Genomic DNA, 110,950 nt, shown 5'->3' with positions numbered 1-110,950 from the left:
CGATCTTCCGGCAGTAAACCTTTCCCCAAAAGGGCGTATCCGGTATTAGCTCAAGTTTCCCTGAGTTATTCCGAACCAGAAGGCACGTTCCCACGCGTTACTCACCCGTCCGCCGCTGACACCCGAAAGTGCCCGCTCGACTTGCATGTGTTAAGCCTGCCGCCAGCGTTCGCTCTGAGCCAGGATCAAACTCTCACGTTAAAGAGATTGATCTCAGCTGATCACGTATAAATCTCAGACGGAGCCTCACATCGAACTCAGTCGCTTCACAGCGAAAGGCTCGGTGAGCTCAAAAGGAGATCCAACAGATCAGCGTCTCGTCTCTCACGATCCGGCAAAAGCCAGATCCGCAAGGACAGTCGAGTACGCCGTCCGCGTCTCCCTTCCTCATATCACAATGTCAAAGAGCTGATCGCCGGTTGACCCGGTGGCGGAGACCTCATACCTTACGAAACTCACGAACCGACCCACACCCGGCTTAAACCACCGCCAGGCACGTCCCATTCGATTGTTCGGTAAGGTCGCCCGCCTCAGCGCTACATCAGCAGCACCAGAGACAGACAGTGCAGCGTCCGGTTCGCTTCCGCGGCCGGCGCCGATGAACAGGGGTATACGCAGTCGGCTCAGGGTCGTCAACAGCGATTTACGCGAAAATGCCGAATCCCGCGCCGCAGCCTGTCGCAGCCCTCACGCGGGGATGGTGAGGACCAGCCCGTCATAGGCCGGCACCACGGTCTCCGGCAGGCGCGCGGCGAGGGCGGCATAGTCGAGATCGGTGTGGAGGTTGGTGAGCACCGCCCTCCCCGGCTTCACCTGCGCGATGAGGTCCAACGCGTCGGTGACGGAGAAATGGGTCGGGTGCGGGGTGTCCCGCAGGGCGTCGATGATGAGCAGGTCGAGCCCGTAGAGGCGCTCCAGGCTCCGGGGCGGGATCAGGCTGACATCAGGCATGTAGGCCACTCCGCCGAAGCGAAAGCCGAGCGCCGGCTCGTTGCCGTGCTCTACGGGAAGGGGCTCCGCCTCCACCGCGCCGCCCGGCCCCTCGACGGCCACCCTCCCCTCATGGGCGAGGTCGTGCAGGTCGAGGATCGGCGGATAGTCGCTGCCCTCCGGCCGGACGAAGCAATAGCCGAACCGGGCGGTGAGCAGGTCCCGGGTGCGGGCGTCGGCATAGACCGGGATGCGCCCGCGCATGCGGATCACCAGCGGGCGCAGATCATCGATCCCGTGGGTGTGGTCGGCATGGGAATGGGTGAACAGCACCGCATCGAGCCGGTCGGTCCCCGCATCGAGGAGCTGTTCGCGCAGGTCGGGGGAGGTGTCCACGAGGACGCTGGTGCGGCCCCCCTCCCCTTCACGCTCCACGAGGATGGAGCAGCGGCGGCGGCGGTTGCGCGGTTCGTTCGGATCGCAGGCGCCCCAGCCGCTGCCGACGCGCGGTACGCCGCCGGACGAGCCGCAACCAAGGATACGCAGGGTCAGCGTCGCCATCCGGATCTCCCTGGCCGGTCGTATCGCGGGAGGGCGGCGCCTGTCACGCCCGTCAGGCCTGCGCCCGGTCGAAGAGGCGGAAGAAATTGGCCGTGGTGATCCGCGCCAGCTCCTCTTCCGGCAGGTCGAGGGTCGCGGCCAGCGAGCGCGCGGTGTGGGCGGTGTAGGCCGGCTCGTTGGTGCGTCCGCGATGGGGCTCCGGCGCCAGGAAGGGCGCGTCGGTCTCCACGAGGATCCGGTCCTGCGGGACCTTGCGGGCGATGTCGCGCAGCGCGTGCGAGCGGCGGAAGGTCACGATCCCCGAGAAGGAGACGTACAGGCCGATCTCCACCCCCACCTCGGCGAGCCGGGCGCCGGAGGAGAAGCAGTGCAGCACCGCCCGGAACGGCGCCCTGGCCATCTCCTGCGTCAGCACCTGCTCCATATGCGCGTCCGCGTCCCGGGCATGGATGACGAGGGGGCGCCCCGCCTGCCGCGAAGCCTCGATATGGGCGCGCAGCACACCCTCCTGCACGGCGGCGGGGGCCGCGTCGGGATAGTGGTAGTCGAGCCCCGCCTCGCCGATGCCGACGCAGCGCGGATGGTCGGCGAGCGCCGCGATGGTCTCGGGCGGCGTGTCGGGCTCCTCCCCTGCCCCATCGGGATGGGTGCCCACCGTGAACCACACCTCCGGGTGCGCCTCGGCGATGGCCCGGTAGGTCGCGACCTTCGCGACGCGGGTCGAGATGGTGAGCATCCCCCCGACGCCCGCATCCCGGGCGCGGGCGATCACGTCGGCCAGGTCGCTGGCGAAGTCGGGGAAGTCGAGATGACAGTGGCTGTCGATCAGCATGGTATCGGAGGAAAGAGAGATCACGCTGCCGGCGCCTCCGGCCGCTCGAAGCGGGGGAAGACCGGGCTCGGGGCGGGCAGGGGCGTGCCGGCCTTGAGGCGGCCGCCCTCCCCGAGCTGCGCGAAGGTCCGGGCCTCCTCCGGCACCGCCAGCAGGTCGAGGAGCTTGCCCGAAGATTCCGGCACGAAGGGCTGCACGAGGATGGCGACGGAGCGGATCGTCTCCAGGGTGGTGTAGAGCACCGCGTTCATCCGCGCCGGATCGCTCTTGCGCAGCTTCCACGGCTCCTGGCCCGCGAAGTAGCGGTTCGCCTCGGCCACCACCGCCCAGATCTCCGCGAGGATCGCGTGGAGCGCGAGGTCCTTCATCAGGCCCCGCGCCTTGTCGGCGAGCGCATCGGCCTGGGCCAGCATCTGCCGGTCGACCTCGGCCAACTCGCCCGGCTCCGGTACGGCGGCGTCGCAGTTCTTGCCCACCATCGAGAGGGAGCGCTGGGCGAGGTTGCCGAGGTCGTTGGCGAGGTCGGCGTTGATGCGGTTGATGATCGCCGGGTGGTCGTAATTGCCGTCGCCGCCGAAGGGCGCCTCGCGCAGGCAGAAATAGCGCACGGCATCGACGCCGAACGTGTCGGCGAGGTCGAACGGATCGACCACGTTGCCGAGCGACTTCGACATCTTCTCCCCCTTGCTCAGGAAGAAGCCGTGGCCGAACACGCGCTTGGGCAGGGGCAGCCCGGCCGCCATCAGGAAGGCGGGCCAGTAGACCGCGTGGAAGCGCACGATGTCCTTGCCGATGACGTGCAGGTCCATCGGCCAGAATTTTTTTCCGAGGCTCGCCTCGTCGGGGAAGCCGGTCACCGTCAGGTAGTTGGTGAGGGCATCGACCCAGACATACATGACGTGGCCGGGATGCTCCGGCACCGGCACGCCCCAATCGAAGTTGGTGCGGCTGACCGAGAGGTCCTTGAGCCCGGCGCGGACGAAGCTCGCCACCTCGTTGCGGCGGGTGTCCGGCCCGATGAAGGTCGGCTGGTCTTCGTAGAGCTTGAGCAGCCTGTCCTGATAGGCGGAGAGCCTGAAAAGAAAATTCTCTTCCTCCATCCAGACGACGGGCGTGTCGGTAGCAATCGAGCGGCGGGAGCCGTCCTCCAGCAGCCGGGTCTCGGCCTCGTCGTAATAGGCCTCGTCGCGCACCGAGTACCAGCCGGCGTACTTGTCGAGATAGATGTCGCCGTTGGCCTCCATCCGGCGCCAGATCGCCTGGGCGGCCTCGTAATGGGCGGGCTCGGTGGTGCGGATGAACCGGTCGTAGGAGCAGCCCATCCGGTCGGCCATCGCGCGGAACTTCGCGGAGGTGCCGTCCACGTAGTCGCGCGGGGTGATGCCCGCCTTGGTCGCCGCCTGCTGGATCTTGAGGCCGTGCTCGTCCGTGCCGGTGGAGAACAGCACGTCGTAGCCGTCCAGCCGGTGAAAGCGGGCGATGGCGTCGGTGGCGATCACCTCGTAGGCGTGGCCGATATGCGGCGCGCCGTTCGGGTAGGAGATCGCCGTCGAGAGGCTGAAGGTCTTGCGGGGGGAAGGGCCGTCCGTCACGCTCGCGTCCGCTGATCGAGGGACCCGGGACGCCCCGCTCCGTCACCCCGCCCGGCTCAGGTCGGCGAAGAGCGACAGGACGACGGGCCGGCGGTCGAGGTTGTAGGAAGCGGCCTCCCGGGCGCTGCGGGCGAACTTCTCACACACCTCCACGAGCGCCGCAAGGCGCTGCACCGGCTCTCCCTGCCGCCGGTCGAGTTCGCTGGAGACGAAGCGCAGCACCGCGTCGCCGGCGGCGGCGAAACGCTCCTCGCCGTCGCGCCCGGCCAGCGTCTCGGCGAGCTTGAGCACCCGACCCCAATCGGGGTTGGCGGCGCGCGACAGCAGGGTCTCGACCTCCGCGACGAGGCCGGCGGTGACGGGATCCACGAGGCCGAGCGCCCGGCCCACCGAGCCCTCCGCGAGGCCGATGGCCCGCGCCAGGGTGGACTCCTCCGGCTGGGCGAAGGGCAGGGCGCGGATCGCCTCCGCGACCTCCCCGTCCGCCAGGGGGCGCAGGATCATCGCCCGGCAGCGGGAGCGGATCGTCGGCAGCAGCCGGCCGGGCTGGTGGGCGAGGATCAGGAACAGGGCGCGCGGCGGCGGCTCCTCCAGCACCTTGAGCAGGGCGTTGGCGGCGTTGGCGTTCAGGTCCTCGGCGCTGTCCACCACGCAGATCCGCCACCCGGAATCGGTGGCGGTGGAGGCGAAGAGGTCCAGCGCCTTGCGCACCATGTCGACGGAGATCTTGGTCGGCAGGGTCTTGGCCCCGTGAGCCTTGTGACGGCGCAGGGCCACGAGGTTCGGATGCGACAGGCCCGCCACCTGCCCGTGGATCGGGTGGTTGTCGGGGATCGCCAGGCCCGCCGGCCCGGTGCCCTGCGGATAGGCCAGAAGCCGCCGGGCCACCCGGTAGGCCAGCGTCGCCTTGCCGATGCCCTGGGGGCCGCCGATCAGCCACGCATGGTGCAGCCGGCCGGCGGCGATGCCCTCCGCGAAGGCGGCCTCGGCGGCGCCATGGCCGATCAGCGTCGCGGTCTCGCGGGGGCGGGGGATGCCCGACCGGTCGCCGATCTCCTCGTCCGCCGCCTCAGCCATGGGCGCCCTCCCCGGCCAGGGCCGGCAGGCGCGCGGCGACGGTGGCGGCGATGGCGGCCTCGACGGTATCCGGATCGGCGGTGGCGTCGATCACCGCGCAGCGCTCCGGCTCGTACGCGGCGATGGTGAGGAAGGCGGCGCGCAGGCGGGCATGGAAGCTCAGCGCCTCGGATTCGAAACGGTCCGGTCCCTCCCCGCCCCGCGCGGCGGCGCGGGCGAGGCCGGTCTCCGGCGACAGGTCGAGGATCAGGGTCAGGTCGGGCCGGGTGGGGCCGACCACGACCCGCTCCAGGGCGGTGAGCACGGACGGGTCGAGCCCGCCCGCCGCGCCCTGGTAGGCGCGGGTGGAATCGCTGAAGCGGTCGCAGATCACGGTCTCGCCCCGGGCCAAAGCCGGGCGGATCAGCCGGTCGAGATGGTCGAGCCGGGCGGCGCTGAACAGCAGGGCCTCCGCGAAGGGGCCGTAGGGCTTGGCCGCCCCGGCGAGCAGGGCCGCGCGGATCTCCTCGGCATAGGCCGAGCCGCCGGGCTCGCGCGTCACCACCACCGGGCGGCCGGTGCGGGCGCGCAGGGTGGCCGCGAGGCGGGCGACCTGGGTCGACTTGCCCGCCCCCTCCCCGCCCTCGAACGTGATGAAGAGGCCTCCCTTCGGGGGCTTCGGGTCCTGCATCGTCACGGGCGCGTGGTCACGACGGGTTGGCGGCGGCCCGGTCCTCGGGCTTGGCGCCCGAGGCCTTGTCGAAGGCCTTGCGCATCAGCCCGGTGCCGAATTCCAGCGCCGCGTCCATGGCCCGCTGGCTGAGGGTGCCCTGCCCCACCGAGGCGCCGGCATAGAGGGGCAGGTCGAGGGCGACGGTGTCGCCGCGCTGGACCCGCAGCACGCCGACCTGCTGTCCCTCGGTGATGGGGGCGACGAGGGGGCCCTGGTAGACGACCCTGGCGCTGACCTTGTCGCTGGCGCCGCGCGGCAGGAGCACCCGCACCGGCTTCTTCGCCACGAGGGGGACCGAGCCGGCATCGCCGCCATAGACCGAGGCCTCGGCCACGGTCTCGCCGGGGGCGAAGATCTGCCGGGGCTCGAAGGCGCGGAACCCCCATTCCATCAGCTTGCGCGATTCCGAGGCGCGGTCCCGCGCGGTCTTGAGGCCGGAGACGACGAGGACGAGGCGCTGCCCGTTCTGCACCGCCGAGCCGGTCAGCGCGTAGCCCGATTCCTCCAGGAAGCCGGTCTTGAGCCCGTCCGCGCCGATATCGAGGGTGAGGAGCGGGTTGCGGTTCTGCTGGCGGATCTTGTTCCAGGTGAACTCGCGCTCGGAGAAGATCTTGTAAAGGTCCGGGTAGGTGTCGATCAGGTGGATGGCGAGCCGCGCCATGTCCCGGGCCGTCACCTTCTGGTCGGGCGCCGAGTAGCCGGTGGCGTTGCGGAAGGTCGAGTTCGTCAGGCCGATCGCCTTGGCCCGCTGGTTCATCAGCCCGGCGAAGGATTCCTCGGTGCCGGCCATGTTCTCGGCGATGGTGATCGCCGCGTCGTTGCCCGACTGGACGATGAGCCCGCGCAGCAGGTCCGACATCTTGATGCGGCTGTTCACCTGCGCGAACATCGAGGAGCCCCCGCCCCCGGCGCCGCCGCGCTTCCAGGCGTCCTCCGTCACCGTGAACTCGGTGTCCATCGACAGGCGGCCGGATTTCAGCGCCTCGAACACGATGTCCGTGGTCATCAGCTTGGCCATGCTGGCCGGGGAGAAGCGCTCGTCGGCGGCCTTCTCGAACAGGACCGAGCCGGAATCGGCGTCGATGAGGATCGCGTGCGGCGCCGCCGTCTGAAAGGATTGCGCCCGCGCGGGCGTGGCCAGAGCCAGCGCCGTGGCGACGCCGGCGGCCAGGAGAGACAGAACGGTCCTGCGCATCGCGGATCTCCGGCGGGTCTGCGTCGCGCGCTTGTGGGGCAGAAACCTGCGGCGCGAAACAACTCAGGCGGCAACGAGCGTGACCATATCGCGTTTCCCCACCGGGATCGAACGCGAATTGCCGCAATGCGGCGCCTAGTAGATGCCCGCGTAGCGCGTGCCGTGCCCGCCGGACCGCGCGGGCGGCTCGGGGGTCTTCGCGGCCTGCTTCACCACCGGCTTCGCAACTCCCTTGCCGCTCTCCTTGACGGCTGGCGCCGCCTTGGCGCTGAGCTGGGCCATGGCGAGCTTGGCCGAGGCCGGCATCGCGGCGGGCACGCCGCGCCCGGCCGGCCGGTGGGGCTCGGGCGCCGCCGCGGCGAGGCGGGTCGCCGGCGCGGACGCGACCTTGGCGGACGCATGTGCCGCCGGGTTGCCGCCGGAGACGGAGACCGCCGCCACCTTGACCGGGGCGATCTTGACCGCCGCCGTCTGGACCGGCGCCGGCTTGAATTCCTTCGTGCGGTTGGCGGTGGGCTGTAGGGCGGCCGGCACGGAGACGGCGGCGCTCGCCAGCACGATCGGCGCGCGGACGGGACGGCGCGGCGCCTCCTCGGGGGCCTCGTCCCGCTCGGGGGCCGGCTTGTAGGCCAGCGGCGTCGCCCCCCGGCTGAACTTCTCCGTCTCCTCCACCGGGCCGAGATCGGCCACCATCACCGCCGAGCGCGAGCCGGCCGGCTGGCCGTCCGTGCGCAGGGTGGCGAGGAGCTTGCGGTCGTCGGAGCCGGCAAGCGACGCCTTGCCGACATACTCCACCCGCACCCGGGCGGTGCCCCGGCGGTGGAAGCCCAGGGCCTCGGCCGTCTCCTCCGAGACGTCCATGACGCGCCCGGCGTGGTAGGGGCCGCGGTCGTTCACCCGCACGATCATCGAGGAATGGTTCTCGAGGTTCGTCACCCGGACGTAGCTCGGGAGCGGCAGGGTCGGGTGGGCGGCGGCGATGGAATGGCGGTCGAACACCTCGCCGTTGGCCGTCATCCGGCCGTGGAAGGCGGAGCCGTACCACGAGGCCAGACCCTCGCGGACGTAGCCGGCCGGGTTCTCGCGGGGGGCGTAGGTCTGGCCGGCGACCACGTAGGGCTTGCCGGTGTAGCGGCGTCCGCCACCCTTGGGGATCGTGTCGCCCTCGTTATAGAGACGCGGGCTCGCCTTCACCCCGTATTTCGGATCGACGCCGTTGCCGGTCGCGGCGAACTTCGTCGCGGTGTTCGAGGCGCAGTTGGCGGTGGCGAGTGCCACGCCCGAGACGGCCAGGAACCGCAGGGCCAAACGCCCGGGTCGAAGGTGCGTCATGCGCGGGGACACCAACTCTACGCGTGAAAACCGGACGTCGCCCGGCAGCACCGGGTCCGCGGAGAATTGTCGGTGTGACGTAAAGGAAGACTGAACGGATCGCTCAGACACGCCACGATCCACTGCCCCGCTTCAACCTCTACGCGAGGTTGTGCTCGCAAGGGACTGCAGGCACGCGGCTTCCCGGTCGTCCGAAAAAGACATCCTCGCGCTTTGCGCGAGGATCGAGGCTCATCCCGCTTTCAGGGCAGGGGAATCAGCGCGGGGGATGCTCCGTCAGCTGGGCGATGGAGCGCGAACCGCGCTGCTTGAACAGCAGGTCGAGGGCTTCCAGCATCAGGCCGTGCATCTTGGTGCGCTCGGCATGGGCGAGGTCGCGCAGCTGATCGTAGACCGGCGGCTCCAGATAGACGGACATCTGGCGGGCGCGCTGCTTGAGCGTCCGGGTCTCGGGCACGGGCTCCGGCCGGGCGGCGGGGGCGAGGGCGACGATCTCGGCGCTGCGGAGGGAGGTCACGGCGCGGGCCGGGGCGGAGCGCTCCGGGGGCGTGGCCGCCGCCACGATGGCCGCGAGGCTGAGCTTAGGCGGCTTGGACATGCTTGTCCGTCCGGGCGTTCTGGCTGCGGCGCTCGATCCAGGACCAGAGCTTGCGCACCTCGGTGGCGGCCTGCCCCTTCGGGTTCAGCTCCGTGACGCCGAGGCCGAGGCCGATCGCGTCCTGATGGTCGGTGCGGGCGACGATGTTCACGTCCGGCAGGATGCCCAGGACGGCGAGGCCGTCGGCGGCGTCGCGCACCCGGTAGGAGCGGGGCGGGGTCTGGTTCAGGACGAAGGCGAACTTCTTCTCCAGCCGGTAGATCGCGGCGAGCGTCGGCTTGAAGGCGCGCAGGTCGGCGGGGGTCGGCCGGCAGGGGATGATGCACAGGTCGGCGGCGCGGATCGCGGAGAGGGTGCCGGGGGAATCGACGCCGGGCGTGTCGATGAAGACGAAGTCGTAGGCCGAGTCGCGCAGGCGCTCCATCACCGGCTCCAATTGGGCGGCGTCGATCTGCGCGACCTCCGGCCCCTCCACCGTGCGGTGGTCGAGCCAGTCCGAGACGGTGGCCTGACGGTCCATCTCGAGGATGCAGACGGAATGCCCCGCCTCGCGGGCGGCGACAGCCAGGGAGATGCAGAGCGTACTCTTGCCGCTCCCGCCCTTCTGGGTGACGAAGGTCAGCGCTTTCATCCGGGACGTCCTCCTGCACGCGCGGGAACGACGCCAGGACGGCACGGGCCCCGTGCAACCTGAGGTCGTCGTTTTGCATCCTGTGCGATCCTGAGATCCAAGGATGTCAGGATCCTGAGTTGGTCCCAGCATGGTTAATGCTTCGTTAAGGGCCCCTGCCCCGGCCTCCGCCGGGCTGCGCGGAAAATTCGGTGGAAATCATACTTCAGGTTTAGAAATGGCCGCGAATCGCTGGAGCGGGCTTTCCAGTGTGAAGTGAATGACGTAGCGTCGTTCTAGCAGGTGCCGGAAGCCTTGAGCAAACTAACCTCAGGTAAACAGCGGCCAGGACGATGACGATGGACTCAACGATCCCGCAATCCGTGCTCAAGGCGTCCGGCGTCGTGGGCACCTGGGTGCACGACCACTGGGCGGGCTGCCTCTCCCTGTCGGGTGCCTTCCCCGGTCTGCTCGGGCTCGATCCGGTGGCGGCGGCGCAGGGCGTGCCGCTGGCGACCTTCCTCGACCGCACCCATCCCGACGACCGAGTGCGGATCGAGAACTACCTCTACGCCGTCAGCGCGATCGGCGGCCCGGTGGAGGCCGAGTTCCGCACCTGCGACGCCCAGGCGGGCATCCGCACCCTGGTGATGCGCGGCCGGATCGAGCGCGACGCCACCGGCTCCGTCGCCCAGGGCTGCGGCATCGCCATCGACCGCACGGAGGAGCAATCCGCCGGCCTGCTCCAGACCGAGCAGGTGATGAACCGCATGGCCGAGCACGTCATCGCCCTGCGCGGTCTCGCCCAGACGCTGCAGCGCCCGGTGCTGATCGAGCGCGTCGAGCGCCTGATGATCGAGGTCGGGTTCGAGCTCGCCCGCTTCCTGCCGGAGCCCGAGGACGAATCCCGTCACTGAGCCGGCCCTCAAGCGATTGAACTGCCGGGCACCGGCACGCTACCGTCCCCGGCAACGACGGAGGGGACGATGGGCGACACGATCTACGACCGGGATCTCGACCGGGTCGCGGCCAATTACCAGCCGCTGACCCCCCTCCTCTATCTCGACCGGGCGGCGCGGGTCTTCCCCGACCACGTGGCGGTGATCCATGGCGGGCTGCGCCGGACCTATGCCGATCTCTACGGCCGCGCCCGGCGCCTCGCCTCGGCGCTGGCGGCGAGGGGCATCGGCCGGGGCGACACGGTGGCCGTGCTCCTCGCCAACACCCCCGAGATGGTCGAGTGCCATTACGGCGTGCCCATGACGGGGGCGGTGCTCAACACCCTCAACACCCGCCTCGACGCCGCCGCGATCCGCTTCTGCCTGGAGCATGGCGAGGCGAAGATCCTGATCACCGACCGGGAATTCTCCCGCATCGCCGGCCCGGCCCTGGCGGAGATGGCGCGGCCCCCCCTCGTCATCGACGTGGACGATCCCGAATACGACGGCCCCGGCGAGGCCCTGGGCGAACTCGGCTACGAGGCGCTCCTCGCCGCCGGGGACCCGGAGGCGGAATGGCCCCTCCCCGCGGACGAGTGGGACGCGATCTCGCTCAACTACACGTCCGGGACCACGGGCGACCCGAAGGGCGTGGTCTACCACCATCGCGGCGCGGCCCTGCTGGCGCTCGGCAACGTGGTGACGGGCGGGCTCGGCCAGCACCCGGTCTATCTGTGGACCCTGCCGATGTTCCACTGCAACGGCTGGTGCTTCCCCTGGACCCTCTCGGTGGTGGCCGGCACCCATGTCTGCCTGCGGCAGGTGCGGGCCGAGGCCATGTACCGGCTGATGGCCGAGCACGGCGTCACGCATCTCTGCGGCGCCCCGGTGGTGATGCAGCTCCTCATCAACGCCTCGGACGCGGAGCGGCGCCCCCTCTCCAACCGGGTGGCGTTCTTCACCGCCGCCGCCCCGCCGCCGGAGGCGGTGCTCGCCGGCATGTCCGAGGCGGGGTTCGACGTCACGCATCTCTACGGGCTGACGGAGAGCTACGGCCCGGCGGTCGTCAATGCGTGGCACGCGGACTGGGACGCCCTCTCCTCGGACCAGCGGGCGGCCAAGAAGGCGCGGCAGGGCGTGCGCTATCCGGTGCTCGAAGCCCTCGACGTCCGCGATCCCGAGACGCTGGACTCCGTGCCCGCCGACGGCAAGACGATGGGCGAGGTGATGATGCGCGGCAACGTCGTGATGCGCGGCTACCTCAAGAACCCGGCCGCGACGGAGGCCGCGTTCAAGGGCGGCTGGTTCCGCACGGGCGACCTGGGGGTGAAGCACCCGGACGGCTACGTGCAGCTGAAGGACCGCTCGAAGGACATCATCATCTCCGGCGGCGAGAACATCTCCTCGATCGAGGTCGAGGACGCCCTGTTCAAGCATCCGGCGGTGACGGCCGCCGCCGTCGTGGCGCGGCCCGACCCGAAATGGGGGGAGACCCCCTGCGCCTTCGTGGAGCTGAAGCCGGGGGCCTCGGCCTCCGCCGACGACCTCATCCAATGGTGCCGGGGGCGGCTCGCCTCGTACAAGCTGCCGCGCCACGTGATCTTCGGCGAATTGCCCAAGACCTCCACCGGCAAGGTGCAGAAATACATCCTGCGCGCCCGCGCCCGGGAGGGCACGGACGGCGCCTGACGGCTCAGTCCCGGCGCGGGCGGCGGGACGCGCTCGCCTTCACCCGCACCGGCATCCGGCGGGGGGCCAGGGAGGCCTGGAGCGCGGCAAGGCCGATCGCGGCGAGTCCGGCAGCGAGGACGGCCTGGGCGAGTGTGGGATCCACGTGAGGTTCCTCCTATACGCCAACCCAAGGTGGCGATCCCCGGCCGATTCCGCCAGATTCCCCAGCGGTCAGGCGGGCATGCAACCGGGGGATGCGGTGACGCAGCCCCCCCGCCACACGAATCGTCATGCGGATCGCGTAGCGAGATCCGAGGCATCGCCGTCGGTCATTGGATATGTGGCGCGGCCGTGCGCGTTCACAGGTGCCCGCGACGGTCGCGGCATGACGCGGGGGATCGGATGGGTCGGTACGGGCGGGGTTTCGGCGCGGTGACGGCGGCGCGGATCGCAGGCCTCATCGTTGCGGGAGGCCTTTTCGCGGGAGGTCTCGGCGCCTCCGCCGCCCTGGCGCAGGGCACGGTGGCCCGGCCCGCCAACGAGCCCGCCGCCCCGGCGCCCGGCGATCCGGTGACGCGGGCGAGCTACTTCTTCGTCGGCGGCCGCTATCAGAAGGTCGGCGAGAAGACCCTGATGGTCGGGCAGATGTTCGTGGAGGTGCGCACCCCCGCGAAGGTCACGCAGCCCTATCCCGTGGTGATGGTCCACGGCCTCGCCCAGACCGGCCTCAACTTCATGACCACGCCGGACGGCCGCTCCGGCTGGGCGCAGCGCTTCGTGGAATGGGGCTATCAGGTCTACGTGGTGGATCAGGTCGGGCGCGGGCGTTCCGGCACCAACCCGGAGGTCTACGGTCCCTACGACCGCCTCGGCACCCGCGACCTGGAGCGCACCTTCACCGCGCCGGAGGTCTACGACCTCTATCCGCAGGCCAAGCTGCACACCCAATGGGCCGGCGGGCCGGGTGTCCAGGGCAACCCGAGCTTCGACCAGTATTTCGCGAGCCAGGTCCCCTATCTCGCCAATTCCCAGCAGACGGAGGACTTGGTCGACACCGCGCTCGGCGCCCTCCTCGACCGGACCGGCGCGGTCATCCTCGTCACCCACGGCCAGGGGGCGCTGTTCGGTTGGGCGCTGTCGGATTCCCGCCCCGACCTCGTGAAGGCGCATATCGCCGTCGAGCCGGGGGGACCGCCCTTCTTCGACGTGAAGTTCCGGGGCGGCAAGGACTTCTGGGAGAAGACCGGCGAGGGCCGCGCCCGCGCCTACGGCATCACCCGCATGCCCCTGACCTTCGCGCCTCCGGTGAAGACGCCGGAGGACCTCGCCGTGGTGCAGCAGGCCAAGCCTTCCGGTGACGGGCAGGTCCGCTGCTGGCTGCAGGGGGAGCCCGTCCGCACCCTGCCCAACATCGCCAAGGTGCCCGCCGTGATCGTGACGGCGGAGGCGTCCTTCCACGCGGCCTACGACGATTGCACCGCCGCCTTCCTCGCCCAGGCCGGCGCCAAGCCCGAGGTGATCCACCTCGCCGACCAGAGGGTGCGGGGCAACGGCCACATGGTCATGGTCGAGAAGAACAGCGACCTCGTCGCCGACACCCTGATGGGCTGGCTGTCCGGGCGCGTGCGTCCGTGAGGGGGCGCCCCGAGCGGGCGTGATCGATTCGCCACAGGCCTGGGGAAGCGCGCGTATCGCCCTTGCGAGCGTGGCCGTTGCCACGTACCCATTCTGAAAAGCGCAGTCGGCGCAATAGTTTATCATGGTTCTAAACAACGCGGCAGCCGCACCGGGACCTCCCGGTGAACGGGGATGGCTGGCCGTTCGAGGAGTGAGGCAGTGGAAGTCGGTCGTACACGCACGGGGGCCATGCGGGCCCTCATCCTCGCCGGCACCTCCCTCGCCGCCCTGACGGCCGCCCGCGCGCAGGAGGCCACGCCGCGGGCCGGCGCGAGCGTCCAGCTCGACGAGATCAGCGTCGAGAGCCGGGGCGCGGGCGGGGTGACGGGGCCGGTGGCGGGGGGCGCCTCGATCGGCTCGCCCACCGGCGTCGAGGATCCGCGTGGGCCGGTCGCCGGCTACGTGGCGACGCGCTCGGCCACCGCCACCAAGACCAACACGCGGCTCGTGGAGACGCCGCAATCCATCACCGTGGTCGGCCGAAAGCAGATCGAGACGCAGAACGCCCAGACCCTGACCCAGGCGACGCAGTACGTGGCCGGCGCCTTCTCTGGCTCGTTCGGCTTCGACACGCGCAACACCTTCATCTACCTGCGCGGCTTCAACGTCAGCGATTACGGCATCTACCGCGACGGCCTGCAGACGCTGAATTACGGCTTCGGCTACTTCAACGTGAACACGTTCGGCCTGGAGCGGATCGAGATCCTGCGCGGCCCGGCGGCGGTGCTGTTCGGCGCGGGCTCCCCCGGCGGCATCGTCAACCAAGTGAGCAAGCGGCCGACCACCGAGCCGTTCGGGTATGTCGAGGTCGGCGGCGGCTCCTTCGGCCAGAAATACGCTGCCTACGATTTCGGCGGCCCGGCCGATAAGGAGGGCCACTGGTTCTACCGCGTCACTGGCTACGGCCGGAACGGCGGTACGCAGGTCGATGGCGCCCCCGACGACAGCTACTACATCGCCCCGAGCGTCACCTACCGCCCCGACGGGGCGACGAGCCTGACGGTGCTCACCTCGTTCCAGCACGACAACACCGCCGTCACGGCGAACTTCCTGCCGTATATCGGCACGGTGCGGCCCCAGGCGCTCGGCCTGCGCATCCCCCGCTCGCTCAACGTCGGCGACGCCAAACTCAACACCTACCAGCGCGATCAGGCCTTCCTCGGCTACGAGTTCGAGCACGTCTTCAACGAGACCTGGGCTTTCCGCCAGAACCTGCGCTACTCGTTCGGCGAGAGCTTCCAGAATTCCGACATCGGCCAGCTCGGCTACGCCTTCGGCGACGCGACCCAGACCCAGCTCGCCCGCTACCAGTTCCGCGACCATGCCCGCGTGAACATCTTCCAGGTCGACAACCAGGCCGAGGCGCGCTTTTCGGACGGGTTCTTCCGCCACGACGTGCTGATGGGGCTCGACTACAAGGATTACCGCCTCACCGACAATCAGGCGTCGCTGTTCCCGGCCTCGAACCTCAACATCGTGGCGCCGGTCTATGCGGGCGCGGACGGCATCCCGAGCCCGTACCTGATCAATTCCAACACCTTCACGCAGCTCGGCCTCTACGTGCAGGACCAGATCAAGATCACCGACCGGCTGACCCTGCTGCTCGGCGGGCGCCAGGATTTCGCCGACAACCGGGTGGTCGACAAGCTCAACAACGGCCTCGGCAATACCGGCCGCAGCGACAACGGCACGACCTACCGCACGGCGCTGATCTACAATTTCGACAACGGGCTCGCCCCCTATGTCAGCTACTCGACCTCGTTCCAGCCGCTGATCGGCACCGGCCGCCTCAGCGACACGTTCAAGCCGGAGACGGGCACGCAGATCGAGGGCGGCGTGAAGTTCGAGCCGCCGGGCCAGGGCTATTTCCTGACGCTGGCCGGCTTCGACATCCACCGCAAGAACACCCTGACGCCGGACCCGGTGAACACCCTGTTCCAGGTGCAGCTCGGCGAGGTCCGCTCCACGGGCTTCGAGGCGCAACTGGTGGCGAACGTGTTCGAGGGCCTCGACGTCGCCGCCTCCTACACGATCTACGGGCTCACCAACGAGCGCGGCGGCGCCGACATCCTCGGCAAGGTGCCGGTGAACGTGCCGGAGAACTTCGCCAACGCCTTCTTCGACTACACGATCCCCGTGGGCGCCCTGCGCGGCTTCGGCTTCGGCGGCGGCGTGCGCTACTTCGGACGCTCCTTCGCGGACACGGCCAACCTCTACCGGGTGCCGGATTACGTGCTGTTCGACGCGCAGGTCCATTACAACTGGGACCGCTGGCGGCTCGCCGTCACCGCCACGAACATTGGCGACCGCCGCTACGTCTCCTCCTGCCAAGCCTTCAACTCGTGCTTCTACGGCGACGCCCGCCGGGTGCTGGCGAGCCTGAGCTACAAGTGGTGATCAGGCCTGATCCGAGAGCCGCGTCGGCAGGTCGGTGATCCGCAAGCCCCGGCGCAGGGCCCGCGAGAGCGCATCGACGGCCATCGTCATGAGGGCGGTGGCCGCGATCAGCACCACGGCCACGTCGAGGCGCAGCTCCGAGATCGCGGCATCGACGTAGAAGCCGAGGGTCGTCACCCCGAGGATGCCGAAGATGGCGCTCTCCCGCAGGATCAATTCCCAGCGGTAGAGGAGGAAGGCGAGAAACTGCCCGTAGAGCCGGGGCAGGGTCTCGTAGGCGTAGAGGTTCAGGCCGCGCGGCGCGTCGGGCCGGTAGGGGATGGCGTCGGCGTGCCGGCCCATCAGGTAGCCGATGATCCCCGCATTGTGCAGCGACAGGGCGATGATCGCCGGCAGCATCGAGGGGCCGAGCAGCTGCAGGCAGAGATAGGCCAGCATGTATTCCGGCGTGGAGCGCACCACGACGAGGAGCACCCGCCCGAAGGGCCGCCCCAGGGGCCCGGTGAAGCGCCGGGCGGTGAGGGGGAACAGGAGCAGCGCCCCGAGCGCCGTCGCCACCAGGGCGATCTGCGCCAGCACCAGGGTCTGCGCGGCGCCGGGCAGGATCTGGTCGGTGAGGATCGGCCGGAACCACGCCCAGAGGGATATCCAAGTCCCCTCCCCGCCCCGGAGCGGCGCGGGCACGATGTCGTGGGTGAAGAAGCGGACGAGGCTCGGGCCGATCGCGGCATGGCCGATGGCGGGCGGCAGGGCTAGGAGGGCGCCGACGAGCAGGAACGGCACGCTCCAGCGCCGCACCCAGAGCCGCCGCGTCCCGATCAGCGCGTAGAACACGAGGAGCAGCGCCCCGGCCTCGGCATAGCGCCCCTGCCGGAAGGCGGATTCGAGGGTGAAGCCCATGGTCGGGAGGCCGATGAACCCGAGCACGAGGCTGGAGCGCATCCCGCATTCGAGGCGGTAGAGGGTGTAGTCCGCGAAGCGCCCGGCGAGGTCGGGCAGGCGGGCATAGGCGAAGGCCGAGACCGCCCCCGTCCCCGGCGGCAGGACGCGCAGGGCCGAGAGGTCCGCCTCCTCGATGATCTCCGAATAGACCTTGGCGCAGATGCCGGCATAGGGCAGCGCGATGGCCAGCACCCCGGTCGTCGCCGAGAGGCCGAAGACCTGCATCAGCAGCAGCGCCCAGAACAATTCGTGCACCGAGCGCAACGCGGCGCAGGTCACGCGCACGATCCGCGAATGGGCGAAGGGGATGGCGAGCAGGAACCCCGCCCCGGCCCCGCACCCGACGCCGAGCACCGCGAAGGCCACCGTGTAGACGACGCTCCAGCCCTCGACGGACCCGACATCCGGCCGGATCAGCCCCGCGAGGAGCCGCGAGAGCTCCGCGAACGGGTGCAGGGTGGTGACGTGCAGGTCCGCCACGGCGAGGCAGAGCAGCGCGGCGAGGGCGAACCCGCCGCTCACCGCGCGATAGCCTGGCACGCGCGGGGCGAGGCGCATCAGGCGGCCTCGTAGAACGGCCTGAGCCGGGCAGGATCGACCTCGGAGGCCGGGGCGTCGAGAACGATGCGCCCGGCCTCCAGCACGACGATGCGGTCGGCCTGCGCCAGCGCCAGGGCGATGTCGTGCAGGGCGAGGATCAGGGTCCCGTGGGTCGCGGCCAGGGTCGCCAGCACGACGGCCCCCTGGCGTGGGTCGAGCGCCGAGACCGGCTCGTCGCCGATCAGCACCGGGCGGCCGTTGTAGAGGGCGCGGGCCACCGAGACCCGCTGCTGCTGCCCTCCGGACAATTCCCCCGCCCGCGCCCAGAGCTTGTCCGCCATGGCGACGCGGCCGAGCACCGCCTCCACGGCGGCGATGTCGGCCTTGGCCGGGCGGATCAGGGTGCGCAGGTTGTGCAGGGTCGAGCGGCGGTCGAGCCGGCCCATGTAGACGTTGTGGAACACGGTCAGGGTCCGCACCAGGGCGGCGGCCTGCGGCACCAGGGCGACCTGCTCAGGGATCCGCTCGCGGATCAGCCCGAGCAGGGTGGACTTGCCGGCGCCGGAGCGGCCCATCAGGGCGACGCGCTCGCCCGCGCGGATCGTCAAATCGATGCCCGACAGCACCTCGCGCCCGCCATAGGCGGCCCGCGCGCCCTTGAGGACGAGGAGGGGTTCGGACACCGGCCTGTCCCGGATCAGTCGAGCAGGCCCGTCGCCTTGCCGACTTCGATTAGCGGTTCGTAGGCGGCGTTGGTGACGGGGATGAACTTGGAGCGCCCGAACGGTTCGAGGATCGCCGGATCGGTGACGCCCACCAGCGCCGCCCGAAGCTTCTCGGTGAAGCCGGCGCCGTAGGTCTTGTCCACGTCGCCGCGCACCGTCCACTGGTAATCGGGGAAGGGCGGGCTCTCCCAGATCACCGAGACGGCTTTGGGATCGACCTTGCCGGCCTTGCTGTCGAGGTCCCACACCGAGAAGTCGACGGCGCCGACCTCGAACGCGCCGGATTGCACGAGCTGGATCGTGCGCGAATGGTCGCCGGAGAAGCCGACGCGGGAGAAGACCTGCTCGGGGCTCTGGCCGGGGAAGGCCTCGCGGATCCGGTATTCCGGCATCAGCCGGCCGGAGGTCGAGGCGCGGGCGCCGAAGGTGAAGGTCTTGCCGGCGATGGATTTCGGGAAGTCCGCCGCGCGGGTCAGGCCCGTGGCGGCGTTGGCGATGAGGTAGAAGCGGAAGGCCGCGTCCTCGGCGCCCTGCGCGATGGCCTGCGAGCCCGGCACCGCCTTGCGGGCCTGGACCCCGGTGAAGCCGCCGAACCACGCGAGCTGCACCTGCCCGTTGGTGAAGGCCGTGACGGCCGCCGGGTAGCTCTTCACCGGCACGTAGCGCACCGGCACACCGAGCTGGCCTTCCAGATACTGCGCGACCTTGCCGAACCGCTCCACGAGGCGGCTCTCGTCCTGATCGGGGATGCCGGTGAAGACCAGGGGCGGCTTGGTCTGGGCCGAGGCCGGCCCCGCCAGCGCGAGCCCCGCCGCCAGCAGCCCGCAGGCGAGCCGCGCGATTCGTCCGATCCCGACCATGATCCCCCCGTCCCGGCGCGCAGGGCAACGCCCCCGCCGCTTCCACGTAGAGCACGCGGCGGCGGAGAGGAATGCGCCTCCGGCGGGTTCAGCGATCAGTGACGATGGCGGCGGTGATGATGGTGACGGTGGCGCATCCCATGGCCGCGCATCATCGTGGCCCGCGAGCCCATCTGGGCCTGGCTGTGCATGTTGCCGAAACGGCCGTTGCCCTGGGCGGCGGCGTCCCGGTCGAGGCCGTCGCCGGGGGCGGCGAAGGACGGGGCGGCGGTGCCGGCGGCCAGCCCGAGGACGAGCATCGCGCCGAGAATGGTCTTCTTCATGGGAATGAACGCTCCACGGCCACGCGCCGCCCCGGGCGAACCAATCGCGCACAAGGGAGTTCCTGCCGCACGGGAACGTGATCGGGAGGGCGATCTTTCAGGCGGACTACGATTCCGCGTCGATCGTGTAGAGGGCGCCATGCTCGGTCTCGGTGCCGGGGACCGGGTGCGGCCGGAACGGCGTCGCGAAGGGACCGCCCAGCAGGCGCACGATCTCCTCCGAGGCGGCGATGGCGAGGTCGGCGGCCTTGGCGCGGACCTCGATGCGGGCCAGCATGTTCATCGCCGGCCCGAGTACCGTGTACTCGGCCCGCACCCCGTCATCGAACACGCCGACGAGGAGGGTGCCGGCATGGATCGCCGTGGCGGTGCGGATCTCGAAGCGATCCTCCGCCCGGCGCCGGGCATTCACCGCCGCGAGGCGGGCCTGGATGTCGAGGGCGCAGGCCGCCGCCGCGCGGGCCTGCTCCTCCGCCGTGCCGGTGATGAACTGCGCCAGCACCGCGTCGCCGATATACTTGTCGACCATGCCCCCCTGCGCGGCCACCGCGCCCTGCGTCTGCGCCCGCACGGCCATCAGGGCGGCCACCATCTCCCCCGGCGGATGCCGCTGGCTGAGGGCCGAGAAACCCCGGATGTCGAGGATCAGCAGGCAGGCATGGCGGCGGTGGAGGCCCATCGCGTCCAAGGCGAGGTCCCGGGCGATGGCGTTCGGCACGAAGCGGGCGAGCCGCCCGCGCTCGCGCTCCACCTCCAGCGTCCGGTCCACGGCCCGGCGCAGGCGGGTGACGCCGTCGATGACGAGCAGGCCCGTGGCGACGAAGGTCGCGAGCCCGATCACCTGCATCGGCGCATCGCCGTTCAAGCCGGGGAACAGGCCCGGATAGGCGAGCCCCACGAGGAAGGCGGCCACCCAGCTCGCGGTGACGATGGCGCAGAACAGCAGGGTGTGGGACACCTGCATGCTCAGGCCGGTCTGCAGCAGGAGCAGGTAGGCGGGCAGGCGGCTCACCGCGTCGGCGCCCTCTCCCGTGCCGCCCCCGGCCAGCATGTGCTCCACGATGACGTAGACCGCGAGCACGGCGTTGAGGCCGGTTCCCGCCCAGGAATAGGCCGTCGCGGACCGGCTCCGCCCCCGTTCGCCGAGCCCGAACCACACCGTGCCGAGGCCGTAGAGGCCCAGGATGAACCAGTGGCTTAGGGCGTGCAGGGAGCCGTCATAGGCCTGGGCGGCCATGAGCAGCACGAGGAGGATGACGATCCGCAGCGCCGTGAGACGCGGCTGCCCACCCTCCTGCATCACCCGCAGGGCGGCGTCCTGGGCGGTCTCCGGGACCACCGTCGCAGGCGGTGTCATCCGGCGCGCCCGAGGCGGCGGGCGCCGCCGAAGCGGTTGAGGAAGCGCGGCTCCTTCTCGGGGGCGACGCGCACGGCGAGGTGCAGCGTCCCGTCCGGCTCCGCGCGCCGGTCGAGGATCTCGGCGTTCTCGTAGAGCCAGTGCAGGGCGGCCCCGTCCTCCGGCGGCAGGGACACCGCGAAGCTCGTGCGCGACTTCGCGATCCGCGCCTCGATCCGGCTGGTGAGGGCGGCGAGCCCCTCCCCCGTCAGCGCCGAGACGAGGACCGGCGCGTCGCTGTCGCGGTCGTTGCGCACCCGGCCCTGGCCGGAGAGGTTGAAGAGCCGCGTGCGCTCGTCCTCGTCCAGCAGGTCGGCCTTGTTCCAGACCTCGATGAGGCGGCCGTCCGCCGTGTCGATGCCGAGCTCGTGCAGCACCTGCCCCACATCCTCGGCCTGGGCCGCGTTGTCGTCGTGGCTGACGTCGCGCACATGCAGCAACACGTCCGCCTCGATGGCGTCCTCCAGCGTGGCGCGGAAGGCCGCGATGAGCGGGGTCGGCAGGTCGGAGATGAAGCCCACCGTGTCGGACAGGATCACCGTCTCGCCATGGGGCAGCTTGGTCGCCCGCGCGGTGGGGTCGAGGGTCGCGAACAGCATGTCCTTGGCCGTGACCTCGGCCTTGGTCAACGTGTTGAAGAGGCTCGACTTCCCGGCATTGGTGTAGCCCACCAGCGCCACGATCGGGTACGGCACCCGCGCCCGACTCTGCCGGTGCAGGCCGCGGGTGCGCACGACGGCGTCGAGGTCGCGCTCGATGCGGGTCATGCGCTCCTGGATCATCCGCCGGTCGGCCTCGATCTGGGTCTCGCCGGGGCCGCCGAGGAAGCCGAAGCCGCCGCGCTGGCGCTCCAGGTGGGTCCAGGACCGGACGAGGCGCGACTTCTGGTAGGCGAGGTGGGCGTGCTCGACCTGCAGCGTGCCCTCGCGGGTGGAGGCGCGGCGTCCGAAGATCTCCAGGATCAGGCCGGTGCGGTCGATGACCTTGGCGCCCCAGGCCTTCTCGAGGTTGCGCTGCTGCACGGGCGAGAGGGCGCAATCCATCACCACGAGGCCGATCTCCTCGGCCTTGACCAGCCCGGCGATCTCATCGACCCGGCCCTTGCCGAGATAGGTCGAGGGCCGGATGCGCGGCAGGGTGATGGGCAGGCTCTGGGTGACGTCGAGCTCGATGGCGGCGGCGAGGCCGGTCGCCTCGTCGAGTCGCGCCTCCACTGAGCGGGAGGGCGCGGCCACCCGGCCCGCCGGACCCGCGTTGCGGGCGAGGTAGGGGCCGATCACCAGGGTTCGGGTCGAGGCGGCGATCTCGCCCTCGGGCGCCGCGTGGGCCCGGAGGCGGGCCTCACCCGAGGTCAAAGTCTCGCTCATGCAGGAATGGCGCTCGCCGGTTCGCTCTTGTTCGCTCACGCTCATATGGGCGCGGGCGGGGCGGATGCCAACCGGCAGGCTCCTCTCCCTTTGGATCGGGGAGAGGGCGAGGTCTTACGCCTTCTCGGGCGTCTCGTCCGGCTCGAAGAGCTGAACCGGGTGGCCCGGCATGATGGTGGAGATGGCGTGCTTGTAGACGAGCTGGGAATGACCGTCCCGGCGCAGCAGCACGCAGAAATTGTCAAACCAAGTTACGACGCCTTGCAGTTTAACGCCGTTGACGAGGAAGATCGTCAGAGGGATCTTGTTCTTGCGGACATGATTGAGGAAGGTGTCCTGAAGGTTCTGTGCGCGCTCGCCGGCCATTTTCTTCGCCTGTTTGTTGTCCCGATGGGAGTGCCCGGTTCGGGATGGTCCGCCGCCTGCGGAATTGTCCGATGTCCCGCCGACGGCTCCGTATAAAGCATTTGCATTCCAAAGCGTGAGCCGAAGCAAGGGCCGTTCCGCGCGGGGCGTGACGGAACGGCAGCGGCTTTATCGCCTCGGGCCGGCCCTACGGCCCGATTCCCAGGGACTTGAGCTTCCGGTGCAGGGCCGACCGCTCCATGCCGATGAATTCGGCGGTGCGCGAGATGTTGCCCGAGAACCGGGCGATCTGCGCCACGAGGTACTCGCGCTCGAAGATCTCGCGGGCCTCGCGCAGCGCCAGGCTCATCAGCTTCTCGCCCCCCGCCCCGGCCGGGGTGGTGGGCACCAGGGCGCCGATCTCCGAGGGCAGCATCTCGGAGGTGACTTCCTGCTCCGGGTCGGCCTGGGTCAGGATCATCAGCCGTTCGACGTTGTTCTTCAATTGGCGGACGTTGCCCGGCCAGTTGTGCGATTGCAGCACCGCCATCGCGTCCTCGGCGATGACGCGCTTGGGCAGGCCGGTCTGGCCCGAGATGTTGTCCATGAAGAAGCGGATCAGCTCCGGCACGTCCTCGCGCCGCTCGGACAGGGCCGGCACGCGGATCGGCACCACCGAGAGGCGGTGGAACAGGTCCTCGCGGAAGCGGCCCGCCGCGATCTCCTCCTGCAGGTCGCGGGAGGAGGAGGAGATGATGCGGACATCGACGTGGACCCGCGTCGTCCCGCCGACCCGCTGGAAGTTCTGGTCCACGAGGACGCGCAGGATCCGGCCTTGCGTCTCGCGGGGCATGTCCGCCACCTCGTCGAGGTAGAGCGTGCCGCCATGGGCCTCCTCCAGGGCGCCGACCCGGCGGCCGTTCTCGCCCTCGACGCCGAACAGTTCGGCCTCCATCGTCTCGGGGAGGATTGTGGCGGCGTTGAGCAGCACGAAGGGGCCGTTCGCCCGCGTCGAGGCCCGGTGCAGGGTCCGCGCGGCGAGTTCCTTGCCCGCGCCCAGCGCCCCGGTGATCATCACCCGCGCGTTGGTGGGGGCGACGCGCTCCAGGGTCTGGCGCAGCTGGTTGATGGCCAGCGATCCGCCGACGATCTGGTCGGCCGAGCCGGAGCGGGCCTTGAGGTCGCGCACCTCGCGCCGCAGGCGGGAGGCTTCCAGCGCCCGCTCGGCCACGAGGATCAGCCGGTCGGCCTTGAACGGCTTCTCGATGAAGTCGTAGGCGCCCGCCTTGATGGCCGAGACGGCGGTCTCGATGTTGCCGTGGCCGGAGATCATCACCACCGGCAGGTCGGGATGGGCGGCCTTGATCAGGTCGAGCACCTGCAACCCGTCGAGGCGCGAGCCCTGCAACCAGATGTCGAGGAAGACGAGGTGCGGGCGCCGGGATTCGATGGCGCTCAGCGCCTCGTCCGAGCCGCCCGCCGTGCGGCAGCGATGGCCCTCGTCGTCCAGGATGCCGGCGACGAGGTCGCGGATGTCGGCCTCGTCGTCGACGATCAAAATATCGGCGCTCATGCCTGCATCTCCGCGATCCGGGGGGCCGTCGGTGCGGCGCCCTTCTCCTCTGGCGTGGTCGGTGGCCGCTCGGGACCGGCTTCGCGCGGCACCCGCATCCGTACCTGCCCGCCGCGACCGGCGGGGTTGTCGTTGAGGGCGATGCCGCCGCCGTGCTCCTCGAGCACCTTGCTGACGATGGCAAGCCCGAGCCCGGTGCCGCCCTCGCGGGTGGTCATGTAGGGCTCCAACAGCCGCTGGCGCCCCTCGGCGGGGAAACCCTTGCCGTTATCCGTCACCGTGATCACCGCGAACCCGTCCTCGACGGCGAGTCCCAGGGCGATCTTGCCCTTGCCGAGCACATCGGGGGGCACCTCGGAGACCGCCTCGACGGCGTTCTTGAGGATGTTGGTGATCACTTGGCTGAGCAGCCGGATGTCGAAGGCCGCCACGATCTTTTCCGACGCGCCCGCGCCGCCCTCGGCGGAGAAGGCGAAATCGATGTCCGGGTGCGCGACGCGCATCATGAACAGGTTCTGCTTGGCGATCTCGGTCAGGTCGTTGGGGGCGATGGCGGGCTTCGGCATCCGCGCGAAGGCCGAGAACTCGTCCACCATGCGCTTGATTTCGTCCACCTGGCGCACGATCGTCGCCGTGCACTGGTCGAACACCTCCCGGTCGGTGAGGATGACCTTGCCGTACTTGCGCCGGATCCGCTCCGCCGAGAGCTGGATCGGGGTGAGCGGGTTCTTGATCTCGTGGGCGATGCGCCGGGCGACGTCGCCCCAGGCGGAGGTGCGCTGCGCCTGGACGAGGTCGGTGATGTCGTCGAGCGTCACCACCGCGCCCCGCGCCCCGCCCGGCGCCTGCTCGCCGGTGACGCGCACGGTGACGGTGCGCTCCTCCTTGCGCTCGCCCCGGGTGCGGGTGAGCTGGATCTGCTGCTGCACCGCCCGCTGCCGGGCCTCGCCCTCGGCCAGAACCGGGGCGAGTTCCGGCACCGCGACCCCCAGCGGCTGGCCCACCAGCCGATCGCTGCCGAGATCGAGCATCCGCTCGGCGGCGGGATTGGCGATGGTGACGAAGCCCGCCGCGTCGAGGCCGATCACGCCGGGGGAGACCCCCGACAGCACCGCCTCGGTGAAGCGGCGGCGGGCGTCGATCAGGTCGTTGGCGGCCATCAGCCCGGCATGCTGGCGGCGCAATTCCTGGGTCATCTTGTTGAAGCTCTCGCCGAGGCTCGCGAGGTCGCCGCTGGTCTTCTTCGTGGGCACCTGGGCGTAGAAGTTGCCCGAGGCGACCTGGTCGGCCGCGTTGATGAGCCGCCGGATCGGGGCGACGAAGCGGTTGGCGAAGTTCAGCCCGAACCACACCGCCGAGAGCAGCGCGATCAGCGCGATCAGCACGAAGACCAGGGCGAAGGTGATCTGGATGGAGCGGCGCAGGGAATCGTAGGTCAGGTACTCGGCCGCCGCCGCCCGCGACACGCCGGGGAACTCGATGGCCAGCGGGTTCACCTCCCGCTGCACCATCAGCACCGCGTCGTCGTAGGCGGGCATCCGCAGGAGGGCGGCGAAGACGCGCCCCTCGGAGGGCAGCAGGCAGATCGGGTCGGTCGACTTGCCCGCATCCTCGAAGGCGGCGGCCGAGGGCAGGCGCACCTGCTTGAGCACGTCGATGTTGGCCCGTGCCACCACGTCGGTCGGCCCGCGCATGATCTGCGCCACCGGCAGGCCGAGATTGGTCGCCCGCGTGGTCAGGAAGGTCTCGAACCACGTCCGGTTCACGTCGAAGTTCGGCCGCGCCCGCGTCAGGTCGTCGTTGAGGATGCGGATCTCGCGGGCGAGCGACTGGCACTGGTTCTCCTGGTAGGCGTCGGCCACCTCCACGGATTTCAGCACCACGTCCCGCACCCGGTCGGTGAAGCCGAGCGACAGGCCCCGGTCGATCGTCACCGAGGCGACGACGGCGAGCAGGATCGTCGGCAGGATCGCGATCAGCGAGAACAGGCCGACGATGCGCGAATGCAGCCGCGCCACGGCGGCGTTCGCCCGGCGGGCATGCAGGAAGACCCGCGCCTCCCAGGCGATGATCACCACGAGCCCGAGCACCAGGGCGACGTTGATGGCCAGAAGGGTGATCCCGTAGGTCGGCGTCGGCGTGACGCGGATGACGCCGGCCAGGATCAGGAAGGTGGTCAGCGCGCAGACCAGCGCCGTGACGACCACCGCCGCGCCGATCCAGCCCGGGCCCCGTGGCCCCGGGCGCAGGGAATCGGCGAGCGGCGAATCCGCCTGCGGGGCCGGGCCGGCCGGGTCTGGAGCGGGGCCGGACCCGCCCGCATCGGGGCCGGTGGCGGCGCTCCCGGAGCGGGAGAGGAAAGGCATGACTGGTGCAGGGCCACAACAGTGTGGCGGAATTAATACGAATCCGGCGCCGCTCGATAGGGCCGTCGCCGGCTCTCAAGGGCCTGCCCGCGCCTGCGTCCGACTGACGCCGCCGGCCGCCGATCCTTGACCGACGCGGAGCCGGCGAATAGGCCGGTCGATGGAGGCGAACGGGGTCTGGTGGCCCTCCTGGTCTTCAAAACCAGCGGTACGCCAACAGCGTACGGTGGGTTCGATTCCCATCCGCTTCCGCCACTCCACTCCCCCTCAGCGCCAGCCCTCGGCCCCGGCGGCCGGCAGCCGGCCCGCCTCGACCCAATGGCAGGTGGTGGTGTCCTTCACCGCCGCGCAATCGTAGCTGCGCCCGGCGAGCGTCACCTTGTCGACCACGGCGCCGATCCGGTTGCGCGGCAGGGCGGCGCAGCCGAGATGGTCGGCCTTCGGATCGGCCAGCGTCGCCGCGGCGGCGGCGGGCCCCGCCTGCATCAGCATCCGGTAATTGGCGACGGAGGGGCAGGCGATGACCGGCGCGGCGGGCGTCCGCGCCGCCTTCTCGGCCTGCACCTTCTCCCCCGGCTTCAGGCGAAGGCCCTGCTGGGCCGAAGCCGGCAAGGGGGCCGGCAAGGAAGCCAGCAGGGGGGCCAGCAGCGCGGCGAGGAGGAGGGTCGGGAGCGGGTGCGAACGGCTCATGCCCGCCATCCTAGCACAGCCTGCTCCGGCGAGGCTTGACGCTCCCGGCGCCGTCTGCGACCGCAGGGCCACACCCCGGCGCGCCGCGACGCCCCGAATCGGCCCGAGGCCGGGGCGCGCGAGAGGAGAGATCATGGCCACGACGATCGAGAGCGACCAGCGGCTCCACCTCGTATTCGGCGGCGAGCTCGAGAACCTCGACGGGATCCGCTTCCGCGACGTGAAGGGCCTCGACATCGTCGGCATCTACCCGGACTACGCCTCCGCCCAGGCGGCATGGCGCGCCAAGGCGCAGGCCACGGTGGACAGCGCCCAGACCCGCTACTTCGTGGTCCACCTGCACCGCCTGCTCGAGCCGCAGCCGGTCTGAGGCGGCCGACGAACCCATTGTGACACTTGGTCCCCGCTGATATGAGCCTCATCCGTCATGGATCTGCCCCGGTACCCGCGGGGCGGAAGCCGCTTCCGTGCAGGGTGCACGGGACGCGTACGGGCGGGACAGCATGAAATCCTCGATCAAGATCGTCGCCGGCAACGCGAGCCGGCCCTTGGCCGAGGCCATTGCCGCCTACCTCGAATTGCCCCTGGCCAAGTGCATGGTCCGGCGCTTCGCCGACATGGAGATCTTCGTCGAGCTGCAGGAGAACGTCCGCGGCGAGGACGTGTTCATCGTCCAGTCGACCTCCTTCCCGGCGAACGACCACCTGATGGAACTGCTGATCATGATCGACGCCGCGCGCCGGTCGTCGGCGCGGCGCATCACGGCGGTGATCCCCTATTTCGGCTATGCCCGGCAGGACCGGCGCACCTCCGGCCGCACCCCGATCTCGGCCAAGCTCGTCGCCAACCTCATCACCGAGGCGGGCGCAGACCGCGTGCTCACCCTCGATCTCCATGCCGGCCAGATCCAGGGCTTCTTCGACATCCCCACCGACAACCTGTTCGCCGCCCCCGTCATGGTGCGCGACATCAAGGAGCGGATGCCCCCCGAGGACCGGATGGTGGTCTCGCCCGACGTGGGCGGCGTGGTCCGCGCCCGCGTGGTCGCCAAGCGCATCGACGCGCCGCTGGCCATCGTGGACAAGCGCCGCGAGCGCCCGGGCGAATCCGAGGTGATGAACATCATCGGCGACGTGCGCGGCCGCTCCTGCATCCTCGTGGACGACATCGTGGATTCCGGCGGCACCCTGGTGAACGCCGCCGAGGCCCTGCTCAACGCGGGCGCCAAGGACGTGTCGGCCTACATCACCCACGGGGTGCTCTCGGGGGGCGCGGTCTCGCGCATCGCCGCCTCGCGGATGAAGGAGCTGGTCATCACCGACTCGATCCAGCCGACCCAGGCCGTGAAGCTCGCCCGCAACATCCGGGTGATGTCGATCGCGCCACTGCTCGGCGAGGCGATCGGGCGGACGGCCACCGAGTCGAGCGTCTCCAGCCTGTTCGACTGACGTGTCTGGGATTTTTGTCGCAGTCGCGCCTGCGACATTCTGATTTAGAGTGTCCCTCCTGCGGCCAAGCCGTGGGAGGCGGCCATTACGAAGCACATCGTCGGAATCCACGGCCTCGCCAACAAGCCGCCCCGCGAGGAGAAGGCGGGCTGGTGGGCCGAGGCGATCCGCGAGGGCCTGCGCCGCAATTGCGGCCGCGACGACCCGGTCTCTCTCGATTTCGTCTACTGGGCGGACCTGCGCTACCCCGATCCGCTGCGCGAAGGGGACAACCGCGAGCCCTACCGGCCGGATCTCGGCCTCGGGCCGTTCCCCTCCCCCGCCGGGGAGCCGGCGCGCCGCGAGGCGACCTTCACGGACCGGATCTACCGGGGGCTGGCGAGCCTGCAGGAGGCGGTCGGCCTCACGCCGGTGGACGACATGATCCTCGAATACCGCCTCGACGACCTCTGGGGCTACCATGACGACGCCGTCTTCCGGGACGCCGCCCGCGCCCGGCTGCGCGAGGCCCTCGGCCGCCACGGCGCGGGGCCGCTGCTGCTGGCCGCCCATTCCATGGGCGGGCTCATCGCCTACGACGTGCTGCGGCTGGCCGAGCGCGACGGCTCCGTGGCGGGGCCGGTGACCCTCGTCACCCTCGGCTCGCCCTTCGGCCTCGCGGAGGTGCATCTCAAGCTCACGGAGGAGCACGGCGACCTCGCCGTCCCCCGCTCGGTGGCGGCCTGGATGAACCTGATGGACCGCAACGACATCGCCACCGTGGGCGAGGATCTGGCCGACGCCTTCCCGCCGAACGAGGCGGGGGTGCGCATCCGCGACGTGCCGGTGATCAACGCCTACCGCGCCCCGGACGGGCGCGAGAACACCCACAAGTCCTACGGCTACCTGCGCACCCCGGAATTCTCGCGGATCGTGGCGGGGTTCATGGAATAGAGGGTCCCCCGGCGAAGTACCGGCGGCAAGGCCCCGATCCGGTGCGCGGGCGATTGCGCCCCTTCGAGGGGGCGCCTATACTGGCGGCATCCCCCTTTTTTAGCGTGAGACGGGTGGTCTCCGGGATGTTCCCGGAGCCCGCGAACCGATGCCCGGTTCGGCCCGTTCCGCCGTCGGAGCCGCGTGAAGAGATGTCCCAGGGTCCGCTGATGCCCAAGGCGACCGCCGTTTGGCTGGTCGAGAACACGTCGCTGGCGTTCGAGCAGATCGCCGACTTCTGCAAACTCCACCCCCTCGAGGTGAAGGGCATCGCGGACGGCGAGGTCGCGGCGGGGATCAAGGGTCTCGACCCGATCACCACTGGCCAGCTCACCCGCGACGAGATCGAGAAGGCGCAGAAGGCGCCGCATTACAAGCTCAAGCCCGCCGTCTCGAAGGTGAAGCTGCCCGAGGTCAAGCGTACCACCAAGGGGCCGCGCTACACGCCCCTCTCCCGCCGCCAGGACCGGCCGAACGCCATCCTCTGGCTGCTGCGCAACCACCCCGAGCTGAAGGACGCGCAGATCATCCGCCTCGTCGGCACGACGAAGTCGACGATCCAGCAGATCCGCGAGCGCACCCACTGGAACTCGGGCTCGCTGCAGCCCCTCGACCCGGTGACGCTGGGTCTCACCACCCAGATCAACCTCGACTTCGAGGTTCAGAAGGCGGCGGCCGACCGTCCGGCGGCGCTGGCGGCCGAGGGCGGCGCCTCGCTCCTGCCGACCGAGGTCTCGACCCAGCGCGAGCCGGAGCCCGACGAGGACGACCTTCGCGGCGGCCGGGACGAGCGGCTCGACGCGGATTCCGTCTTCGCCAAGCTCAAGGGCCGGCACCAGGACGAGGACGACGACGAGGATTAGGCCGCCCGCGCCCTCTCCCCGCTCGGGGAGAGGGGATCTCTTCACTCCGGCAGGGGCTGGCCCGTGGTCTCGGGCATGAACCACGGCACGATCAGCCCCAGGACGTAGACGCTCGACATCGTGAGCGCCGCCGCCGCGACGCCGCCGAAGGAGGTGACGATCTGCCCGGCGATGATCGGGAAGATCCAGGCGACGAGCCGCGCCCCGTTGAACACGACGCTCGCCGCCGTCGCCCGCACCGCCGGGGTGAACAGCTCCACGAGGTAGATCGCCATCCACGAGAAGGCGAAGCCCAGCGTGAAGAAACCGTTCAGGAAGGCCAGCGCCAGGAACGGCATCAGCCCACCGTGCCACAGGTAGCAGGCGAGCGACGTGGCGATGCAGCCGACATAGGTGACGATCAGGAAGGGCCGCCGGCCGATCGCGTCGGCGACGAAGCCCGAGACGACGTAGGCGGTGATGGCGCCGACATTGTAGACGATGCCCATGCGCGGGCCCCAGACATTGGCCGGCTCTCCTGCCGCCTTGGCGAGCCCCTCCGTATAGGCCGGCAGCCAGGACGAGACCGCCCACCAGCCCACCGTCGTCGCGAAGGACATCGCGGTGGCGAGCAGCACCCGGCGGCGGCTCTCCTTCTCGCGAAAGATCTCGGCCAGGGTGAAGGGCCGCTGCGCCGGCTTCGCCCCGTGCGCGGCGCCGTCGGACGTGGCCGCCCAGCGCTGCTCCTTCAGGGCCTGCAACCACTGCTCGGATTCGTCGAGCGCCCGGCGTAGATACAGGCAGACGAAGGCCGGCAGCGCCCCGAGGGCGAACATGATCCGCCAGGATTGGTCGCCGAGCGGGTTCGTCGCCGCCAGCACCGCCCAGACGATGGCCGCGAGCACGGCGCCGCCGCCGAAGCCCGATTGCAGGAAGCCGCAGCCCTTGGGCCGCGCCCGGTTCGGCCAGGTCTCGGCCACCAGCGCGATGCCGGTGGACCATTCCGAGCCGATGGCGAGCCCCGTGATGAAGCGGAGCGCCGCGAGTTGGACGAAGCTCTCGGCGAAGGCGGTGAGCCCGGTGAACACCGCGTAGCCGAGGATGGAGATCATCATCATCCGCTTGCGGCCGATGTAGTCTGCCGCGATCCCGCCGAGCAGGCCGCCCAGCCCCCAGCCGAGCAGGGTGATCCCGATGGCGAGCCCGACGTAATAGGCCGGCGCCTGCGCCTGTTCGGGCGTCAGGATCGTGCCGAGCGCCGGGCGCAGGGCGTAGACCAGGGCCACCGCCTCGTAGCCGTCGAAGATCCAGCCGAGATAGCTGCCCCAGAGGATGCGCCAGTGGCGCGGGGTCAGGCCCGCATGCCAGGGGGCCTTCGCGTCCTCGCGCGCCAGGGCGTCGCCCGCACTCATCGCACTCTCCCGGTGATCTTTTCGTCAGGCGCTCAGGCGACCGTGCGGGCCGGCTCGTCCTTGCCGAGGCGGGCGCGCAGCCAAGCGATGACCCCGCCCGCCAGCAGCACCTCGACCTGTCGCGGCGACAGGCCGTGGGTGAGCCGGATCGTGTCCTTGCCGCGCAGCGTGGCGGTGATGTCCCGGCCCGCCGCCAGGGCCTCGGCCACGCCCACGATCTCGAGATGATCGCCGATCTCCAGCCTATCGTAATCGGCCGGGTCGGCGAAGGTGAGCGGCAGGACCCCGAAATTCACGAGGTTCTGCCAGTGGATGCGGGCGAAGCTCTTGGCCAGCACCACCTCCAGCCCGAGGTAGCGCGGGGCAAGCGCGGCGTTCTCGCGGCTCGACCCCTGCCCGTAATTCAGGCCGCCGACGATGGCGTGGCCGGCGCGCTCCGCCCCGCCCTGCTTCGCGCGCTTGGGGTAGCTGTCGTCGATGGGCTCGAAGGTGAAGTCGGAGGTCTTCGGGATGTTCGACCAGTAGGGCATCACCCGCGCGCCCGCCGGCATGATGTCGTCGGTGGAGATGTCGTCGCCGGTCTTGAGCATCACCGGCACGCGGATGTCGGCGCCAAGCTTGCCCAGTTCCGGCAGGGTGGTGATGTTTTCGGACTTTTCCAGCCGGACGGTGCGGGCCTCGGCCTCCGGCAGCGGGCCGAGCAGCATCGTCGTGTTGCCGGGCACCATCGCGGGCGGGACGATCCGGGGATAGGGCATGTCCAGGGTGCGCGGATCGGTGATGACGCCGGTCAGCGCCGAGGCGGCGGCGGTCTCGGGGCTGCACAGGAACACGCTGTCCTCCCGCGTGCCGGAGCGGCCGGGGAAGTTGCGCGGCACGGTGCGCAGCGAGTTGCGCCCCGAGGCGGGGGCCTGCCCCATGCCGATACAGCCGTTGCAGCCCGCCTGATGCACCCGCGCCCCGGCATGGATCAGGTCCGAGAGCTGCCCGTCGCGGATCAGGGTCTCCAGCACCACCCGCGTCGAGGGGTTGATGTCGAACGAGACCCGGTCGTGGGTCTGCTTGCCCTTCACGATCGCCGCCGCGACGGCGAAATCGCGAAAACCCGGATTGGCCGAGGAGCCGATATAGCTCTGGTAGATCTCGGTGCCCGCCACCTCCGAGACCGGCACGACGTTACCGGGGCTCGACGGCTTGGCGATCATCGGCACCAGGGAAGAGAGATCGATTTCTTCGGATTTGTCGTAGGTGCAGCCTTCGTCCGCTGAAAGCTCCGCAAAAACCCCTCCCCGGCCGACGCCTTCGAGGAAGGTCCTGACCGCCTCGTCCGCCGGGAACACGCTCGTCGTGGCGCCCATCTCGGCGCCCATGTTGGCGATGACGTGCCGGTCCATCGCCGTCAGGCCCGCGAGCCCCGGCCCGTGATACTCGATGATCGTGCCGAACCCGCCCTCCACCCCGTGGCGGCCGAGCAGGGTGAGGATCACGTCCTTCGCGCTCACCCAGTCGGGCAGCGTGCCGGTGAGCCTCACGCCCCAGACCTTGGGCATCCGGAGCCGCAGGGGCTCGCCGGCCATGGCGAGCGCCACCTCGACTCCGCCCGCGCCGAAGGCGAGCATCCCCAGCGACCCGGCCGCCGGGGTGTGGCTGTCCGAGCCGACCATGGTCTGCCCCGGCTTGCCGAAGCTCTGCATGTGGACCGGGTGGCTGATCCCGTTCCCCGGCCGCGAGTACCAGACGCCGAACTTCCGGCAGGCCGAGCGCAGGAACAGGTGCTCGTCGGCGTTGAGATGGTCGTTCTGGACGAGGTTGTGGTCGATGTACTGGGCGGCGATCGGGATCGCGACGCGCTCGACGCCCATCGCCTCCAATTCCAGCATCACGAGGCCGCCGAGCACGTCCTGCAGCAGCGCCTGATCGATTCGCAGCGCGATCTCGCCGCCGGGGGTGAGGTCGCCCTCGACGAGATGCGACTGGACGAGCTTCTGCGTCAGGTTCAACGCCACCGGGCTGCCTCCCATTCCGGCCGCGCCTTGGTCTCGGCGCGCCGACCGGCGCCCGGCGCGCGGCGCCGTGTTTGGCCAGCGCAATTAGCCGGCCGAGAGCGGGGCGGAAGTCCGGCGGGGTGACAGACGCCAAGTCCTGTCGAGCGTGGCCGTAACCCCTGGCGCGGGGGCGGGCGCTCTGCCACCCTCGCCGCGGGATTCGGGAGGCCGATGTGAGCGCCATCGGATGCGGGCGGATGGTTTGGATTCTGGCGTTGGCCCTGCTGGCGCCGGCGGGGCTTGCCTCGGCGCAAACACGGCCCCCGCCGCCGCCCGCCGCGAAACCCGCCGATCCGGCGATGGACGCCACCCGCGCCGCCTTCGAGGCCCTGCCCGAGCCCGAGCGGAAGGCGCTGCAGGACGCCCTGGTCTGGACCGGCGACTTCAACGGCGTGGTCTCCGGCGGCTTCGGGAAGCGCACCTTCGAGGCGTTGCAGGCCTTCGCCGCCCGCGCCCGCCTCGCCGATCCCCTGACCGGCGAGGGCCGGACGGCGTTGCGCGCGGCGGGCGAGGCGGCGCGGAAGGCCGCGCGCTTCCGCGTCCAGGCCGATCCCGTCAGCGGCGCCGTCGTCGGCGTGCCCGAGGCGCTGCTCACGAAGCGCACCGCCCTCCCCTCCGGCACCCGCTGGCAGAGCGCGGACGGGAAGGTGACGTTCGAGACCCGCGCCTATCCGCCGGAGGCCGAGACCCTGGAGGGTCTGTTCGAGCGGGCGAACGCGCCCCTGAACGGCCGCAAGGTGACCTACCGCCTGCAGAAGCCGGATTTCGTGGTCGTCACCGCCGAGACGGCGACCGGCCTGTCCTACACCCGCTACGCCGCCGGGCCGCAGGGAATCCGGGGCTTCCTCATCGGCTACGACCGGGCGCTCGCCGGGGAGGTCGGCCGCCTCGTGATCGCCATGGCGAACGCCTTCGAGCCGTTCCCGGCGGCGGCGCCGGTCGCCGCGACGCCCGCGCCCTCCCCGGCACCTGCCGTCGCGCCGGCCCGACTCGTGGCGACCGGCCTCGCCGTCGCGCCGGGCCGGGTTCTGGCGGTGGTGCCGGAGGGCTGCGCCGGAACGCTCGCCCGCGATCCGTCCGGCCTCGCCCTGGTGGAGGTCGCGGGCGCGAAGCCGGCGGCCCTCGCCCTGGCGAAGAGCCTCGCGGACGGGCCGGTCGTCGCCCTCGCGGCGGGGGCGGAGGGCGTGTCGGCGGTGCCGGGAACGGTGACGGAGGGACGGGTGACGGCGCCGCTGCAGCCGGGCTCGGCGGGGGCTCCGCTGTTCGGAGCCCAAGGGAGTCTCGCGGGGCTTGTGGCGTCCTATCCGGCCGCGCCGCGTCTCGTGGCCGGGGTGGCGCCGCCGATGAGCCTGCCGGTCGTACCGGCGGCAATCATCGCGGCGTTCCTGGCGGGAAAGGGCATCGCCCTGTCCGGGTCGAGGGAGGCGGGCCCCGCCGGAGCGGCGCCCGCCATCGTAGGCCTCACCTGCCGGTGAGGCCGGGGCCTCAGAGCCGGCCGGTGACCAGCAGGACGATCAGGACGATCAACAGGATGCCGCCGAGGCCGAAGCCCGGGCCGCGATAGGCGCCGCCGCCGAGGAAACCGCCGCCGCCGAAGGCGAGGATGATCAGGATGATGAGGAGAATGGTAACGAGGGACATGAAGCGGATCTCCGGGCGGTCGCATGGAGCGAGCGTGACCGTTCAAACGCCGCGACAATTCGTTCTGTTCAGGGGGATCCGCAGTTTTTTGTGAGTCGGCTCGCGGATGTGGCGCGCAGGCTCGCACGTGCCACGCGGGCAGGGGCGGCGCAGGCGGATCGGCGGCGTTGTTCCGAGGGCGGTCGGGATAGGGTATAGAGGCGTCGAGCCCGATCACCGCCACGATGACGGTCATGACGACGACCGATCCAAGCCTCATTACGGTTCCCGCGCGCAAGGCCGCCGAACGCGCCCGTCGTATCCGAGCCGCCGAGGCGATGGTGGCCCGGATGCGGGCCTATGCGGAGCGCGAGGCAGGGCGTCTCTGGGTGTTCGGCTCTTTCGTCACCGGTCGCATGGACCATGACAGCGACCTCGACGTGATGATCGATTTCCCCGCCGGCGGGCGCTGGGCGGCCTGGGACTTCCTCGAAGCCCTTTCGGCCGAGCATGGCCTGCCGCTGGACGTGTTCGAACGGGCGACGACGAAGCCCGCCTTCGTCGCCCGCGTCGAGGCCGACGGGCTGCGCCTGCCGTGACCGACGCGCGCTGGCTCGACGTCGAGGACGATCTCGGGGCGGCGATCCGCCATTTCCGCAACGCGGCTCGGCTCTACGACGCGGGCGGCTTCGACGCCCCCGACCTCGACGGCTACAGGGCGCGGATGGGCCTTCAGCACGCGATGCAGGCCGGACACACGTCCCTCGAAGGCGCTCTCCATCGCATCCTCGACATCCTCGGCGAGGATGGACCGACCGGCCCGAACTCCCATGCGGATCTCATCCGCCGCGTTTCGCGTCCGGTGAGCCTGCTCGACCGGAGCAGGCCGGCGATCCTGACTCCCGAGGTCGCCGCCGATGCCGACGAGGCCCGGCGCTTTCGCCACCGCGCCGCCCATGACTACGACAACTTCCTGCCGGAGCGGGCCGCCCCCTCGATCGAGGCCGCGAGACGGCTCGCGCAGACCCTCGCGCCCTGCCTCCGCCTGTTCAGGGACCGGATCGATCCCCCGGCGACCGGCTGACGCGAAGCCTCACCCGAACACATACCCCCCGTTGATCCGCAGCCCCACCGGATGCCCGGCGGCGTAGCGGACGCCGTCGAAATCCTCGACGGCGAGGATCTGGCCGCCCGCTTCCTCCACCTCGATCCGCTGGCGGCCCTGGCTGCGGTAGGAGGAGCGCACCGTGCCCGAGAGATGCGCCGCCTCCAGCTCCACCAGCTGGAGCTGCCACGGGCGCACGTAGAGCTTCACCGGGCCGATGATTCCGGGGGGCGCGCTCACGGGGGTCTCCCGGCCGCGCACGCTCACCCGGCCGCCCTCGGCGATGGCCTCGACCTCGACGGAATCGCCGAGGAACTTCAGCACCGTCGCCGAGACCGGGTTCTCCTGAACCTCGTCCGGCGTGCCGACCTGCTCAAGCCGGCCCCGGTCGAGCACCGCCACCCGGTCGGAGAGTTCCAGCGCCTCGTCCTGGTCGTGGGTCACGAAGATCGTGGTCTGGCCGGTGCGGTCGTGGATCTCCCGCAGCCAGCGGCGCAGGTCCTTTCGGACTTGCGCGTCGAGGGCGCCGAAGGGCTCGTCGAGCAGCAGCACGCGCGGCTCCACGGCGAGCGCGCGCGCCAAGGCCACGCGCTGCCGCTGGCCGCCGGAGAGCTGCGACGGGTAGCGGTCGCCGAAGCCCGAGAGACGGATCAGGTCGAGGAGGTCCCCCACCCGGCGCTTGATCTCGGTTTTGGCCGGGCGGTCGGCCCGCCGCCGCGCGTTGAGGCCGTAGGCGATGTTGTCGGCCACGCTCATGTGCTTGAACAGGGCGTAGTGCTGGAATACGAAGCCCACCGCCCGCTGCTGCACGGGCAGGCCCGTGGCGTCGTCGCCCCCGAACAGGATGCGCCCGCGATCCGGCGCGTCGAGCCCGGCGATGATGCGCAGCAGCGTCGTCTTGCCCGAGCCCGAGGGGCCGAGCAGGCCGAGCAGCTCCCCCGCCCTCACGTCGAGGGAGAGGTCGTGCAGGACGGCGGCCGTGTCGAAGGTCTTCGTGACCGCCTCGACGCGGATCGCCGTCGAGGCCCGCTCAGTGCTTCCGGCCCGCGGCGAGTTCGTCGCTGAAGCGCCATTCGAGGACGGATTTGACGACGAGTGTGACAAGGGCGAGGGCTGCGAGGAGCGAAGCGACGGCGAAAGCGGCGACGAAGTTGTACTCATTGTAGAGGATCTCCACGTGGAGCGGCATCGTGTTCGTCAGTCCCCGGATATGGCCGGAGACGACGGAGACCGCGCCGAACTCGCCCATCGCGCGGGCATTGCAGAGCAGGACGCTGTAGAGCAGCCCCCAGCGGATGTTGGGCAGGGTGACGGTAAGGAAGGCGTGGAAGCCGGAGGCGCCGAGCGTCAGCGCGGCCTCCTCCTCCGACGAGCCCTGCTCCTGCATCAGCGGGATCAGTTCCCGCGCGACGAAGGGGAAGGTGACGAAGATCGTCGCCAGCACGATGCCCGGCAGGGCGAACAGGATCTGGATGTTGTGCGCCTGGAGCCAGCCGCCGAACAGGCCCTGGCTGCCGAACAGCAGCACGTAGATCAGCCCCGACACGACCGGCGAGACCGAGAACGGCAGGTCGATCAGCGTGATCAGGAACGTCTTGCCGGGGAACTCGAACTTGGCGATCGCCCAGGAGGCGGCCACCCCGAAGACGAGGTTGAACGGCACGGCGATGGCCGCCACCGTCAGGGTCAGGCGGATGGCCGAGAGGGCGTCGGGCTCGCGGAAGGCGTCGAGATAGGCCGAGACGCCGTGGCTGAGCGCCTGCACGAACACCGCTGCCAGCGGCAGCACGAGGAACAGGGCGAGGAAGGTGATCGCGACCCCGATGAGGAGCGCGCGCACCCCCGCCCCCTCCCCCGCCACGGGGGCGGGCCGGGCCTCGGCGAGGCGGACGGGCGAGAAGATCTCAGACATAGCCGAACCTCTTCCGGCTCCACGCCTGGATCAGGTTGATCGCGAGCAGGGTCAGGAACGAGATCCCGAGCATGATCGTCGCGATGGCCGCCGCGCCGCCGTAATCGAACTCGGACAGCTTGATGACGATGAGGAGCGGGGCGATCTCCGACACGTAAGGAAGGTTGCCGGCGATGAAGATCACCGAGCCGTATTCCCCGACCCCCCGGGCGAAGGCGAGGGCGAAGCCGGTGAGCACCGCCGGGATCAGCGGGGGCAGCACCACCTTGAGGAGCGTCGCCCGGCGGGTGGCGCCGAGCGTCGCCGAGGCCTCCTCGATCTCCTTGTCGATCTCGGCGATCAGCGGCTGCACCGTGCGCACCGCGAAGGGCAGGCCAACGAAGGTCATGGCCACGAACACGCCGAGCGGCGTGTAGGCGACCTGGATGCCGAGGCGGTCCAGCGGCGCGCCGATCAACCCGTCCGGGGCGTAGAGGGAGGCCAGCGCGATGCCCGCCACGGCGGTCGGCAGGGCGAAGGGCAGATCGACGGCGGCGTCCACGATCTTGCGGCCGGGAAACGTGTAGCGGGTCAGCACCCAGGCGACGATGAAGCCGAAGACCGAGGCCACGAGGGCCGCGAGCAGGGACACCCCGAAGCTGAGCTTCAGGGCGCTCGCCACGCGGGGATCGGTCGCCACGTCCCAGATGCCGGAAAAGCCCAGCCCGGAGGCGCGGGCCACCAGGGCCGCCAGCGGCAGCAGCACCACGAGGCCGAGGCAGGTCAGGGTGTAGCCGAAGCTCAGGCCGAAGCCCGGCAGCACGCTCGGGCGGCGGAAGCGCCACGCCGGACGGGGGGAAGCCCCCGCGTCGGCGGGGGCGAGGGTCGAAGCCATCGCGAAGGACTCTCTAGCGGCCGGCGCGGCTGAGGCGGTCGAACAGCCCGCCGGAATCGAAGTTCTTCGCCTGGATATCGTCCCAGGAGCCCTGGTAATCCTCGATCTTGAAGAGCTTCACGTCGGGCAGGCCAGCACCAGTTGCGGCCTGTGCCTTGAACGGCCGGTAATGGTGCTTGGCGAAGATCGCCTGGGCCTCGTCCGTGTAGAGGAAGTCGAGATAGGCTTGCGCCGTCTTGGTCGTGCCCTTGCGGTCGGCGTTGCCGGGCACCAGCGCGACCGGCGGCTCCGCGTAGATGGAGGTCGGCGGGACCACGATGTCGAAATTGTCGGCGCCGAATTCCTGCAGGACGAGGTAGGCCTCGTTCTCCCAGGTGGGCAGCACGTCGCCGAGCTTGCGCTGGGCGAAGGTCACGGTGGAGCCCCGCGCCCCGGTGTCGAGGACGGGCACGTTCTTGTAGAGCTGGCCGACGAAGGCCTCGGCCTTGGCCGCGTCCTTGTCCTGGCCATAGGCGTAGCCCCAGGCGGCGAGGAAGTTCCAGCGCCCGCCCGCCGAGGTCTTCGGATTCGGGGTGATGACCTTCACGTCCGGCTTGGCGAGGTCCGGCCAGTCCTTCACGCCCTTCGGGTTGCCCTTGCGGACGAGGAACACCACCGTCGAGGTGTAGGGCAGCGACTCGTTCGGCAGCTTGCCGCGCCAGTCGGCCGGAATCTTCTTCGTCAGCCGGGCGATGGCGTCGATGTCGGAGGGGATGCCCAGCGTCACCACGTCGGCATCGACCCCGTCGATCACCGTCCGCGCCTGGGCGCCCGAGCCGCCATGGGAGGCGCGCACGGTCACGTCCTCGCCGGTCTTGGCCTTCCAGCTCTTGGCGAAGGCGTCGTTGATCTCGCGGTAGAGCTCGCGGGTCGGATCGTAGGACACGTTCAGCAAGGCGGTCTGCGCCCGCGCGGAGGGGGCGGCGAGGCCGAGGGACACGGCGCCGAGCAGGGCGAGGCAACCCGCCCGCGTCGTCGAGAGCCACATCTTCCGCATCCGATCCTCCGGCCGAGCCCGGACCACAATCCGGGAAACGGCGGAGAGTTCGTTCTTTCTAACGAACGAAGTCAAGGGAGGCCGCCGGGCGCGCGGGGGCGCGGGCGGACGGTCGATCGGTGCGCGAGGAGGAAACCGGCCCGATGTGCGGAGCCGGGAACGAGCATCTTCTCCGGTCGCCGCCGAACCCAGATGAAAAGTCTCGTCGCGGCCGGTTTGATAGAAAGAACGACCTCATGTGCGATGGCGCACAGGAAAACCGGGGGTCAGGCGCCTCAGCCGGCTGTCTTGTCGAGCTGGGCGAGCAGGGCTTCGAGGCGCTCGCCGACGGGGGCGGAGAGGGAATCGGCGTAGTGGCCGCGCAGGGTCTGGCCGAGGTGCCGGCGCACGGTCGGGCTCAGGGGCGGCGCGTCGGCGTGATCCATCGCCGGGACGGGATCGACGCTGTGGGGCGGCCGCTCGGCTTGCGTCTTGGACATGGCGGCGGATCTCGCGCGGGAGAACTCGAAGGGAGAACTCGGAGCAGACGGGGGCAGGCAGCCAGACGATGGCACCGCTTGGTTAACGAGGTCTCACTGCGCCGGCGGCCCTCGCCTTGCCGTCCTTGCGACGACCGGCGCCGGAACTGGGCCGGCGGGGTGACGTTCCCCGGAACCACCCGAATCTCCGGAGACACCCGTGCCGCGTCTGTCCGCCGCCCTCGCCGTCCTTCTGCTCGCCGCCTCCCCCGCCCTCGCCCAGACCAAGCCCGGCGAGATCAAGGGCGTGGATGCCATGGGCGACAAATCCCGCAGCGCGCAGGACGGCTGGAGCCAAGCGCCCGTCCCGCGCGAGGAATCCGCTGCGAAGGATGCGCCGAACCCCGGCGGCAAGAGCATCTCGGAGAACAAGGACCGCCCGGTGCCCGCCGCGAGCCCCACCGGCACCTCCGCCACGGACCCGCAGGCGCCGCTCCCGAACCGCGTCCCGTCGCCCTCGGGCGACAATCCGGCGGCTCCGTCCAAGCAATAAAACCGTCGTTGCCAGAAGGGATTAAGGTCCGGTGAAAATCGTATCGGAGCGCGAGGACAAAATCGCGTTCCGTGTCAGCGGACCGCACTTGCCTTGCACGCCATTCTCTGGGACAGGTTCGAATTATACCAGTTTACACTTGGGAGCGGACATGACGGTCCAGGTCTCCCGGCGCGGCCTGTTAAAGGGTGTCGGCGCCGGTCTTGCAGGAGGGTCCCTCGGGGCCCTCGGCTTCGGCGGGTTGGAACCCGCCATGGCCGCCGCCGTGCGGCCCTTCAAGCTCGCGCAGATGCGCGAGACGCGGAATACCTGCCCCTATTGCTCGGTGGCCTGCGGCGTCATCCTGTACAGCCTGGGCGACCGCTCGAAGAACGCCCGCTCCTCGGTGATGCACATCGAGGGCGATCCGGACCATCCGGTCAACCGCGGCACCCTGTGCCCGAAGGGCTCGGCGCTGCTGGACTTCGTCCACGCCGAGACCCGGACCAAGTACCCGCTCTACCGGGCGCCGGGCACCTCCGAGTTCAAGCGTGTCTCCTGGGATCACGCCCTCGACCGGATCGCCGCCCTCCTGAAGGAGGACCGGGACCGGAACTTCGTGGCCAAGAACGGCGACCTCACGGTCAACCGCTGGACCACGACGGGCTTCCTCGGGGCCTCGGCCACCACCAACGAGACGGCTTGGATGACCTACAAGGTCGTCCGAAGCATGGGGGCCCTGGTCTTCGACAACCAGGCCAGAGTTTGACACGGTCCGTCGGTCGCCAGTTTGGCGCCCTCCTTCGGACGCGGTGCGATGACCAACCTTTGGATGGACATCAAGCACGCGGACGTCATCACCGTGATGGGCGGCAATGCCGCCGAAGCTCACCCCTGCGGCTTCAAGTGGGTCGTCGAGGCGAAGGCGCATAACAACGCCAAGCTCATCGTCGTGGACCCGCGCTTCACCCGCACGGCGTCGGTGGCCGATCTCTACTGCCCGATCCGGCAGGGGACGGACATCGCGTTCCTGTCGGGCGTGGCCAAGTACCTGCTCGACAACGACAAGATCCAGCACCGCTACGTCTCGGCGTTCACCAACGCCGGCTACGTCGTGCGTGAGGGCTACGACTTCAGCGAGGGCCTGTTCGCCGGCTACGACGCCGACAAGCGGGATTACGACAAGACCACCTGGGACTACGAGATCGGCCCCGACGGCTACGCCGTGGTCGACGAGACGATGCAGAACCCGCGCTGCGTCATGCAGCTCCTGAAGAAGCACGTCTCTATCTACACCCCGGAGATGGTCGAGACGATCTGCGGCTCGCCCAAGGAGACCTTTCTGAAGGTCTGCGAGATGATCGCGACCACGTCGTCGCCGGAGCGGGTCATGACCTCGCTCTACGCGCTCGGCTGGACGCACCACTCGAAGGGCTCGCAGAACATCCGCTCGATGTGCATCGTGCAGACGCTGCTCGGGAACATCGGCATGCTCGGCGGCGGCATGAACGCCCTGCGCGGCCACTCCAACATCCAGGGGCTGACCGATATCGGGCTGATGAGCAACCTCATCCCCGGCTATCTCAACATCCCCGTGGAGAAGGAGCCCGACTACGCGAGCTACATCGCCAAGCGGCAGTTCAAGCCGCTGCGTCCGGGTCAGACGAGCTACTGGCAGAACTACAACAAGTTCTTCGTCTCGTTCCAGAAGGCGATGTGGGGCGACAAGGCGGCCAAGGAGAACGACTGGGCCTACGACTACCTGCCCAAGCTCGACGTGCCGACCTACGACGTGCTGCGTGGGTTCGAGCTCGCCAAGCAGGGCAAGATGACCGGCTACGTCATCCAGGGCTTCAACCCCCTGCTGTCGTTCCCGAATCGCGCCAAGATGACGGAAGCCTTCTCCAAGATGAAGTTCATCGTGGTGATGGATCCGCTCAAGACCGAAACGGCCCGGTTCTGGGAGAACCACGGCGAGTACAATCCCGTGGATCCGACCCAGATCCAGACCGAGGTGTTCGAGCTGCCGACCACCCTGTTCGTCGAGGAGGAGGGCTCCCTCTCCAACTCGTCGCGCTGGCTCCAGTGGCACTGGCAGGCGCAAGAGCCGCCGGGCGAGTGCCGGTCGGACATCGACATCATGGCGGAGATCCATCTCCGCATGAAGGCGCTGTACGAGAAGGACGGGGGCGCCTTCCCCGACCCGATCGTCAACCTGACCTGGAACTACGCCGTCGCGGACGCGCCGACGCCGACCGAGCTCGCCCGCGAGCTCAACGGCTACACGGTCGCCCCGACCACCGACCTGAACGGGGCTCCGCTCCCGGCCGGACGTCAGGTGGACGGCTTCGCCCAGCTTAAGGACGACGGCACGACGGCCTGTGGCTGCTGGATCTATTCCGGCTGCTACACTGAGAAGGGCAACATGATGGCCCGCCGGGACAACACCGATCCCGGCGACAAGGGCATCGCCCCGAACTGGGCCTTCGCGTGGCCCGCCAACCGGCGGGTGCTCTACAACCGCGCCTCCTGCGATCCCGACGGCAAGCCGTGGTCGGAGAAGAAGAAGCTCATCGAGTGGAACGGCAAGCAGTGGGTCGGCTTCGACGTGCCGGACTACGGCGTGACCGTGGCGCCCGATAAGGGCGTCGGTCCGTTCATCCTGAACCAGGAGGGTGTCGCCCGCCTGTGGACCCGGGGTCTCATGCGCGACGGGCCGTTCCCGACGCATTACGAGCCCTTCGAGTCCCCGGTGCAGAACGTCGCCTTCCCGAAGATCAAGGGCGCCCCGGCGGCCCGCATCTTCAAGGACGACCTGGCCGACCTCGGCGACGCGAAGGAATTCCCTTACGCGGCGACGAGCTACCGCCTGACCGAGCACTTCCACGGCTGGACCAAGCACGCCCGAATCAACGCGATCCTCCAGCCGGAGGCCTTTGTGGAGATCTCGGAGGAATTGGCCAAGGAAAAGGGCATCGCCAAGGGCGCATGGGTCCGCGTCTGGTCGAAGCGCGGCTCGCTGAAGGCCAAGGCCGTGGTGACCAAGCGGATCAAGCCGCTGATCTGCGACGGCAAGCCCGTCCACGTCGTCGGCATCCCGCAGCACTGGGGCTTCATGGGCCTGACCAAGAAGGGATGGCACCCGAACTCGCTGACGCCCGTCGTCGGCGATGCCAACACCGAGACGCCGGAGTTCAAGGCCTGGCTCGTGAACATCGAACCGACCACTCCGCCCTCGGATGCGGTCGCGTAAGGGGGAGCATGCATCATGGCTGACTATAGCTCCCTCGACATCCGCCAGCGCTCCGCCTCCACGGAGACGCCGCCGGAGATCCGCCGTCAGGTGGAGGTCGCCAAGCTCATCGACGTGTCGAAGTGCATCGGCTGCAAGGCCTGCCAATCGGCCTGCGAGGAGTGGAACGACCTCCGCGACGACGTGGGCGTCAACACGGGCACCTACCAGAACCCGCACGACCTCACGGCCAAGACCTGGACCCTGATGCGGTTCGAGGAATACGAGAACCCGCAGACGAACCACCTCGAATGGCTGATCCGCAAGGACGGCTGCATGCATTGCACGGAGCCGGGCTGCCTCAAGGCGTGCCCGTCCCCGGGCGCCATCGTGCAGTACTCCAACGGCATCGTGGACTTCATCGAGGAGAACTGCATCGGCTGCGGCTATTGCGTGAAGGGCTGCCCCTTCAACATCCCGCGCATCAGCCAGACCGACCACAAGGCGTACAAGTGCACCCTGTGTTCGGACCGGGTGGCGGTGGGTCAGGCTCCGGCCTGCGCCAAGGCCTGCCCGACCGGCTCGATCATGTTCGGCACCAAGCAGGCGATGATCGAGCAGGCGCATTCCCGCATCGACGACCTCAAGTCGCGTGGGTTCGAGCATGCCGGCCTCTACGACCCGGCGGGCGTCGGCGGCACGCACGTCATGTACGTGCTGCACCACAACGACCAGCCGAGCCTCTACTCGGGCCTGCCGAACGATCCGAAGATCTCGCCCCTCGTCGCCTTCTGGAAGGGTGGCGCCAAGGTGTTCGGTCTGGCGGCGATGGGCTTCGCGGCCGTCGCCGGCTTCTTCCACTACGTGACCGCCGGCCCGAACGAAGTGGCGCCGGAGGAAGAGGAAGAGGCGGTCGAGATGGCCGGGTCCCAACGCCGTCAGGACGGCGGCGAGGCACGGCCGCACTGAAGTAAGGGGTTTCCAAAGGGAACATCCCTTTGGTGGGGTGCCGGGGTGAAACCTCGGCATCTCGCAGGGCTCCGCCCTGCACCCGCAAAAGGGCTCGCCCTTTTGAAACCCATGATTTCCGGGTGAAGCCGATGACGATCCACACCGACATCCGCGACGGCGAGACCCGTCCGCTCCATCAGGACAAGGGGGGCGCGCCGGAGGTCATCTACGTGCCGCGCTACACCGGCCTGCAGCGGGTGAACCACTGGATCACCGCGATCCTGTTCACCCTGCTGACCCTGTCCGGGCTGGCGATGTTCTCGCCCTACCTGTTCTCGCTGACCGGCCTGTTCGGCGGCGGGCAGGCGACGCGCTCGATCCATCCGTGGTTCGGCGTGGCCCTGGCGGTGAGCTTCGTGTTCCTGTTCATCCGCTTCTGGCGGCTCAACATCCCCAACCGGGACGATGTCGAGTGGACCAAGAAGATCGGCGACGTCGTGACCAACCGCGAGGATCGCCTGCCCGAACTCGGCAAGTACAATGCCGGGCAGAAGATGGTGTTCTGGGGCCAGACCGGCCTGATCGCCGTGATGCTCGTCTCGGGCATCATGATCTGGAACACCTATTTCGGCGGGCTCACCACCATCGAGACCCAGCGCTGGGCGCTGCTCGCCCACTCGCTGGCGGCGGTCATCGCCATCGCCATCATCGTCGTGCATATCTACGCCGGCATCTGGGTGCGCGGCACCGGCCGGGCGATGGTGCGCGGCACCGTCACCGGCGGCTGGGCCTACCGGCACCACCGCAAGTGGTTCCGCCAGCTCGCGGGCGGCAACGTCCGCAAGGGCCCGGTCGACAAGCGGGGGTCGTAAGACCCTCTCCCTCGCCGTCATTGCGAGCGAAGCGAAGCAATCCAGGGAAGCGCCACGTCCTTCGAGGTCGCGTCGCCCTGGATTGCTTCGCGTTGCTCGCAATGACGGTTGGGTTGAAAGAGACGCAGAGGACACGTCAGCCGTGGTTCGGTTCTTCAAACGCGGCTCGGCGAAGGATGACGCCGAGCCTGCCCCCATCGCAAAGAAGTCCTTCGACGAGATCAAGCCCGATCCCGACAAGATCGGCATTTCCGGCTCGGTGCCCTTCGTGCGCCTGCCGGAGCCGGGATCGCTGTTCAAGGCCCGTGCGGAACGTCTGCTGGCCCTGGCCCCCGGCCACACGCTCGAAGCCTATTTGCGCCTCGTGGCCGAGATCGCCCGGGCGCAGGCCGTGGTCGAGGCCGAGCGCGCCGCCGCCGGCTGGGACGTGACCGATCCCGACGAGGCCGGGCGGGCCCTGCGCGTCGAGCACGGCATGCCCCCCCTCTCCCGCCACGTCATCGAGGCCGATCCGAGCTTTCACGCCTGCCTCGACGGCCTGCTCGACGCCCTGGACCTCTCCGCCGCGCCGGACCAAGTCCGCGCGGCGCGCGACCGCCTGCGCGCGGCCTCGCAAGAGGACCGCCTCGACCTCGCCGTGCAGGTCTTCGAGGGGGCGATTCCCGTCGAGCGGGTGGCGGAATGCCTGTTCGTTTCGGCGGCGTTGCAGGTCTGCCTCGCCCGCCGGGCGGCCCGGCTCGACGCCAAGGCGCTGAAGCCGGTGGCGGACGGCGTCTGCCCCTGCTGCGGCGGCGCACCGACGGCGAGCGTCGTCGTGTCCTGGACGCCGGCCGACAAGGCCCGCTACCTCAGCTGTTCCCTCTGCGGCACCCTGTGGAACCACGTCCGCATCCGCTGCACCGCCTGCGGCGACGGCGAGGGCGTGAGCTATTACGGGCTCGACGAGGTGGCGAAGGACGTGCAGGTCGAGACCTGCACCACCTGCCACAGCTACCTCAAGCACCTGCACCAGCACCGGGCACCGGACCTCGATCCGGTCGCCGACGACATCGCCTCCTACGGACTCGATCTGAAGATCGCCGAGGAGGGGTTCCGGCGCGCGGGCCTGAACCTGCTGTTCGTGGTGTGAGCCGGGCCTACCGGTAGCCGTAGCGCGACTTGGCGGCGGCGAGCAGACCGCGCGCCTCGCCCTCGCGGCCGGCGCTGCAGGCGTCGGCGGCCCGCGCGAGATCGGCGTCGAACCGGTCGCCCACCGCCTTGTTCAGGTTCTCCGTGGCCACGTCGCTGGCGACGATCGCCCGGGTGCGGGCGATCTCCGGTCCGCAGCCCGTGCCGGTCGGCAGGACCGGCGGGGCGGGCGGGCCGCCCACGGGCACGACGGGCTCGCGCACCTTGGGCTGCGACTGGCAGGCCCCGAGGGCGGCGACGGCGACGAGGACGAGGCAGAGACGGGACGCGGCCACGGCGGTCTTTCCTTCGCGCCGGGACCCTCCGGCGAGCCGGAGGGTTTTGGGCCGAGCGTGGCCGTGGGTCAATCCGAGGTCACGCTCTTGTTTGGCGACTACTTGGACTTGTCGTTCAGAGCCTTCAGGCCGGAATCGTAGATCCCCTGGACCGCGTCCTTGGCCACGCTGTCCGGGGCGCCCTTGGCGTTGAAGGTGCCGCTCCACGTCACCTTGGAGCCCGACCCGTCCGGGGCGACCGAGAGCGTCGACTTGTAGTCGGAGACCGGCAGCGGGCTCTCCAGGATCGTATAGGTGTAGCTCATCACCTTGTCGTCGCGGGAGACCTGCTCCTCCTTGATCGTGCCGCCACCCTTGAGGTTCAGCAGGCGGACCTTCTTGCCGTCCATCTCGGAGGGGGTGCACTTCTCGACGGCCGGGTGCCAGTTGCCGATGCCGCAGAAGTCGCCGATCGTCTGCCAGACCTTGGCCGGAGGCGCCGCGATGGTGGCCGAGCGTTCGAGGTCGATCGCGTGGGCCGGCGCGGCGGCGGTGAAGGCGAGGGCCGCGAGCGCGAGGGTGCGGCGGTTGAGGATGGACATGCGGGCAGTCTCCGTCCGTTTGTGTCAGCGCGGCTGAGGCCGCGGGGGCTTTCTCTGGCCGGGCCTGACGTAGGCGTATTCTCCGCCCCGGCAATGGGGGCACGGGCGATCCGCGCCGTTGGGCGTTCCGCCGCGTGGCGATTCCCGGTATGGGATCGGTTTCCGAACGCTCCCGAACCCCGGACATCATGGCCGCCGCCCCGCCCGCCCTCACCCTCGACCCCGGCCTGATCGAGGCTGCCGCCACCGCCGCCGCGTGGCCTTTCGAGGAGGCGCGCAAGCTCGTCGCCCGGCTGGAGAAACTGGGCAAGAACGAGGTGCTGTTCGAGACCGGCTACGGCCCCTCGGGCCTGCCGCATATCGGCACCTTCGGCGAGGTGGCCCGCACCTCCATGGTGCGCCACGCCTTCCGGGTGCTGACCCGCGATTCCGTGCCGACCCGGCTGATCGCCTTCTCGGACGACATGGACGGCCTGCGCAAGGTGCCGGACAACGTGCCGAACCGCGAATTGCTCGCCGCCCACCTCAACCAGCCGCTGACCAAGGTGCCCGATCCGTTCGGCACCCACGACAGCTTCGGCGCGCACAACAACGCCGAGCTGCGCCGCTTCCTCGACGCCTTCGGGTTCGCGTACGAGTTCCGCTCGGCCACCGAGTGCTACCGCGCCGGCCTGTTCGACGCGACGCTGCTGCGGGTGCTGGAGCGTTACGACGCGGTGATGGAGATCATGCTCCCGTCGCTGCGGGCCGAGCGCTCGGCGAGCTATTCGCCGTTCCTGCCGCTCCACCCCGTCACCGGCCACGTGATGCAGGTGCCGATCGATGAGGTGCACGCCGACAAGGGCACCATCGTGTGGCGCGACCCCGCCACGGGCGAGGGCTACGAGACCCCGGTGACGGGCGGACACGCCAAGCTGCAATGGAAGCCCGATTGGGCGATGCGCTGGGTGGCGCTCGGCGTCGATTACGAGATGGCCGGCAAGGACCTGATCGACTCGGTGAAGCTCTCGGGCAAGATCGCGAAGGCGCTCGGCGGCGAGCCGCCGGAGGGCTTCAACTACGAACTGTTCCTCGACGAGAAGGGCCAGAAGATCTCGAAGTCGAAGGGCAACGGCCTGACCATCGACGAGTGGCTGAAGTACGGCACGCCGGATTCGCTGGCGCTGTTCATGTACACCAAGCCGCGCGAGGCCAAGCGCCTGTTCTTCGACGTGATTCCCCGCCACGTCGACGAGTATATCGGCTTCCTCGACCGCTATGCCGGGCAGGATCCGAAGAACCGCCTCGGCAACCCGGTCTGGCATCTTCACGCCGGCGAACCGCCGGTGCCGGAAAAGGTCGAGGGCGCGAGCCTGACCTTCGCCATGCTCCTCAACCTCGCGGCGGTGGCCAACACCGAGGATCCGGCGGTGCTGTGGGGCTTCATCCGCCGCTACGCGCCGGGCGTCGGGCCGCAGACTCATCCGGGCCTCGACCGGCTGGTCGGCCACGCCCTCAAGTACTTTTCGGACTTCGTGCGCCCGGCCAAGACCTACCGGGAGCCGACGCCCGAGGAGCGGGCGGCGTTGGAGGACCTGCACGCCGTGCTCGCCGAGCAGGCCGGCTCCACCGATCCGGAGGCCCTGCAGGCGGCGGTCTACGAGGTCGGGCGGCGGCATTTCCCCGACCTGTCGGGCAAGGCCAAGAGCCCGGACGGACGCCCCGGCGTGTCGCAGGCGTGGTTCACGACCCTGTACAACGTGCTGTTCGGCGAGGCGCGCGGCCCGCGCTTCGGCTCCTTCGTCGCCCTCTACGGCGTCGCGGAGACGCGGGCGCTGATCGCCAAGGCGTTGTCGGGGGAGTTGATCGCGGAGCACCAAGTCTTCCTGGGTGGTTCACGCACGACAACTTGATCAACCGGCCGCGGACTTCCTGCCGTACTCGCCTGTTGTCACGACGCTGCGCCCAAAGGCCAGTATCACGACGGGAGGAACGGAATGCGCGGCATCGGCTGCATCGGCCTCGTGTGCCTGCTGGCGGGCGCCCTGCCCGCCCTCGCGGCGACCCCGGCGGACCCGTCCGGCGGGGCGGATCTCAAGAGCCTCGGCTCGACCCAGCCGGCCAAGGTCCAGGACGGGCAATACACCGACAAGAACGGCGACCCGACCTACCATGTCACCGACGGCGGCAAGAAGGTCGATTGGTACACGATGTCGGGGTACCTCCGGTACAACGCCAACTGCATCGTCTGCCACGGCCCGGACGGCATGGGCTCGACCTACGCGCCCTCCCTGGTCGATGCCCTGAAGGGTATGGACTACGCGCATTTCGCCGGCATCATCGTCGGCGGCAAGAAGGACGTGAACGCCTCGCAGGAGCTGGTCATGCCGGCCTTCGGCGATAACCGGAACGTCATGTGCTACATGCCCGGCATCTACACCTACCTTCGCGCCCGGGCCGAAGGCGCGGTCGGCCGCAACCGGCCCCCCGAGCACGAGCCCAAGCCCGCCGCCTTCACCAAGGCGGAGGACGAGTGCATGAAGTGAGGGTCAGCCCAGGCCGAGGAACAGCACCAGGGAGCGGGTCACCGCCACCAGGGTGTCGTCATCGAGGCGGCCGATCCGGGCGCCGATCCTGTCGCGCTTGACCGTCATGACCTTGTCGACCTGCACCTGGGATGGCTTCTTGAGACCGTTCCGGGAGCTTGGCTGGATCGTCGGTCGGAGGAGCGGCGCATCGATCATGGTTCCCGACAGGAGCAGGACCGTCACCGTGTGGGTCTCGGGGAACTGATCGGATTGGATCACGAGGGCCGGGCGCGGCTTGCCGAAATCGCCCTGAAGCGCGACCGTGACGAGGTCGCCCCGTCTCACGGGTCTTGAGGATCCACGAGATCGGCCAGGGCCGCGTCGAGGAAATCGTCGAGTTCGACATCGGCCGCATCGGCGGCAGCGACCACGCGTGACTGGCGAAGGCATTCCTCGGCAAAGCCGGGACGACGCATGTCGGGGACCCAGATCTGGACCGGACGCAGTCCGGCCGCCCGCAACGCATCCCGCCGCTTGCGCACTCTCACACTGACGGTTGTGGGCATCGGTTCACCTTCCACCGCTGCGTTACATGTAACACAAAGGTGGGTCGGTGACGAGTCTTTGGGGCTCTTTCACCCCACCAGGGCCAGATCCTGCATCTCGGTCTCGGGGATGACGTCCACCTCGACCTTCAGGCGCTGGCGGCCGGAGCCGCTGACGATGCCGTCGATCGGGGCGACGTCGTTGTAGTCGCGGCCCCGCGCCACCACGATGTGGTCGTCCTGCACGGCGCAGGCATTGGTCGGGTCGAGGCCGTGCCACATCTGCCCGCACCACACCGCCACCCAGGCATGGCTCGCGTCGGCGCCGCGCAGGCGCGGGCGGCCGGGCGGCGGGACCGTGCGCAGGTAGCCGCTGACATAGGCCGCCGGCAGACCCATGCCGCGCAGGGCCGCGATCATCACGTGGGCGAAGTCCTGGCAGACGCCGGCCCGGCCGGCGAAGGCCTCGGCGATCGGCGTGTGGACGTTGGTCGCCCGCGCGTCGAAGCGGAAGTCGGTGCGGATGCGCAGCATCAGGTCGTGGGCCGCGCCGTAGGCGCTGCGGCCGGGGGTGAAGCTCGGCCGGGCGTAGTCCGTGATGTCGCGCAGGATCGGCGCCCGGTCGCTCGGGAACAGGAAGTGGATCGGCGCCCGCCCCCCGATGTCGCGGGCGGCCACCGCCCCGTCGCGGACGCGCTCCCAGCCCAGGCCCTCCTCCGGCGCGGGCGGCGGCAGGCGCTCCACCCGCACAGTGGACAGGGCCTCGACGCTGAAGCTCGTATGCGGCGCCTCCAGGGTGATCGCCACCGACTCGATGCCAAAATAGTCCCGCCGGGTCACCGCGCGGGTCGGGCTCGGATCGATGGTGACGGCGCTCGCCAGCACGCTCTGCCCCTCCCCGTCCGCCGGCTTGAGGCGCAGGGAGCAGCGGGCGAAGCTCACCGCCCGGCCGTAGCGGTAGGTGGTGCGGTGGCGCAGGGTGTAGATCATGCCACGCCCGCGAATCCGGTGAGAGGGGCGGCCATCAGGCGAGGCCCGTCAGCTTTTCCTGACGGGGCGCGTGCGGCCAGGTCGGGAAATAGCGGGTGGCGATGCCGTCGGCGAGGCGTTCGAGGTCGGTGCCGAGGGCGGCGAGGCGCACCGCGTCGAAATCCGCAGCCTCCCCCGCCCGCAGGTCGCCGAGGATCCGCCCCGCCAGCCGACAATGGGGCTCGGGGATGCCGTCCGCCGACAGGGCGGGCAGTTCCGAGAGGTGGCGGACGATGGCCTCCATCTGGAAGGCGATCGAGCGCGGGTTGTAGGGGTCGAGGAGCACCATGTCCCGCACGGGGTCCAGGGCGGCGCCCTGCATGTAGCGGCGGCCGTAGCTGATCTGCGAATCCGCCAGCGCCAGCATCGTCCCGAGGCAGCCCGGCGTCGCCTCGTCGTTGGCGAAGGCCAGGGCGAAGGTGCAGGTGTTGATCGCCCGCTCGATCCGCCGGCCGAGTTCGGCGAAGTGCCAGCCCTCGGCCCGGCTGGTGTTCTCGTGGGCAAGGCCCGCGAGCGCGGCGAGGTGGCTGAGCGTCCGCTCGGCCCGCGTGGCGAGCTGCGATTCCGTGAAGGCGCGCTCCGTGTCGAGGGAGAGCAGCTCCGACAGGTCGGCCAGCACCCGCCAGAGCTCGCCGGACAGGCGCGCCCGCAGGGCGGCGGCGTTGCGGCGGGCGGAGGTGACGTGCGCCCGCGCCGAGCCCGGCTGGTCGCGCCCGCACAGGGCCTCCTGCGCCAGGGCCGCGGTGGGCAGGTCGGCGGCGCCGACGCAGGCCCACTCGTCGAGGAGGGCGCGGATCGCCAGGGCGGCGGGGGCGTCCGGCGAGCCGGAGATGTCGGCTCCCACCGCGTCGCCGAAGCTGCGCAGATGCGCCAGGGTCAGGCGGGTGATGGCCTCCGCGCGCTCGGCGTAGCGCCCGAACCAGAACAGCCCGTCCGCCGCCCGCGCCGGGAGATGGCCCCCGATGCGCCGCACCCGGGGGGCCGCGTGCGAGCCGATGACCGGCGTGGCGATGGGCTCGTCGGACAGGACCCACACATCCGCCGAGCGGATGCCGAGGCGCAGTTCCAGGGGATCGATGTTGTCCCGCTCGGCCATCCGGCAGAACCCGCCGGGCATCACCGTCCAGCCAGCGGCGGTGCGCGCCGCGAAGACGCGCATCACGAAGGGGCGCGGCACGAGATAGAGGCCGTCCGGGCCCCGCTCCCAGCCCGGCATGGTCGAGAACGGCGCGGGCTCCTGGGCGACGGTGTCGAAGGGGCGGTCGCGCAGGGCGTCCACCACCGCCGCCCGGCCGGCGGCCAGCGCCGAGGGGGCCAGCAGCGCATCGCGCCCGGCCCCGCGCTGGGGCGTCGCGGCGGGGCGCAGGATCAGGTTGTCGAGGTTCGCCTGGACATGGGCGAGCCCTTCGAGGTCGCCGCACCACCACGCCTTGGGGTGGGACAGGCGCAGGGGCTCGCCGAGCAGCCGCTGGCACAGGCCCTCGAGATAGGGCGTCAGTGCCGCCGACTCCACGAGGCCGGAGCCCGGCATGTTGGCCATCACCAGGGAGCCGTTGCGCAGGGCGTCGAGCACCCCCGGCACCCCGAGCCGCGAGGTCGCGTTGAGTTCCAGCGGGTCGAGATAGTCGGCGTCGATCCGCCGCCACAGGGCGTCGGCGCGCTTGAGGCCGGAGACGGTACGGACATGCAGCCGCCCGTCCTGCATGACGAGGTCGTCGCCCTCCACCAGCATCAGGCCGAGATAGCGGGCGAGCGCCGCCTGCTCGACATAGGTCGAGCTGTAGGGGCCGGAGGTCAGCAGGCAGATGCGCGGGTCGGCCCGCTCGGCGCCGAGCGCCAGCCCCTCCCGGAACGCCTGGAAGAAGCCCGGCAGGCGCTCGACATGCAGGTCCTGGAAGAAGTCGGGGAAGGTCCGGGCGAGGACCATGCGGTTCTCCAGCGCCCAGCCGAGGCCCGAGGGGGCCTGCGTCCGGTCGGCCAGCACCTGCCAGCGCCCGTCCGGGCCCCGCCCGAGATCGGCCGCGTAGAGCCGCAGGTGGTGGCCGCCGGAGGGCGCCACCCCGTGCAGCGGATGCAGGAAGTCCGGGCTGCCGGCGACGATGGCGGCGGGCAGGTGGCCGGTGGCGACGAGGTCCCCCGGCCCGTAGACGTCGGTGAGGATCGCCTCCATCAGCTCGGCCCGCTGGATGAGGCCGGCGCGGAGGTCGCGCCACTCGCCCGCCTCGATCACCAGGGGCATGGAGCCGAGCGGCCAGGGATGCTCCCGCTGGTCCCCCGCGATGCGGAAGGAGATGCCCGCGTCGCGGATATGCCGCTCCGCCGAGACGAAACGGGCCATGATCTCGGCCTCGGGCAACCCGCCGAGGCGTTCGAGCAGCCGCCGCCAGACCGCCCGGGGCTGCCCGTCCGGCCCGACGAACTCGTCGGGCAGGCCCGGCTGCGGGCGATAGGAGGCGGTCCAGCGCGCGACCCGCTGCGCCGGACTCTCGCCCGGCTCGAGGCCGATCGCGAGCGCCGCGCTCATCGGGGCGCGGGTGTCCGCAGGTCGAGGGTCAGGGGGAACTCGGCGCTCCCCTCCTCGGCCGGCATGGCGACGCGGCCCGGCGTGTGGCCGTTCGGTTGGAACCGGGCGAGGCGCCGCCCCTCGGCCTCGTAGGTGTTGACGGGATGGGTCTCGTAGTTGCGCCCGCCCGGATGGGCGACATGGTAGCGGCAGCCGCCCAGCGAGCGCCCGCTCCACGTGTCCAGAATATCGAAGGTGAGCGGCGAGTGGGCGGGGATCGTCGGGTGCAGCGACGAGGCCGGCTGCCACGCCTTGAAGCGCAGGCCCGCCACCGCCTCCCCGGCCCGGCCGGTGCTCGTCATGGGCAGGCGGCGGCCGTTGCACGCGACGACGTGCCGGCCGGGGACGAAGCCCTCGACCTTGACCTGCAGCCGCTCGACCGAACTGTCGACGAAGCGCACGGTGCCCCCGCTCGTCCCTTCCTCGCCCATCACGTGCCACGGCTCCAGGGCCTGGCGCAGTTCGAGGCGCACCCCGCCCTGCTCCACGGTGCCGAAGACCGGGAAGCGGAACAGGGCCTGCGCCTCGAACGCCGTGGGATCGAAATCGTAGCCCGCCCCGCGCAGGTCTGCCAGCACGTCGAGGAAGTCCGCCCAGAGGAAATGGGGGAGCATGAAGCGATCGTGCAGGCTCGTGCCCCAGCGGACACAGCCCCCCTGCTGCGGCTCCCGCCACAGCCACGCGACCAGCGCCCGCAGCAGCAATTGCTGCGCGAGGGACATGCGCGCATCCGGCGGCATCTCGAAGGCGCGGAACTCCAGGAGGCCGAGGCGCCCGGTGGGGCCGTCCGGCGAGTAGAGCTTGTCGATGCAGATCTCGGCCCGGTGGGTGTTGCCGGTGACGTCGATCAGGATGTTGCGGAACAGCCGGTCCACCAGCCAGCGGGGGATGTTGGGCGTGTCGGGCGCCGGCACCTGCGCCAGGGCGATCTCCAGCTCGTAGAGGCCGTCGTGGCGGCCCTCGTCGATGCGCGGCGCTTGGCTCGTCGGGCCGATGTAGAGGCCGGAGAACAGGTAGGACAAAGCCGGGTGGCGCTGCCAGTAGAGCACGATGCTCTTGAGCAGGTCCGGCCGCCGCAGGAACGGTGAATCGTCCGGCGTGACGCCCCCGAGGACCACGTGGTTGCCGCCGCCCGTACCGGTATGGCGGCCGTCGGTCATGAACTTCTCGGCGCCCAGCCGGGTCTGGCGGGCTTCCTCGTAGAGGTGGGTGGTGATGTCGACCGCCTCCCGCCAGGAGGCGGCGGGATGGACGTTGATCTCGATGACGCCGGGATCGGGCGTGACCTTGATGAGCGATAGGCGCGGATCGAAGGGCGGCTCGTAGCCCTCCACATGGATCGGCTGCTTCAGGTCCGTCGCCACGGCCTCGAGATGCGCCACGAGTTCGAGGTATTCGTCCGCCCGCTGGGTCGGGGGCATGAACACCCGGATCACCCCGTCGCGGGGCTCGACGGCGAGGGCCGTGCGCACGGCGACGCCGCTGACGCCCCCGCCGTTGATGTGGGTCGCGGGCTTGCCCTCCGGCAGGGCGCCGCGGTCCTCCAGCGGGTCCTGCGGCTGGTAATAGGGGTAGTGCTCCGGCGGCACGTAGGGCAGCGAGGAGAGCGGCAGCCGGTAGCCCACGGGGGAATCGCCCGGCACGAGATGGGCGTGGCCGCGCCCGAACTCCCAGGCCTCCGAGATCCAGACACGGTCGGCATCGCCGTCCTTGCCGGTGGGCAGGCTCGCCAGCGGCAGCACGTAGCCCGCCGCCTCCCCGAGGCCGCGCTCGTAGACCCGCTTGATCCGGGCATCGAACTCGACGGAGCCCGAGGTCGCCGCCGCGACCGTCACGTTCACGGGCAGTTCGGCGCGCTTCTTCTCCCAGATCTCCCCGTCCTCGAAGGCGGGGAAGACGAAGCGTTCGAGGCCGAGCCGGGCGGCCAGCGCCTCCGCGAAGGCCTTGGCCTGGGTGATCGTCGCCGTGCCCGTCCCGCCCTCGGGGGCGATCAGGGCGGCGTCGCGCCAGACGGGCTGGCCGTCCTTGCGCCAGTAGAGGGCGAAGGCCCAGCGCGGCAGGCTCTCGCCGGGATACCACTTGCCCTGGCCGTAATGGAGCAGCCCCCCCGGCCCGAAGCGGTCGCGGAGCCGCCGGATCAGCTGGTCGGCCAAGCCGCGCTTGGTCGGGCCGACGGCGGAGATGTTCCACTCCGACGCCTCGAAATCGTCGATTGAGACGAAGGTGGGCTCGCCGCCCATGGTCAGGCGCACGTCCTGCTTGGCGAGGTCGGCATCGACCTTTTCGCCGAGCCGGTCCATCGCCGTCCAGACATCCTCGGAATAGGGCTTTGTCACCCGCGGCGCCTCGGCCACGCGGCTGAGGCTCATGGCGAAGTCGAAGGTCGTCTCGGCGGGCTCCGCGAGGCCGGAGATCGGCGCGGCCGAGCGATAATGCGGCGTGGCGGCTAGCGGGATGTGCCCCTCCCCCGTGAGCAGGCCGGAGGTTGCGTCCATGCCGACCCAGCCGGCGCCGGGGATGTAGACCTCCGCCCAGGCATGGAGGTCGGTGAAGTCCTGGGAGGCGCCGGTCGGGCCGTCCACGGCAGTGGTGTCGGGCACGAGCTGGATCAGGTAGCCGGAGACGAACCGGGCCGCGAGGCCGATCCGGCGCAGCACCTGCACCAGCAGCCACGCCGAATCGCGGCAGGAGCCGCTCTTCAGGGTCAGGGTCTCGGCGGGGGTCTGCACCCCCGGCTCCATGCGCACGCCGTAGGCGATCTCGCCCGCGATGAGCGCGTTGAGGGCCACGAGGAACAGGACGGTGTTGGTCTCCGCCGGCAGGCGGGCGAGCAGCGCCTCGATCTCCGGCCCGTCCGCATCGACGGGGACGAGATAGGGGGCGAGTTCCTCGCGCAGGTCCGGGTCGTAGGCGAAGCCCCGCGTCTGGGCGTAATCCTCGACGAAGAAGTCGAACGGGTTGATCACCGCCATCTCGGCGGTGAGATCGACCTCGATCCGCAATTCGTCGGTCTTCTCGGGGAAGACGAGGCGGGCGAGCCAGTTGCCGCTCGGATCCTGCTGCCAGTTGATGAAGTGGTTCTGCGGCGTGACCTTCAGGGCGTAGGCGGGCACTTGCGTGCGCGCGTGCGGCGCCGGCCGCAGGCGGATCACCTGGGGGCCGAGCCCGATCGGCCGGTCGTAGCGGTAATGCGTGACGTGGTGCAGGGCGACTTTGATCGACACGGGGGCTCCGTCACACAGGATGTCGCACACAGGATCTCGGACGGGTGGCGCGGACCGGACCCGGCACCCTCCGGTTATGCGGCAAGCCCACGTTGCAAAGCAATTTCCGTGCGGGGATGGTGGGCCCGCGCTCCGGCAGGAACTTTGCCTTGCTCCTCCGCTTGACCGCGCGGGGCCGGCGTGCCGGCCCCTGGGACCCCGGACCATGAAGATCTTCCAGTGTCAGGCCTGCGACCAGCCGGTCACCTTCGAGGCGACCGGCTGCGAGAGCTGTGAGCGGCGCCTCGGCTATGTCTGCGCCCGGCATGAGGTCTCGGCGCTGGAGCCCGCCGGCTTCTCGGCACATCCGCGGATGGGCGGCGCGCAGATCTTCCACGCCTATGCCGATTCCGGGCCGCGCTACCGCTATTGCCAGAACGCCGTCGGGAACGCCTGCAACTGGCTGGTGCCGGAGGGCAGCCCGGACATCTTCTGCACCTGCTGCCGCCACAACCGCGTGGTGCCCGACCTCACCCTGCCGTGGAACCTCGTCCGCTGGCGCCAGATCGAGGCGGCCAAGCACCGGCTCTTCTACTCGCTGCTGCGCCTCGAACTGCCGCTGGCCACCCGCGAGCAATACACGGACGGGCTCGCCTTCGACTTCCTGGCCGACCCCTCCGAGGTGAACGCCGCCGGGGCGCCCGTGCTGACGGGGCACATCAACGGCCTCATCACCATGAACATCGCCGAGGCGGACGACGTCGAGCGCGAGCGGCGCCGGATCCTGTTCGGCGAGCATTACCGCACCCTGCTCGGGCATTTCCGCCACGAGATCGGGCATTATTTCTGGTACTTGCTGGTGATGAACAGCCCGGTCGAGGGGGCTTTCAGGGCGCTGTTCGGGGACGAGCGGCGCAACTACGTCCAGGCCCTGCACGATCATTACGCCGGGGGCGCCCCGCCCGACTGGGAGGGCAGCTACGTCTCGGCCTACGCCACCGCCCATCCGTGGGAGGATTTCGCCGAGACCTTCGCCCACTACCTGCACATCGTCGACACGATCGAGACCGCCTCGACCTTCGAGCTGCATGTGCGGCCGCGCCTGCGCCACGGCCCCCCGGCGCCGACGGTGATCGATTTCGACCCCTACGACACGGCCGACCTCGACCGGCTGATCGAGGCGTGGCTGCCGCTGACCTACGCGGTGAATTCCCTGTCGAGCAGCATGGGCCAGCCGGCGCTCTACCCGTTCAAGCTGACGCCGGCGGTGATCGCCAAGCTCGCCTTCGTCCACGAGCGCATCTACTCCGCCCGGGTCGGCGTGATGCCCACCCCCGACGAGGCCGACGCGGACATCCTCCGCGCGGTCATCACCGGCCTCCGCCAGAAGGTCGCCGCGCCGACCGTGTGAGGGGGATCACTGACGCGGGCGCGGAAGCGGCTTCAGGGTGATGAAGCGGGCCGTCCTCGACGCGTCGGCCTCATCGACTTGCCAGACGCTCCTGACCCGAGGGGCGGGTCCCCTGACGGCGGCCAAGGGCCCTTCGAAGTAGAGCTTCACGGCCCGATGCGCCCGCACCCAGCCCCGAAAGTTGCTGTGCCGGCTATGGTCGAACAGAGCCCGGGTCAGGTCGTCCGGCTTGCCGGGTTCGAAGCCGAATGCCGCGAGAAAACGACACTTCGCGGCGCCATCCCTGTGATCGGGGTTGAGCAGGTAGTCCGTAATCTTGGCCGGGGCGATGTGAAACCTTCGCGGCCACTCGTCCCAATCCGTCACCTCGCCGCGCGCTCCACGAGGCGCAGGGCGGCGGCATCGACCGTCGCCAGGGTATCGACCGGGTCGGTGAACTCGACTTCGAAGGCCTCGCCATCGGCGTAGATCGCCACGACGGTTCCGGTGGCGCCTTCCGGCACCGTCAGGTCGTCGTCACCCGCGACGGGCCGGAGCACGCGGACGCGGTCGAGTTCGCGCACGGGCTCATCGAGTCCGTGTTCCCCGTAGCCAGGAAGTGTCGATGTCGTCAGCCGTACACCCATGCCGCGGAGAATAATCCTTCCCCGGCCGAATGCAACGCGTCACCCCCGCCGCGTCTCGGCAAACGCCCGGAATGCCTCCAGCGTCTCGGCGCTGACATGGTGCTCGATGCCCTCGGCGTCCCGGCGGGCGGTCTCGGGGCTGACGCCGAGCGCGCAGAGGAAGCGCTCCACGATGCGGTGGCGCTCCCGCGCCTCGCCCGCGAGCCGCTTGCCGGCTTCCGTCAGGAACACCCCGCGATAGGGCCGCTGCTGCACCAGACCCTCGTCGCACAGGCGCTTCAGCATCTTGGCGACGGTCGGCTGCGCCACCCCGAGGCGGGCCGCGATGTCCACCTGCCGGGCCTCGCCGCCGTCGCCGATCAGGTCGTCGATCAACTCGACGTAATCCTCGACCAGTTCCAGCCGCCGCGCCTCGCGCGCCTGCCGGAAGCTCTCGACATGGCGCTCGGGATCGACGAGCGCGGTCTCGTTCCGGCCGGAGGAGTCCGCTTCCTGCATCCGATCGCCTCCGTCCGAGCCCTACCCCGTCCTTAGAGCGAGGGCCAAGGCCGTTGCAATCCGCCAAGCCAGTGAAAGCCCTTGCCGCGAGCCTCGGCTTTTCTATATAGCCGATGCTATACGAAGGAGATTGAACGGGCATGGCGGCAGGCGATCTCGCCGTGGCGGAGAAGCGGGCCGAGGGCGCGCTCAGCCGTTCGACGGAGGACGGCATCCGCGCCGTGCTCGACGGGCGGCCGGGCGGGCGCGCCCGGTTCCTGCTCTTCGCGGGGCCGGCGGTGACGGCCTCCATCGCCTACATGGACCCCGGCAACTTCGCGACGAACATCCAGGCCGGCGCCCGCTATGGGTACAGCCTGCTCTGGGTGGTGCTGGCGGCGAACCTCACCGCGATGCTGTTCCAGGCCCTCTCGGCCCGGCTCGGGATCGTCACCGGCAAGCATCTCGCCGAGCATTGCCGCGAGGCCATGCCCCGCCCCTGGCGACTGGCCGCCTGGGGCGTCAGCGAGATCGCGGCGATGGCGACCGACCTCGCGGAATTCCTGGGCGGGGCCATCGGCCTGTCGCTCCTCGCCGGCATCCCGCTGATGGCGGGGATGGGAATCACGGCGGTGGTCACCTACGCGATCCTGATGCTGGAGAACCGGGGGTTCCGGCCGTTGGAGATCGCCATCGGCGCGATGGTCGGCACGATCGGCCTCTGCTACGCGGCGGAATTGCTGATCGCCCCCGTCGCCTGGGGCGAGGCGGCCAAGGGGCTCGTCACCCCGAGGATTCCCGACGCCGAGGCCCTGACCATCGCGGTCGGGATCATCGGCGCCACGGTGATGCCCCACGCCCTGTTCCTGCATTCCGGCCTGACCCAGGGGCGCGGCGCCCCGCGCAACGAGGCCGACCGCCGTCTCCTCGTGCGCTTCTCCGACCGGGAGGTGCTGATCGCCCTGGCGCTGGCGGGCCTCGTCAACATGGCGATGGTGATCATGGCGGCTTCGGCCTTCCATGCCGGCCACAGCGAGGTGGCCGAGATCCAGGAGGCGTACAAGACGCTGACGCCCCTGCTCGGCCCGGCGGCGGCGGGGGCCTTCCTCGTCTCGCTCATCGCCTCGGGCGTGTCGTCCTCGGTGGTGGGCACGATGGCCGGGCAGATGGTGATGCAGGGTTTTACGGGCTGGCACATCCCGCTCCTGGTGCGCCGGCTCGTGACGATGGCGCCTGCCTTCGTCGTGGTCGCGGCGGGGGTGGACCCGACGCGGGCGCTGGTGCTCAGTCAGGTGGTGCTGTCGCTCGCCTTGCCGGTGCCGATGATCGCCCTCGTGGTGTTCACGAGCCGGCCCAGCGTGATGGGGGCCTTCGCCAACGGGCCCTGGACCAGGGCCGCCGCCACCGCCGGGGCGGCGGTGGTGCTGGCGCTGAACGTGGTGCTGCTGGCCCAGGCCTTCGGGGTGCCGGTGCCGGGGTTGGGGGAGTGAGTCAGTCGCCCGGCCGCCACGGGTCGAGGAGCCTCACGCCGGTCGCGGCGAAGTCGGCGATGTTGCGGGTCACGACCGTCAGGCCGTGGACGAGCCCCGTGGCGGCGATCCAGGCGTCGCGCTCGCTCCTCGGATCGGGCGCGTGGAGATGGGCACAGCGCACGGCGATGGGCGTGTCGATCGGCAGGATGCGCCCGGCGAAGGCCGGCAGGACCTTTTCGTGAAGCCAGAGCCGGAGCGTGGCCGCCTGCGTGCCGTCGCGGCGGTCGAGCTGGGCGATGCCGAGCTCGACCTCCATGATCGTGATGACGGACAGGTGGAGCCGCGCCGGGTCGGCCGCGTTCGCCCAGGCCTCGACCGCCGGATCGATCCGTCCGCTGCGCCGCTTGCGCAACTCGGACAGGACGTTGGTGTCGAGGAGATACATCAGTCGAAGGTGGCCGCGCGCGGGTGCGTCGGAGGCCGGGTGAAATCGATCTCGATCTCGCCGACGCCGTCCATGTCGAGGGCATCGAGAATCGTGCCGGCGCCCGCCCTCAGGCTCTCGTAGGCGCCGTAGGGCAGTACCGCCATGATCGGCCTGCCGCGCTCGGTGATGACGACCGGGCCCTCGACGGCAGCACGCTTGATGCGGCCCGGTTCGCGGTTGAACTCGCGGCTGGTGAAGGTGCGTGCGGCCATCTTGGGCCTTTCCTGTCGTGACATACAGACATTGTCGTCGCGACAGGGGTTGTCAACGGTCCCTGGGCCGCCCGCCTCACGCCGCCGAGGCGACGGCGGGGGAGATCCGCTTGCGGGCCTTGCGGTCCTCGGTGCTGCTGACGAAGGCCTGCGCCTCCTCCTTGCGCTCAAAGACGTGCGGCGCCACCCCGCGCTTCGTCAAGGCCTCCTCCATCTTGAGGCGCAGGAAGGCGCTTGTCGCGTAGCGGGTGGTGGTCGCGTAGTAGTTCGCCTGGAGATACTGGATCATCCCGGCGTAATCGTCGACGAGGTTGTCGTTCAGGCGGAACCCGTCGTGGTTGATCACGGCGTTGACCCGCTGGCCCGCCTTCCGGCACGCGTCCACGATGGTGAGGCGCAACTCGTCCATGTCGCCCTTCACCCGGCAGTACCAGCCTTCCAGGTTGACGAAGAGGATGTTGCGCTCGCCGTCGTAGCTCACCCGCGACTTGAGATCGAGGTTGAGCAGGTCGGAGGCCAGCTCCATCGGCTCCTCGCGAAAGATGCGCGGGTCCATCGGCACGGGGCTGCGCACCACGGGGGCGAAATCCATGTGGGCGAGGATGTCGCGCTCGACGTCGATGCCCGGCGCCACCTCGATCAGTTCCAGCCCCTCCGGCGTCAATTGGAAGACGCACCGCTCCGTCACGTACAGCACCGGTTGCGAGCGCTGCACCGCGTAGGGGCCGGAGAAGGTGTTCTGCTGCACCGCCGTCACGAACTTGCGCGCCCGGCCCTCGGTGACGATGCGCAACTGCCCGTCCTCGACGGCGATCTCCAGACCGCCGGCGGTGAAGGTGCCCGCGAAAACCACGGTGCGGGCGTTCTGCGAGATGTTGATGAAGCCGCCGCAGCCGTTCAGCTTGCCGCCGAACTTCGACGTGTTGACGTTGCCGAGGGCGTCGCACTCGGCCATGCCGAGGCAGGTCATGTCGAGGCCGCCGCCGTCGTAGAAGTCGAACATCTGGTTCTGGTCGATGATGCAGTCGGCGTTCGTGGCCGCGCCGAAGCTCGACCCCGAGGCGAGCACGCCGCCCACCGCCCCCGCCTCGGTGGTGAGGGTGATGTAGGGGGTGACCTTCTCCTCGTTCGCCACCGAGGAAATGCCCTCCGGCGCGCCGACGCCGAGGTTCACGACACCGTTCGGCGGCAGTTCGAACGCCGCCCGGCGGGCGATGATCTTGCGCTCGTTGAGCGGCATCCGCTTGATGCCGGTGACAGGGACGCGGATCTCGCCCGCCAGCGCGGCGTCGTGCATGACGCCGTAGTTCATGCGGTGCATCTCGGGCTCGGCGACCACGACGCAATCCACGAGGATGCCCGGCACCCGCACGTCCTTGGGCAGCAGGTAGCCGTCATCGACGATGCGCTCCACCTGCGCGATGACGATGCCGCCGTTGTTGCGCGCCGCCATCGCCTGGGCGAGGCAATCCAGCGTCAGCGCCTCCTTCTCGTAGGAGAGGTTGCCGGACGGGTCCGCCGAGGTGGCGCGGATGAAGGCCACGTCGATCTTGGTGGCGGTGTAGAACAGCCATTCCTCGCCATCGACCTCCACGAGCTTGACGATGTCCTCCGTCGTCAGGTCGTTGACCTTCGCGCCGCCGTGGCGGGGATCGACGTAGGTCTGCAGCCCCACCTTCGAGAACAGGCCCGGTTGGCCGGCGGCGCAGGCGCGGTAGAGCTGCGAGATCACCCCCTGGGGCAGGTTGTAGCCGCGGATCAGGTTGTCCTGCGCGGCCTTGGCCACCTTCGGCATCCGCCCGAAATTGGCGGCGATCACCCGCGAGAGCAGGCCCGGATGGTGCAGCCGCCCGGTGCCGAGCCCTTTGCTGTCGCCCGCGCCGGCCGTCATGATCAGGGTCAGGCCCCGGGGCGAGCCGGTCTCGACGAAGCGTTTCTCCAGGGCGGCATGCAGCGCCTCCGGGATGCAGCTCTGCACGAAACCCGTGGTGGTCACGACATCGTTCACGCGGACCAGGGCGATGGCCTCGTCCGCCGAGATGACCTTGTTCTTCCTCATGGGCCTGCCGATCCTCCCTGACATCCGGTCGGTCGGCGGGGTGGTCCCCGTCCGCCGGACGTGTCGTCGTGAGGCCGCGCGGCGCCTTGGAAGAATCCGCCGCGCGAATGACTGCATTCCGAATGCAATCGTCGTTGCGGCGCACCGTTGTTTTTCGCGTTGCACGAAACCGGGGCCTATTGCCCCGACAATACACCTATTCCGACCCAATGCGCCGCTCAAAAACTCTTCGACGCGCCGTCATAAAAATTGCGGAGCCGGGGCGCGAACCGTCATCCCGCCCGCACCACGACCTCTACGAGGTTCGCCCGCCCCGAGGCGATGCCGGCCTCGATGGCGGGCGCGATGTCGGCGGCGCGGGCGACGCGCCGCGCCGGCACGCCCATGGACGCGGCGAGCGCCGGGAAGTCGATGCGCGGGTCGGTGAGGTCCATGGCGATGAAGCGGTTCGCCCGCGCCGAGGCGTAGTGCGCCTGGCCCTTCATGAAGGTCTTGAGGATGTTGTACTCGGCGTTGTTGATCACCACGAAGGTGACCGGCAGCTTCTCGTGCGCGGCGGTCCAGAGGGCCTGGGGCGAATACATCGCCGCCCCGTCGCCCACGACGCAGACCACCGGCGCCCGGTCGATCCCGAGGGAGAATCCCACCGCCGCCGGCATCCCCCAGCCGAGCACGCCCCCGCGCATCGCCGCGTATTGGTGCACGGAGGGGCTGTCGAGGAAGGTGCGCAGGTGGGTGAGCGTCGCGGGTGCCTCGTCGATGATCGGGGTCTGCGCGCCGACCGCGCGGGCGACCTCGCGGGCCGCCGCCAGGGGATCGATCACCGGATCCTCGAAGGCCGCGTCGGCCGCCGCGTGGAGCTTCCGGCGGCGCTCGGCCTGCGCGGCCACCGCCTGCTCGCGCAGCGCGGCGAACGCCTCCGCCCGCTCGGCGAGGCGGGGGGCGAGGAGCGGCAGCAGCGCGTCCAGCGAGGCGCGGATGTCGCCCACCGTCGAGAGGGCGGTGGCGTAGGTGCGGCCGAGGTCGCGCACGTCGGCCGAGAGCTGGAACACGGCGGTGCCGGGCGGCACCGCCGAGCCCTCCGAGTAGAGCACGGTGATGAGCGACTTGCCGCCGAGCGCGAAGACGGCGTCGTAGCGCCCGAGGATCGCCGCGATGGAATCGGCCCGGGTCGGCAGGTTGCCGGCCCAGAGGGGATGGCTCGTGGGGAACGGGATGTGGGCGGGCCAGGAGGAGCCGTAGACCGGCGCGGCGAGCAGGTCGGCGAGCGCCACGGTCTGCGCGGCGGCGTCGGAGGAGTCGATCTCGTCGCCCGCGATGAGCGCGAGGCGCCCCGGCGCCACGGCGGCGAGCTTCTCGGCCAGCCGGTCGAGGGAGCCCGCCACGGCGCGCTGGTCGATGGTCGAGGTCTCGCCGGCCGGGACGTCGGTCAGCGCGTCCATGACGTCCATGGGCAGGGAGAGGAAGACGGGGCCCGAGGGCGCGGCGGCGCAATCGTGGAAGGCCCGGCGCAGGAGGACCGGGATCTGATCCGGGCGGGTCACCTCCCGGGCCCACTTCACCACCGGGTCGGCGATGGCGACGAGATCGCCCATCAGCAGTGGGTCGGTGAGGGCGTGGCGGGTGTCCTGCTGGCCGGCGGTGACGACGAGCGGCGTGCCCGAGACCTGGGAGTTCACGAGGCTGCCCATGCCGTGGCCGAGGCCGCCGGCGGTGTGGAGGTTGAGGAAGGCCGGGCGCCGGGCGCCCTGGGCGTAGCCGTCCGCCATGGCGACGGCGGTGGCCTCCTGCAGGGCGAGCACGTAGGCGACGTCCGGCGCCTCGGTGAGGGCGTCGATGAGCGGCAATTCGGTGGTGCCGGGATTGCCGAAGATGTAGCGCACGCCCTCCGAGCGCAGCACCTCCACCAGCAGTTCCGCGCCCCTGCGCCGCCCGGCGGCCTCGACGGTGGTGACGGTCATCGTGGGTTCCCCAAAGCCGGCCCGAGGCTAGACTGGGGTTCCCAAAGGGCAAGCCCTTTGGTGGGGTCCAGGGGCAACGCCCCTGGGCATGGCAGGGCCTCGCCACGCGTAGGATATCGAAACCGATTCCGGCGGATGCTAGATTATGATACTAATTGGTGATACTAAATGAGGCTCAGCGGAAGGCACCGCGCGACGCTCGAGGCGGTGTTCGCCGATCCGGTGCGGTCGGGCATCGTCTGGACCGACATCGAGGCTCTGATGGCGGCGTGCGGCGCGGAGATCGAGGAGGGACGGGGATCCCGCGTCCGGATCGCCCTGAACGGCGTGCGTGCGGTGTTCCACCGACCGCATCCGCAGAAGGAGACCGACAAGGGCGCGGTGAAGTCCGTCCGGCGCTTCCTGTTCGAGGCGGAGATTCGGCCATGACCACGATGCACTACAAGGGCTACGAGGCCGTCGTCGAATTCGACGAGGAGGCCGAGCTGTTCCATGGCGAGGTGCTGAACCTCCGCGACGTGATCACCTTCCAGGGCAGTTCCGCGGCCGAGCTGAAGCAGGCTTTGGCCGACAGCATCGAGGATTACCTGGCGTTCTGCGCCGAGCGCGGCGAGGAGCCGGAGAAGCCCTATTCCGGGCAGTTCGTCGTCCGGGTCGAACCGGGCCTCCACCGGGCCGTGGCGTCGGCCGCCCGGCGGGACGGCGTCAGCCTGAACAAATGGGTGGCGCGGACGCTGGAACGCGCCGCGGGGTGAGACGCAGGGCGCCGCCCTGCACCCGCCAGAGGGCTCAGCCCTCTGGACACCCCGTCTCACGCGCGCAGCGTGTCGATGAGGTCGCGCACGAAGGGTGGGAGCGCGTCGAGGTCGCGCAGGCACAGCGTCAGGTCGCGCCGCGCCCAGGGGTCGGAGAGGGGCACGACCGCCAGGGCGAGGCTGCGCGCCGCGCGGAGCGCCGTGCTCTCGGGCAGGATCGCGAGGCCGACCCGTGCCTCCACCAGCCGGCACACGGCATCGAAGCCGCGCAACTGCGCCCGCAGGCGCATCGGCCGCCCGGCCCGGGCCGCCTTCTCGACGAGGAAGCGGCTGATCGCGCTGCGGCGGTCGAGGCCCACGAGGTCGCGCTCCAGCACGTCGGCCAGGGCGACCTCCGCGCGGTCGGCCAGCGGGTCGCCCCGCGCCGCCACGAGGACGAAGCGGTCCTCCCGGAACGGGAAGGTCGCGAGCCCCCCCGTGTCGACCGTGCCGGAGAGGAGCCCGAAATCCGCCGCGCCTTCCGCCACCAGCCCGACGATCTCGTCCGAGGTGCGCTCCTCGATCTCGACGGCGATGCCGGGATGCGAGGCGAGGAAATCCGCGAGGGGGGCCGGCAGGAATTCGATCAGCGCGTGGGTGTTGGCCACCACCCGGATCTGCCCGGCGGCGCCGCCGGAATAGGTCGCCATCTCCTCCCGCAGGCGCTCGGTGCCGGCGAGGATCGCGCGCGCGTGGCCGAGCAGCGCCCGCCCCGCCGCCGTGGGGCTCACCCCCTGCCGGCCCCGGACGAGCAGGGCCGTGCCGAGGCTGTCCTCCATCGCCCGGACTCGCGCCGAGGCGGCACCGAGGGCGAGGTGGGCGCGCTGCGCCCCATGGGTGATCGAGCCGGCCTCCACCACGTGCCGGAACAGACCGAGATCCACGAGGTCGAAGCGGAACATCGACGGGCCGTCCTTCCCCCCGCGATCGGCTCAGAAGGGGCTGATCGGAAAGAACCGCAGGTACAGCTCGGTGTATTTCCCGTCGTCCCAGACCCGTTGCAGGGCGTCGTCGAGGGCGCGGGAGAGGGCGGCGTCCTCCTGCCGGGTGACGAGGCCGATCCCCTCCCCGAAGAACCGGTTCTCCAGGTAATCGCCGCCGATCAGGGCGCAGCAGGTCTCGGCCTCCTGCCCGCCCACGTAGAGGGCGAGGTTGAGCCCGTCCGCGAACAGGTAATCGACCTCGCCGCGCTTCAGCGCGCCCTCGGCGGCGGCGAGATCGGTGAACGCGCGGGGCTTCGCCTTGGGGAAGAAGGTCGCGAGATAGGCCGCGTGGGCGCTGCCGCCGATCACCCCGACGCTGCGCCCGTCGAGATGGGCCGGCGAGGGTTCCGGCAGGCCCCGGTCGGTCCGCGCGGCGAAGCGCGCCGGCCAGCGGAAATACGGCCGCGTCGCCAGGAACTTGCGCCGCAGGCCGGCGGTGAGGGGGATCGCGGCGGCGACCACGTCGCCCTGCTTGGATTCGAGGGAATCGAGCAGGGTGTCGAACCGGCGGGCCTGCACCGTGCAGGGGACGGCGAGCTTCTCGCAGACCGCCCGCGCCAGTTCCACGACGAAGCCGGTCGGGGTGCCGTCCGGCCCCGCGAAATGGAGCGGCGGGAACTCGTCGTCGGTCAGGAAGCGCACGGCCCGGCCGGTCTGGGGCGCCTCGACGCGCTCGCCCCGGCTGCGGGGGTTCCAGAAATCCGGCACCGCCACGGCGGGCACGGTGCCCTGCCCTGCCGGGGGCGCCGCCATCGCCGGGGCCGCGAGGGCGAGCCACAGGGCGGTGCCCACAGCCCATCGCCGGGCCGAGCTTGACCGTGGGAGAGGCGGAATGCTCCTCATGGAGCGGGGACGGGGCGGAGGGCTCACCGCCCTCCCCTAGCACGGCTCGAGCCCGCTGCGGGAGCGGAACCTGCGGTGACGGTCCAGGGGCAACCGATCGCTGCGACCACCGGCCTCCCGCCGGAGATCGCCTTCCTCCTGATCCAGGGCGTGGAGGGGCGCCTGCTCGCCGACGCGGCCGAGGCGGCGCGGCGGGCCGGCACCGACGCGGCCACCGCCCTGCTCCATGCCGGCCTGATCGACGAGGCCTTCTATTACCAGGCGCTCGCCCGCGCCCTCGGCATCCCGTTCCTCGACGGGCCGATCCCGTTCGGGGCGGGCCTGCGCCATCCCGATTGCCTCGTCGCCGGCCGCGCGCCCCTGGCGCCGGGCGCCTGCGCCGAGGCCGTGATCGCCCCGCGCGGACCCGCCATCGCGGATCTCCTCGCCGGGCGCAGTCCCACGGCCGGCCTCGCCCTCACCGCGCCGGGGCACCTGCGCGAGGCGGTGTTCGCGGCGATCCCGGATGTGGTCGCCGCCGAGGCCCTAAGGCACCGTCCGCTCGGCCCGGCCGCCGGGCCGGCGCTTCTCGCGATTGCCCTGTGCCTCGCGGCGATGGCCTGCCTCTACGCCGCCGCCCCGCCCCTGCCGGCGCTCGTCCTGACGCTGGGCGTGCAGGGGCTGGTCCTGGCGCTGACGGCCGTCCGCCTCGCAGCGCCGCTCCTCGACCCGCCGGGGGTCGCGGCGCCGCCGCTGACCGACGCGAGCCTGCCGGTCTACACGGTCCTCGTGCCCCTCTACCGGGAGGGCCGGGTGGTGGACCGTCTCGTGAAGGCGCTGGCCGCCCTCGATTATCCGGTGGCCAAGCTCGACATCAAACTGCTGATCGAGGCCGACGACGACGAGACCGCCCATGCCCTGGCCAGGGTCCCCTTCCCCGCCCGGTTCGAGGTAATCACCGTGCCGCCGGGCTGGCCGCGCACCAAGCCGCGCGCCCTGAACGTCGCCCTGCCGCTGGCCCGGGGAAGCCTCCTCGTCGTCTACGATGCCGAGGACGTGCCGGAGCCCGACCAGCTGCGCAAGGCGGCGGCGATCCTCGCGGCCGAGCCTCCGTCGACCGCCTGCCTCCAGGGCCGGCTCGTCATCGACGACCACGACGACGGGATGCTGCCCAAGTTCTTCGCCGCCGAATATGCCGGCCTGTTCGACGTGCTGAACCCGGCGCTCTGCGCCCTCGACCTGCCCGTGCCCCTCGGCGGCACCACCATGCACCTGCGCACGCAGGTGCTGCGCGACCTGGGCGGCTGGAATCCCGGCTGCGTGACGGAGGATGCCGATCTCGGCCTCCGGCTGGCGCTCGCCGGCTACCGCACCGCCGACCTGCCGAGCGCGACCTACGAGGAGACCGCCAAGGGCTGGCGGCGGTGGAGGGCCCAGCGGACGCGCTGGCTCAAGGGCTTCCTGCAGGTGAGCCTCGCCCACGGGCGCCATCCCCGGGCGCTGTGGTCCGCGCTCGGGCCCCTCGGCGCCTTAAGCGCCCTCGCCCTCCTGCCCGGCACCGTCGCCTCGGCCCTGGCCTATCCCGTCTGCCTCGTCCTGTTGGCGTGGAACCTCGCCGCCGGGCGGCTCGCGCCCGCGCCCTTCGTCCTCGACAACCTCGCCACCGGCCTCGCCCTGACGCTGTTCGTCGCGGGCCTCGTCGCGATGGTGGCGCCCGCCGCCCTCGGGTGCCGCCGACGGGGCTGGGGCGACCTGTGGTGGGTGGCGCCCCTGCTGCCGGCCTACTTCCTCGGCGTGAGCGTGGCGGCCTGGGCGGCCGTCCTCGAACTGGTCCGCGCGCCCCATCGTTGGAACAAGACCGAGCACGGTTTCGCCCGGTCCTCGCGCAGCGGCAGGCGCGGCGTCACGCGGCGGCAACGGAACGGCGGGTCCGCCGTTGATTCCCCATGAGCGATCAAGCGGCCACCATTGCGATCCTGATCGGCACCCCCGCCGGCGCCCGGCTCCTCGCCTCCGGCACCGAGCGCGACGCGGCCCGGGCCGCCGAACTGTTCCTGCTGCGCCTGCCCGCCCGGGCGCTGCCCGCCCCGCTCTGGGTCCAGTGCGGGGACCGGGTCGCGGGCGACCGCCTCACCGCCTACCTCGCCGATTTCCAGGCCGAGCGGGTGCGCGAGCGCGACGGGATGACGGCGCCGGGATTCTGATCCCTCGGCGCGAAAGGTGCTACAGCGGCCCGCCCCATCCCAGCGGAGCGGCCGATCCGTGACGACCTCTTCCGACAGCCCGATCCAGGTGCTCCTGCGCTTGATGGCCGACTTGCGCGATCCCGTGCGCGGCTGCGCCTGGGACGTGGAGCAGACGCCCGCGACCATCGCGCCCTACACGATCGAGGAGGCCTACGAGGTCGCCGACGCGGTGGCGCGGGGCGACCGCGACGACCTGCGCGACGAGTTGGGCGACCTGCTGCTGCAGGTGGTGTTCCAGGCCCGCATGGCCGAGGAGGACGGCGCCTTCGCCTTCGACGACGTGGCCCGCGCCATCACCGCCAAGCTGATCCGCCGCCATCCGCACGTCTTCGCGGCCGATGGCACCTTGCTACCCGAGGGCTCGCCCCGGCGCGACCCGGCGGAGGTCGAGGCGCAATGGGCGGCGATCAAGGCGCAGGAGCGGGCGGCCAAGCCGGTCGCGGCGCCCGATCCCCTGGGCGGCGTCGCGCACGCCTTGCCGGCCCTGATGCGGGCGGAGAAGGTCTCGCGCCGGGCCGCCGCCTATGGGTTCGACTGGGACGACGCGGCCCAGGTGATCGACAAGGTCCGCGAGGAGACGGACGAGGTCGCCGAGGCCCTGGAGCGGGGCGAGACGGGGCCGCTCGCCGAGGAGATCGGCGACCTTCTGTTCGCGGTGGCGAACCTCGCCCGCCACGCCGGCATCGACCCGGAGGCGGCCCTGCGCGACGGCACCCTGAAGTTCGAGCGCCGCTTCCGCGCCATGGCCGAGGAGCTGCGTGCCGAGGGCGGGGAGCTCGGCCGTTCGGACCTCGCCGCCATGGAGGCGGCCTGGGGTCGGGTGAAGCGGTCGGAGAAGGCGTAAAGCCCGTTTGTAGGAAAAGAGAGGGCTATCGAATCGGCCGGTTCAGCCGTATCGAGGCGGCATGGTCGCCTCGCCCAAACCGCAGCCGCTCGGGTCGTCATCCGATGACACACGGCGCGCAGTTTCTGCCACTGCCGGTGTGCCGGCCAGCGGCGTGGGCGGAGGTTCCGGCGGAGGATCGCCCGGCACCCCGGAGAGGACGATCCACAACGAGATCACGAAGCTCAAGGCCAACACCGTCAATGCCGCGGCCATCGCTTTCTTCATCGGCGGGGGCGTCGGGCCGCTGATCGGCATCGGCGTGACGGGTTTCACCCTGCTTCAGGCCGTCATGGCCCTCGTTTGGTTCTTCGTCGGGTTGGTCCTACATTCGATGGCTCAGACCGTCCTCGGAGGGCTGCTTCCATGACGATCGGTATCGTCTACCTGCTCTTCGTCGTTCCGGCCGTCGCGATGGGCCTCGGTGCGCTCGCGGTCGTGACGACGAGACGGAGCGCGGCCCGGATCCGCGACATCGAGCGTCGGCGGATCGCGAACTGATCCGCCCTCACACCGCGACCCCTTCCAGCACGAGCAGTACCAGCGGCAGGGCCGCGCCGGCGAGCACGGTCTGGAGGGCGATGATGCCCGCCATGAGCGGGGCGTCGCCGCCGAGCTGGCGGGCCATGATGTAGGAGGAGGAGGCGGTCGGCAGGGCCTGGAACAGCAGGGCCGTGGCCGCTGCCGGGCCGCGCAGGCCCAGCGCGAGGCAGGCGAGCACCGTCGCCAGGGGCATCAGCCCGAACTTCACCGCCGAGGTGACGGCGAGGGGCCGGATCCAGGTCCGCGCCGCCCCGAAATCCAGCGCCGCCCCGACGCAGAGCAGGCCGAGCGGCAGCGAGGCCTGCCCCAGCCCCTTCAGCATCCCGTCGACACCCACCGGCAGGGGCAGGTGCAGCGCCTGGAGGGCGATGCCGATGAGGCTCGCAACGACGAGGGGATTGAGGGCGAGCTGCTTGGCGATGGCCGCCGGGGCGAGCCGCCCGCCGGAGCCGAACCGGGCGAAGACGAGGACGCAGAGGATGTTGACGGTGGGCACGATGGCGGCGTTCGCCACGGCGGCGAGCGCGAGGCCCTGCGCCCCGAACAGGCCCACCGCCGCCGAGACCCCAACATAATTGTTGAAGCGGATGCCGCCCTGGAACACCGAGGTGAAGGCCGCGCCGTCGAGGGCCAGATGCGGGCGCAGCATCAGGAGCACCAGGGCGACGGCGACGGTCGAGGCGACGAGGACGAGGGCCAGCGACAGCACCGGCACCCCGTCGAGCCGTGCCGTGGCGAGTCCGTGCACGAACAGGGCGGGCAGCAGCACGTAATAGCCGAGGCGTTCCGCCTGCGGCCAGAACGCTTCGCCGATGAACCCGATCCGGCGCAGCACGGCCCCGAGGCCGATCAGCAGCGCGATCGGCAGAAGGGCGAGGAGGATGGCGCCGGTCACGGGGCGAGGTCCGGGGTGAGAGGAGGCGGGAAAGACTGGCGCGGCGCGGAGGGGGACCTCCGCCTCAGGTCACGCTGCCGTAAAGGTCATACGCCTCGGCCCGGTCGATCTTCACCGACACGATGTCCCCCACGCGCACCGGGCGGCGGAAGGCGGCGTGGACGGTGCCGTCGATCTCCGGCGCGTCGGCCTTGGAGCGGCCCCTGGCGATCCCGCCCTCCACCGCGTCCACGATCATCGGCATCCGGCGGCCGACCTTGGCCCGTTGCAGGCGCAGGGCGACGGCGTTCTGGGTCTCCATGAAGCGCCGCTTGCGCTCGGCCTTCACCTCCGGCGGCACCGGGTCCGCGATGGCGTTGGCGGTGGCCCCCGCCACGGGCTCGAACTCGAAGCAGCCGACCCGGTCGAGCTTCGCCTCCTTCAGCCACTCCAGCAGTTCCTCGAACTCGGCCTCGGTCTCGCCGGGGAAGCCGACGATGAAGGTCGAGCGGATCGCGAGGTCGGGGCACCCGGCGCGCCACGACCGGATCCGGTCGAGCTGCTTCTCCTGGTTGCCGGGCCGGCGCATCCGCTTGAGGACGGACGGGCTCGCGTGCTGCAACGGCATGTCGAGGTAGGGAAGCACCTTCCCCTCGGCCATGAGCGGGATCACCTCGTCCACGTGCGGGTACGGGTAGACGTAGTGCAGCCGCACCCAGGCCCCGAGCTCCCCGAGTTCCTTGGCGAGGTCGTAGAAGCGGGCGCGGACCTGACGGTCGCGCCAGGGGCTCTCGGCGTAGCGGATGTCGAGGCCGTAGGCGCTCGTGTCCTGCGAGACGACCAGAAGCTCCTTCACGCCGGCCTTGACCAGCTTCTCGGCCTCGCGGAGCACGTCCGCCGCCGGGCGGCTCACGAGGTCGCCGCGCAAGCTCGGGATGATGCAGAAACTGCAGCGGTTGTTGCAGCCCTCGGAAATCTTCAAATACGCGTAGTGGCGCGGCGTCAGCTTGATGCCCTGCGGCGGCACGAGGTCCAGGAACGGGTCGTGGGCCGGGGGCGCCGCCTCGTGCACCGCCGCCACCACCGATTCGTAGGCCTGCGGGCCGGTGACGGCGAGGAGGTCCGGGTACTTCTGGCGGATCTCCTCCGGCTGCGCGCCCATGCAGCCGGTGACGATGACCCGCCCGTTCTCGGCCATGGCCTCGCCGATGGCGGCGAGCGATTCGGCCTTGGCGGAATCGAGGAAGCCGCAGGTGTTCACGATGACGAGGTCCGCCCCGTCGTGCTTGCGGGCGAGTTCGTAGCCTTCGGCGCGCAGGTGCGTCAGGATGCGCTCGGAATCCACCAGCGCCTTCGGGCAGCCGAGGGAGACGAACGAGATCTTGGGGGCGCCCGGGGAGGCAGACTTGCTGTCGGGCGAGGCGGTGCTGGTCATGGGGCCATCGGATGCGGCGGCGCCCGCGCCGCTCACGGCACGTCGAGGACGCTGGCAGTCTTCGGGATGGACGCCGATATAGCGGATCCAGGCCGCGAGTGCGAGCCTGCCCGCTCTTCCCCCACGGCATCGCCTGTGCGAGGGCGTCCCGACACCGCCGCGATCCGAAGGCCCGACCCCGGTTCATGTGGACCCGAGACCTCCCCACGCTCGACGCCATCGCCGCCGCCGCCCGGCTGCGCGCCCTGCCGGGGCTCGCCGTGCTCGACAGCGCCATGCGGCACGATGCCCTGGGCCGGCTCTCGGTGGTGGCCGCCGATCCCTTCGCCCGGTTCCGCTTCCGCGACGGGCAAGCCACCCTCGATGGGCGCCCCGTTCCCGGCGGGCCGTTCGAGGCCCTGCGCGCCTGCCTCGCGCCCTACCGCCTCCCGGCCGATCCCGCCCGGCCCTTCCCCGGCGGGGCCATCGGCTACATCGCCTACGATTGCGGCGCCTCCCTGGAGCGGGTGACGCCCCCCGCCCGCCGCGCCGGGCTGACCGACGACATCGCCCTCGACTTCTACGACACGGTGCTCGCCCTCAACCACGCGGCCGGCACCGCGACCCTGCTCTCGACCGGCTTCCCCGAGACCGAACTGGGACCCCGCGCGGCGCGGGCCGAGGCCCGCCTCGCCGCCTTCGCCGAGCTTCTGCGCGACGCCCCCGCGCCGGAGCCCGCGCCGGAGTGCGGCGACCTCGCATGGCGCTCGAACTTCACCCGGCAAGCCTATGAAGTGGCGGTCGAAACCGTGCGCGATTACATCCGCGCGGGCGACATCTATCAGGCGAACATCGCCCAGCGCTTCACGGCGGACCTCCCGGCGGGGTTCGATCCCTTCGCCCTCTACCGGCGCCTGCGCGAGACCAACCCGGCCACCTTCGGCGCCTACCAGGAATTCGAGGGGCTGACGGTGGCCTCCTCCTCGCCCGAGCGGTTCGTGCGGCTCGACGGGCGCCATGTTGAGACCCGGCCGATCAAGGGCACCGCCAAGCGCCTGTCCGATCCGGCGGAGGATCGCGCCGCCGCCGAGGGGCTCGCCGCCTCGGCCAAGGACCGCGCCGAGAACGTGATGATCGTCGATCTCCTGCGCAACGACCTGTCGCGGGTCTGCGCGCCGGGCAGCGTCGCCGTGCCGGTGCTGTGCGGGCTGGAGACCTATGCCGGCGTCCACCACCTCGTCTCGGTGGTGACGGGCACGTTGCGGGACGGGCTCGACGGCCTCGACCTGCTGGAGAAGACGTTTCCGGGGGGCTCGATCACCGGGGCGCCGAAGATCCGCGCCATGGACATCATCAGCGAGATCGAGGGCGACGCCCGCGAGATCTATTGCGGCGCCATCGGCCGGATCGGCTTCGACGGCGACCTCGACACCTCCATCGCCATCCGCACCGTGTTCATGGACGACCGCGAGGCCGTGCTTCAGGCCGGCGGCGGCGTCACCCTGCTCTCCGAGCCCGGGCCGGAATACGACGAGACGCTCGCCAAGGCTGAGCGGGTGTTCGAGGCATTCCGATGATCCTCGTCCTCGACAATTACGACTCGTTCGTCTTCAACGTCGTCCGCTACTTCGAGGAGCTGGGCCAGGAGGTCCGCGTCGTGCGCAACGACGCCCTCGACGTGGCCGGCATCCGGGCGTTGGCGCCGGAGGCCCTGGTCATCTCCCCCGGCCCCTGCACCCCGGCCGAGGCGGGGGTCTCGCTCCCGGCGATCCGCGACCTGTCGGGACACCTGCCGATCCTCGGCGTCTGCCTCGGGCATCAGGCCATCGGCGCGGCCTTCGGCGGAAAGGTCGAGCGGGCGCGGCGGCCCCTGCACGGGCAGGCGACGCCGGTCGCCCATGACGGCCAACGCCTCTTCGCCGGCCTGCCCGCCCCGATGCCGGTGGGGCGCTACCATTCCCTGGTGGTGACGCCCCAGCCCGGCATGGAGGCGAACCTCGCCGTCGATGCCGTCTCCGACGAGGGCGAGGTGATGGCCCTCTCCCATCGGCGGCACCCGACCTATGGGGTGCAGTTCCACCCGGAATCGGTGCTCACCGAGAACGGCCACGCCATCTTCGGCAACTTTCTCGATCTCGCCCGCGCGTGGCGGGAGGGCCGGCGCGATGCTGTGGCGTGACGGGCAGATCCTCGCGGGCACGGAAGCGCCCCTCGACCATGCCGACCGGGGCCTGACGCTGGGCGACGGACTGTTCGACACCGCGCTCGCCCTGAACGGCCGCGTCGCCTTCGAGGACGCGCATGTCGCAAGGCTCGTCGCCTCCGCCGAGGTGCTGGGCATCCCCGCCGACGCGGCAGCGATCCGGTCGGCCATGCGCGCCCTCGCCGGCCGGGGCGAGCGGCTCGCGATCCGCACCACGCTGACGCGCGGCGCCGGCCCGCGGGGCCTGAAGCCGCCGGAGGTCCCCCGCCCGAGCTTGTTCGCCACCGCCGCCCCGAGCGGCCGGGCCATCGCCTTCGCGCCCCTGCGGCTGCGGCCGACCGCCATCGCCCGCAACGACACCTCCCCCGCCGCGCGGCTGAAGACGCTGGGCTACCTCGACGCCGTGATCGCGGCCGGCGAGGCGGCGCGGGACGGGTTCGACGAGGCGCTGTTTTGCAACACGAAGGGGCTCGTCGCCTGCGCCGGGACGGGCAACGTGTTCTGCGTGGCGGACGAGGGCACCCTCCTCACCCCGCCCCTCACGGACGGCGTGCTGCCCGGCATCGTCCGCGCGCAAGTGCTGGCGTTGGCCCCGGCTCACGGCCTCGCCGTGGCGGAGCGCTCCCTGACGCCGGACGACGTGCGGCGGACAGAGGCCGTGTTCGTCACGAACTCCCTGCGCCTCCTCGCCCCGGTGACGGCGCTGGGCGAGACCGCCTACGACAGTGCCGGCCACGCCGCCTTCGCTCTGCTGCGGGAGGCGCTGTGCGCGGCGGTGGCGGAATCCTGCGGTGTTACCCCGGAAGAGGTCGCGTGAGCGAAGGCAACGGTCGAAGGGTCCTGCGCTGGGGGCTGTCGGGGGCCTACGCCTTCATCGGCGTGGTGCATCTCGTCGCCACCGACGCGATGCTGCCGCTGATGCCCGATTGGGTGCCGGAGCCCCGCCTCGTCATCCAGGCGACGGGCCTGTGCGAACTCGCCGGGGCGCTGGGCCTGCAGATCCCGGCGACGCGGAAGGCGGCCGCCATCGGCCTCGCCCTCTACGCGGTCTGCGTCTACCCGGCGAACCTCAAGCACGCCTTCGCGCACATCCACATCGAGGGCATCCCGGATTCCTGGTGGTACCACGGCCCCCGGCTGGCCTTTCAGCCGGTCTTCGTCTGGGCCGCCCTCTGGGCCGGCGGGCTGATCGATTGGCCGTTCCGGTCCGCCGCCGACCGAGGCCGGCGGTCTTGACCAAGACAGCGGTCAGAGCGATCTTCAGGGAGTGGCCGGGCGGCCTTTCGACCGCCCGACCGTGCGATGCCGTCAGCCGAGGCTAACGCGGAGGACCAGGTGCATGCTGGTCCTCCGCACTCGGCGGAACATCACACACACGCGAATGCGTGGCACAAACCACACCATCTCGTGCTCTCCTTCGTGACCGAGCGATGCCGTCGCCCGCAGGCACCCGGCGGCTCACCGGGCACGGGGCCTGTGCACACCCTGGCGTTTCCGCACGATCACGGGGTCTGCTTCGCACGCCGGGAATGGATCCTCAACAGAAGACTGCCATCCCAACGGCTCCGGGAGCGCCCAGAATCGTGGCGTTCGGTCGGTCGTGCATCCTGCGCTGGAAAATCCGAACCGGCTGGGGACTGGACCGTGCGGCGATGGCGAATCGCGCGGGCCGCCTTGACCCGGCTCCCCTCTCCTTGGCATTGAACGAACCGGGAACATCTGGGGCGTCAGCGATGCAGGCGGAGGTCGCCCTCCGGAAGATCATCCATATCGACATGGATGCGTTCTACGCCTCCGTGGAGCAGCGCGACGACCCGTCCCTGCGCGGCAAGCCGCTGGCGGTGGGCGGCTCGCGAGAGCGGGGCGTAGTGATGGCCGCGAGCTACGAGGCGCGGCCCTTCGGCGTGCGCTCGGCCATGCCGGCGGCGACCGCGCGGCGGCTCTGCCCGGACCTCGTCTTCGTGAAGCCGCGCTTCGAGGTCTACCGGCAGGTCTCGGAGGAGATCCGCGCCGTCTTCGCCCGCCACACCGAGGTGATCGAGCCGGTCGCCCTGGACGAGGCCTATCTCGACGTCACCGAGAACTTCTTGGGGCTGCCGACCGCGACGGCGGTCGCGAAGGCGATCCGCGCCGAGATCCTGGAGCGCACCGGCCTCGTGGCCTCGGCGGGGGTGTCCTACAACAAGTTCCTGGCCAAGGTCGCCTCGGACCACCGCAAGCCGAACGCCCTGTTCGTCATCACCCCGTCGATGGGGGCGGATTTCGTGGCGGAGCTGCCCATCGGGCGCTTCCACGGGGTCGGGCCGGTCACGGAGGCCAAGATGAAGCGCCTGGGCATCGAGACCGGCGCCGACCTGCGCGCCTGGGATCTCGACCGCCTCAAGGAGACGTTCGGCTCGGCCGGGCACTATTATCACGCCGTCGCCCGGGGCATCGACGAGCGGCCGGTGCGGGCGCACCGCATCCGCAAGTCCATCGGCGCCGAGACCACCTTCACCGACGACACCGCCGCCTACGACGTGCTGGCCGAACGCTTGGCGCCGATGGTGGACAAGGTCTGGCGCGGCGCCGAGGCGAAGGCCATGCGCGGGCGCACCGTCACCTTGAAGCTCAAGTTCTCGGACTTCTCCCTCGTCACTCGCGCCCGCTCCATGGCGGCGCCGGTCCCCGACCGGGAGAGCCTGGAGCGGATCGGCCTCGAGTTGTTGCGCGGGCTGTTTCCCCTGCGCCGCACCGCCCGGCTGATCGGGGTCTCGCTGTCGGGCTTCACGCAGGAAGAGGCCGAGGCGCCGCAGCAGCTCGGCCTCGGGCTGTGAGACCGGATCGGCCTACTTGTTCTTGCGCGGCCGGTGGTTCGGATCGACGCCGCCCTCGGGGGTCGTCTCGTTCTCGACATCGCCCTCGAAGGTGGAATCCAGCTCCAGCTCTTCCGGGTCCGCCCCGGCCATGCCCTTCGAGGTGCCGATCCCCGGATTGCCCTTGAGGTCCGCGTCGGTGGGCGTGGTCGTCTTGGGTTGCTTGTTGGACATGCTGCCTCCTGATGAGCCAAGGGCAACGCCGGTTCCCGTCTCGGGTCCCGGCCCTGCGGCGCTTCGCCCTTTCAGGTGACGTCGGCCGTCCCGATCCGGCCGATGCCGGCGGCCTCCATCCGCGCCCAGGCGGCGGCGACGGAGCCGCCCGCCGACGAGGGCACGTCGATGCCCGCGACCGCATCCTCCACCACCCACGCCTCGAACCCGGCCGCCCGCGCGTCGAGGGCGCTCCACAGGACGCAGAAATCCGTGGCGAGGCCGCACAGGACGACCCGGCGGATGCCGCGCTCCCGCAGGGCCCCGGCGAGGCCGGTGCGGGTCGTCCGGTCGGCTTCGAGGAAGGCGGAGTAGCTGTCGACGCCGGCCTGGAGACCCTTGCGCACGATGAGGGCGGCGCGGGCGGTGTCGAGCCCCGGCGCGAAGGCCGCGCCCGCACTTCCCTGCACGCAATGGTCCGGCCAGAGGGCCTGCTCTCCTCCGGCGAGGCGCACCGTCTCGAACGGCGCCCGTTCGGGGTGGTGCGACGCGAAGGAGACGTGTCCCGGCGGGTGCCAATCCTGGGTCAGGGCGATGTGCCGGAACCGCGCCTGGAGCCCGTTGATCGGCCGGACGACGGCATCGCCGTCCGGCACGGGGAGCGCACCTCCGGGGAGGAAGTCGACCTGCACATCGACGACGAGGAGCAGGTCGGTGTCCCCTGGGGTCAAGGCACCATGACCGTGGAGCCGGTGGTCTCGCGGCCGGCGAGGTCGCGATGAACCTCTTGGGCCTCGGCCAGGGGGCGCACGGCGTTCACGGCGATCTTCACCGCGCCGGAGCGCACGGCGTTGAACAGGTTGGCGGCGGCCTCTTCCAGCACCGGGCGCTGGCTGGCGAAGGTGGCGAGCGTCGGCCGCGTGACGTAGAGCGAGCCCTTGGCCGCGAGCAGGCCGAGGTCGAGCCCGGTGATCGGGCCGGAGGCCGAGCCGAAGCTCGCCAGCAGGCCGGTGGGGGCGAGGCTGTCCAGCGAGCCCATCAGGGTCGCCTGTCCGACGCCGTCATAGACGACCGGCACGCCCTTGCCGCCGGTCAACTCGCGCACGCGCTTGGCCACGTCCTCGCTGCGGTAGAGGATGACGTGATCGCAGCCGTTCTGCTTGGCGAGTTCCGCCTTCTCCTCGCTGCCGGCGGTGCCGATCACCGTGGCGCCGAGATGTTTGGCCCATTGGCAGGCGATGAGGCCGACGCCGCCCGCCGCCGCGTGCCACAGGATCGTGTCGCCGGGCTTCACCTTGTAGGTGCGGTTCAGGAGGTATTCGGCGGTGAGGCCCTTGAGCATCATCGCGGCGGCGGTCTGGGCGTCGATGCCCTCGGGCATCGGCACGGCGGCGGCGGCAGCGATCACCGGCTCCTCCGCGTAGCAGCCGTCGGCCACGGAGCCGTAGGCGACCCGATCACCGACCTTGAACTGCGCGACGCCCTCGCCCACGGCGGTCACGGTGCCCGCGCCCTCCTTGCCGGGGGTGAAGGGCATGTGCGGGGACTTGTAGGCGCCCGTGCGGAAATAGATGTCGATGAAGTTGACGCCGATCGCCTCCTGGCGGACGCGGATCTGGCCGGCGCCCGGCTCGGCGAGCGGCACGTCCTCCAGCTTCATCACCTCGGGGCCGCCGTACTCGTAGACCCGGATCGCCTTCGGCATCGTTCTCTCCCGTGATGTCACACCCCGCCCCGCAGCGAGATAGACTCACGGGGGCGGGAGGCAATTTCTTTTGTCGGGGCGCCCCGGACAGGGCGGCCCGTCACAGCCCCAGCATCAGCGACAGGTTCTGCACCGCCGCGCCGGAGGCACCCTTCCCGAGGTTGTCGAGGCGGGCGACCAGCACCGCCTGCCCATGCTCGGCCGAGCCGAAGACGCGCAGTTCCAGCCGGTCGGTGTCGTTCAGGGCCTCGGGGGCGAGGGGCTCCTTGCCGTGGGCCTCCACCACCTGCACCAGGGGCTGGCCCCGGTACCAAGCGGTGAGCGCCGCCTCCAGGTCGGCCGGCTTCGGGCGGCCCGGCAGGGCGTCGAGGTGGAGGGGCACGCTCACCAGCATCCCCTGGCGGAAATCGCCGACGGAGGGCACGAAGATCGGCCGGTGGGTGAGCCCGCTGTAGATCTGGATCTCGGGCAGGTGCTTGTGGGCGAAGCCGAGGCCGTAGAGGATGAAGGGCGGGGCGCGGCCCGCCTCGTAATCCTCGATCATCCCCTTGCCGCCGCCGCTGTAGCCGCTGACCGCGTTGAGGCTGAGGGGGAAGTCGGCCGGGATCAGCCCGCCCTCGACCAGGGGGCGCAGCAGGGCGATGCCGCCGGTCGGGTAGCAGCCGGGATTGGCGACCCGCCGGGCGGAGGCCACGGCCTCGGCCTGGCCCGGCGCCATCTCCGGGAAGCCGTAGGTCCAGCCGGCGGCCGTCCGGTGGGCGGTGCTGGCATCGAGGATCTTCGGGCCGCCGTTCGGCAGGCCGTCCGCGAGCGCCACCGTCTCCACGGCGGCGGCGTCCGGCAGGCAGAGCACGACGAGATCGACCTGTGCCAGCAGATCCCGCTTGGCCGCCGGGTCCTTGCGGTGCTCGGGGGCGATGCTGACGAGGCGCACGCGGCCGTCGCGCTCCAGGCGCTCGCGGATGCCGAGGCCGGTGGTGCCCGCCTCGCCATCGATGAACACGCTCGGCCGTGCCGTCTCGTCCCTGTTCGCCATGTTCGCCTCGCACGCCGGAATCGGCCCGGCGTCTCGCCCGGGCAGGTGGAGGGTGTCGGGGGCCGCTGTCAACGGGCGAACCATCCCCAGCTTGCCGAACCGCCGCGGGAACATGGGCGCGGCGAAGGCTTTGATCGCCAAATCCTCCGAGGAGATGGCAGCGATGGCTGGAACCGCGAAGAAGACCGACCCCAAGCTGTGGGAGAAGGTCAAGAAAGAGGTCACGAAGTCCGACAAGGGCGGCAAGCCCGGCCAGTGGTCGGCGCGCAAGGCGCAGATGGCGAGCAGCGAATACAAGAAGGAAGGCGGCGGCTACGAGGGGAAGAAGTCCGACGACAACCACCTCAAGCAATGGACCGAGGAGGAGTGGGGCACCAAGTCCGGCAAGGAGAGCGGCAAGACCGGCGAGCGCTACCTGCCGAAGAAGGCCCGCGAGAAGCTGTCCGACAAGGAATACGCCGACTCGACCGCCAAGAAGCGGGCCGATTCGAAGAAGGGCAAGCAGTTCTCGAAGCAGCCGAAGGCGGCGGCGGAGAAGTCGGCCAAGGCCCGCAAGGAAAGCACCAAGTCGGACAAGAAGGAGCCGACCAAGGCCGAGCTGATGAAGAAGGCCAGGGCCCAGGACATTTCCGGCCGCTCGAAGATGTCTAAGGCCGAGCTGGAGCGGGCGGTCCACGCCTGAGGCCCCAAACGAGAAAGGGCGGCGCCTCGCGGCACCGCCCTCCCTCTCCGTGCATAGAATAAGAAATTAGCGCTTCGAGAACTGGAAGCTGCGGCGGGCCTTGGCGCGGCCGTACTTCTTGCGCTCGACGACGCGAGAGTCGCGGGTCAGGAAGCCTTCGCGCTTCAGGGGGGCGCGCAGCTCCGGCTCGTAGTAGGTCAGGGCCTTGGACAGGCCGTGGCGCACTGCGCCCGCCTGACCGGAGAGGCCACCGCCCGCCACCGTGACGGTGATGTCGTACTGGTCGACGCGGCCGGCGATCTCCAGCGGCTGGCGCAGGATCATGCGCAGCACCGGACGGGCGAAGTAGGTCTCCACCGGGCGCTTGTTCACGACGACCTTGCCGGTGCCGGGCTTGATCCAGACGCGGGCGACCGCGTCCTTGCGCTTGCCGGTGGCGTAGGCGCGGCCCTGGGCGTCCAGCTTCTGGACGTGGATGGGGGCTTCGTTGGCCGGATCGACCGCGCCGGTGTTGGCCCGGTTCAGGTCGGCGAGGGACTGAAGGGTCGCCATGATCACGCGCTCACGTTCTTGCGGTTGAGGGCGCCGACGTCGAGCGTCTGCGGCTGCTGGGCAACGTGCGGATGCTCGGTGCCCTTGTAGACACGGAGGTTGCCGAGGATCTGGCGGAACAGCGGCCCACGGGGCAGCATGCGCTCCACGGCCTTCTCCACGACGCGCTCCGGGAAGCGCCCTTCGAGGATGAACTTGGCCGTGCGCTCCTTGATACCGCCCGGATAGCCGGTGTGGTAGAAGTAGCTCTTCTGGGTGTACTTGCGGCCGGTGAACTTCACCTTCTCCGCATTGATGACGATGACGTTGTCGCCGCAATCGACGTGAGGCGTGTAGGCGGCCTTGTGCTTGCCTCGCAAGCGCATCGCCACGATCGAGGCGAGGCGGCCGACCACAAGGCCTTCCGCGTCGATCACGATCCACTTCTTGTCGACCTCGGCGGGCTTCAGCGAGGTGGTCTTCATGGCCAAATCCCGAAAGGTGCCGGAAAAGGAAGCCGCCACGTGCGGACACGCGGCGGCGATGCCGGCTCAATAGCCGCGCCGGGCGGGCGGGTCAACCGCAAATCGCGCGCGCCGACGCCGAAAAGACGTGTTCCGAGAGCGGGTTCAGCCCTGCGGTATCATGATACCGCGACCTCAGGAGCGGGGTGTCCGGCGGTCCGCGATGGTGAGCTTCTGCACGCCGCCCTTGGCGAGGACGGGCTTGCGGGCGCTGAGGATGCGCGAATTCACCCCCGTCCAGCCGATCTCGCCGGAGAGGCGCCCGTACTCGATCTTGGGGCAGCGGTTCATGATGACGGTGACGCCCTGCGCCTCGGCGCGGGCGGCGGCTTCGTCGTCGCGCACGCCGAGCTGCATCCAGATCACCTTGGGCAGGGGATCGAGGGCCAGCGCCTCGTCCACGATGCCCCCCGCCGCGGCCGAATTGCGAAAGATCTCGACCATGTCGAGGGGGCCCTCGACCTCGGAGAGCGAGCCCGCCACCCGGCGGCCAAGGAGGTCCTGTCCGACGAGCCCCGGATTGACCGGCGTCACCGCGTAGCCCCGGTCGAGGAGGTACTTCAGCACGATGAAGCTCGGCCGGGCGGGGTTCGCCGAGGCGCCGACCAGCGCGACGCTCTTCGTGCCGTCGAGGATCGCGCGGATCGCCGAATCGGCGTAGCGGGCGTGCCGCGCGGCGATGTCGTCTGTCATGGTCGGGCCGCCGGCTGTGTCAGGGGTGCAGGGTCACGGATGCTTGTGGATCGGATCGACCCAGTGGACGGTCTCCGGCCGCTCGACCGGCTCCACGTCCGGGATGTTGACCACCACCGCCTCGTTGTCGGAGCGCACCAGCACGCAATGCAGGGGCTCGTCGGTGGAGGCATTGATCTCCTGGTGCGGCACGTAGGGCGGCACGAAGATGAAGTCGCCGGGCCCCGCCTCGGCGACGTATTCGAGTTGGTCGCCCCAGCGCATCCGGGCGCGGCCGGAGACGACGTAGATCACGCTCTCCAGGGCGCCGTGGTGGTGCACGCCGGTCTTGGCGTCGGGCTGGATCGCCACCGTGCCGGCCCAGATCCTTTGCGCGCCGACGCGGGCGGCGTTGATCGCCGCCTGCCGGTACATGCCCGGCGTCTGGGCGGTGTTGTCGTCGAGTTTGTCGCCGGGGATCACCCGCACGCCGTCGTGCTTCCAGCGCGCCCCGTCATGGGTATGGTCGTGGGTGTGGTCGTGGTCCTGCCCCATGCCGCCCTCCCGAACGCCTGTCGTTCGGACGTGGCTACGCCCTCCCCCGGCGCGCCGTCAACGCGCCGGAGGGGGGCGGCCGGGGTCAGGCCTCGCGCACGCCGGGCTTGGCGCCGACGTCGAAGGTGAAGGTCACGCCGGCCTGTTCCAGGGCGCGGCGCACGGCCATCACCGTGTCGTGGCGCGGGCGGACGGGGGAGTTCGCATCCTCCAGCCGCACGATGGTCGAGATCGACACCCCCGCCATCTTGGCGAGCTCCTCCTTCGACAGGCCGACCATGCCGCGGGCGGCGCGGACCTGCGCGGCGGTGAGGGGCCGGTCCGAGGTGTCGGGCTCCGTCGTGTCGGGCACGGTGAGGCCCTGGTAGCCGTAGCGGCTCTGGCCCGGCACGTTGAGGCAGATGCCGACCCATTCGCGCACGCTGCCGTCCTTGTTCAGCACGGGGGCGGCGCGGGAGTTGAACCAGCGGTAGATGCCGTCCGCGCAGAGGATCCGGTACTCGGTGTTGTAGGCCGAGGCGTGCTGCACGGCGGTGGTCCAGGCCGCCTGGGTGCGGGCGCGGTCCTCGGGATGGACGGCCTCGAGCCAGTCGTAGCCCCGCGTCTGGGCGTAGCTCTGCCCGGTCAGGTTCATCCATTGCGAGCACTCGCTCAGCTCGCCCTGGGGGGTGGTGGTCCAGAAGGCGGCGGCGGTCACGGTCACGAGGGCGTTGAGCCGGTCGTGGCGCTGCATCACCGCCTGCATCGAGTCGTGGCGGGCGGTGACGTCGAAGATCACGCCCATGCCGTAGCTCGGGCGCTCGTCGGCGCCGAGGGCGACCTCGCCCCGGTGCTGGAGCCAGCGCTGCGTCCGGTCGGGGCGGACGACGCGGAACTCCCGGTTGATCGGCTGGCCGGCCATCAGCATGGCGAACTGGTCGCCGTGCACCGCCCGGTCCTCCGGGTGGATCATGTCGATCAGCAGGCCGATCGGCAGTTCCGCCGACGGCTCGAGGCCGAGGATGCGGTACAGGCCCGGCGTCGCGTCGAGGGTGCCGTTGCGCAGGTCCGCGGACCAGAACCCGACCTCGCCGGTGTCCTCGATGATCTTCAGGAAGTTGCGGGACGAGAAGAAGCGTGAGGCCCCTCCCCTCGGGGGAGCGGGATCCGCCTGAACGCGCATGAGGGATCGGGTGGGCATGGGGCTGCGCTCTGGTCCGGCGAACCGGATGGATCGTGGTGGGTCAGCCGCCGCACGGGCGGTCGCGATTCGCGCCAAAGACAGATCCCGTCTCAAGGCGTCGCTCCCCGAGCCCTCGAACGGTTCATATCGGATCTCCCCGAGCCGGGAGCTGGCCTCTTCTTGATGGTGGATCGCGCAAAATGCGCAAGATGGGAGAGGACACTTTCCGACCAATTCGGATTGCACAAATGAGTGATTTGAAGTTTTGAGGCTGCGTAAGCACTCTAGAATGGACGATTAAATTAGAATTGAATGCGAGAAATCGAGCGAGTCCGCGCAGTCTTCATGGCTGTTCCTGTGCCAGCCCGTGCGATCTCGTCGCTGAAAGGGTGGACTGTTGGAATGGCGCGAAGACAACGCAGGTCCGGTTATAATGCGCTTTTGGGCCGAACTACGAAAACCGGTCGTCCCTTTTAACGAAGTACCCCAGAAAGAAACGGAAGCACGTTTGCCGCGCGGCGCATCGTGGATGATTCAGAACCAAGTGAAATTGGGAAGAGCCCGTGCTGACCGGAAACCGCGGGAGGCAAATAGCGACAATGACACTTAACGCGACGCATCGCCGCCTTGGTTTTGACGCTTGGGTAACATTCGAGGACTAGTCTCCGAGTTGAATAGCGGCGTTGATCGCTCAATCTGGGGTTAAGTATGTTGTTCTGGACCGATGGCGCCGCCCCTGGATTGCGGGCCCTGCACGACGGGACGGCAGTGATCGAGTGCACCGTCGACGGCACGGTGACGGCGGCCAATGCGAGGTTCCTGGGCTTGCTGGAGTATCGCGCCGAGGACCTGATCGGTCGAAACCATTCATGCCTCGTGGAGCCGTCCGAGCGCGACGGGGCCGCGTATCGCGAGGTCTGGCATGCCCTGCGCCGGGGCGAGCCGAGCCTGCGCGAGGTCCGCCGCCGCACCGCCACGGGCCGCGAGGTCTGGCTGCGTGAGGAATACGTGCCGGTGCGCGGGCGCAAGGGGCAGGTGACGGGCGTGATGGGCCTCGTCACCGACGTCACCGAGGCCGCCCTGCGCAACGCCGACTTCGAGGGCAAGGTGCGAGCCCTCGACCGTTCGCAGGGGATCATCGAGTTCGACCTCGAGGGCCGGGTCCTCGACGCCAACGCGAACTTCCTCGCGATGATCGGCTACGGCCTGGAGGAGGTGAAAGGCCGGCACCATTCCCTGCTCGTCGATCCGGCCGAGGCCAAGACCGACGCCTATGCGCGGTTCTGGGAGGCCCTGCGCCGGGGCGAGTTCCAGGCGGCCGAATACCGCCGGATCGCCAAGGGCGGCCGCGACGTGTGGATCCAGGCCACCTACAATCCCGTCTCGGATGCCTCGGGCACCGTGGTGAAGGTGGTGAAGTTCGCCACCGACGTGACGCCCGCCGTCACCGAGCGCCTGGAGCGCAACAGGCTGCAGCGGAGCATCGACGGCGACCTCGACGTGGTGGCGGACGCGATCACCCGCGCCTCCGAGCAGACGGTGGGCGCCGCGAGCGCCGCCGAGGAGGCCTCCGGCAACGTCCAGAGCGTGGCCGCCGGCGCCGAGGAGCTGGCGGCTTCCGTGGGCGAGATCAGCCAGCAGGTGCAGCGGGCGGTGCAGATCACCAACCGCGCGGTGAGCCAAGCCAACGCCACCTCGGCGGTGGTGGGGGGCCTTGCCGCCGAGGCCCAGCGCATCGGCGCCGTGGTGGAGATGATCGACAATATCGCCTCCCAGACGAACCTGCTCGCCCTCAACGCCACCATCGAGGCGGCGCGGGCGGGGGAGGCCGGCAAGGGCTTCGCGGTGGTCGCGGCCGAGGTGAAGAACCTCGCCGCCCAGACCGCCAAGGCGACGGAGAGCATCAGCGCCCAGATCGCGCAGACGCAGAAGGCGGCGGGCGAGGCCGCCTCCGCCATCGCCGGGATCGGCCACACGGTGGGGGAGGTCAACGAGATCTCCTCCGCGATCTCGGCCGCCGTGGACCAGCAGGCCGCCGTCGCCCGCGAGATGTCGTCCAACATGCAGGCCATGACCACGGCCGTGGAGGAGATCAGCCGCAACGTCAGCCTGATCGCCAATTCGAGCCGCGAGCTCGACCAGTCGACCCGGCAGGTCCGCGAGGCCTCCCGCAAGATGGCGAGCTGACCTTCAGGCCGCCGCCGTCGTCGTCACCGCCCTGGCCCAGGGGGCGGCGACGAGGGCCTTGGCCAGATAATCGATCAGCGCGACGACGCGCGCCGGGCGGGGCTCGCCCGGCGGCGTCACGAGATGGAGCGAGATCGGCGGGGCCGACCAGTCCGGCAGGACCAGCTCCAGCCGGCCGGCGGCCAGATCCTCGTGGATCATGAAATCCGGCTGGAGGGCGAGGCCGAGCCCCGCCCGCAGGGCCGGCGCCAGGGCCTCGGCGTTGTTCGCCCGCATCGGCCCGCCCGGCGTCACGCCCGCCTCCCGCCCATCCGCATGGCGGAAGCGCCAGCGGTCGGGCGTCGGCAGGTAGGCGTAGCCGAGGCAGGCATGGCCGGGCGAGGTCGTCCGGGTGGTCCGGCCGCCCGTGGCGGTCGAGATAGCCCGGCGTCGCCACGAGGGAGCGCTGCACCGGGCAGAGCCGCCGCGCCTTCAGCGAGGAATCCGGCAGGGCCGCGATGCGCAGGCCGATGTCGAACCCGCCGCCCACGAGGTCCACCACCGAATCGGCGAGATGCAGGTCGACCGAGACCGCCGGGTGCCGCGCCAGGAAATCCGGCAGGAGCGGCGCCACGTGCAGCACCCCGAAGCTCATCGGCGCCGCGAGCCGCACGAGGCCGCGCGGCAGCGCCGTGGCGGCGGTGGCCCGCGCCTCGGCGGCCTCCCCCTCCGCGAGCAGCCGCGCCGCGTCGTCCCGCGCGGCGAGCCCCGCCTCGGTCAGCGCCAGCCGCCGGGAGGTCCGGTGGAACAGCCGCGCGCCGATCCGCGCCTCCAGCCGCCCCACCGCCTTCGAGACCGTGCCCTTCGACAGGCCAAGTTCCCCGGCGGCGCCACCGAAGGAGCCGGCCTCCACCACCTTGGCGAAGATGGCCCAGGCTTCGAAATCGGGCAGGCGCATGGGTCGTTTCCGGAAACGATGAGTTTCCATCGTTTCTATTTTCAGGCGCCATGGCAAGGCGCACTTTGTCTCCATCGACGACGCCCATCGGGCGCGATCCAGGAGACGACGCCATGTCCGAGACCGGCCTCCACCACGTCACCGCCTTTTCCGGGCCCGTGGCGCGCAACCTCGATTTCTACACGGCCGTGCTCGGCCTGCGCCTCGTCAAGAAGACGGTGAACTTCGACGATCCGGGCACCTACCACCTCTATTACGGCGACGCGGCGGGCCGTCCCGGCTCGATCCTGACCTTCTTCCCGATCCCCCATGCGGCCCCCGGCCGGGCGGGCCTCGGCGAGACGCAGGAGACCGCCTTCCGCGTGCCCCGCGCCTCGATCGGCTGGTGGACCCACCGGCTCGTGGAGAAGGGCGTGCGCCACGAGGCGCTGGTGCAGGTCTTCGGCGAGCCGACCCTGCGCTTCCGCGATCCCGACGGGATGATGCTCGCCCTCGTCGGCGTGGACGAGGCGGCGGCGCCCTCCGCCTGGACCGGCGGCTCCGTGCCGGCCGAGCACGCGATCCTCGGCCTGCACGGGGTGACGCTGCTCCTCGCGGAGGGCGAGGGCACGGCGGCGATCCTGACGGAGGTGTTCGGCTTCACGCAGACCGGAAGGGAGGGCTCCGCCACCCGCTATTCCGGCACGGCGGCCTCCGGCCGGCACGTCACCCTGCGGGCGGTGGGCGCGTTCCTGCCCGGCCGCCAGGGGGCGGGCTCGGTCCACCACATCGCCTTCCGCGCCGCCGACGACACGGCCCAGGCGGCGATGGCCGACGCCCTGCGCGACCGGCACGGGCTCGGCGTCACCGAGCAGCGCGACCGGCAGTATTTCCGCTCGGTCTACTTCCGCGAGCCGGGCGGGGTCCTGTTCGAGATCGCCACCGACGCCCCCGGCTTTGCCGTGGACGAGCCGGAGGCGACCCTCGGCCAGGCGCTGAAGCTGCCGCCGGGCCTGGAGCGCCACCGCGCCGAGATCGAGGCCGTGCTCCCGGCCGTCGCTTGAACCCCGTCTCCCCCGTGGAGGGTGCCATGATCCCCGAGACCCTGTCCTTCCGCCATCGCTTCGCGCCGGGCGAAACCGCCCTCACCCCGCTGCTCCTCCTGCACGGGACGGGCGGCGACGAGGACGACCTCCTGCCGCTCGGCCGGGCCGTCGCCCCCGGCGCGGCCCTGCTCTCCCCCAGGGGGCAGGTCAGCGAGAGCGGCGCGCCGCGCTTCTTCCGCCGCCTCGCCGAGGGCGTGTTCGACGAGGACGACCTGCGCCGCCGCACGGACGGGCTCGCGGCGTTCGTGGCGGAGGCGCGGGAGCGCTACGGCCTCGCCGCGCCCCTGGCGCTCGGCTTCTCGAACGGCGCCAACATCGCCGCCGCGACGCTGCTCCAGCGGCCGGAAACCCTCGCGGGGGCGGTGCTGATCCGGCCGATGGTGCCCTTCGCCGTGCCGCCGGCCGCCGCCCTCGCGGGCAAGCCGGTCCTGATGCTCTCGGGGGCGATGGATCCGATCGTGCCGGTGGAGAACGCCCGGCGGCTCGCCGAACAGCTCACGGCGGCCGGCGCCGCCGTCACGCACCGGATCCTGCCCGCCGGCCACGGCCTGTCCCAGGCCGAGATCGGCCTCGTCGCGGCGTGGCTCCGCGACATCGGCCGCCCGGCGGCGGCCTGAACCTTGCCCACCCCCCATCCCTCACAGGAGGCGACCATGCCGACCATCACCACGCAGGACGGGACCGAGATCTTCTTCAAGGATTGGGGTCCGAAGGACGCGCAGCCCATCGTGTTCCACCACGGCTGGCCGCTCTCGTCGGACGATTGGGACGCGCAGATGCTGTTCTTCGTCCGGCACGGCTTCCGCGTGGTCGCCCATGACCGGCGCGGGCACGGCCGCTCGGCCCAGGTCGGATGGGGCCACGACATGGACCATTACGCCGCCGACGCGGCGGCGGTCGTCGCGCATCTCGACCTGCGCAACGCCGTCCATATCGGCCATTCGACCGGCGGCGGCGAGGTGGCGCGCTATGTCGCCCGCCACGGCGAGCCGCAGGGCCGCGTCGCCAAGGCGGTGCTGGTGAGCGCGATCACGCCGCTGATGCTCAAGACCGCGGCGAACCCGGACGGTCTGCCGCGTGAGGTGTTCGACGGGTTCCGCGCGGCGCTCGCCGGCAACCGTGCCCAGTTCTTCCTCGATGTCCCGACCGGCCCGTTCTACGGCTTCAACCGCGACGGGGCGACGCCCCAGCCGGGCGTGATCCAGAACTGGTGGCGGCAGGGCATGATGGGCAGCGCGCTCGCCCATCACGAGGGGATCGATGCCTTCTCGGAGACCGACCAGACCGAGGATTTGAAGGCCATCGGCGTGCCGGTGCTGGTGTTGCACGGCGAGGACGACCAGATCGTCCCCATCGCCGCCGCCGCCCTGAAGGCGATCACGCACCTGCGACACGGCACGCTGAAGACCTATCCCGGTTACAGCCACGGCATGCTCACCGTGAACGCCGACGTGCTGAACGCCGACATCCTCGCCTTCGTGCGGGGGTGAGGCGCCGGCGGCCCTGTCAGGTGCGGTACCGCTCCGCGAGCGCCGTCAGTGCCTGCGCGAGCTCGGTCATGTTGGTCGAGGCGGTCTCGACCTGCCGCGTCCCCGCCGCCGTCTGCTGGCTCGCCTGACGGATGTTCTGCAAAGCCCCCATCACCTGCTCGATCCCGAGCTGCTGCTGGTTCGTCGAGGCCACGATCTGCTGGAACGTCTGCACGTTCTCCTCGAACCGCGCCGTGATCTCCTCGATGGTCCGCTGCGTCGTGTCCGAGCGCGTCTTGCCCACCGCCGAGCGCTTCACCGCCTCCTCCGTCAGCATCACCGACGTGTTGATGCCCCGCTGGATCTCCCCGAGGATCGCCCGCACCTGACCCGTGGCCGCCTTCGCCTGGTCGGCCAGCAGCTTCATCTCCGAGGCCACCACCGCGAAGCTGCGTCCGCTCTCGCCTGCCGCCGCCGCCTCGATGGCCGCGTTCAGCGCCAGCAGGTGCGTGCGCTCCGAGATGTCGTTGACGCTCTCGATGATCTCACCGATCGCCTGGGTCTTCTCCGAGACGCCGACGATGTTGCCGGCCACCGCCTCGGCCTGCTCGCGGATCGCATCCATCGCCTGGGCGGTGTCGGAGACCGCGCGCAGGCCCTGCCGCGAGGTCCGGGCGGTGGCCTGGGCGGTGGCGATGACCTCGCTGGCGCGCTTCGAGATCTGCGCGCCGGAATGGGTGATCTCGTCGACGGTGGCGGCTGTCTCCTGCACGGCGGCGAACTGCTCCTCGACGGAGGCCGCCTGCTCCTGCGCCGAGGCACGGATCTCGGCCGCCGCCGCGTTGAGGTCGGCCGTCGCCGCCCGGTTCGTGCGGGCGAAATCCGACAGGCCCGTCACCGTCGCGTGCAGCGTGGCGGCGAGGCGGCCGACCTCCCCGTCCGCCTGCCCCTCGATCCGCCCGGTCAGGTCGCCCTCCCCGACCCGCTCGACATAGGCCATCACCCGCAGCAGCGGACGCACCACGAGGCGGTTGATGGCGATGCCGAGGCCGATGCAGATCAGCAGGGTGAGCAGCGTGCCGCCCCAGACCGCGAAGTCCTCGTCGCGCTGGGTTTGCGCCACCCGCCGGGAGAGGTCGGCGCGGGCCGCCTCCTCCAGGCCCTCGATGGCGGCGAGTTCCGCGCGCAGGCGGTCGAAGAGCTGCTTGCCGCGCCCGTCCGCCTCCAGGCCGATCGCCTCCGCCCGCTGGGCCGGGTCGGCGCCCTTGCGCAGGGCCGCCTCCGCGATGTCGGCCTGCCAGCCGCGCGCCGCCGTCACCGCATCCGCGAGCATCCGGGTGCGGTCGCCGTCGCCGCCGACGAGGCTCCGCAGGCGGCCGACCGCGTCGTCCAGGCTCCGGCGTCCGGCCTGATACGGCTCCAGGCTGCTCGGGCGCCCGGTGATCAGGTAGCCGCGCAGCCCGGTCTCCTGGTTGAGCATCGCCGCGCGGAAGGCATCGAGCCCCCGGATCACCTGATCCGAATGCTCGCGGGCGTCCGTCGCCGTCTGCAGCCGGCTGCGCGTGATCAGGACCGCGCTGCTGCTCAGGATCGACACCAGCGCGATGACGCCGATCGCGCCTCCCAGCAGGCCATTGAGACCCAACGACGTCCGCATCACGGTTTGCCCTGCCCGATCCCGGGCGGTGCCCGACGGGAACGTGATAGCCCGCAACCTCGGCGGTTGCGAGATCGGTCCTCGTCTTGCATCGCATTCCGCCGAGGTGCGCGCCCACACAGAGGACGCCCCCTCATCCGGTTCAGGTCGAACCCACCGCGAGGCAGCGCTTTGTGGTGCGAACGTCGTGGCGGGACCGCACATGGAGAGAACCCTCGCCCCCCTCCTGCTCTGCCTCGGCGGCTGGGCCGCCTTCGGCTCCTGGGCGGAGGCGCATCGCGCCGCACTGCAGAGCGACCCGCCGGCCCTGCGCGCCGGGATCGAGGCCGACATGGCCTCGCGCCACTGCCCCGACCTGCGGGTCGACACCGAAGGCTTCCGCGCCTTCTCCCATGCCAACCACCTGAACCACGCCGACTTCTTCACCCTGAAGCGCTCAGTCGGCCTGCAGCGGGTCCTCGACGCCGAGACGCGGGCGTTCCGCGACCGGCCTTCGGAGACCTGCGCACAGCTGTGGGACCGCTACGGAAGTGCGGGCAGCGAGGCGCGCCTTCTCGCGCGGCGCTGAGTTCGGCGCGAGCGACAAGCTTGTCCATTGAACCGGGCGGTGGCAGGCTTTACTCCGTGGGGACGTAAGGCCGACAGGCCGCGCACGGGACGACGACCATGACCCTGGATTGGCGGAGGGGCCGCGGCCCCGCCTCGCACGGACGCTTCGACCGCCGGTCGTTCCTGTTCGGCTCGGCGGCCATGGGGCTCGGCACCCTGGCGCTCGGCGGCTGCAAGACCTCCGACTCGACGAGCCTCGCCGAGGCGGCGAGCCTCTACGGGCCGCTGCCGCAGGAGAAGTTCCCGATCCCGGCGGTCGACATCGCCAAGGTCGATCCGAAATACTACCGCAAGACGGTCGCCTACGAGACGAAGGAGGCGCCCGGCACGATCATCGTCGATCCGAAGAACTACTACGTCTACCGGGTCGAGGACGGCGGCGCGGCGACCCGCTACGGCGCCAATGTCGGGCGCGACGGCTTCCTGTGGAGCGGCGACGCCTATGTCGGCCGCAAGTCCGAATGGGCGGTCTGGACGCCGCCGAAGGAGATGATCAAGCGCCAGCCGGAGGCCGCGAAATACGCCCGCGGCATGCCGGGCGGCCTCGACAACCCGCTGGGCGCCCGCACCCTGCACCTCTACCAGAACGGCGCCTACACCCTCTACACGATCTACGCCACGAGCGACCCGGAGACGATCGGCAGCGGCATCACCAGCGGCTGCGTCGGCCTGCTCAGCCAGGACATGATCCACCTCTACGCCCGCACCCCGGTGAAGACGAAAGTGGTGGTCCTGCCGGCCTGAACATGGGCGCGTGACGCTTCCTTAACCGCATCGAGGGCGCGTCTGAACTCGCTCACAAGTTGTATGTTGACCGGCACGACGTCGTTTGCCGGTGACAGACATGCCGCACTCGATCTTCATCCAGGAACGGAAGGGCGACATCCGGCGCCCTCCGGAATTGATCGCCTACGACATCGACAGCGTGGCCCTGGCCAATCGCCTGGTCAGGTCCATCGCCAAGTCCGGCCGCATCAACGGATTCGACCGGATGACGGGCCAGCGCTGGTTCCGGTGGCGGGATACGGTCTTCGAAGTCTACCGCCTGGAGACCGGCCCGTCCTGAGGCCGCTGACGCCCCAGAAACATCCCGGACACCGAACTGTGACAAGTCTGCGATTGCATGCAGAATACTTGCAGTTCGCGGGGCGGACGGATCAACGGGCGGAAACCGGCGGATGCTGAGTGAAGACGGGCATGAGCGCGACGCCCCTCGACCGGACGCGGCGACGGCGCATCGGGGCGACGGCGACGCGCGCGCTCCGGCGACGGGCCCCGCACCGAAACGCTCCCGTGCGGGCTGGCTGATCCTGCTCCTGCTCGTCGGGGCGGGCGGCGGCGCCTACGGCTACACCCGCTGGTCCCAGCCTCCGGCGAAGGCCAAGACGAACGCCGCGCTGCCCGTGCCCGTCACCCTCGGGATGGTCGAGCGGGGGCCCTTCGCCCTGGTGACGAACGGGCTGGGCACCGTGCAGGCCTACAACACCGTCCAGGTGCGCACCCGCGTCGACGGCGAGATCCAGCAGGTCGCCTTCCGCGAGGGCCAGACGGTCCATAAGGGCGACCTCCTGGTGCAGGTCGATCCGCGCCCCTATCAGGCGGCGCTGGATCAGGCGAAGGCCAAGAAGGACCAGGACACGGCCAATCTCGGCAACGCCAAGGCCGACCAGACGCGCTATGCCGGCCTCGGCGCCTACGCCTCCCGGCAGCAATTGGAGACGCAGACCGCCCTGGTCGCCCAATTGACCGCGCAGGTGGCCTCCGATCAGGCCGCCATCGACAACGCCACGACGCAGGTCGGCTACGCCTCGATCCGCGCGCCCATCGACGGCGTCACGGGCTTCCGGCAGGTCGATATCGGCAACATCGTCACGGCGGCGGGGCAGACCCCGATCGTGACGATCACGCAGGTGGAGCCGATCTTCGTCGTCTTCACGGCGCCGGAGGACCAGTTGCCCGCGATCACGGCGGCCCTGAAGGCGGGCGACGTGCCGGTGGAGGCATGGTCGTCGGACGGGCTCACCAAGCTCGCCGACGGCAAGCTCGCCCTGTTCAACAATCAGGTCGACACCGCGACCGGCACGATCCGCCTCAAGGCGGTGTACGAGAACAAGACCCACGCCCTGTGGCCGGGCCTGTCGGTCTCGACCAAGATGCGCGTCGGCACGGTGGCCCAGGCCACGACCGTCCCCGACAACGCGATCCAGCACGGGCCGGACGGCCTGTTCGCCTTCGTCGTGGACGACGCGAGCCGGGCGCACCCGCGTCCGCTGAAGGCGGGGCGCTCGGATTCGGGCCGGACCCGGATCCTCAGCGGGGATTTCCAGCCCGGCGAGCAGGTGATCGTCGCCGGCCAGTACAAGGTGCAGGAGGGCAGCCTCGTGGCCGATCCGCACGGCGCCGCCCACACCGCGCAGGCGCTGACGCCGACGGAGACGATCCGGTGACGAAGGGCGGGATCTCGGCGCCGTTCATCCGGTTCCCGGTCGCGACCACGCTCATCATGGTCGGCATCCTGTTCCTCGGGGTGGTGGCCTATCCGCTGCTCGGCGTCGCGCCCCTGCCGCAGGTGGATTTCCCGACCATCCAGGTGACGGCCCAGCTCCCCGGCGCGAGCCCGGAGACGATGGCCTCGTCCGTCGCGCAGCCCCTGGAGCGGCAGTTCTCGCAGATCCCCGGCGTCTCGCAGATGACCTCGACGAGTTCGCTCGGCATCTCGACGGTCACGGTGCAGTTCGACCTGAACCGCAACATCGACGGCGCGGCGAGCGACATCCAGGCGGCGATCAACGCCGCCAGCGGCCAGCTCCCGAAGAACCTCCCGACCCCGCCGACCTACCGCAAGGTGAACCCGGCCGATTCGCCGATCCTGCTGCTGTCGGCGACCTCCGACACCATGCCGCTGATCGACGTGGACGACGCGGTCGACGTGCAACTCGCCCAGCGCATCAGCCAGATCTCCGGCGTCGCGCAGGTGTTCATCGGCGGCCAGCAGAAGCCGGCCGTGCGCATCCAGATCGACCCCGCCAAGCTCGTCGCCAAGGGATTGTCCCTGGAGGACGTGCGCGCGCAGCTGACGCTCACCACCGTCAACAACCCGAAGGGCAGCATCGACGGCGGCAGCCACAGCTACACGATCTACGCCAACGACCAGCTCACCGCCGCGCAGAACTGGAACGACGTCATCATCGCCTATCGCGACGGCGCCCCGTTGCGTGTACGCGACGTCGGCCAGGCGGTCGCCGGCCCGGAGGATACGAAGCAGGCGGGCTGGACCAACGGCAAGCGCGGCATCTTCCTCGTGGTGTTCAAGCAGCCGGGCGCCAACGTCATCGACACGGTGGACAGCATCCGGGCGCAGCTGCCGCGCCTGACCGCCACCCTGCCGGCGGCCATCACGATCGGCGTCCTCAGCGACCGGACTCAGACGATCCGCGCCTCGGTGGAGGACGTGCAGTTCACCCTGATCCTGACGATCGCGCTGGTGGTCGGCGTGATCTTCGTCTTCCTGCGCAGCTTCTGGGCGACGGTGATCCCGAGCGTGACCGTGCCGCTGGCCCTGCTCGGTGCCTGCGCGCTGATGTGGATGGCGGGCTACACCCTCGACAACCTCTCCCTGATGGCCCTGACCATCTCGGTCGGCTTCGTGGTGGACGACGCCATCGTCGTGCTCGAGAACATCAGCCGCTACATCGAGGAGGGAATGCGGCCCATGGAGGCCGCATTCAAGGGCGCGGGCGAGATCGGCTTCACCATCGTCTCGATCTCGGTCTCGCTGATCGCGGTGCTGATCCCCCTCCTCCTGATGGGCGGGATCATCGGCCGCCTGTTCCGGGAATTCGCCGTCGTCCTGTCGATGACCATCGCGGTCTCGGCCTTCGTCTCGCTGACGCTCACGCCGATGATGGCCTCGCGGCTCCTCAAGCCGCATTCCGCCGAGCGCCACGGCCGCCTCTACCGGATGAGCGAGGCCGCGTTCGACGGGCTGCTCGCGGCCTATGCCGACGCGCTGGACGTCGCCCTGCGCTTCCGCCGGGTCACGCTCCTCGTCTTCTTCGCCACGCTGGGGCTGACCGGCTACCTGTTCGTGGCGATCCCGAAGGGCTTCTTCCCGCAGCAGGACACCGGCTTCATGATCGGCGTCACCGAGGCGGGGCAGGATATCTCGTTCTCGGCGATGAAGGCGCTGCAGGAGAAGGTCGGCGCCATCGTCCAGGCCGATCCGGCGGTGGCCGGGCTCGGCATGTCGCTCGGCGGCAACGGGCAGGCGCTCAATTCCGGGCGCATGTACATCGCCCTCAAGCCCCGCGACGAGCGCGACGCCAACGCGTTCCAGGTGATCAGCCGGCTGCGGCCGCAGCTGGAGCGGGTGGAGGGCATCCGCACCTTCATCCAGGCGACCCAGGACGTGCGCACCGGCGGCCGGACCTCGCGGACGCAGTTCGAATACACGCTGCAGGACCCGGACCTCGCCGAGCTGAACACCTGGGCACCGCGCATCCTCGACGCGATGAAGACCCTGCCCGAACTGCGCGACGTCGCCACCGACCAGCAGACGCGCGGCACGACGCTCACGCTGTCGATCGACCGCGACGCCGCCTCGCGCTACGGCATCACGCCCCAGCTCATCGACGATACGCTCTACGACGCGTTCGGCCAGCGCCAGATCGCGCAGTACTTCACCCAGCTGAACAGCTACCACGTGGTGATGGAGGTGCTGCCGGCCCTGCAGGGCAGCGTCGAGAGCCTCGACAAGATCTACATCAAGGCGCCGGTCGGCGGCGGGCAGGTGCCGCTGGCGGCCTTCGCCCGCTGGACGACCGATCCGGTGGCGCCGCTCGCCGTGAACCACCAGGGTCAGTTCCCGGCAGTGACGATCAGCTTCAACCTCGCCCCCGACGTGGCGCTGGGACAGGCCACGGAGGCGATCGGCCGGGCGATGCGGGACCTGCAGGTGCCGGCGACCGTGACGAGCGGCTTCCAGGGCACCGCGCAGGCGTTCCAGCAATCGCTCTCGACGGTGCCGCTGCTGATCCTGGCGGCGCTGTTCGTGGTCTACCTGATCCTCGGCATCCTCTACGAGAGCTTCATCCATCCGCTCACGATCCTCTCGACCCTGCCCTCGGCGGGCGTCGGCGCCTTGGCGGTGCTGATGGCGGCGGGGTTCGACTTCAGCCTGATCGCGCTGATCGGCATCATCCTCCTGATCGGCATCGTGAAGAAGAACGGCATCATGCTGGTCGACTTCGCCATCGTGGCCGAGCGCGAGGAGGGCCTGACCCCCGAAGTCGCCATCCGGCAGGCGGCCTTGATGCGCTTCCGCCCCATCCTGATGACCACGATGGCGGCCCTGCTCGGCGGCATCCCGCTGATGTTCGCCACCGGCACCGGCTCGGAGATCCGGCAGCCGCTCGGCTACGCCATGGTGGGCGGCCTCGCGGTGAGCCAGATCCTGACGCTCTTCACCACCCCGGTGATCTACATCTACCTCGACCGGCTGGCGCACCGCCTGTCCTTCCGGGACAAGCCGGACGATGTCGACGCGGCCCTCGACGATCCGAAGCCGGCGGACCCACAGGCGCCCCCCGCCCTGCGCGCGGCGGAGTGACCGGCGCTGAACAAAACCCGTCCATCCTCGTTAAGCGGGAAACGCGGAACAGGAGGACCCGGCATGACCAGCAAGTGGATGACCCTCGCGGAAGTGGCGATGTCACGGCAGCTCACCCTCGCCGAGGCGCAGAGGCTCGTCGATGGCAGCAACTGCCCCAAGGCCTTCAAGGCCGCCGGCACCGTCTATCTGATCTGACGCACGCGGCCTGACCCCAGGCCCCTGCCCTCGCAGCCCGCCCGGCCCCCGCCGCGGCGGGCTTTGCCGTTTCCGGGGCCCGCGCTCCAGTATTGGCGCCGCGATTCCGGTTCAGGTCTCGCCAAAGCTCGGCCGTTGGTGTGTTGCGCCGCGATCGTGCGTTAAACTTACCTGTGACTCCTCATCGTTAACGACGCTTAAGGCTTGCGACAGAATTCAATTCGGAAGATTAGTGTCATCATGACATTTTATCTGAGTTTTTGTCATGAACTACGTAGGTACGTGCTTTTTCAATGAAGTCGGGCTGTGCCTGTGCAGTCCCGTGACTGCCGGAAGCGGCAATTCTTCATCGAGCCTGTCGGTCGATCAGGCCGTCGGCGCCGACCCGCGTCTGTTCCTCTCCGGTTCGCCCCTCGCCGTCACGCGCACGTCCGCCGCCCCGACGCCTGGTGGTTTCCAGGACGGGGCTGCGGCGAACCGCACGCCGAGCCGTCCCTTCGGGGCAGCCCTGTTCGAAGTGAGTTCCGGTGGCGGCGGAGGGGCGAGCCTCGGCGGAGGCGGCTTCGGGGGAGCCCCCTCACCGGAGGTGAATGCCGGCCTCGCCCTGCTCCTGGTCGGGGCGACCGTCGCGATCCTGCGGCGGCGGCGTGATCGCGCAACCCCGCGTGCGGCGTGAGGGTCGCGGCGCTGCGCGGCGGGAGCACCGCCGCACGGCTCGGAGCGGGCGGCAGCGCCCTGCTGGTCTTCGCCTGCGGCACCGTCCTGTCCGCCGTCGCGCAACGGCACCTGCTCGAACCCGCGCAGACCGCGCAGCATCTCGTCGAATTCAACATCGGTGAAGCGTTCGGACTGGCGGCCTGCGTGTCGCTGGTCCTCACCGCCCCCCGCCGCGTCGCCCTTGGCCGCAGCGACCTCGCGATCCTGCTGGTGGCCGCGCTGGCGTGGTTCGTGCCGGAGCATCACGGCGTCTACCTGGCCACGACCCTCGCCGGGATGTGGTTCCTCCTCGCGAGACGGTCCGACCAGCTCCTGCGCGACCTCAGCCACATGTGGCTCGCGCTGTCGGTCTACGAACTGTGGGGCAAGTTGCTCTTCAAGCTCGCCTACCAGTTGATCGAGGTGTTCGAGGTCGCCGTCATCCATCGGTTCGGACGCCTGCTCTTCGACGGCATCGCCGTCGATGGCGCCCGGATCTCCGTGCGCGGCGATTGGTCGGTCGTCCTGCTGGAAGGGTGCTCCTCGTTCCACAACCTGTCGCTGACGGTGCTGATCTGGCTCTCCATCCTGAAGATCGCCCGGCACCCGGCGGATGCGGCGGCGGCCCGCGCCCTCGGCGTGAGCGCCTGCCTCGTGGTCGCCGTCAACGTCACGCGCATCCTGGCGATGCTGCCCTCGCGGGAGGCCTACCTGTTCTGGCACGACGGATCGGGCGCGACCGTGGTGGCGCTGGGCTCGGTTGCCGCCGCCATCGTCCCCATCCTGCTCCGCGTGGAGAGAGGCGCATGCCGGCCCACGCCGCACCGCTGACCCCCTGGGCGCGGGGCGGCCTCGCGCTGCTCTGCGCCCTCGTCGTCGCGTCTCTGGTGGTCCGGGTCGAGGTCTCCCGGCGCCAGGCGCCGCCCGGCCATCCGGACGGCCGGGAGGCCTCCAGCGGCCCCGTCGATCTCGGCATGGGAGGGCGGTGGCCCCGCGCCGCCGCCGGACCCCTCACGATGCGCGTCGCGGAGTGCGCCGCGCCGATCGCGGTCGATTTCGTTGAGGCCAGTCCCTACCAGCCGGATCCGTCCCTCGTCGGCCGTCCCGGGCCGACGGACCATGTCGCCTACGTCTATCGGGGCCGCGTCCTCGACAACCGGTTCATCACGATCCGCCTCAACGCGATCTATCTCGCGCGGCTGGCCTCGGCGCGGCTGACGGGGGACCGGATGCCGGCCATCGACGAATTGGCTGTGAAGGTCATCGTGCCGGCCGGCTGCCCCGTCTCACCGGAGGCGGTGATGGCGGTTCTGAGGGCTTCGGCGCCGCCGGGCTGACTTATGCCCTGAGCGTGGACGGATGGTGGAGACGACAGGGATCGAACCTGTGACCTTTCCCATGTCAAGGGAATGCACTACCGCTGTGCTACGTCTCCATCTCGACCGTTCGGATACGAAATCCGAACGCTTCGAAGGTGCCGGTGGGCGGGGGCTATAGCCGCTGGCGGCGGGGGGCGCAAGCCGGTTTTCCCGATTGCCCGGCGGGGGCGTCTCGTATTGTGGAGACCGGCCCGCTCCTGTAATCCGTCGCCGAGCACCGGCCGAGGCCCGGACCCGGTTCCGGTGGGCTGAGTTTCGGAGCATGCGCTTCCACATCGATTGCGATACGGGCAACCTGATCCAGGGCTGGATCGTGCCGGACAATCCCCTCGCCGTCAGCCGGGTCGCCGTCTCGGCCGGGGGGCGGCGCATCGCGGACGTGCCCGCCGCCCTGGTGGACGAGAACTTCAAGCAGTTCGGCTGGCACTCCACAGGCCAGTGCACCTTCCGCCTCACCGAGGAGGAGGTGCCCGGCATCACGGGGATGGCCGACCTCGAACTCTACGATTCCGATACCAACGTCCGGGTCTACCGCCGCCTGCCGGACGCGGGGATGGTGCAGCAGCGCTTCCTGCTCATCAACACCGGGATCGAGCCCGAGACCACGTTCCAGACGGCCCTGTTCCCGTTCTTCCGGCACAGCCATTTCGGCCTGCACCGGCTGACCGACGAGGTGCTCACCAGCATTCTCGGCAGCCAGATCATGCCCTCGCTGTTCCTGTCCGGGGCGCTGATCGTGCCCCGCTACGAGCATTTCATGATGCCGGACATGATGCTCACCAGCATCCTGGTCCAGGATCCCTATGTCGAGATGGCGATGCGGATGCTGTGGCTGCGCAGCCGGGCGGCCGAGGGGGCGGACCCGTCCCGGCGCTGGCGCCTCGGCCCCCTCGCGGAGGCCGCGCTGTTTTCGGCGGATTACGATCTGACCGACCTACGCAGCCTGAAGCGCTACTTCCGCATGCTGCCCGAGCCGGCCTACCGGCTGCTCTACAACCCGCTGATCCGCCAGCTCGCCACCCGCATGCCGGAGGACCGGCTGTTCCCCGGCCACTCGATCGCCGCCATCGAGGTGATCGCCCGCGTGGGCATCGTCGGCCACCGGGAGCGGTTCGAGGCCTTCGCCTCGACCCTCATCGACCGGCTGGGCCTCGACATCCCCGTCCCCGCCGCCACCCCCCTGCCGGCCGAGACTGCCGCCCTCGCGGAACGGCTCCGCTCGGTGAAGGCGGTGCACGAGATGCTGGTCTACGACATCGCCCTCACCGATGCGGTGAAGGACACGGTCGACAAGATCTGGAAGGCGTGAGGATGGCCCTCGCCGAGGGGCCGGACGGCCTGCGCCTGCCGGTCGCGTCCCTGCGCGGCCGCTGGGTCGACCTGCGTCTCGCGGACGATCCGGCCGCCGAGGCGGTGGGCTTCGCCCTGGCCTTCATCGGCCCGGACGGGCGCCCCGGCACGCTGCTGCACGAGGAATCCCTCGGCGGCGGCGCCTACCTCTGGACCGGGCGCGTGCCGCCGGAGGCGGTGGAGCTGAGGATCAGCACCCGTCTCGGCCGGATGCCCGCCTCCCTGCGCGAGACGCGCCTGCGCCGCCTCGCCAGGCCGTTCCTGATGCTGCGCGCCCTCCGGCGGGCCCCCGGCCTCGCCCTCACGGCGCTGAAATGGCGCCTCCTCGGCAAGAAGGTCCGCGCCCGCGGCCTGATGGAGCGCGCCCTGAACGGCCGCCGGGAGACCGGCTATCCCCGCTGGATCGCGGCCCATCGCAGGCGCGGGCCGGAATGGGCCGCCCTCGCCGCCGAGATCGCCACGTGGCGCGAGCCGCCCCTCGTGTCGGTGCTGATGCCGGTGCACAACCCGGCCCCCAAGGTGCTGCGCGCCGCCCTCGCCTCCCTGCGCGCGCAGATCTACCCCCATTGGGAGCTCTGCGCCGTCGACGACGCCTCGACCGATCTGGCGGTCGCGCGCCTCCTCGCCCGCGCCGCCGCCGACGATCCGCGCATCCGCGTGCATCGGCGGGCGGAGAACGGCCACATCGCGCGGGCCACCAACGACGCGCTGGCCATGGCCGGCGGCGCGTGGTGCGCCTTCATGGACCACGACGACGTCCTCGCCGCCGACGCCCTCTACGAAGTCGTCCGCGCGGCCCGCGAGGATCCCGGCCTCGTCCTCGTCTACAGCGACGAGGACAAGATCGACGGGCGGGGGCGCCGGTTCGAGCCGCATTTCAAGGCGGATTTCGACCGGGAACTGCTCTACGGCCAGAACTACATCAACCACCTCACGGCCGTGCGCACCGACGCCCTGCGGGCGACGGGGGGCCTGCGCCCCGGCTTCGAGGGCAGCCAGGACCATGACCTGCTCCTGCGCCTGACGGCCGGGCTCGACCCGGCACGCATCCGCCACGTGCCGCGGGTGCTCTACCATTGGCGCGCGGCGGGGGGCTCCGGCACCTTCTCCGACCGGGCGCTGGCCAGGAGCGAGGCGGCGCGGTTGCGCGCCCTGGAGGAGGCGGCCGCGCCCCTCGGTGCCCGCGCCGAGCGCGGGCCGGAGGGGTTCAACCGCCTCGTCCACCCCCTGCCCTCGCCCCCGCCGAAGGTCTCGGTGATCATCCCGACCCGCGACCGGGCGGACCTGCTGGCGGTGACCCTCGACGGGTTGCTCGGCGCCACCGACTACCCGGACATCGAGGTGGTGATCGTCGACAACGACAGCCGCGAGCCCGCCACGGCGGCCCTGTTCGCCGGCCTCTCGGCCGAGCCCCGGGTGCGGGTGGTGCCCGTCCCCGGCCCGTTCAACTTCTCCGACCTGTCGAACCGCGGCGCGGCGGCGGCGACCGGCCCGGTCCTGCTGTTCCTCAACAACGACATCGAGGTGATCGAGCCGGGCTGGCTCACCGAGATGGTGCGGCAGGCGGCGCGGCCGGAGATCGGGGCGGTGGGCGCCAAGCTGCTCTACCCCGACCGGACGATCCAGCACGGGGGCATCGTGCTCGGCATCGACGGCGTCGCCGGCCACAGCCATCTCGCCATGCCGGATGCCGATCCCGGCTATTTCGCCCGCATGGTGCTGGCCCACGAGGTCTCGGCGGTGACGGGCGCCTGCCTCGCGATGCGCGCCGCCGTGTTCGCGGAGGTCGGAGGGTTCGACGCGCAGGCGCTCAAGGTCGCCTTCAACGATGTCGATCTCTGCCTGCGGATCCGCGCGGCCGGCTACCGGATCGTGTGGACGCCCTTCGCCAAGCTGATCCACCACGAATCGAAGAGCCGCGGCCCCGAGGACACCCCCGAGAAGAAGGCGCGGTTCGAGGCCGAGACACGGGTGATGCTCGGCCGCTGGGGCGCGCAGCTGCGCGCCGACCCGTATTACAACGTCAACCTGTCCCGGAACTCGGCCCATTACCGGGTGTGAGGCCGCGACCCCAACCGAAGAGCGCAGGATGGTCACGAGGCCGCTGAAGCGATGGCTGCGCAGGCTGCTCGGGACCGCCAAGCCCCCGCCGGGCGTGGTCGGCCATGTCGACATCGCCTGCGAGACCTTCGTGAAGGGCTGGGCCCTCGACACCGCCGACCGTGACCGGGCCATCGGGATCGAGATCCTCCATCACGGCGCCGTGGTGGCGCGCGGCGCCACGGACATTGCCCGCGACGACGTCGCCAAGGCGGGGCACGGCAAGCTCCTCACCGGTTTCCGCCTCGACCTGCCGGCCGGGATCGCCTTCGCGGCGGGGGACACGGTGGAGATCCGCGACGCGGCGACGGGCCGGCCGATCCTCGGAAGTCCCGTGCGGATCGACGTCAACCCGAACTTCGTCCGCTTCCGCGACCGCCTGAGATCCGTGCCGGCGGCGACGGCGGCGCGGTTCATGCGCCGCCATGGCCGGGCCGACGCCCCCGCCATCAGCGTGATCATGCCGGTCTACAACACGCCGGCCGCGTGGCTCGAACAGGCCATCGCCAGCGTCACCGCCCAGTGGCACGCGTGCTGGGAGCTGGTCTGCGTCGACGATTGCTCCACGGCGCCGGACACGGCCGCGATCCTCGCCCGCCACGCGGCTTCCGATCCCCGCATCACGATCGTCAGGACCGCCACGAACGGTGGGATCGCGAAGGCGACCAATGCCGGCGTCGCGGCGGCCTCGCATGCCATCGTCGCCTTCATGGACCACGACGACGTGCTGGAGCCCTCGGCCCTCCATGCCATGGCGATGGCCTTCCTGCGGGAGGAGGTCGATCTCGCCTACAGCGACGAGGTCGTGACCGACGAGAACATCGACCATTTCCTCGAATTCTCAGGCCGCCCCGCCCTCTCCTTCGACTATTACCTCTGCCACCCCTACTTCGTGCACTTCGTGGCTTGCCGGAAGGCCCTCGTCCACGCGGCGGGCGGCTTCGACGAGAGCCTGCCGGTCTCGCAGGACGTGGATTTCGTCCTGCGCGCGCTGGAGCGGGCCCGGGCGGTCGCGCATGTGCCACTGTTCCTCTACCGCTGGCGGACGCACCGCACGAGCACCGGCCACGGCAAGGCGGATCAGGTCACGGCCAACACCTGCCAAGCGCTGGCGCGATCCCTCGCGCGGGTCCATCCCGGCTGCACGGTGGTGCCGGGCCACACCTTCAACACCTACCGGGTGATCTGGCCCGACGTGCCGGGCCGGACGCTCATCGTCGTCCCGACCCGGAACGCCCTGGCCTTCCTCAAGACGACCGTCGAATCGATCGAGCGGCACACCCCGAGGGCCGAGTACGACCTCGTGATCGTCGATCACGAGTCGGACGATCCGGCCACGCGGCGCTATCTCGCGCGGCTGGAGGCCGAGGGGCGGGCGCGCCTCCACCCCTACCGGGGCCGGTTCAACTTCTCGCGCATGAACAACGAGGCCGTGCGGGCCCACGGGGCTGAGACCCCCTTCGTGCTGTTCCTCAACAACGACGTCGAGATCGTCTCGGACGGCTGGCTCGGGCGGCTGCGGTCCCTCGCCGGGCGGCGGGATGTCGGCGCCGTCGGGCCGATGCTCGTCTACGGCAACGACCTCGTGCAGCATGCCGGCGTCATCGTCGGCTTCAACGGGCCGGCCGAGCATGCCCTGAAGCTGGTCCCGGCCTATCTCGACCGGGTGCGCAACGCGGGGCCCAACGCCGCCCTCACCTCCACCCGTGACGTCTCCGCCGTCACGGGGGCCTGCCTGATGACACGGCGCGAGGTCTTCGCGGAGGTGGGCGGCTTCGACGAGACCCTCGACATCGGCTTCAACGACACCGACCTGTGCCTGCGGATCGGCGCGCGCGGATACCGGGTGCTCTACGACGGCGACGTGGTGATCCGGCACTACGAATCCGCCACGCGCAACGCCGCCGAAGCGCTGCTGAAGCACCCCGAGAACACCGCCGCGTTCAAGGCGCGCTGGAAGGAGGCCATCGCCGCGGGCGATCCCTTCTACAACCCGCACTTCGCATCGGAGGGGGCGGATCACGTGTTGCGCCGCAACAGGGCTGACCTGAGGCAGGTTGCGCTGCGGGTGACACGGACCGAAGCACCGAACGGAAAGGCGACTGCCGACAAAAGCTTGGCCGGATCCCGCGGGCCCTTGCAGGGCTGAGCACATTGTCGCGCGCGAGGCGGCCTCCCCAGGGGGGGAGGTTCGAGCGGAGCCGCTATGCTTGCAATGAAGGTTGCAGTGCGGGCGGACATGCAGCAAGAGGCAATCCCGGTCGGAATCGCAACGGGCGACGGGGGCGGACAGCCGGCGAATGAGCGCGAACACATCCATCTCATCGACTTCGAGCAGCGGTCTCGAGCGCGACGCACAGCGCGCCATGGGCGACCACCGGGTCGCGCCCAGCGAAATCGCCATGGGCGTCGTCATCGGACGCGCCTCCGAGTATTTCGACTTCTTCGTGTTCGGCATCGCCTGCGTGCTGGTGTTCCCGAAGGTGTTCTTCCCCTTCGTCGACGCCCATACCGGCACGCTGTACGCCTTCGGCATCTTCGCCCTGGCCTTCATCGCCCGCCCCTTCGGCACCGCCCTGTTCATGGCGATCGACAGGCGGCACGGACGCGGCGTGAAGCTCACCACCGCCCTCTTCCTCCTCGGCGGCTCCACCGCCGCGATCAGCTTCCTGCCCCGCTACGACTCGATCGGTATCTCGTCGGTCTACCTGCTGGCCGCCCTGCGGGTGATGCAGGGTCTGGCGCTGGGCGGCGCCTGGGACGGTCTCGCCTCCCTGCTCGCCCTTAACGCCCCCAAGGAGCGGCGCGGCTGGTACGCTATGATTCCGCAGCTCGGCGCGCCCGTCGGCTTCATGGTGGCGAGCGCCCTGTTCTCCTTCTTCCTCGTGAACCTCTCGGCCGAGGACTTCATCGACTGGGGCTGGCGCTTCCCGTTCTACTGCGCCTTCACCATCAACGTCGTCGCGCTGTTCGCCCGCCTGCGCCTCGTGGCGACGGACGAGTTCGCCCGCATGATGGACAGCGACCGGCTGCAGCCAGTGCCGGTGCTGGACCTGTTCCGCCACCACCTGAAGGACGTGCTGCTCGGCGCCTTCGTGCCGCTGGCCGCCTTCGCCCTGTTCCACCTCGTGACGATCTTCCCGATCGCGTGGCTCACCCTCAACAACACCGACCGGTCGCCGGGCGAGTTCCTGATGGTGCAGTTCTCCGGGGCGATCATCTGCGCGGGCGCCGTCGCCGCCTCCGGGCTGATCGCCGACCAGATCGGCCGTCGCTCCGCCCTCATCATGAGCGCCGGGCTGATCGCCCTGTTCGCCTTCGGCTCGATCCTCGCGCCGCTGCTGTTCGGCGAGAGCGCCATCGGCCAGACCATCTACGTGACCACCGGCTTCATGCTGCTGGGCCTCGCCTACGGGCAATCCTCCGGCGCGGTCACGGCGCGCCTGGGCAAGCGCTACCGCTACACGGGCGCGGCGTTGACCTCGGATTTCGCGTGGTTGTTCGGCGCGGGCTTCGCCCCGCTGGTCGCCCTCTACCTGTCGGAGCAGTTCGGCCTCGCCGTCGTGGGCGTGTATCTGCTCTCGGGCGCCGTCTGCTCCCTGGGCGCGCTGTTCGTCGACCGGTCCGAGTTGCGCCAGATGTGAGACCCGGCCGCGCCTTCCGGGTGCGGCCGTGCCGCCAAATTGTGTGAGGGGCCGGGTCCGCCGGCCGGCGATGCCGCGCCTGCGGCACGGGATGACGAGACGAGAGCAGTGAGTTCTTCGACCCTTCGACCGGACCGGACGACCCTGGCCGACACCCGGCGGCGCAGCCTCCTGCGCCGCTGCGTGCCCCTGATCGCGCTGCCGCCGCTGATGACCCTGCTCGGCGGCTGCAACCTCG

At 70.5% G+C, this 110,950-nt stretch carries 107 protein-coding genes, 2 tRNA genes, 1 rRNA gene and 1 pseudogene (1 of these 111 only partly in view); 52 read left to right on the top strand and 59 right to left on the bottom strand.

Features of this window, described 5'->3' with window-relative positions:
• The 10 genes from AAHF99_RS12695 to AAHF99_RS12650 form a co-directional block, all read right to left on the bottom strand.
• Positions 1 to 201: ribosomal RNA gene (locus AAHF99_RS12695) — 16S ribosomal RNA — on the bottom strand; the annotation flags it as partial.
• Positions 202 to 687: 486 nt separating this feature from the next.
• Complete coding sequence (locus AAHF99_RS12690; protein WP_342164697.1) at positions 688 to 1,491, bottom strand: MBL fold metallo-hydrolase; 804 nt, start codon at positions 1,489 to 1,491, stop codon at positions 688 to 690.
• A gap of 52 nt (positions 1,492 to 1,543) precedes the next feature.
• Positions 1,544 to 2,323, bottom strand: a complete 780-nt coding sequence (locus AAHF99_RS12685; protein WP_342164717.1) for a TatD family hydrolase — start codon at positions 2,321 to 2,323, stop codon at positions 1,544 to 1,546.
• A gap of 20 nt (positions 2,324 to 2,343) precedes the next feature.
• On the bottom strand, positions 2,344 to 3,915 hold the full coding sequence (gene metG / locus AAHF99_RS12680; protein ID WP_342164695.1) for a methionine--tRNA ligase: 1,572 nt from the start codon (positions 3,913 to 3,915) through the stop codon (positions 2,344 to 2,346).
• Positions 3,916 to 3,957: 42 nt separating this feature from the next.
• Positions 3,958 to 4,992 carry a DNA polymerase III subunit delta' gene (locus AAHF99_RS12675; RefSeq protein WP_342164694.1) on the bottom strand — a complete coding sequence of 345 codons (1,035 nt, stop codon included), beginning with the start codon at positions 4,990 to 4,992 and terminating at the stop codon, positions 3,958 to 3,960.
• Positions 4,985 to 5,662: a dTMP kinase gene (gene tmk, locus AAHF99_RS12670; RefSeq protein WP_342164716.1), complete on the bottom strand. Its 678-nt coding sequence runs from the start codon at positions 5,660 to 5,662 to the stop codon at positions 4,985 to 4,987. Before tmk ends, AAHF99_RS12675 begins: the two co-directional genes overlap by 8 nt.
• A gap of 16 nt (positions 5,663 to 5,678) precedes the next feature.
• Complete coding sequence (locus AAHF99_RS12665) at positions 5,679 to 6,899, bottom strand: D-alanyl-D-alanine carboxypeptidase family protein (protein ID WP_342164693.1); 1,221 nt, start codon at positions 6,897 to 6,899, stop codon at positions 5,679 to 5,681.
• Positions 6,900 to 7,034: 135 nt separating this feature from the next.
• Complete coding sequence (locus AAHF99_RS12660; protein ID WP_342164691.1) at positions 7,035 to 8,231, bottom strand: septal ring lytic transglycosylase RlpA family protein; 1,197 nt, start codon at positions 8,229 to 8,231, stop codon at positions 7,035 to 7,037.
• Positions 8,232 to 8,487: 256 nt separating this feature from the next.
• Positions 8,488 to 8,829, bottom strand: coding sequence for a ribbon-helix-helix domain-containing protein (locus tag AAHF99_RS12655; RefSeq protein WP_342164689.1), 342 nt, complete (start codon positions 8,827 to 8,829; stop codon positions 8,488 to 8,490).
• Positions 8,813 to 9,460 carry a ParA family protein gene (locus tag AAHF99_RS12650; RefSeq protein ID WP_342164688.1) on the bottom strand — a complete coding sequence of 216 codons (648 nt, stop codon included), beginning with the start codon at positions 9,458 to 9,460 and terminating at the stop codon, positions 8,813 to 8,815. Before AAHF99_RS12650 ends, AAHF99_RS12655 begins: the two co-directional genes overlap by 17 nt.
• A 338-nt stretch (positions 9,461 to 9,798) precedes the next feature.
• On the opposite strand from AAHF99_RS12650, the gene AAHF99_RS12645 reads away from it, so the two are divergent.
• Positions 9,799 to 10,356 (top strand): PAS domain-containing protein, encoded by a 558-nt coding sequence (locus AAHF99_RS12645; RefSeq protein WP_342164687.1) that lies wholly within the window; start codon positions 9,799 to 9,801, stop codon positions 10,354 to 10,356.
• Between the two features lie 69 nt (positions 10,357 to 10,425).
• On the top strand, positions 10,426 to 12,066 hold the full coding sequence (locus AAHF99_RS12640) for an acyl-CoA synthetase (RefSeq protein WP_342164686.1): 1,641 nt from the start codon (positions 10,426 to 10,428) through the stop codon (positions 12,064 to 12,066).
• A gap of 4 nt (positions 12,067 to 12,070) precedes the next feature.
• On the opposite strand, the gene AAHF99_RS12635 is transcribed toward AAHF99_RS12640, so the two are convergent.
• A complete protein-coding gene (locus AAHF99_RS12635; RefSeq protein WP_243951935.1) occupies positions 12,071 to 12,211 on the bottom strand; it encodes a hypothetical protein in 141 nt (46 codons plus the stop codon).
• 239 nt (positions 12,212 to 12,450) lie between these two features.
• Here AAHF99_RS12635 and AAHF99_RS12630 point away from each other — a divergent pair, with 239 nt between their 5' ends.
• Together AAHF99_RS12630 and AAHF99_RS12625 are read left to right on the top strand one after the other, a co-directional pair.
• Positions 12,451 to 13,683 carry an alpha/beta hydrolase gene (locus AAHF99_RS12630; protein ID WP_342164685.1) on the top strand — a complete coding sequence of 411 codons (1,233 nt, stop codon included), beginning with the start codon at positions 12,451 to 12,453 and terminating at the stop codon, positions 13,681 to 13,683.
• A gap of 231 nt (positions 13,684 to 13,914) precedes the next feature.
• Positions 13,915 to 16,122 (top strand): TonB-dependent siderophore receptor, encoded by a 2,208-nt coding sequence (locus AAHF99_RS12625; RefSeq protein WP_342164683.1) that lies wholly within the window; start codon positions 13,915 to 13,917, stop codon positions 16,120 to 16,122.
• Here AAHF99_RS12625 and AAHF99_RS12620 read toward each other — a convergent pair whose 3' ends face one another.
• From AAHF99_RS12620 to AAHF99_RS12580, 9 genes are all read right to left on the bottom strand, one after another.
• The gene (locus AAHF99_RS12620) at positions 16,123 to 17,622 is read right to left on the bottom strand and encodes a PhnE/PtxC family ABC transporter permease (RefSeq protein WP_342164681.1); all 1,500 of its coding nucleotides are present in this window, start codon (positions 17,620 to 17,622) and stop codon (positions 16,123 to 16,125) included.
• Positions 17,622 to 18,287, bottom strand: a complete 666-nt coding sequence (locus AAHF99_RS12615; protein WP_342164679.1) for an ATP-binding cassette domain-containing protein — start codon at positions 18,285 to 18,287, stop codon at positions 17,622 to 17,624. The genes AAHF99_RS12620 and AAHF99_RS12615 overlap by 1 nt, the downstream gene beginning before the upstream one ends.
• A 14-nt stretch (positions 18,288 to 18,301) precedes the next feature.
• Positions 18,302 to 19,189, bottom strand: a complete 888-nt coding sequence (locus AAHF99_RS12610) for a putative selenate ABC transporter substrate-binding protein (RefSeq protein ID WP_342164677.1) — start codon at positions 19,187 to 19,189, stop codon at positions 18,302 to 18,304.
• 95 nt (positions 19,190 to 19,284) lie between these two features.
• Positions 19,285 to 19,512 carry a hypothetical protein gene (locus AAHF99_RS12605; RefSeq protein ID WP_342164675.1) on the bottom strand — a complete coding sequence of 76 codons (228 nt, stop codon included), beginning with the start codon at positions 19,510 to 19,512 and terminating at the stop codon, positions 19,285 to 19,287.
• A gap of 106 nt (positions 19,513 to 19,618) precedes the next feature.
• Positions 19,619 to 20,869, bottom strand: a complete 1,251-nt coding sequence (locus AAHF99_RS12600) for an adenylate/guanylate cyclase domain-containing protein (protein WP_342164674.1) — start codon at positions 20,867 to 20,869, stop codon at positions 19,619 to 19,621.
• On the bottom strand, positions 20,866 to 22,275 hold the full coding sequence (hflX, locus tag AAHF99_RS12595; protein WP_342164673.1) for a GTPase HflX: 1,410 nt from the start codon (positions 22,273 to 22,275) through the stop codon (positions 20,866 to 20,868). Before hflX ends, AAHF99_RS12600 begins: the two co-directional genes overlap by 4 nt.
• A gap of 114 nt (positions 22,276 to 22,389) precedes the next feature.
• Complete coding sequence (gene hfq, locus AAHF99_RS12590) at positions 22,390 to 22,641, bottom strand: RNA chaperone Hfq (RefSeq protein WP_238249876.1); 252 nt, start codon at positions 22,639 to 22,641, stop codon at positions 22,390 to 22,392.
• A 187-nt stretch (positions 22,642 to 22,828) separates the two neighbouring features.
• Positions 22,829 to 24,193 carry a nitrogen assimilation response regulator NtrX gene (gene ntrX / locus AAHF99_RS12585; RefSeq protein ID WP_342164670.1) on the bottom strand — a complete coding sequence of 455 codons (1,365 nt, stop codon included), beginning with the start codon at positions 24,191 to 24,193 and terminating at the stop codon, positions 22,829 to 22,831.
• A complete protein-coding gene (locus AAHF99_RS12580; protein ID WP_342164669.1) occupies positions 24,190 to 26,559 on the bottom strand; it encodes a sensor histidine kinase NtrY-like in 2,370 nt (789 codons plus the stop codon). Before AAHF99_RS12580 ends, ntrX begins: the two co-directional genes overlap by 4 nt.
• A 162-nt stretch (positions 26,560 to 26,721) precedes the next feature.
• Here AAHF99_RS12580 and AAHF99_RS12575 point away from each other — a divergent pair.
• Positions 26,722 to 26,814, top strand: a tRNA-Sec gene (locus AAHF99_RS12575).
• Positions 26,815 to 26,826: 12 nt separating this feature from the next.
• Here the strand turns inward: AAHF99_RS12575 and AAHF99_RS12570 are convergent.
• Complete coding sequence (locus AAHF99_RS12570) at positions 26,827 to 27,249, bottom strand: hypothetical protein (protein WP_243951946.1); 423 nt, start codon at positions 27,247 to 27,249, stop codon at positions 26,827 to 26,829.
• A 133-nt stretch (positions 27,250 to 27,382) separates the two neighbouring features.
• On the opposite strand from AAHF99_RS12570, the gene AAHF99_RS12565 reads away from it, so the two are divergent.
• The 4 genes from AAHF99_RS12565 to AAHF99_RS12550 all read left to right on the top strand — a co-directional run bounded on the left by AAHF99_RS12565 (position 27,383) and on the right by AAHF99_RS12550 (position 30,532).
• Positions 27,383 to 27,619 (top strand): DUF4170 domain-containing protein, encoded by a 237-nt coding sequence (locus tag AAHF99_RS12565; protein ID WP_243951947.1) that lies wholly within the window; start codon positions 27,383 to 27,385, stop codon positions 27,617 to 27,619.
• Positions 27,620 to 27,752: 133 nt separating this feature from the next.
• Positions 27,753 to 28,697, top strand: a complete 945-nt coding sequence (locus tag AAHF99_RS12560) for a ribose-phosphate pyrophosphokinase (protein ID WP_243951948.1) — start codon at positions 27,753 to 27,755, stop codon at positions 28,695 to 28,697.
• Between the two features lie 420 nt (positions 28,698 to 29,117).
• Positions 29,118 to 29,630, top strand: a complete 513-nt coding sequence (locus AAHF99_RS27195; protein ID WP_412759877.1) for an esterase/lipase family protein — start codon at positions 29,118 to 29,120, stop codon at positions 29,628 to 29,630.
• Between the two features lie 191 nt (positions 29,631 to 29,821).
• Entirely contained in the window at positions 29,822 to 30,532 is a 711-nt protein-coding gene (locus AAHF99_RS12550; RefSeq protein ID WP_342164667.1) for a DUF1013 domain-containing protein, read from the top strand.
• Between the two features lie 41 nt (positions 30,533 to 30,573).
• Here AAHF99_RS12550 and AAHF99_RS12545 read toward each other — a convergent pair whose 3' ends face one another.
• Both AAHF99_RS12545 and AAHF99_RS12540 read right to left on the bottom strand, forming a co-directional pair.
• On the bottom strand, positions 30,574 to 31,923 hold the full coding sequence (locus AAHF99_RS12545; RefSeq protein ID WP_342164665.1) for an MFS transporter: 1,350 nt from the start codon (positions 31,921 to 31,923) through the stop codon (positions 30,574 to 30,576).
• Between the two features lie 32 nt (positions 31,924 to 31,955).
• Positions 31,956 to 33,929: an aconitate hydratase gene (locus AAHF99_RS12540; protein ID WP_342164664.1), complete on the bottom strand. Its 1,974-nt coding sequence runs from the start codon at positions 33,927 to 33,929 to the stop codon at positions 31,956 to 31,958.
• 236 nt (positions 33,930 to 34,165) lie between these two features.
• Here AAHF99_RS12540 and AAHF99_RS12535 point away from each other — a divergent pair, with 236 nt between their 5' ends.
• Entirely contained in the window at positions 34,166 to 35,443 is a 1,278-nt protein-coding gene (locus tag AAHF99_RS12535; protein WP_342164663.1) for a serine protease, read from the top strand.
• Positions 35,444 to 35,453: 10 nt separating this feature from the next.
• Here the strand turns inward: AAHF99_RS12535 and AAHF99_RS12530 are convergent, their stop codons facing one another.
• Positions 35,454 to 35,609 carry a hypothetical protein gene (locus AAHF99_RS12530; protein WP_007563230.1) on the bottom strand — a complete coding sequence of 52 codons (156 nt, stop codon included), beginning with the start codon at positions 35,607 to 35,609 and terminating at the stop codon, positions 35,454 to 35,456.
• A 233-nt stretch (positions 35,610 to 35,842) separates the two neighbouring features.
• Between AAHF99_RS12530 and AAHF99_RS12525 the strand changes: the two genes are divergently transcribed.
• Complete coding sequence (locus AAHF99_RS12525; RefSeq protein WP_342164662.1) at positions 35,843 to 36,187, top strand: nucleotidyltransferase family protein; 345 nt, start codon at positions 35,843 to 35,845, stop codon at positions 36,185 to 36,187.
• Positions 36,184 to 36,672 carry a ribonuclease toxin HepT-like protein gene (locus tag AAHF99_RS12520; protein WP_342164661.1) on the top strand — a complete coding sequence of 163 codons (489 nt, stop codon included), beginning with the start codon at positions 36,184 to 36,186 and terminating at the stop codon, positions 36,670 to 36,672. Before AAHF99_RS12525 ends, AAHF99_RS12520 begins: the two co-directional genes overlap by 4 nt.
• 9 nt (positions 36,673 to 36,681) lie before the next feature.
• Here AAHF99_RS12520 and AAHF99_RS12515 read toward each other — a convergent pair whose 3' ends face one another.
• The 5 genes from AAHF99_RS12515 to AAHF99_RS12495 all read right to left on the bottom strand — a co-directional run bounded on the left by AAHF99_RS12515 (position 36,682) and on the right by AAHF99_RS12495 (position 40,994).
• Complete coding sequence (locus AAHF99_RS12515) at positions 36,682 to 37,707, bottom strand: sulfate/molybdate ABC transporter ATP-binding protein (protein ID WP_342164713.1); 1,026 nt, start codon at positions 37,705 to 37,707, stop codon at positions 36,682 to 36,684.
• Positions 37,708 to 37,723: 16 nt separating this feature from the next.
• Positions 37,724 to 38,605, bottom strand: coding sequence for a sulfate ABC transporter permease subunit CysW (gene cysW, locus AAHF99_RS12510; protein WP_342164660.1), 882 nt, complete (start codon positions 38,603 to 38,605; stop codon positions 37,724 to 37,726).
• A complete protein-coding gene (gene cysT / locus AAHF99_RS12505) occupies positions 38,598 to 39,479 on the bottom strand; it encodes a sulfate ABC transporter permease subunit CysT (protein ID WP_342164659.1) in 882 nt (293 codons plus the stop codon). The genes cysW and cysT overlap by 8 nt, the downstream gene beginning before the upstream one ends.
• 13 nt (positions 39,480 to 39,492) lie before the next feature.
• Positions 39,493 to 40,506, bottom strand: coding sequence for a sulfate ABC transporter substrate-binding protein (locus tag AAHF99_RS12500; protein WP_342164712.1), 1,014 nt, complete (start codon positions 40,504 to 40,506; stop codon positions 39,493 to 39,495).
• A 284-nt stretch (positions 40,507 to 40,790) separates the two neighbouring features.
• Positions 40,791 to 40,994 carry a NepR family anti-sigma factor gene (locus AAHF99_RS12495; protein WP_342164658.1) on the bottom strand — a complete coding sequence of 68 codons (204 nt, stop codon included), beginning with the start codon at positions 40,992 to 40,994 and terminating at the stop codon, positions 40,791 to 40,793.
• Positions 40,995 to 41,193: 199 nt separating this feature from the next.
• On the opposite strand from AAHF99_RS12495, the gene AAHF99_RS12490 reads away from it, so the two are divergent.
• The 5 genes from AAHF99_RS12490 (at position 41,194) to fdhE (ending at position 47,689) form a co-directional block, all read left to right on the top strand.
• Positions 41,194 to 41,526: a hypothetical protein gene (locus AAHF99_RS12490; protein ID WP_243951959.1), complete on the top strand. Its 333-nt coding sequence runs from the start codon at positions 41,194 to 41,196 to the stop codon at positions 41,524 to 41,526.
• Between the two features lie 151 nt (positions 41,527 to 41,677).
• A complete protein-coding gene (fdnG, locus tag AAHF99_RS12485) occupies positions 41,678 to 44,758 on the top strand; it encodes a formate dehydrogenase-N subunit alpha (protein WP_342164657.1) in 3,081 nt (1,026 codons plus the stop codon).
• Positions 44,759 to 44,773: 15 nt separating this feature from the next.
• Positions 44,774 to 45,706, top strand: coding sequence for a formate dehydrogenase subunit beta (fdxH, locus tag AAHF99_RS12480; protein ID WP_342164656.1), 933 nt, complete (start codon positions 44,774 to 44,776; stop codon positions 45,704 to 45,706).
• 131 nt (positions 45,707 to 45,837) lie between these two features.
• Positions 45,838 to 46,560 (top strand): formate dehydrogenase subunit gamma, encoded by a 723-nt coding sequence (locus AAHF99_RS12475; protein ID WP_342164654.1) that lies wholly within the window; start codon positions 45,838 to 45,840, stop codon positions 46,558 to 46,560.
• Between the two features lie 142 nt (positions 46,561 to 46,702).
• Positions 46,703 to 47,689, top strand: a complete 987-nt coding sequence (fdhE, locus tag AAHF99_RS12470) for a formate dehydrogenase accessory protein FdhE (RefSeq protein WP_342164653.1) — start codon at positions 46,703 to 46,705, stop codon at positions 47,687 to 47,689.
• Positions 47,690 to 47,696: 7 nt separating this feature from the next.
• Here the strand turns inward: fdhE and AAHF99_RS12465 are convergent, their stop codons facing one another.
• Both AAHF99_RS12465 and AAHF99_RS12460 read right to left on the bottom strand, forming a co-directional pair.
• Positions 47,697 to 48,023: a hypothetical protein gene (locus AAHF99_RS12465; protein ID WP_342164652.1), complete on the bottom strand. Its 327-nt coding sequence runs from the start codon at positions 48,021 to 48,023 to the stop codon at positions 47,697 to 47,699.
• A gap of 98 nt (positions 48,024 to 48,121) precedes the next feature.
• On the bottom strand, positions 48,122 to 48,604 hold the full coding sequence (locus AAHF99_RS12460; protein ID WP_342164650.1) for an SRPBCC family protein: 483 nt from the start codon (positions 48,602 to 48,604) through the stop codon (positions 48,122 to 48,124).
• A gap of 188 nt (positions 48,605 to 48,792) precedes the next feature.
• Here AAHF99_RS12460 and AAHF99_RS12455 point away from each other — a divergent pair, with 188 nt between their 5' ends.
• Entirely contained in the window at positions 48,793 to 50,496 is a 1,704-nt protein-coding gene (locus AAHF99_RS12455) for a lysine--tRNA ligase (RefSeq protein WP_342164649.1), read from the top strand.
• Positions 50,497 to 50,580: 84 nt separating this feature from the next.
• Positions 50,581 to 51,129, top strand: a complete 549-nt coding sequence (locus AAHF99_RS12450; RefSeq protein WP_243951967.1) for a c-type cytochrome, methanol metabolism-related — start codon at positions 50,581 to 50,583, stop codon at positions 51,127 to 51,129.
• 3 nt (positions 51,130 to 51,132) lie between these two features.
• On the opposite strand, the gene AAHF99_RS12445 is transcribed toward AAHF99_RS12450, so the two are convergent.
• From AAHF99_RS12445 to AAHF99_RS12425, 5 genes are all read right to left on the bottom strand, one after another.
• Positions 51,133 to 51,456: a type II toxin-antitoxin system PemK/MazF family toxin gene (locus AAHF99_RS12445; protein WP_342164647.1), complete on the bottom strand. Its 324-nt coding sequence runs from the start codon at positions 51,454 to 51,456 to the stop codon at positions 51,133 to 51,135.
• Positions 51,453 to 51,677 (bottom strand): antitoxin MazE family protein, encoded by a 225-nt coding sequence (locus tag AAHF99_RS12440; RefSeq protein WP_342164646.1) that lies wholly within the window; start codon positions 51,675 to 51,677, stop codon positions 51,453 to 51,455. The genes AAHF99_RS12445 and AAHF99_RS12440 overlap by 4 nt, the downstream gene beginning before the upstream one ends.
• Positions 51,678 to 51,746: 69 nt before the next feature.
• A complete protein-coding gene (locus AAHF99_RS12435; RefSeq protein ID WP_342164645.1) occupies positions 51,747 to 52,646 on the bottom strand; it encodes a transglutaminase family protein in 900 nt (299 codons plus the stop codon).
• Positions 52,647 to 52,680: 34 nt separating this feature from the next.
• Positions 52,681 to 55,209, bottom strand: a complete 2,529-nt coding sequence (locus AAHF99_RS12430) for a circularly permuted type 2 ATP-grasp protein (RefSeq protein WP_342164643.1) — start codon at positions 55,207 to 55,209, stop codon at positions 52,681 to 52,683.
• Positions 55,206 to 58,472, bottom strand: a complete 3,267-nt coding sequence (locus AAHF99_RS12425) for a transglutaminase family protein (protein ID WP_342164641.1) — start codon at positions 58,470 to 58,472, stop codon at positions 55,206 to 55,208. The genes AAHF99_RS12430 and AAHF99_RS12425 overlap by 4 nt, the downstream gene beginning before the upstream one ends.
• A gap of 205 nt (positions 58,473 to 58,677) precedes the next feature.
• Between AAHF99_RS12425 and AAHF99_RS12420 the strand changes: the two genes are divergently transcribed.
• On the top strand, positions 58,678 to 59,862 hold the full coding sequence (locus AAHF99_RS12420) for a zinc-binding metallopeptidase family protein (protein ID WP_342164640.1): 1,185 nt from the start codon (positions 58,678 to 58,680) through the stop codon (positions 59,860 to 59,862).
• A 6-nt stretch (positions 59,863 to 59,868) separates the two neighbouring features.
• Here the strand turns inward: AAHF99_RS12420 and AAHF99_RS12415 are convergent, their stop codons facing one another.
• From AAHF99_RS12415 to mntR, 3 genes are all read right to left on the bottom strand, one after another.
• Positions 59,869 to 60,228, bottom strand: coding sequence for a DUF6883 domain-containing protein (locus AAHF99_RS12415; protein WP_342164639.1), 360 nt, complete (start codon positions 60,226 to 60,228; stop codon positions 59,869 to 59,871).
• Complete coding sequence (locus AAHF99_RS12410) at positions 60,225 to 60,425, bottom strand: DUF4926 domain-containing protein (RefSeq protein ID WP_342164638.1); 201 nt, start codon at positions 60,423 to 60,425, stop codon at positions 60,225 to 60,227. The genes AAHF99_RS12415 and AAHF99_RS12410 overlap by 4 nt, the downstream gene beginning before the upstream one ends.
• Positions 60,426 to 60,527: 102 nt before the next feature.
• Positions 60,528 to 60,986 (bottom strand): manganese-binding transcriptional regulator MntR, encoded by a 459-nt coding sequence (mntR, locus tag AAHF99_RS12405; protein WP_342164637.1) that lies wholly within the window; start codon positions 60,984 to 60,986, stop codon positions 60,528 to 60,530.
• A 140-nt stretch (positions 60,987 to 61,126) separates the two neighbouring features.
• On the opposite strand from mntR, the gene AAHF99_RS12400 reads away from it, so the two are divergent.
• Entirely contained in the window at positions 61,127 to 62,455 is a 1,329-nt protein-coding gene (locus AAHF99_RS12400; protein ID WP_342164635.1) for an Nramp family divalent metal transporter, read from the top strand.
• Between the two features lies 1 nt (position 62,456).
• Here AAHF99_RS12400 and AAHF99_RS12395 read toward each other — a convergent pair whose 3' ends face one another.
• The 4 genes from AAHF99_RS12395 to AAHF99_RS12380 all read right to left on the bottom strand — a co-directional run bounded on the left by AAHF99_RS12395 (position 62,457) and on the right by AAHF99_RS12380 (position 67,156).
• Entirely contained in the window at positions 62,457 to 62,885 is a 429-nt protein-coding gene (locus AAHF99_RS12395; RefSeq protein WP_342164710.1) for a type II toxin-antitoxin system VapC family toxin, read from the bottom strand.
• Positions 62,882 to 63,136 (bottom strand): type II toxin-antitoxin system Phd/YefM family antitoxin, encoded by a 255-nt coding sequence (locus tag AAHF99_RS12390; protein WP_342164633.1) that lies wholly within the window; start codon positions 63,134 to 63,136, stop codon positions 62,882 to 62,884. Before AAHF99_RS12390 ends, AAHF99_RS12395 begins: the two co-directional genes overlap by 4 nt.
• 76 nt (positions 63,137 to 63,212) lie before the next feature.
• Positions 63,213 to 65,195 carry an acyl CoA:acetate/3-ketoacid CoA transferase gene (locus AAHF99_RS12385; protein WP_342164632.1) on the bottom strand — a complete coding sequence of 661 codons (1,983 nt, stop codon included), beginning with the start codon at positions 65,193 to 65,195 and terminating at the stop codon, positions 63,213 to 63,215.
• A gap of 272 nt (positions 65,196 to 65,467) precedes the next feature.
• On the bottom strand, positions 65,468 to 67,156 hold the full coding sequence (locus AAHF99_RS12380) for a thiamine pyrophosphate-binding protein (RefSeq protein WP_342164631.1): 1,689 nt from the start codon (positions 67,154 to 67,156) through the stop codon (positions 65,468 to 65,470).
• A gap of 168 nt (positions 67,157 to 67,324) precedes the next feature.
• Between AAHF99_RS12380 and AAHF99_RS12375 the strand changes: the two genes are divergently transcribed.
• Positions 67,325 to 67,585 (top strand): type II toxin-antitoxin system HicA family toxin, encoded by a 261-nt coding sequence (locus AAHF99_RS12375; RefSeq protein ID WP_342164630.1) that lies wholly within the window; start codon positions 67,325 to 67,327, stop codon positions 67,583 to 67,585.
• Positions 67,582 to 67,911: a type II toxin-antitoxin system HicB family antitoxin gene (locus tag AAHF99_RS12370; RefSeq protein ID WP_342164628.1), complete on the top strand. Its 330-nt coding sequence runs from the start codon at positions 67,582 to 67,584 to the stop codon at positions 67,909 to 67,911. The genes AAHF99_RS12375 and AAHF99_RS12370 overlap by 4 nt, the downstream gene beginning before the upstream one ends.
• A 56-nt stretch (positions 67,912 to 67,967) precedes the next feature.
• Here AAHF99_RS12370 and AAHF99_RS12365 read toward each other — a convergent pair whose 3' ends face one another.
• Positions 67,968 to 68,852, bottom strand: coding sequence for a LysR substrate-binding domain-containing protein (locus tag AAHF99_RS12365; protein WP_342164627.1), 885 nt, complete (start codon positions 68,850 to 68,852; stop codon positions 67,968 to 67,970).
• 30 nt (positions 68,853 to 68,882) lie between these two features.
• Entirely contained in the window at positions 68,883 to 69,686 is an 804-nt protein-coding gene (locus AAHF99_RS12360) for a transporter substrate-binding domain-containing protein (protein ID WP_342164709.1), read from the bottom strand.
• A 165-nt stretch (positions 69,687 to 69,851) separates the two neighbouring features.
• Here AAHF99_RS12360 and AAHF99_RS12355 point away from each other — a divergent pair, with 165 nt between their 5' ends.
• From AAHF99_RS12355 to AAHF99_RS12335, 5 genes are all read left to right on the top strand, one after another.
• On the top strand, positions 69,852 to 71,705 hold the full coding sequence (locus AAHF99_RS12355; protein ID WP_342164626.1) for a glycosyltransferase family 2 protein: 1,854 nt from the start codon (positions 69,852 to 69,854) through the stop codon (positions 71,703 to 71,705).
• A complete protein-coding gene (locus AAHF99_RS12350; RefSeq protein ID WP_342164624.1) occupies positions 71,702 to 71,959 on the top strand; it encodes a hypothetical protein in 258 nt (85 codons plus the stop codon). The genes AAHF99_RS12355 and AAHF99_RS12350 overlap by 4 nt, the downstream gene beginning before the upstream one ends.
• 58 nt (positions 71,960 to 72,017) lie before the next feature.
• Complete coding sequence (gene mazG / locus AAHF99_RS12345; protein ID WP_342164623.1) at positions 72,018 to 72,845, top strand: nucleoside triphosphate pyrophosphohydrolase; 828 nt, start codon at positions 72,018 to 72,020, stop codon at positions 72,843 to 72,845.
• 61 nt (positions 72,846 to 72,906) lie between these two features.
• A complete protein-coding gene (locus AAHF99_RS12340) occupies positions 72,907 to 73,254 on the top strand; it encodes a hypothetical protein (RefSeq protein WP_342164622.1) in 348 nt (115 codons plus the stop codon).
• Complete coding sequence (locus tag AAHF99_RS12335; RefSeq protein ID WP_342164621.1) at positions 73,251 to 73,385, top strand: hypothetical protein; 135 nt, start codon at positions 73,251 to 73,253, stop codon at positions 73,383 to 73,385. Before AAHF99_RS12340 ends, AAHF99_RS12335 begins: the two co-directional genes overlap by 4 nt.
• A gap of 7 nt (positions 73,386 to 73,392) precedes the next feature.
• Here the strand turns inward: AAHF99_RS12335 and AAHF99_RS12330 are convergent, their stop codons facing one another.
• Positions 73,393 to 74,322, bottom strand: coding sequence for an AEC family transporter (locus tag AAHF99_RS12330; protein ID WP_342164620.1), 930 nt, complete (start codon positions 74,320 to 74,322; stop codon positions 73,393 to 73,395).
• Positions 74,323 to 74,386: 64 nt separating this feature from the next.
• Complete coding sequence (rimO, locus tag AAHF99_RS12325) at positions 74,387 to 75,736, bottom strand: 30S ribosomal protein S12 methylthiotransferase RimO (protein WP_342164619.1); 1,350 nt, start codon at positions 75,734 to 75,736, stop codon at positions 74,387 to 74,389.
• Between the two features lie 185 nt (positions 75,737 to 75,921).
• Between rimO and pabB the strand changes: the two genes are divergently transcribed.
• From pabB to dinB, 5 genes are all read left to right on the top strand, one after another.
• Positions 75,922 to 77,292 (top strand): aminodeoxychorismate synthase component I, encoded by a 1,371-nt coding sequence (gene pabB, locus AAHF99_RS12320; RefSeq protein ID WP_342164618.1) that lies wholly within the window; start codon positions 75,922 to 75,924, stop codon positions 77,290 to 77,292.
• A complete protein-coding gene (locus tag AAHF99_RS12315; protein WP_342164617.1) occupies positions 77,289 to 77,894 on the top strand; it encodes an anthranilate synthase component II in 606 nt (201 codons plus the stop codon). The genes pabB and AAHF99_RS12315 overlap by 4 nt, the downstream gene beginning before the upstream one ends.
• Positions 77,881 to 78,735 (top strand): aminotransferase class IV, encoded by an 855-nt coding sequence (locus tag AAHF99_RS12310; protein WP_342164616.1) that lies wholly within the window; start codon positions 77,881 to 77,883, stop codon positions 78,733 to 78,735. The genes AAHF99_RS12315 and AAHF99_RS12310 overlap by 14 nt, the downstream gene beginning before the upstream one ends.
• Positions 78,732 to 79,154: a DoxX family protein gene (locus AAHF99_RS12305; RefSeq protein ID WP_342164615.1), complete on the top strand. Its 423-nt coding sequence runs from the start codon at positions 78,732 to 78,734 to the stop codon at positions 79,152 to 79,154. Before AAHF99_RS12310 ends, AAHF99_RS12305 begins: the two co-directional genes overlap by 4 nt.
• 497 nt (positions 79,155 to 79,651) lie before the next feature.
• Positions 79,652 to 80,734, top strand: coding sequence for a DNA polymerase IV (dinB, locus tag AAHF99_RS12300; protein WP_342164614.1), 1,083 nt, complete (start codon positions 79,652 to 79,654; stop codon positions 80,732 to 80,734).
• Positions 80,735 to 80,746: 12 nt separating this feature from the next.
• Here the strand turns inward: dinB and AAHF99_RS12295 are convergent, their stop codons facing one another.
• The 4 genes from AAHF99_RS12295 to argC form a co-directional block, all read right to left on the bottom strand.
• Positions 80,747 to 80,947 (bottom strand): hypothetical protein, encoded by a 201-nt coding sequence (locus tag AAHF99_RS12295; RefSeq protein ID WP_243953175.1) that lies wholly within the window; start codon positions 80,945 to 80,947, stop codon positions 80,747 to 80,749.
• A gap of 71 nt (positions 80,948 to 81,018) precedes the next feature.
• A complete protein-coding gene (locus AAHF99_RS12290) occupies positions 81,019 to 81,657 on the bottom strand; it encodes a nicotinamidase (RefSeq protein ID WP_342164612.1) in 639 nt (212 codons plus the stop codon).
• Entirely contained in the window at positions 81,654 to 82,631 is a 978-nt protein-coding gene (locus AAHF99_RS12285; RefSeq protein WP_342164610.1) for a quinone oxidoreductase family protein, read from the bottom strand. Before AAHF99_RS12285 ends, AAHF99_RS12290 begins: the two co-directional genes overlap by 4 nt.
• A 100-nt stretch (positions 82,632 to 82,731) precedes the next feature.
• Entirely contained in the window at positions 82,732 to 83,667 is a 936-nt protein-coding gene (gene argC, locus AAHF99_RS12280; RefSeq protein WP_342164609.1) for an N-acetyl-gamma-glutamyl-phosphate reductase, read from the bottom strand.
• A 163-nt stretch (positions 83,668 to 83,830) separates the two neighbouring features.
• Between argC and AAHF99_RS12275 the strand changes: the two genes are divergently transcribed.
• Entirely contained in the window at positions 83,831 to 84,349 is a 519-nt protein-coding gene (locus AAHF99_RS12275) for a hypothetical protein (RefSeq protein ID WP_342164607.1), read from the top strand.
• Between the two features lie 66 nt (positions 84,350 to 84,415).
• On the opposite strand, the gene rpsI is transcribed toward AAHF99_RS12275, so the two are convergent.
• The 5 genes from rpsI to AAHF99_RS12250 all read right to left on the bottom strand — a co-directional run bounded on the left by rpsI (position 84,416) and on the right by AAHF99_RS12250 (position 87,811).
• Positions 84,416 to 84,901: a 30S ribosomal protein S9 gene (gene rpsI / locus AAHF99_RS12270; RefSeq protein WP_243953179.1), complete on the bottom strand. Its 486-nt coding sequence runs from the start codon at positions 84,899 to 84,901 to the stop codon at positions 84,416 to 84,418.
• Between the two features lie 2 nt (positions 84,902 to 84,903).
• Positions 84,904 to 85,365, bottom strand: coding sequence for a 50S ribosomal protein L13 (rplM, locus tag AAHF99_RS12265; RefSeq protein ID WP_342164606.1), 462 nt, complete (start codon positions 85,363 to 85,365; stop codon positions 84,904 to 84,906).
• 174 nt (positions 85,366 to 85,539) lie between these two features.
• Positions 85,540 to 86,097, bottom strand: coding sequence for a CoA-binding protein (locus AAHF99_RS12260; RefSeq protein ID WP_342164605.1), 558 nt, complete (start codon positions 86,095 to 86,097; stop codon positions 85,540 to 85,542).
• Between the two features lie 33 nt (positions 86,098 to 86,130).
• Positions 86,131 to 86,631 (bottom strand): cupin domain-containing protein, encoded by a 501-nt coding sequence (locus AAHF99_RS12255; RefSeq protein WP_342164603.1) that lies wholly within the window; start codon positions 86,629 to 86,631, stop codon positions 86,131 to 86,133.
• Between the two features lie 85 nt (positions 86,632 to 86,716).
• Entirely contained in the window at positions 86,717 to 87,811 is a 1,095-nt protein-coding gene (locus tag AAHF99_RS12250; RefSeq protein WP_342164601.1) for a PAS domain-containing protein, read from the bottom strand.
• A 690-nt stretch (positions 87,812 to 88,501) separates the two neighbouring features.
• Here AAHF99_RS12250 and AAHF99_RS12245 point away from each other — a divergent pair.
• Complete coding sequence (locus AAHF99_RS12245; protein WP_342164599.1) at positions 88,502 to 89,980, top strand: methyl-accepting chemotaxis protein; 1,479 nt, start codon at positions 88,502 to 88,504, stop codon at positions 89,978 to 89,980.
• Between the two features lie 3 nt (positions 89,981 to 89,983).
• On the opposite strand, the pseudogene AAHF99_RS12240 reads toward AAHF99_RS12245, so the two are convergent.
• A pseudogene (locus AAHF99_RS12240) lies at positions 89,984 to 90,917 on the bottom strand (LysR family transcriptional regulator).
• A 113-nt stretch (positions 90,918 to 91,030) separates the two neighbouring features.
• On the opposite strand from AAHF99_RS12240, the gene AAHF99_RS12235 reads away from it, so the two are divergent.
• The 3 genes from AAHF99_RS12235 to AAHF99_RS12225 are packed head-to-tail and all read left to right on the top strand — an operon-like array spanning position 91,031 to position 93,492.
• Positions 91,031 to 91,960 carry a ring-cleaving dioxygenase gene (locus tag AAHF99_RS12235; RefSeq protein ID WP_243953473.1) on the top strand — a complete coding sequence of 310 codons (930 nt, stop codon included), beginning with the start codon at positions 91,031 to 91,033 and terminating at the stop codon, positions 91,958 to 91,960.
• A gap of 26 nt (positions 91,961 to 91,986) precedes the next feature.
• Positions 91,987 to 92,619, top strand: a complete 633-nt coding sequence (locus AAHF99_RS12230; protein ID WP_342164597.1) for an alpha/beta hydrolase — start codon at positions 91,987 to 91,989, stop codon at positions 92,617 to 92,619.
• 36 nt (positions 92,620 to 92,655) lie between these two features.
• On the top strand, positions 92,656 to 93,492 hold the full coding sequence (locus AAHF99_RS12225) for an alpha/beta fold hydrolase (RefSeq protein ID WP_342164595.1): 837 nt from the start codon (positions 92,656 to 92,658) through the stop codon (positions 93,490 to 93,492).
• Between the two features lie 16 nt (positions 93,493 to 93,508).
• Here AAHF99_RS12225 and AAHF99_RS12220 read toward each other — a convergent pair whose 3' ends face one another.
• On the bottom strand, positions 93,509 to 95,128 hold the full coding sequence (locus tag AAHF99_RS12220) for a methyl-accepting chemotaxis protein (protein ID WP_342164594.1): 1,620 nt from the start codon (positions 95,126 to 95,128) through the stop codon (positions 93,509 to 93,511).
• 202 nt (positions 95,129 to 95,330) lie between these two features.
• On the opposite strand from AAHF99_RS12220, the gene AAHF99_RS12215 reads away from it, so the two are divergent.
• From AAHF99_RS12215 to AAHF99_RS12175, 9 genes are all read left to right on the top strand, one after another.
• A complete protein-coding gene (locus tag AAHF99_RS12215) occupies positions 95,331 to 95,696 on the top strand; it encodes a hypothetical protein (protein ID WP_342164593.1) in 366 nt (121 codons plus the stop codon).
• A 98-nt stretch (positions 95,697 to 95,794) separates the two neighbouring features.
• The gene (locus AAHF99_RS12210) at positions 95,795 to 96,481 is read left to right on the top strand and encodes a L,D-transpeptidase (RefSeq protein ID WP_342164592.1); all 687 of its coding nucleotides are present in this window, start codon (positions 95,795 to 95,797) and stop codon (positions 96,479 to 96,481) included.
• 100 nt (positions 96,482 to 96,581) lie between these two features.
• Entirely contained in the window at positions 96,582 to 96,803 is a 222-nt protein-coding gene (locus tag AAHF99_RS12205; protein ID WP_243952965.1) for a hypothetical protein, read from the top strand.
• Positions 96,804 to 96,915: 112 nt separating this feature from the next.
• A complete protein-coding gene (locus AAHF99_RS12200; protein ID WP_342164590.1) occupies positions 96,916 to 98,184 on the top strand; it encodes an efflux RND transporter periplasmic adaptor subunit in 1,269 nt (422 codons plus the stop codon).
• A 56-nt stretch (positions 98,185 to 98,240) separates the two neighbouring features.
• Positions 98,241 to 101,345: an efflux RND transporter permease subunit gene (locus AAHF99_RS12195; protein WP_412759878.1), complete on the top strand. Its 3,105-nt coding sequence runs from the start codon at positions 98,241 to 98,243 to the stop codon at positions 101,343 to 101,345.
• 63 nt (positions 101,346 to 101,408) lie between these two features.
• A complete protein-coding gene (locus AAHF99_RS12190; protein WP_279597657.1) occupies positions 101,409 to 101,543 on the top strand; it encodes a hypothetical protein in 135 nt (44 codons plus the stop codon).
• Positions 101,544 to 101,865: 322 nt separating this feature from the next.
• Complete coding sequence (locus tag AAHF99_RS12185) at positions 101,866 to 102,219, top strand: hypothetical protein (protein ID WP_342164586.1); 354 nt, start codon at positions 101,866 to 101,868, stop codon at positions 102,217 to 102,219.
• Positions 102,216 to 103,070, top strand: a complete 855-nt coding sequence (locus tag AAHF99_RS12180) for a hypothetical protein (protein ID WP_342164585.1) — start codon at positions 102,216 to 102,218, stop codon at positions 103,068 to 103,070. The genes AAHF99_RS12185 and AAHF99_RS12180 overlap by 4 nt, the downstream gene beginning before the upstream one ends.
• Positions 103,046 to 103,576 carry a hypothetical protein gene (locus AAHF99_RS12175; protein ID WP_342164584.1) on the top strand — a complete coding sequence of 177 codons (531 nt, stop codon included), beginning with the start codon at positions 103,046 to 103,048 and terminating at the stop codon, positions 103,574 to 103,576. Before AAHF99_RS12180 ends, AAHF99_RS12175 begins: the two co-directional genes overlap by 25 nt.
• Before the next feature lie 23 nt (positions 103,577 to 103,599).
• On the opposite strand, the gene AAHF99_RS12170 is transcribed toward AAHF99_RS12175, so the two are convergent.
• A tRNA-Val gene (locus tag AAHF99_RS12170) sits at positions 103,600 to 103,674 on the bottom strand.
• Between the two features lie 206 nt (positions 103,675 to 103,880).
• On the opposite strand from AAHF99_RS12170, the gene AAHF99_RS12165 reads away from it, so the two are divergent.
• From AAHF99_RS12165 to cyoA, 5 genes are all read left to right on the top strand, one after another.
• The gene (locus AAHF99_RS12165; protein ID WP_342164583.1) at positions 103,881 to 104,927 is read left to right on the top strand and encodes a hypothetical protein; all 1,047 of its coding nucleotides are present in this window, start codon (positions 103,881 to 103,883) and stop codon (positions 104,925 to 104,927) included.
• Between the two features lie 2 nt (positions 104,928 to 104,929).
• Positions 104,930 to 107,029, top strand: a complete 2,100-nt coding sequence (locus tag AAHF99_RS12160) for a glycosyltransferase family 2 protein (RefSeq protein WP_342164581.1) — start codon at positions 104,930 to 104,932, stop codon at positions 107,027 to 107,029.
• 28 nt (positions 107,030 to 107,057) lie between these two features.
• Entirely contained in the window at positions 107,058 to 109,217 is a 2,160-nt protein-coding gene (locus tag AAHF99_RS12155) for a glycosyltransferase family 2 protein (protein WP_342164579.1), read from the top strand.
• A 151-nt stretch (positions 109,218 to 109,368) separates the two neighbouring features.
• Positions 109,369 to 110,712: an MFS transporter gene (locus AAHF99_RS12150; RefSeq protein ID WP_342164578.1), complete on the top strand. Its 1,344-nt coding sequence runs from the start codon at positions 109,369 to 109,371 to the stop codon at positions 110,710 to 110,712.
• A 210-nt stretch (positions 110,713 to 110,922) separates the two neighbouring features.
• Positions 110,923 to 110,950, top strand: the start of a protein-coding gene (gene cyoA / locus AAHF99_RS12145; RefSeq protein ID WP_342164708.1) for a ubiquinol oxidase subunit II. 1,103 nt of this gene lie beyond the right edge of the window; the window shows 28 of its 1,131 coding nt (coding positions 1-28); the start codon lies at positions 110,923 to 110,925; the stop codon falls past the right edge of the window.

Source organism: Methylobacterium litchii (genome assembly GCF_038442315.1).
Taxonomy (GTDB): Bacteria; Pseudomonadota; Alphaproteobacteria; order Rhizobiales; family Beijerinckiaceae; genus Methylobacterium; species Methylobacterium litchii.
The sequence above is the reverse complement of the archived record's forward strand: the minus strand, read 5'-3'. Positions and strand labels throughout refer to the sequence as shown.

Excerpts from the sequence above, each read along its gene's own strand:
- AAHF99_RS12230 (WP_342164597.1), top strand. The coding sequence starts at position 91,987 with ATGATCCCCGAGACCCTGTCCTTCCGCCATCGCTTCGCGCCGGGCGAA.
- AAHF99_RS12570 (WP_243951946.1), bottom strand. The coding sequence starts at position 27,249 with ATGAGCCGTTCGCACCCGCTCCCGACCCTCCTCCTCGCCGCGCTGCTG.
- AAHF99_RS12545 (WP_342164665.1), bottom strand. The coding sequence starts at position 31,923 with ATGAGTGCGGGCGACGCCCTGGCGCGCGAGGACGCGAAGGCCCCCTGG.
- AAHF99_RS12525 (WP_342164662.1), top strand. The coding sequence starts at position 35,843 with ATGACGACGACCGATCCAAGCCTCATTACGGTTCCCGCGCGCAAGGCC.
- AAHF99_RS12625 (WP_342164683.1), top strand. The coding sequence starts at position 13,915 with ATGCGGGCCCTCATCCTCGCCGGCACCTCCCTCGCCGCCCTGACGGCC.
- AAHF99_RS12565 (WP_243951947.1), top strand. The coding sequence starts at position 27,383 with ATGGCCACGACGATCGAGAGCGACCAGCGGCTCCACCTCGTATTCGGC.
- AAHF99_RS12560 (WP_243951948.1), top strand. The coding sequence starts at position 27,753 with ATGAAATCCTCGATCAAGATCGTCGCCGGCAACGCGAGCCGGCCCTTG.
- AAHF99_RS12690 (WP_342164697.1), bottom strand. The coding sequence starts at position 1,491 with ATGGCGACGCTGACCCTGCGTATCCTTGGTTGCGGCTCGTCCGGCGGC.
- AAHF99_RS12245 (WP_342164599.1), top strand. The coding sequence starts at position 88,502 with ATGTTGTTCTGGACCGATGGCGCCGCCCCTGGATTGCGGGCCCTGCAC.
- AAHF99_RS12225 (WP_342164595.1), top strand. The coding sequence starts at position 92,656 with ATGCCGACCATCACCACGCAGGACGGGACCGAGATCTTCTTCAAGGAT.
- AAHF99_RS12440 (WP_342164646.1), bottom strand. The coding sequence starts at position 51,677 with ATGCCCACAACCGTCAGTGTGAGAGTGCGCAAGCGGCGGGATGCGTTG.
- AAHF99_RS12260 (WP_342164605.1), bottom strand. The coding sequence starts at position 86,097 with ATGACAGACGACATCGCCGCGCGGCACGCCCGCTACGCCGATTCGGCG.
- AAHF99_RS12620 (WP_342164681.1), bottom strand. The coding sequence starts at position 17,622 with ATGCGCCTCGCCCCGCGCGTGCCAGGCTATCGCGCGGTGAGCGGCGGG.
- AAHF99_RS12435 (WP_342164645.1), bottom strand. The coding sequence starts at position 52,646 with ATGATCTACACCCTGCGCCACCGCACCACCTACCGCTACGGCCGGGCG.
- AAHF99_RS12605 (WP_342164675.1), bottom strand. The coding sequence starts at position 19,512 with ATGAAGAAGACCATTCTCGGCGCGATGCTCGTCCTCGGGCTGGCCGCC.
- AAHF99_RS12155 (WP_342164579.1), top strand. The coding sequence starts at position 107,058 with ATGGTCACGAGGCCGCTGAAGCGATGGCTGCGCAGGCTGCTCGGGACC.
- AAHF99_RS12630 (WP_342164685.1), top strand. The coding sequence starts at position 12,451 with ATGGGTCGGTACGGGCGGGGTTTCGGCGCGGTGACGGCGGCGCGGATC.
- AAHF99_RS12450 (WP_243951967.1), top strand. The coding sequence starts at position 50,581 with ATGCGCGGCATCGGCTGCATCGGCCTCGTGTGCCTGCTGGCGGGCGCC.
- rplM (WP_342164606.1), bottom strand. The coding sequence starts at position 85,365 with ATGAAGACCACCTCGCTGAAGCCCGCCGAGGTCGACAAGAAGTGGATC.
- AAHF99_RS12390 (WP_342164633.1), bottom strand. The coding sequence starts at position 63,136 with ATGGCCGCACGCACCTTCACCAGCCGCGAGTTCAACCGCGAACCGGGC.
- pabB (WP_342164618.1), top strand. The coding sequence starts at position 75,922 with ATGTGGACCCGAGACCTCCCCACGCTCGACGCCATCGCCGCCGCCGCC.
- AAHF99_RS12200 (WP_342164590.1), top strand. The coding sequence starts at position 96,916 with ATGCTGAGTGAAGACGGGCATGAGCGCGACGCCCCTCGACCGGACGCG.
- AAHF99_RS12385 (WP_342164632.1), bottom strand. The coding sequence starts at position 65,195 with ATGAGGAAGAACAAGGTCATCTCGGCGGACGAGGCCATCGCCCTGGTC.
- AAHF99_RS12400 (WP_342164635.1), top strand. The coding sequence starts at position 61,127 with ATGGCGGCAGGCGATCTCGCCGTGGCGGAGAAGCGGGCCGAGGGCGCG.
- AAHF99_RS12275 (WP_342164607.1), top strand. The coding sequence starts at position 83,831 with ATGGCTGGAACCGCGAAGAAGACCGACCCCAAGCTGTGGGAGAAGGTC.
- AAHF99_RS12645 (WP_342164687.1), top strand. The coding sequence starts at position 9,799 with ATGGACTCAACGATCCCGCAATCCGTGCTCAAGGCGTCCGGCGTCGTG.
- AAHF99_RS12365 (WP_342164627.1), bottom strand. The coding sequence starts at position 68,852 with ATGTTCCGCTTCGACCTCGTGGATCTCGGTCTGTTCCGGCACGTGGTG.
- AAHF99_RS12285 (WP_342164610.1), bottom strand. The coding sequence starts at position 82,631 with ATGCCGAAGGCGATCCGGGTCTACGAGTACGGCGGCCCCGAGGTGATG.
- AAHF99_RS12535 (WP_342164663.1), top strand. The coding sequence starts at position 34,166 with ATGGTTTGGATTCTGGCGTTGGCCCTGCTGGCGCCGGCGGGGCTTGCC.
- hfq (WP_238249876.1), bottom strand. The coding sequence starts at position 22,641 with ATGGCCGGCGAGCGCGCACAGAACCTTCAGGACACCTTCCTCAATCAT.
- AAHF99_RS12250 (WP_342164601.1), bottom strand. The coding sequence starts at position 87,811 with ATGCCCACCCGATCCCTCATGCGCGTTCAGGCGGATCCCGCTCCCCCG.
- ntrX (WP_342164670.1), bottom strand. The coding sequence starts at position 24,193 with ATGAGCGCCGATATTTTGATCGTCGACGACGAGGCCGACATCCGCGAC.
- AAHF99_RS12160 (WP_342164581.1), top strand. The coding sequence starts at position 104,930 with ATGGCCCTCGCCGAGGGGCCGGACGGCCTGCGCCTGCCGGTCGCGTCC.
- AAHF99_RS12420 (WP_342164640.1), top strand. The coding sequence starts at position 58,678 with ATGAAGATCTTCCAGTGTCAGGCCTGCGACCAGCCGGTCACCTTCGAG.
- AAHF99_RS12205 (WP_243952965.1), top strand. The coding sequence starts at position 96,582 with ATGCCGCACTCGATCTTCATCCAGGAACGGAAGGGCGACATCCGGCGC.
- AAHF99_RS12310 (WP_342164616.1), top strand. The coding sequence starts at position 77,881 with ATGCTGTGGCGTGACGGGCAGATCCTCGCGGGCACGGAAGCGCCCCTC.
- tmk (WP_342164716.1), bottom strand. The coding sequence starts at position 5,662 with ATGCAGGACCCGAAGCCCCCGAAGGGAGGCCTCTTCATCACGTTCGAG.
- fdxH (WP_342164656.1), top strand. The coding sequence starts at position 44,774 with ATGGCTGACTATAGCTCCCTCGACATCCGCCAGCGCTCCGCCTCCACG.
- AAHF99_RS12460 (WP_342164650.1), bottom strand. The coding sequence starts at position 48,604 with ATGTCCATCCTCAACCGCCGCACCCTCGCGCTCGCGGCCCTCGCCTTC.
- AAHF99_RS12650 (WP_342164688.1), bottom strand. The coding sequence starts at position 9,460 with ATGAAAGCGCTGACCTTCGTCACCCAGAAGGGCGGGAGCGGCAAGAGT.
- cysT (WP_342164659.1), bottom strand. The coding sequence starts at position 39,479 with ATGGCTTCGACCCTCGCCCCCGCCGACGCGGGGGCTTCCCCCCGTCCG.
- AAHF99_RS12640 (WP_342164686.1), top strand. The coding sequence starts at position 10,426 with ATGGGCGACACGATCTACGACCGGGATCTCGACCGGGTCGCGGCCAAT.
- AAHF99_RS12295 (WP_243953175.1), bottom strand. The coding sequence starts at position 80,947 with ATGTCCAACAAGCAACCCAAGACGACCACGCCCACCGACGCGGACCTC.
- AAHF99_RS12220 (WP_342164594.1), bottom strand. The coding sequence starts at position 95,128 with ATGCGGACGTCGTTGGGTCTCAATGGCCTGCTGGGAGGCGCGATCGGC.
- AAHF99_RS12210 (WP_342164592.1), top strand. The coding sequence starts at position 95,795 with ATGACCCTGGATTGGCGGAGGGGCCGCGGCCCCGCCTCGCACGGACGC.
- AAHF99_RS27195 (WP_412759877.1), top strand. The coding sequence starts at position 29,118 with ATGATCCTCGAATACCGCCTCGACGACCTCTGGGGCTACCATGACGAC.
- AAHF99_RS12455 (WP_342164649.1), top strand. The coding sequence starts at position 48,793 with ATGGCCGCCGCCCCGCCCGCCCTCACCCTCGACCCCGGCCTGATCGAG.
- AAHF99_RS12430 (WP_342164643.1), bottom strand. The coding sequence starts at position 55,209 with ATGAGCGCGGCGCTCGCGATCGGCCTCGAGCCGGGCGAGAGTCCGGCG.
- AAHF99_RS12335 (WP_342164621.1), top strand. The coding sequence starts at position 73,251 with ATGACGATCGGTATCGTCTACCTGCTCTTCGTCGTTCCGGCCGTCGCG.
- cysW (WP_342164660.1), bottom strand. The coding sequence starts at position 38,605 with ATGTCTGAGATCTTCTCGCCCGTCCGCCTCGCCGAGGCCCGGCCCGCC.
- AAHF99_RS12580 (WP_342164669.1), bottom strand. The coding sequence starts at position 26,559 with ATGCCTTTCCTCTCCCGCTCCGGGAGCGCCGCCACCGGCCCCGATGCG.
- AAHF99_RS12370 (WP_342164628.1), top strand. The coding sequence starts at position 67,582 with ATGACCACGATGCACTACAAGGGCTACGAGGCCGTCGTCGAATTCGAC.
- AAHF99_RS12165 (WP_342164583.1), top strand. The coding sequence starts at position 103,881 with ATGCGCTTCCACATCGATTGCGATACGGGCAACCTGATCCAGGGCTGG.
- AAHF99_RS12495 (WP_342164658.1), bottom strand. The coding sequence starts at position 40,994 with ATGTCCAAGACGCAAGCCGAGCGGCCGCCCCACAGCGTCGATCCCGTC.
- AAHF99_RS12340 (WP_342164622.1), top strand. The coding sequence starts at position 72,907 with ATGGTCGCCTCGCCCAAACCGCAGCCGCTCGGGTCGTCATCCGATGAC.
- AAHF99_RS12175 (WP_342164584.1), top strand. The coding sequence starts at position 103,046 with ATGCCGGCCCACGCCGCACCGCTGACCCCCTGGGCGCGGGGCGGCCTC.
- AAHF99_RS12375 (WP_342164630.1), top strand. The coding sequence starts at position 67,325 with ATGAGGCTCAGCGGAAGGCACCGCGCGACGCTCGAGGCGGTGTTCGCC.
- argC (WP_342164609.1), bottom strand. The coding sequence starts at position 83,667 with ATGGCGAACAGGGACGAGACGGCACGGCCGAGCGTGTTCATCGATGGC.
- rimO (WP_342164619.1), bottom strand. The coding sequence starts at position 75,736 with ATGACCAGCACCGCCTCGCCCGACAGCAAGTCTGCCTCCCCGGGCGCC.
- AAHF99_RS12380 (WP_342164631.1), bottom strand. The coding sequence starts at position 67,156 with ATGACCGTCACCACCGTCGAGGCCGCCGGGCGGCGCAGGGGCGCGGAA.
- AAHF99_RS12190 (WP_279597657.1), top strand. The coding sequence starts at position 101,409 with ATGACCAGCAAGTGGATGACCCTCGCGGAAGTGGCGATGTCACGGCAG.
- AAHF99_RS12195 (WP_412759878.1), top strand. The coding sequence starts at position 98,241 with ATGGTCGGCATCCTGTTCCTCGGGGTGGTGGCCTATCCGCTGCTCGGC.
- AAHF99_RS12675 (WP_342164694.1), bottom strand. The coding sequence starts at position 4,992 with ATGGCTGAGGCGGCGGACGAGGAGATCGGCGACCGGTCGGGCATCCCC.
- AAHF99_RS12235 (WP_243953473.1), top strand. The coding sequence starts at position 91,031 with ATGTCCGAGACCGGCCTCCACCACGTCACCGCCTTTTCCGGGCCCGTG.
- AAHF99_RS12215 (WP_342164593.1), top strand. The coding sequence starts at position 95,331 with ATGGAGAGAACCCTCGCCCCCCTCCTGCTCTGCCTCGGCGGCTGGGCC.
- AAHF99_RS12475 (WP_342164654.1), top strand. The coding sequence starts at position 45,838 with ATGACGATCCACACCGACATCCGCGACGGCGAGACCCGTCCGCTCCAT.
- AAHF99_RS12685 (WP_342164717.1), bottom strand. The coding sequence starts at position 2,323 with ATGCTGATCGACAGCCACTGTCATCTCGACTTCCCCGACTTCGCCAGC.
- AAHF99_RS12360 (WP_342164709.1), bottom strand. The coding sequence starts at position 69,686 with ATGGCGGCGCCCCCGGCAGGGCAGGGCACCGTGCCCGCCGTGGCGGTG.
- mntR (WP_342164637.1), bottom strand. The coding sequence starts at position 60,986 with ATGCAGGAAGCGGACTCCTCCGGCCGGAACGAGACCGCGCTCGTCGAT.
- AAHF99_RS12350 (WP_342164624.1), top strand. The coding sequence starts at position 71,702 with ATGAGCGATCAAGCGGCCACCATTGCGATCCTGATCGGCACCCCCGCC.
- AAHF99_RS12500 (WP_342164712.1), bottom strand. The coding sequence starts at position 40,506 with ATGTGGCTCTCGACGACGCGGGCGGGTTGCCTCGCCCTGCTCGGCGCC.
- dinB (WP_342164614.1), top strand. The coding sequence starts at position 79,652 with ATGCAGGCGGAGGTCGCCCTCCGGAAGATCATCCATATCGACATGGAT.
- AAHF99_RS12655 (WP_342164689.1), bottom strand. The coding sequence starts at position 8,829 with ATGTCCAAGCCGCCTAAGCTCAGCCTCGCGGCCATCGTGGCGGCGGCC.
- AAHF99_RS12530 (WP_007563230.1), bottom strand. The coding sequence starts at position 35,609 with ATGTCCCTCGTTACCATTCTCCTCATCATCCTGATCATCCTCGCCTTC.
- AAHF99_RS12665 (WP_342164693.1), bottom strand. The coding sequence starts at position 6,899 with ATGCGCAGGACCGTTCTGTCTCTCCTGGCCGCCGGCGTCGCCACGGCG.
- hflX (WP_342164673.1), bottom strand. The coding sequence starts at position 22,275 with ATGAGCGAGACTTTGACCTCGGGTGAGGCCCGCCTCCGGGCCCACGCG.
- AAHF99_RS12610 (WP_342164677.1), bottom strand. The coding sequence starts at position 19,189 with ATGGTCGGGATCGGACGAATCGCGCGGCTCGCCTGCGGGCTGCTGGCG.
- AAHF99_RS12150 (WP_342164578.1), top strand. The coding sequence starts at position 109,369 with ATGAGCGCGAACACATCCATCTCATCGACTTCGAGCAGCGGTCTCGAG.
- rpsI (WP_243953179.1), bottom strand. The coding sequence starts at position 84,901 with ATGGCGACCCTTCAGTCCCTCGCCGACCTGAACCGGGCCAACACCGGC.
- AAHF99_RS12550 (WP_342164667.1), top strand. The coding sequence starts at position 29,822 with ATGTCCCAGGGTCCGCTGATGCCCAAGGCGACCGCCGTTTGGCTGGTC.
- AAHF99_RS12600 (WP_342164674.1), bottom strand. The coding sequence starts at position 20,869 with ATGACACCGCCTGCGACGGTGGTCCCGGAGACCGCCCAGGACGCCGCC.
- AAHF99_RS12315 (WP_342164617.1), top strand. The coding sequence starts at position 77,289 with ATGATCCTCGTCCTCGACAATTACGACTCGTTCGTCTTCAACGTCGTC.
- AAHF99_RS12660 (WP_342164691.1), bottom strand. The coding sequence starts at position 8,231 with ATGACGCACCTTCGACCCGGGCGTTTGGCCCTGCGGTTCCTGGCCGTC.
- AAHF99_RS12255 (WP_342164603.1), bottom strand. The coding sequence starts at position 86,631 with ATGGGGCAGGACCACGACCACACCCACGACCATACCCATGACGGGGCG.